This window comes from Vibrio tritonius, from assembly GCF_001547935.1.
GTDB classification, from domain to species: Bacteria; Pseudomonadota; Gammaproteobacteria; order Enterobacterales; family Vibrionaceae; genus Vibrio; species Vibrio tritonius.
In genome coordinates, this window is the sequence record NZ_AP014635.1 from 1 (window position 1) to 115,343 (window position 115,343).

Annotated in this window: 91 protein-coding genes, 9 tRNA genes and 3 rRNA genes; 54 read left to right on the plus strand and 49 right to left on the minus strand. The window is 44.9% G+C overall.

The genetic code is table 11. From position 1 onward, the window contains the following. Positions 1-384: 384 nt before the first annotated feature. The 9 genes from mioC to JCM16456_RS00040 all read right to left on the minus strand — a co-directional run bounded on the left by mioC (position 385) and on the right by JCM16456_RS00040 (position 7,410). A complete protein-coding gene (gene mioC / locus JCM16456_RS00005) occupies positions 385-819 on the minus strand; it encodes an FMN-binding protein MioC (RefSeq protein ID WP_068711259.1) in 435 nt (144 codons plus the stop codon). Positions 820-1,105: 286 nt separating this feature from the next. Further along, entirely contained in the window at positions 1,106-2,467 is a 1,362-nt protein-coding gene (mnmE, locus tag JCM16456_RS00010; protein WP_068711260.1) for a tRNA uridine-5-carboxymethylaminomethyl(34) synthesis GTPase MnmE, read from the minus strand. Between the two features lie 95 nt (positions 2,468-2,562). Further along, positions 2,563-4,203, minus strand: coding sequence for a membrane protein insertase YidC (yidC, locus tag JCM16456_RS00015; RefSeq protein ID WP_068711262.1), 1,641 nt, complete (start codon positions 4,201-4,203; stop codon positions 2,563-2,565). 2 nt (positions 4,204-4,205) lie between these two features. After that, positions 4,206-4,463 carry a membrane protein insertion efficiency factor YidD gene (yidD, locus tag JCM16456_RS23220; RefSeq protein WP_082712189.1) on the minus strand — a complete coding sequence of 86 codons (258 nt, stop codon included), beginning with the start codon at positions 4,461-4,463 and terminating at the stop codon, positions 4,206-4,208. Continuing rightward, positions 4,430-4,753: a ribonuclease P protein component gene (gene rnpA / locus JCM16456_RS00020; protein ID WP_231894410.1), complete on the minus strand. Its 324-nt coding sequence runs from the start codon at positions 4,751-4,753 to the stop codon at positions 4,430-4,432. Before rnpA ends, yidD begins: the two co-directional genes overlap by 34 nt. Before the next feature lie 47 nt (positions 4,754-4,800). Continuing rightward, positions 4,801-4,935: a 50S ribosomal protein L34 gene (rpmH, locus tag JCM16456_RS00025; protein WP_068711266.1), complete on the minus strand. Its 135-nt coding sequence runs from the start codon at positions 4,933-4,935 to the stop codon at positions 4,801-4,803. Positions 4,936-5,182: 247 nt separating this feature from the next. Beyond that, a complete protein-coding gene (locus tag JCM16456_RS00030) occupies positions 5,183-5,920 on the minus strand; it encodes an amino acid ABC transporter ATP-binding protein (RefSeq protein WP_068711269.1) in 738 nt (245 codons plus the stop codon). Further along, entirely contained in the window at positions 5,917-6,588 is a 672-nt protein-coding gene (locus JCM16456_RS00035) for an amino acid ABC transporter permease (protein ID WP_068711271.1), read from the minus strand. Before JCM16456_RS00035 ends, JCM16456_RS00030 begins: the two co-directional genes overlap by 4 nt. Before the next feature lie 75 nt (positions 6,589-6,663). Further along, positions 6,664-7,410, minus strand: a complete 747-nt coding sequence (locus JCM16456_RS00040; protein WP_068711272.1) for an amino acid ABC transporter substrate-binding protein — start codon at positions 7,408-7,410, stop codon at positions 6,664-6,666. Positions 7,411-7,720: 310 nt separating this feature from the next. On the opposite strand from JCM16456_RS00040, the gene dnaA reads away from it, so the two are divergent. From dnaA to JCM16456_RS00065, 5 genes are all read left to right on the plus strand, one after another. Next, positions 7,721-9,127 (plus strand): chromosomal replication initiator protein DnaA, encoded by a 1,407-nt coding sequence (dnaA, locus tag JCM16456_RS00045; protein WP_068711274.1) that lies wholly within the window; start codon positions 7,721-7,723, stop codon positions 9,125-9,127. Positions 9,128-9,176: 49 nt separating this feature from the next. Further along, positions 9,177-10,277 (plus strand): DNA polymerase III subunit beta, encoded by a 1,101-nt coding sequence (gene dnaN / locus JCM16456_RS00050; protein WP_068711276.1) that lies wholly within the window; start codon positions 9,177-9,179, stop codon positions 10,275-10,277. Positions 10,278-10,296: 19 nt separating this feature from the next. After that, positions 10,297-11,376: a DNA replication/repair protein RecF gene (gene recF, locus JCM16456_RS00055; protein WP_068711278.1), complete on the plus strand. Its 1,080-nt coding sequence runs from the start codon at positions 10,297-10,299 to the stop codon at positions 11,374-11,376. Positions 11,377-11,395: 19 nt separating this feature from the next. Continuing rightward, positions 11,396-13,813, plus strand: coding sequence for a DNA topoisomerase (ATP-hydrolyzing) subunit B (gyrB, locus tag JCM16456_RS00060; protein WP_068711281.1), 2,418 nt, complete (start codon positions 11,396-11,398; stop codon positions 13,811-13,813). 290 nt (positions 13,814-14,103) lie between these two features. Further along, the gene (locus JCM16456_RS00065) at positions 14,104-14,556 is read left to right on the plus strand and encodes an Hsp20 family protein (RefSeq protein WP_068711283.1); all 453 of its coding nucleotides are present in this window, start codon (positions 14,104-14,106) and stop codon (positions 14,554-14,556) included. Positions 14,557-14,695: 139 nt separating this feature from the next. Here the strand turns inward: JCM16456_RS00065 and JCM16456_RS00070 are convergent, their stop codons facing one another. From JCM16456_RS00070 to glyQ, 3 genes are all read right to left on the minus strand, one after another. Then, positions 14,696-15,943, minus strand: a complete 1,248-nt coding sequence (locus JCM16456_RS00070) for a valine--pyruvate transaminase (protein ID WP_068715818.1) — start codon at positions 15,941-15,943, stop codon at positions 14,696-14,698. A gap of 190 nt (positions 15,944-16,133) precedes the next feature. Next, positions 16,134-18,200, minus strand: coding sequence for a glycine--tRNA ligase subunit beta (gene glyS / locus JCM16456_RS00075; RefSeq protein ID WP_068711285.1), 2,067 nt, complete (start codon positions 18,198-18,200; stop codon positions 16,134-16,136). Positions 18,201-18,211: 11 nt separating this feature from the next. After that, a complete protein-coding gene (gene glyQ, locus JCM16456_RS00080) occupies positions 18,212-19,132 on the minus strand; it encodes a glycine--tRNA ligase subunit alpha (protein WP_068711287.1) in 921 nt (306 codons plus the stop codon). A gap of 438 nt (positions 19,133-19,570) precedes the next feature. On the opposite strand from glyQ, the gene JCM16456_RS00085 reads away from it, so the two are divergent. Next, a complete protein-coding gene (locus tag JCM16456_RS00085) occupies positions 19,571-20,125 on the plus strand; it encodes a TMEM165/GDT1 family protein (RefSeq protein ID WP_068711289.1) in 555 nt (184 codons plus the stop codon). Positions 20,126-20,247: 122 nt separating this feature from the next. Next, positions 20,248-20,505, plus strand: a complete 258-nt coding sequence (locus JCM16456_RS00090; protein WP_068711291.1) for a hypothetical protein — start codon at positions 20,248-20,250, stop codon at positions 20,503-20,505. A gap of 40 nt (positions 20,506-20,545) precedes the next feature. On the opposite strand, the gene tusA is transcribed toward JCM16456_RS00090, so the two are convergent. The 5 genes from tusA to ilvG all read right to left on the minus strand — a co-directional run bounded on the left by tusA (position 20,546) and on the right by ilvG (position 26,802). After that, complete coding sequence (gene tusA / locus JCM16456_RS00095; RefSeq protein ID WP_068711293.1) at positions 20,546-20,794, minus strand: sulfurtransferase TusA; 249 nt, start codon at positions 20,792-20,794, stop codon at positions 20,546-20,548. A gap of 464 nt (positions 20,795-21,258) precedes the next feature. After that, positions 21,259-22,791 (minus strand): threonine ammonia-lyase, biosynthetic, encoded by a 1,533-nt coding sequence (gene ilvA, locus JCM16456_RS00100; protein WP_068711295.1) that lies wholly within the window; start codon positions 22,789-22,791, stop codon positions 21,259-21,261. 4 nt (positions 22,792-22,795) lie between these two features. Then, positions 22,796-24,637 (minus strand): dihydroxy-acid dehydratase, encoded by a 1,842-nt coding sequence (gene ilvD, locus JCM16456_RS00105; protein ID WP_068711297.1) that lies wholly within the window; start codon positions 24,635-24,637, stop codon positions 22,796-22,798. Between the two features lie 223 nt (positions 24,638-24,860). After that, entirely contained in the window at positions 24,861-25,145 is a 285-nt protein-coding gene (ilvM, locus tag JCM16456_RS00110) for an acetolactate synthase 2 small subunit (RefSeq protein ID WP_068711299.1), read from the minus strand. Between the two features lie 10 nt (positions 25,146-25,155). Then, entirely contained in the window at positions 25,156-26,802 is a 1,647-nt protein-coding gene (gene ilvG / locus JCM16456_RS00115; protein WP_068711301.1) for an acetolactate synthase 2 catalytic subunit, read from the minus strand. Positions 26,803-27,285: 483 nt separating this feature from the next. Between ilvG and JCM16456_RS00120 the strand changes: the two genes are divergently transcribed. After that, on the plus strand, positions 27,286-28,809 hold the full coding sequence (locus JCM16456_RS00120) for a YifB family Mg chelatase-like AAA ATPase (protein ID WP_068711303.1): 1,524 nt from the start codon (positions 27,286-27,288) through the stop codon (positions 28,807-28,809). Between the two features lie 89 nt (positions 28,810-28,898). Continuing rightward, a complete protein-coding gene (locus JCM16456_RS00125) occupies positions 28,899-29,783 on the plus strand; it encodes an acyltransferase (protein ID WP_068711305.1) in 885 nt (294 codons plus the stop codon). A gap of 58 nt (positions 29,784-29,841) precedes the next feature. On the opposite strand, the gene JCM16456_RS00130 is transcribed toward JCM16456_RS00125, so the two are convergent. The 4 genes from JCM16456_RS00130 to JCM16456_RS24025 form a co-directional block, all read right to left on the minus strand. Further along, the gene (locus JCM16456_RS00130) at positions 29,842-30,441 is read right to left on the minus strand and encodes a thiol:disulfide interchange protein DsbA/DsbL (RefSeq protein WP_068711307.1); all 600 of its coding nucleotides are present in this window, start codon (positions 30,439-30,441) and stop codon (positions 29,842-29,844) included. Positions 30,442-30,481: 40 nt separating this feature from the next. Beyond that, positions 30,482-31,468: a serine/threonine protein kinase gene (locus JCM16456_RS00135; RefSeq protein WP_068711309.1), complete on the minus strand. Its 987-nt coding sequence runs from the start codon at positions 31,466-31,468 to the stop codon at positions 30,482-30,484. A 140-nt stretch (positions 31,469-31,608) separates the two neighbouring features. Further along, the gene (locus tag JCM16456_RS00140; RefSeq protein WP_068711311.1) at positions 31,609-31,875 is read right to left on the minus strand and encodes a YihD family protein; all 267 of its coding nucleotides are present in this window, start codon (positions 31,873-31,875) and stop codon (positions 31,609-31,611) included. A gap of 106 nt (positions 31,876-31,981) precedes the next feature. Beyond that, complete coding sequence (locus JCM16456_RS24025) at positions 31,982-32,149, minus strand: hypothetical protein (RefSeq protein ID WP_169795765.1); 168 nt, start codon at positions 32,147-32,149, stop codon at positions 31,982-31,984. Positions 32,150-32,445: 296 nt separating this feature from the next. On the opposite strand from JCM16456_RS24025, the gene JCM16456_RS00145 reads away from it, so the two are divergent. Continuing rightward, the gene (locus JCM16456_RS00145) at positions 32,446-33,243 is read left to right on the plus strand and encodes a sporulation protein (protein ID WP_068711313.1); all 798 of its coding nucleotides are present in this window, start codon (positions 32,446-32,448) and stop codon (positions 33,241-33,243) included. Between the two features lie 83 nt (positions 33,244-33,326). After that, positions 33,327-33,971 (plus strand): PAQR family membrane homeostasis protein TrhA, encoded by a 645-nt coding sequence (gene trhA, locus JCM16456_RS00150; protein ID WP_068711315.1) that lies wholly within the window; start codon positions 33,327-33,329, stop codon positions 33,969-33,971. Here trhA and JCM16456_RS00155 read toward each other — a convergent pair. Genes JCM16456_RS00155 through def form a run of 6 tightly spaced genes read right to left on the minus strand, consistent with a single transcriptional unit; the run spans position 33,968 to position 40,241 of the window. Further along, positions 33,968-34,531 (minus strand): DUF3157 family protein, encoded by a 564-nt coding sequence (locus JCM16456_RS00155; RefSeq protein WP_068711317.1) that lies wholly within the window; start codon positions 34,529-34,531, stop codon positions 33,968-33,970. The two genes, trhA and JCM16456_RS00155, sit on opposite strands and share 4 nt — an antisense overlap. Before the next feature lie 9 nt (positions 34,532-34,540). After that, the gene (locus tag JCM16456_RS00160; protein ID WP_068711319.1) at positions 34,541-35,986 is read right to left on the minus strand and encodes a TrkH family potassium uptake protein; all 1,446 of its coding nucleotides are present in this window, start codon (positions 35,984-35,986) and stop codon (positions 34,541-34,543) included. Positions 35,987-35,998: 12 nt separating this feature from the next. Beyond that, positions 35,999-37,375, minus strand: coding sequence for a Trk system potassium transporter TrkA (trkA, locus tag JCM16456_RS00165; RefSeq protein WP_068711321.1), 1,377 nt, complete (start codon positions 37,373-37,375; stop codon positions 35,999-36,001). A 58-nt stretch (positions 37,376-37,433) separates the two neighbouring features. Beyond that, entirely contained in the window at positions 37,434-38,714 is a 1,281-nt protein-coding gene (gene rsmB, locus JCM16456_RS00170; RefSeq protein ID WP_068711323.1) for a 16S rRNA (cytosine(967)-C(5))-methyltransferase RsmB, read from the minus strand. A 51-nt stretch (positions 38,715-38,765) separates the two neighbouring features. Beyond that, positions 38,766-39,713 carry a methionyl-tRNA formyltransferase gene (gene fmt, locus JCM16456_RS00175; RefSeq protein ID WP_068711325.1) on the minus strand — a complete coding sequence of 316 codons (948 nt, stop codon included), beginning with the start codon at positions 39,711-39,713 and terminating at the stop codon, positions 38,766-38,768. Between the two features lie 18 nt (positions 39,714-39,731). Next, positions 39,732-40,241: a peptide deformylase gene (gene def / locus JCM16456_RS00180; RefSeq protein ID WP_068711327.1), complete on the minus strand. Its 510-nt coding sequence runs from the start codon at positions 40,239-40,241 to the stop codon at positions 39,732-39,734. Positions 40,242-40,494: 253 nt separating this feature from the next. Between def and dprA the strand changes: the two genes are divergently transcribed. The 3 genes from dprA to JCM16456_RS00195 are packed head-to-tail and all read left to right on the plus strand — an operon-like array spanning position 40,495 to position 42,683. Further along, entirely contained in the window at positions 40,495-41,613 is a 1,119-nt protein-coding gene (gene dprA / locus JCM16456_RS00185; protein ID WP_068711329.1) for a DNA-processing protein DprA, read from the plus strand. 2 nt (positions 41,614-41,615) lie between these two features. Then, positions 41,616-42,092, plus strand: coding sequence for a DUF494 family protein (locus JCM16456_RS00190; RefSeq protein WP_068711331.1), 477 nt, complete (start codon positions 41,616-41,618; stop codon positions 42,090-42,092). A 15-nt stretch (positions 42,093-42,107) separates the two neighbouring features. Then, the gene (locus JCM16456_RS00195) at positions 42,108-42,683 is read left to right on the plus strand and encodes a DNA topoisomerase family protein (RefSeq protein WP_068711333.1); all 576 of its coding nucleotides are present in this window, start codon (positions 42,108-42,110) and stop codon (positions 42,681-42,683) included. 111 nt (positions 42,684-42,794) lie between these two features. Here JCM16456_RS00195 and JCM16456_RS00200 read toward each other — a convergent pair whose 3' ends face one another. Together JCM16456_RS00200 and purE are read right to left on the minus strand one after the other, a co-directional pair. Further along, a complete protein-coding gene (locus tag JCM16456_RS00200) occupies positions 42,795-43,928 on the minus strand; it encodes a 5-(carboxyamino)imidazole ribonucleotide synthase (RefSeq protein WP_068711335.1) in 1,134 nt (377 codons plus the stop codon). A 3-nt stretch (positions 43,929-43,931) separates the two neighbouring features. Next, positions 43,932-44,417 carry a 5-(carboxyamino)imidazole ribonucleotide mutase gene (gene purE / locus JCM16456_RS00205; protein ID WP_068711337.1) on the minus strand — a complete coding sequence of 162 codons (486 nt, stop codon included), beginning with the start codon at positions 44,415-44,417 and terminating at the stop codon, positions 43,932-43,934. Between the two features lie 198 nt (positions 44,418-44,615). Between purE and JCM16456_RS00210 the strand changes: the two genes are divergently transcribed. From JCM16456_RS00210 to JCM16456_RS00225, 4 genes are all read left to right on the plus strand, one after another. Then, complete coding sequence (locus JCM16456_RS00210) at positions 44,616-45,173, plus strand: L-threonylcarbamoyladenylate synthase (RefSeq protein ID WP_068711339.1); 558 nt, start codon at positions 44,616-44,618, stop codon at positions 45,171-45,173. 59 nt (positions 45,174-45,232) lie between these two features. Next, positions 45,233-46,147, plus strand: a complete 915-nt coding sequence (gene hemF, locus JCM16456_RS00215) for an oxygen-dependent coproporphyrinogen oxidase (protein WP_068711341.1) — start codon at positions 45,233-45,235, stop codon at positions 46,145-46,147. Between the two features lie 64 nt (positions 46,148-46,211). Then, positions 46,212-47,045, plus strand: coding sequence for a shikimate dehydrogenase (gene aroE, locus JCM16456_RS00220; protein ID WP_068711343.1), 834 nt, complete (start codon positions 46,212-46,214; stop codon positions 47,043-47,045). Further along, on the plus strand, positions 47,045-47,320 hold the full coding sequence (locus JCM16456_RS00225; protein ID WP_068711345.1) for a DUF1488 family protein: 276 nt from the start codon (positions 47,045-47,047) through the stop codon (positions 47,318-47,320). The genes aroE and JCM16456_RS00225 overlap by 1 nt, the downstream gene beginning before the upstream one ends. Here the strand turns inward: JCM16456_RS00225 and JCM16456_RS00230 are convergent. Next, a complete protein-coding gene (locus JCM16456_RS00230; RefSeq protein ID WP_068711347.1) occupies positions 47,301-47,852 on the minus strand; it encodes a gamma carbonic anhydrase family protein in 552 nt (183 codons plus the stop codon). The genes JCM16456_RS00225 and JCM16456_RS00230 overlap by 20 nt on opposite strands. A 496-nt stretch (positions 47,853-48,348) precedes the next feature. Between JCM16456_RS00230 and JCM16456_RS00235 the strand changes: the two genes are divergently transcribed. The 7 genes from JCM16456_RS00235 (at position 48,349) to JCM16456_RS00265 (ending at position 53,972) form a co-directional block, all read left to right on the plus strand. Then, positions 48,349-49,901 (plus strand): 16S ribosomal RNA (locus JCM16456_RS00235). A gap of 71 nt (positions 49,902-49,972) precedes the next feature. Then, a tRNA-Glu gene (locus JCM16456_RS00240) sits at positions 49,973-50,048 on the plus strand. A gap of 1 nt (position 50,049) precedes the next feature. Beyond that, positions 50,050-50,125, plus strand: a tRNA-Lys gene (locus JCM16456_RS00245). 28 nt (positions 50,126-50,153) lie between these two features. Continuing rightward, a tRNA-Val gene (locus tag JCM16456_RS00250) sits at positions 50,154-50,229 on the plus strand. A gap of 508 nt (positions 50,230-50,737) precedes the next feature. Continuing rightward, positions 50,738-53,627, plus strand: a 23S ribosomal RNA gene (locus JCM16456_RS00255). Between the two features lie 90 nt (positions 53,628-53,717). Continuing rightward, positions 53,718-53,833: ribosomal RNA gene (gene rrf, locus JCM16456_RS00260) — 5S ribosomal RNA — on the plus strand. Together the 16S, 23S and 5S rRNA genes with 4 tRNA genes alongside form the textbook arrangement of a ribosomal RNA operon. Before the next feature lie 48 nt (positions 53,834-53,881). Further along, positions 53,882-53,972, plus strand: a tRNA-Ser gene (locus JCM16456_RS00265). A 122-nt stretch (positions 53,973-54,094) separates the two neighbouring features. Here the strand turns inward: JCM16456_RS00265 and ilvY are convergent. Beyond that, the gene (ilvY, locus tag JCM16456_RS00270) at positions 54,095-54,988 is read right to left on the minus strand and encodes an HTH-type transcriptional activator IlvY (RefSeq protein WP_068711349.1); all 894 of its coding nucleotides are present in this window, start codon (positions 54,986-54,988) and stop codon (positions 54,095-54,097) included. 144 nt (positions 54,989-55,132) lie between these two features. On the opposite strand from ilvY, the gene ilvC reads away from it, so the two are divergent. After that, the gene (gene ilvC / locus JCM16456_RS00275; RefSeq protein WP_068711351.1) at positions 55,133-56,617 is read left to right on the plus strand and encodes a ketol-acid reductoisomerase; all 1,485 of its coding nucleotides are present in this window, start codon (positions 55,133-55,135) and stop codon (positions 56,615-56,617) included. Positions 56,618-56,761: 144 nt separating this feature from the next. Here the strand turns inward: ilvC and ubiK are convergent, their stop codons facing one another. The 3 genes from ubiK to JCM16456_RS00290 form a co-directional block, all read right to left on the minus strand. Continuing rightward, a complete protein-coding gene (gene ubiK, locus JCM16456_RS00280; protein ID WP_068711353.1) occupies positions 56,762-57,022 on the minus strand; it encodes a ubiquinone biosynthesis accessory factor UbiK in 261 nt (86 codons plus the stop codon). Positions 57,023-57,143: 121 nt separating this feature from the next. Next, entirely contained in the window at positions 57,144-60,257 is a 3,114-nt protein-coding gene (locus JCM16456_RS00285; protein WP_068711355.1) for a multidrug efflux RND transporter permease subunit, read from the minus strand. Between the two features lie 8 nt (positions 60,258-60,265). Then, positions 60,266-61,372 carry an efflux RND transporter periplasmic adaptor subunit gene (locus JCM16456_RS00290; RefSeq protein WP_068711357.1) on the minus strand — a complete coding sequence of 369 codons (1,107 nt, stop codon included), beginning with the start codon at positions 61,370-61,372 and terminating at the stop codon, positions 60,266-60,268. A 222-nt stretch (positions 61,373-61,594) separates the two neighbouring features. On the opposite strand from JCM16456_RS00290, the gene rep reads away from it, so the two are divergent. From rep to JCM16456_RS00345, 12 genes are all read left to right on the plus strand, one after another. Next, positions 61,595-63,610: a DNA helicase Rep gene (gene rep, locus JCM16456_RS00295; RefSeq protein WP_068711359.1), complete on the plus strand. Its 2,016-nt coding sequence runs from the start codon at positions 61,595-61,597 to the stop codon at positions 63,608-63,610. 45 nt (positions 63,611-63,655) lie between these two features. Further along, complete coding sequence (locus JCM16456_RS24290) at positions 63,656-63,784, plus strand: hypothetical protein (protein WP_263647151.1); 129 nt, start codon at positions 63,656-63,658, stop codon at positions 63,782-63,784. A gap of 58 nt (positions 63,785-63,842) precedes the next feature. Further along, positions 63,843-63,919: transfer RNA gene (locus JCM16456_RS00300), tRNA-Arg, on the plus strand. A gap of 31 nt (positions 63,920-63,950) precedes the next feature. Further along, positions 63,951-64,026: transfer RNA gene (locus tag JCM16456_RS00305), tRNA-His, on the plus strand. A gap of 5 nt (positions 64,027-64,031) precedes the next feature. Further along, positions 64,032-64,108, plus strand: a tRNA-Pro gene (locus JCM16456_RS00310). Positions 64,109-64,175: 67 nt separating this feature from the next. Continuing rightward, positions 64,176-64,251, plus strand: a tRNA-His gene (locus tag JCM16456_RS00315). Positions 64,252-64,256: 5 nt separating this feature from the next. After that, a tRNA-Pro gene (locus tag JCM16456_RS00320) sits at positions 64,257-64,333 on the plus strand. Between the two features lie 941 nt (positions 64,334-65,274). After that, a complete protein-coding gene (locus JCM16456_RS00325) occupies positions 65,275-66,999 on the plus strand; it encodes a dipeptide ABC transporter ATP-binding protein (RefSeq protein ID WP_068711365.1) in 1,725 nt (574 codons plus the stop codon). A 91-nt stretch (positions 67,000-67,090) separates the two neighbouring features. Beyond that, entirely contained in the window at positions 67,091-68,647 is a 1,557-nt protein-coding gene (locus tag JCM16456_RS00330; protein WP_068711367.1) for an ABC transporter substrate-binding protein, read from the plus strand. 149 nt (positions 68,648-68,796) lie between these two features. After that, entirely contained in the window at positions 68,797-69,774 is a 978-nt protein-coding gene (locus JCM16456_RS00335) for an ABC transporter permease (RefSeq protein WP_068711370.1), read from the plus strand. A 2-nt stretch (positions 69,775-69,776) separates the two neighbouring features. Further along, complete coding sequence (locus JCM16456_RS00340; RefSeq protein WP_068711372.1) at positions 69,777-70,712, plus strand: ABC transporter permease; 936 nt, start codon at positions 69,777-69,779, stop codon at positions 70,710-70,712. Between the two features lie 169 nt (positions 70,713-70,881). After that, positions 70,882-71,808 (plus strand): SPOR domain-containing protein, encoded by a 927-nt coding sequence (locus tag JCM16456_RS00345; RefSeq protein WP_082712191.1) that lies wholly within the window; start codon positions 70,882-70,884, stop codon positions 71,806-71,808. 99 nt (positions 71,809-71,907) lie between these two features. Here the strand turns inward: JCM16456_RS00345 and JCM16456_RS00350 are convergent, their stop codons facing one another. The 5 genes from JCM16456_RS00350 to JCM16456_RS00370 all read right to left on the minus strand — a co-directional run bounded on the left by JCM16456_RS00350 (position 71,908) and on the right by JCM16456_RS00370 (position 80,583). Further along, a complete protein-coding gene (locus JCM16456_RS00350; RefSeq protein WP_082712192.1) occupies positions 71,908-73,359 on the minus strand; it encodes an efflux transporter outer membrane subunit in 1,452 nt (483 codons plus the stop codon). Continuing rightward, the gene (locus JCM16456_RS00355) at positions 73,349-76,501 is read right to left on the minus strand and encodes an efflux RND transporter permease subunit (RefSeq protein ID WP_068711376.1); all 3,153 of its coding nucleotides are present in this window, start codon (positions 76,499-76,501) and stop codon (positions 73,349-73,351) included. The genes JCM16456_RS00350 and JCM16456_RS00355 overlap by 11 nt, the downstream gene beginning before the upstream one ends. Positions 76,502-76,513: 12 nt before the next feature. Continuing rightward, the gene (locus JCM16456_RS00360) at positions 76,514-77,674 is read right to left on the minus strand and encodes an efflux RND transporter periplasmic adaptor subunit (protein WP_068711378.1); all 1,161 of its coding nucleotides are present in this window, start codon (positions 77,672-77,674) and stop codon (positions 76,514-76,516) included. A gap of 569 nt (positions 77,675-78,243) precedes the next feature. Next, complete coding sequence (gene gorA, locus JCM16456_RS00365) at positions 78,244-79,599, minus strand: glutathione-disulfide reductase (protein WP_068711380.1); 1,356 nt, start codon at positions 79,597-79,599, stop codon at positions 78,244-78,246. Between the two features lie 144 nt (positions 79,600-79,743). Next, the gene (locus tag JCM16456_RS00370) at positions 79,744-80,583 is read right to left on the minus strand and encodes a 23S rRNA (adenine(2030)-N(6))-methyltransferase RlmJ (RefSeq protein ID WP_068711382.1); all 840 of its coding nucleotides are present in this window, start codon (positions 80,581-80,583) and stop codon (positions 79,744-79,746) included. Between the two features lie 210 nt (positions 80,584-80,793). Between JCM16456_RS00370 and prlC the strand changes: the two genes are divergently transcribed. Continuing rightward, a complete protein-coding gene (prlC, locus tag JCM16456_RS00375) occupies positions 80,794-82,836 on the plus strand; it encodes an oligopeptidase A (protein WP_068711384.1) in 2,043 nt (680 codons plus the stop codon). A gap of 949 nt (positions 82,837-83,785) precedes the next feature. On the opposite strand, the gene JCM16456_RS24295 is transcribed toward prlC, so the two are convergent. After that, complete coding sequence (locus JCM16456_RS24295; RefSeq protein WP_068711388.1) at positions 83,786-86,038, minus strand: phosphatase PAP2 family protein; 2,253 nt, start codon at positions 86,036-86,038, stop codon at positions 83,786-83,788. Positions 86,039-86,384: 346 nt separating this feature from the next. Between JCM16456_RS24295 and JCM16456_RS23485 the strand changes: the two genes are divergently transcribed. Together JCM16456_RS23485 and uvrD are read left to right on the plus strand one after the other, a co-directional pair. Then, positions 86,385-86,525: a hypothetical protein gene (locus tag JCM16456_RS23485; RefSeq protein WP_156430413.1), complete on the plus strand. Its 141-nt coding sequence runs from the start codon at positions 86,385-86,387 to the stop codon at positions 86,523-86,525. Between the two features lie 164 nt (positions 86,526-86,689). Next, complete coding sequence (uvrD, locus tag JCM16456_RS00390) at positions 86,690-88,864, plus strand: DNA helicase II (protein ID WP_068711390.1); 2,175 nt, start codon at positions 86,690-86,692, stop codon at positions 88,862-88,864. 742 nt (positions 88,865-89,606) lie between these two features. On the opposite strand, the gene ggt is transcribed toward uvrD, so the two are convergent. The 4 genes from ggt to rarD form a co-directional block, all read right to left on the minus strand. Then, positions 89,607-91,358: a gamma-glutamyltransferase gene (gene ggt / locus JCM16456_RS00395; RefSeq protein ID WP_068711392.1), complete on the minus strand. Its 1,752-nt coding sequence runs from the start codon at positions 91,356-91,358 to the stop codon at positions 89,607-89,609. Between the two features lie 106 nt (positions 91,359-91,464). Further along, positions 91,465-92,109: a LysE family translocator gene (locus tag JCM16456_RS00400; protein WP_068711394.1), complete on the minus strand. Its 645-nt coding sequence runs from the start codon at positions 92,107-92,109 to the stop codon at positions 91,465-91,467. 114 nt (positions 92,110-92,223) lie between these two features. After that, complete coding sequence (locus JCM16456_RS00405) at positions 92,224-93,024, minus strand: AraC family transcriptional regulator (RefSeq protein WP_068711396.1); 801 nt, start codon at positions 93,022-93,024, stop codon at positions 92,224-92,226. Between the two features lie 83 nt (positions 93,025-93,107). After that, complete coding sequence (rarD, locus tag JCM16456_RS00410; protein ID WP_068711398.1) at positions 93,108-94,025, minus strand: EamA family transporter RarD; 918 nt, start codon at positions 94,023-94,025, stop codon at positions 93,108-93,110. Positions 94,026-94,201: 176 nt separating this feature from the next. Here rarD and recQ point away from each other — a divergent pair, with 176 nt between their 5' ends. Next, positions 94,202-96,037, plus strand: a complete 1,836-nt coding sequence (gene recQ / locus JCM16456_RS00415) for an ATP-dependent DNA helicase RecQ (RefSeq protein ID WP_068711400.1) — start codon at positions 94,202-94,204, stop codon at positions 96,035-96,037. Further along, complete coding sequence (locus JCM16456_RS00420) at positions 96,030-96,332, plus strand: DUF3630 family protein (protein WP_068711402.1); 303 nt, start codon at positions 96,030-96,032, stop codon at positions 96,330-96,332. Before recQ ends, JCM16456_RS00420 begins: the two co-directional genes overlap by 8 nt. Before the next feature lie 46 nt (positions 96,333-96,378). Here JCM16456_RS00420 and JCM16456_RS00425 read toward each other — a convergent pair whose 3' ends face one another. Then, positions 96,379-98,208 (minus strand): ABC transporter ATP-binding protein, encoded by a 1,830-nt coding sequence (locus JCM16456_RS00425; RefSeq protein WP_068715819.1) that lies wholly within the window; start codon positions 98,206-98,208, stop codon positions 96,379-96,381. 156 nt (positions 98,209-98,364) lie between these two features. On the opposite strand from JCM16456_RS00425, the gene JCM16456_RS00430 reads away from it, so the two are divergent. From JCM16456_RS00430 to JCM16456_RS00470, 9 genes are all read left to right on the plus strand, one after another. Beyond that, on the plus strand, positions 98,365-99,150 hold the full coding sequence (locus tag JCM16456_RS00430) for an ABC transporter ATP-binding protein (RefSeq protein WP_068711404.1): 786 nt from the start codon (positions 98,365-98,367) through the stop codon (positions 99,148-99,150). Next, positions 99,141-100,073 carry an ABC transporter substrate-binding protein gene (locus JCM16456_RS00435; RefSeq protein WP_068711406.1) on the plus strand — a complete coding sequence of 311 codons (933 nt, stop codon included), beginning with the start codon at positions 99,141-99,143 and terminating at the stop codon, positions 100,071-100,073. Before JCM16456_RS00430 ends, JCM16456_RS00435 begins: the two co-directional genes overlap by 10 nt. Then, positions 100,070-102,052 (plus strand): Fe(3+)-hydroxamate ABC transporter permease FhuB, encoded by a 1,983-nt coding sequence (fhuB, locus tag JCM16456_RS00440; RefSeq protein ID WP_068711408.1) that lies wholly within the window; start codon positions 100,070-100,072, stop codon positions 102,050-102,052. Before JCM16456_RS00435 ends, fhuB begins: the two co-directional genes overlap by 4 nt. A 231-nt stretch (positions 102,053-102,283) precedes the next feature. Beyond that, on the plus strand, positions 102,284-104,488 hold the full coding sequence (locus JCM16456_RS00445) for a TonB-dependent receptor (protein ID WP_068711410.1): 2,205 nt from the start codon (positions 102,284-102,286) through the stop codon (positions 104,486-104,488). Between the two features lie 257 nt (positions 104,489-104,745). Further along, entirely contained in the window at positions 104,746-106,293 is a 1,548-nt protein-coding gene (locus JCM16456_RS00450; protein WP_082712193.1) for a pectate lyase family protein, read from the plus strand. A gap of 347 nt (positions 106,294-106,640) precedes the next feature. Next, complete coding sequence (locus tag JCM16456_RS00455; RefSeq protein WP_068711414.1) at positions 106,641-107,393, plus strand: EAL domain-containing protein; 753 nt, start codon at positions 106,641-106,643, stop codon at positions 107,391-107,393. 333 nt (positions 107,394-107,726) lie between these two features. After that, positions 107,727-108,536 carry an EAL domain-containing protein gene (locus JCM16456_RS00460; RefSeq protein WP_068711417.1) on the plus strand — a complete coding sequence of 270 codons (810 nt, stop codon included), beginning with the start codon at positions 107,727-107,729 and terminating at the stop codon, positions 108,534-108,536. Positions 108,537-108,669: 133 nt separating this feature from the next. Beyond that, on the plus strand, positions 108,670-108,819 hold the full coding sequence (locus JCM16456_RS23495; RefSeq protein WP_156430414.1) for a hypothetical protein: 150 nt from the start codon (positions 108,670-108,672) through the stop codon (positions 108,817-108,819). Between the two features lie 149 nt (positions 108,820-108,968). After that, positions 108,969-109,580 carry a helix-turn-helix transcriptional regulator gene (locus tag JCM16456_RS00470; RefSeq protein ID WP_068711420.1) on the plus strand — a complete coding sequence of 204 codons (612 nt, stop codon included), beginning with the start codon at positions 108,969-108,971 and terminating at the stop codon, positions 109,578-109,580. Between the two features lie 60 nt (positions 109,581-109,640). Here the strand turns inward: JCM16456_RS00470 and JCM16456_RS00475 are convergent, their stop codons facing one another. Beyond that, positions 109,641-110,507, minus strand: a complete 867-nt coding sequence (locus tag JCM16456_RS00475) for a YicC/YloC family endoribonuclease (RefSeq protein ID WP_068711422.1) — start codon at positions 110,505-110,507, stop codon at positions 109,641-109,643. Positions 110,508-110,720: 213 nt separating this feature from the next. Here JCM16456_RS00475 and rph point away from each other — a divergent pair, with 213 nt between their 5' ends. Both rph and pyrE read left to right on the plus strand, forming a co-directional pair. After that, positions 110,721-111,437, plus strand: coding sequence for a ribonuclease PH (rph, locus tag JCM16456_RS00480; RefSeq protein WP_068711424.1), 717 nt, complete (start codon positions 110,721-110,723; stop codon positions 111,435-111,437). Between the two features lie 134 nt (positions 111,438-111,571). Continuing rightward, complete coding sequence (gene pyrE, locus JCM16456_RS00485; protein WP_068711426.1) at positions 111,572-112,213, plus strand: orotate phosphoribosyltransferase; 642 nt, start codon at positions 111,572-111,574, stop codon at positions 112,211-112,213. A gap of 99 nt (positions 112,214-112,312) precedes the next feature. On the opposite strand, the gene lpxL is transcribed toward pyrE, so the two are convergent. The 3 genes from lpxL to coaBC all read right to left on the minus strand — a co-directional run bounded on the left by lpxL (position 112,313) and on the right by coaBC (position 115,207). Next, positions 112,313-113,263 carry an LpxL/LpxP family Kdo(2)-lipid IV(A) lauroyl/palmitoleoyl acyltransferase gene (lpxL, locus tag JCM16456_RS00490; RefSeq protein WP_068711428.1) on the minus strand — a complete coding sequence of 317 codons (951 nt, stop codon included), beginning with the start codon at positions 113,261-113,263 and terminating at the stop codon, positions 112,313-112,315. Positions 113,264-113,322: 59 nt separating this feature from the next. After that, positions 113,323-113,913, minus strand: coding sequence for a nucleoid occlusion factor SlmA (gene slmA / locus JCM16456_RS00495; protein ID WP_068711430.1), 591 nt, complete (start codon positions 113,911-113,913; stop codon positions 113,323-113,325). A gap of 94 nt (positions 113,914-114,007) precedes the next feature. Then, on the minus strand, positions 114,008-115,207 hold the full coding sequence (gene coaBC, locus JCM16456_RS00500; RefSeq protein WP_068711432.1) for a bifunctional phosphopantothenoylcysteine decarboxylase/phosphopantothenate--cysteine ligase CoaBC: 1,200 nt from the start codon (positions 115,205-115,207) through the stop codon (positions 114,008-114,010). Positions 115,208-115,343: the final 136 nt, after the last annotated feature.

Genomic DNA, 115,343 nt, shown 5'->3' on the forward strand with positions numbered 1-115,343 from the left:
CTCTTTAAGAATATAAGATCTTTATATAGATCTCTTTATTGGATCTATTATTAGGATCGACGATCTCTGTGGATAAGTGGAAAATGATCAACTAGATCATCGATCTTTAACGGATCAGAACATGTGATCATCCACTGATCTGATCGAGGATGAGCTGGGATCAAAATGGCTAGTTATACACAGGCCAAAAAACAGATCAAAGTTATTATCTGGATAACTATAGGTTGATCACCGGATAAACGCTAACTTATCCACAGATGATTTGTGCAAATAACCATCATTTAAACTGGTTTGGTAATAACAGCTGATAGAATATGACAAAGAGATCTATAACAAGGCGACTAAAAAATCGCCTTGTTAGTAGAAAATCATAAGAGGGGAGGTTTAGAATTGCGAGTTGATCGTATTGAACCACTCTTCTGCTGCATCTTCAGGAACGGGATGTTCTTGGATATCAATAGTGAACAGTTCAGTGAGTGGTGTTGCTCCAATGTCTTCTAATAGATCATAAGCATGCTTGCCTGCTGCGCAGAACGTGTCGTAGCTTGAGTCACCAATGGCCACAACAGCAAACTTCAAATTCTGGGTATTGGGCGGTGTATTTTGAAGAAAATTAATAAACGGTTGAATATTATCAGGATATTCACCAGCTCCGTGGGTAGAGGTGACGATAAGCCAGGTACCTTCAGCGGGAATATCATCGGGATCCGGTTGATTGTGGATCGTCGTATCGACTCCTTGTTCTTGTAGTAGATCGCTTAGGTGATCACCTACGTATTCTGCACTACCTAGTGTGCTGCCGGTAATAATATGGATCATATGTTTATCCTATTGAACGTCTGTAAGTACGGTATTTATTACTGTCATAGTAAGTTCGAGATGTCTGTAACGAGTCAAAACAAATTACTAGTATGATGATATGCAGTAGATTAACACCATGCATTTCATGTCTTTTGTGTTTTAAAACTAATTATTACACTGCAACCATGACTGGCTTTATTCCAGTATCCTATTGTGACAATCAAAGCATTACTAGTGTTCCATGTTGATTTTGAGTAATAAAAAAGGGCTTCTTAGAAGCCCTTTAGATGTTTGTGTAAATGTCTTATTTACCAATACAGAATGATGAGAAAATACGCCCAAGTAAGTCATCTGAGCTGAACTCACCGGTAATTTCATTTAAGTGATGCTGAGCTAAGCGCAGTTCTTCTGCTAGGATTTCTCCGGCCATATAGCCTTCAAGTTGTTCTTTACCTGTTAGCAAGTGTTCTGCTGCACGCTCCAAAGCATCTAAATGACGGCGGCGAGCCATAAAGCCACCTTCTTGGTTGCCAGAGAAGCCCATACACTCTTTTAGATGTTCACGCAGAGAATCAACCCCTTCTCCCGTTTTGGCAGACAAACGAATTAAGATGGATTCTTCTTTTTCGGTGATACCGAGTGACTCACCGGTTTGATCTACTTTATTGCGGATTACTGTCATGCCCATATGATCAGGTAAGCGATCAACAAAATCTGGCCAAATATCTTTAGGATCGGTTGCATCGGTTGTGGTGCCATCAACCATAAACAGAACGCGATCGGCTTGTTTGATTTCATCCCAAGCACGTTCAATACCGATGCGTTCTACTTCATCTGAGGCTTCACGTAGGCCTGCTGTATCGATGATATGCAAAGGCATACCGTCGATATGAATATGTTCTCTAAGCACGTCACGGGTTGTCCCTGCTATGTCTGTCACGATAGCTGACTCTTTGCCGGATAACGCATTAAGCAAACTGGATTTGCCCGCGTTAGGACGCCCTGCAATAACCACCTTCATACCTTCACGCATTATGGCGCCTTGGTTGGCTTCTTGGCGGACTGCATCAAGGTTTTCGATGATGGCATTGAGGTCGCCAGATACTTTACCATCAGCAAGAAAATCAATTTCCTCTTCTGGAAAATCGATGGCCGCTTCCACATAAATACGCAGGTGAATTAATGATTCCACCAGCGTGTTGATGCGTTTTGAAAATTGGCCTTGCAGAGATTTTAGTGCTGATTTAGCTGCTTCTTCAGAACTTGCATCAATTAAATCGGCAATTGCTTCTGCTTGGGTTAGGTCCATTTTATCGTTCAAAAATGCGCGTTCTGAAAATTCCCCTGGGCGTGCGGGACGTACACCTGAAATTAGCAGAATACGTTTGATCAACATATCAATGACGACTGGGCCACCGTGTCCTTGCAACTCGAGTACGTCTTCGCCTGTGAACGAATGTGGATTTGGGAAAAATAGCGCAATACCTTGGTCGAGTTCGACGCCTTCTTGGTTTTTGAATGGCAGGTACTCAGCGTAACGAGGACGTAATTTTTTCCCGGTAATTTCTAGCGCCACTTGTTCCGCTAATGGGCCTGAAACTCGGATAATGCCGACACCGCCTCGCCCTGGAGCGGTAGCTTGCGCGACAATGGTATCTGTAGTCATAACTTTACCTAAGCAGGTTTTTATTTTGCGTAATTGTAATCAGCCAATAACAAAAAGGCGACCTTTTGGCCGCCTTTCGCATTGATTATCTAAGCTTATGCGTTTTTACTATGTAAGCCTTTCTTTTCTAAGGCTTTGTAAATCATGCTTTGTTGAACAAGAGTTACGATGTTCGACATCAAGTAGTAAAGAACCAATCCTGATGGGAAGAACAGGAAGAATGCAGAGAAGATCACTGGCATAAAGGTCATGATTTTTTGCTGCATAGGATCAGTAACTGTCGATGGACTCATTTTTTGAATCATAAACATACTGATACCCATCAATACTGGCAGGATGAAGTATGGGTCTTGTGCAGACAAATCCTGAATCCAACCAAAGAATGGTGAGTGACGTAGTTCAACTGATTCCATCAATGCCCAGTATAGAGAAATGAAGATAGGCATTTGTAGGAAGATAGGTAGACAACCACCAAGTGGGTTCACTTTTTCTTCTTTGTATAGCGCCATCATTTCTTGGCTCATACGTTGACGGTCATCGCCAATACGTTCACGCATTGCTTGCAGTTTTGGTTGCAGCATGCGCATTTTTGCCATTGATGTGTACTGTGCTTTAGTTAGTGGGTACATTGCACCACGAACAATCAGAGTTAAACAAATGATTGCTACACCCCAGTTACTAACGAAGCTTTGGATGAACGATAGTAACATGTGCAATGGTTTTGCGATAAACCATAACCAACCATAGTCCACCACTAGGTCTAGGTTAGGCGCTGTCGCTGCCATTGCATCTTGAAGTTTTGGACCAACCCAAAGTGTTGCTTTGAATTCACCTGTTTGGCCATTGGCAATAGTTTTGTCTTTGGTGGTGATACCAATATCACCATAGCCACTATCTACACGAGTATAGAGCTCAAGATTTTTCTCATCACGAGGAATCCATGCTGTGGCAAAGTAGTGCTGGATCATTGCTGCCCAGCCTTGACCATTTTGCAGAGGAACACTTAGGTTACGGTCCTGCATGTCTTCAAAGCTGTATTTCTTATAACGAGTTTCTTCTGAAGAGTATGCACCGCCATGGTAAGTTGGCATTGCTAGGCTACCGCCTGACTCTTTAAGATTTTGACGCAGACGAGCGTACATTTTAATGTTAGCGTTTTGACCAGATTGGTTATTGATGTCGTAAACCATATCCAGAGCATAACTGTCACGTTTTAAGATAAACGTTTTGGTGTAAGTGATGCCGTTAGCTTGGTAAGTCAATGGCACACGTAATTCATCTTGACCATCTGCCAAGGTATAGCTGTCTTTACTTGTTTCGTAAACCGCACGATTGTTGCTCTGGTCAATACCTTGAGGACCGTATAGGCCGCTTTGAGCGATAAATTGGTGTGTAGGAGTACGTTCAAGCAGAACGAAAGGATTTGATGAATGAAGCTTATCTGAGTATTGGTTCAGTTTAGCTTCTACCACGTCACCGCCAACGGTATCGATAGACAGAGTCAATACATCCGTTTTTACGGTAATGATTTTCGCGGTTGCCTGAGTCGTTGCACCTTCAGTTGCGGCCAATGTATCGGAATCGCCTGCCTGAGACGGCGCAGTTGCATCACTGCTATTTTGAACCTGTTCAATTGCTGGTTGCGATTGAGCGACCTTTGATGCATTCCATTGGTTGAAAAGCAAAAAAGACACTAGCGCTAGAGCAATTAACAGGATATTACGTTGAGAATCCATCGTTATTTATCTCTGTCTTGTTTTTGGACTGGTGGAACGGGGTCAAAGCCCCCTTCGTTCAAAGGGTGGCATTTTAATAGACGTTTGCCTGATAACCAACACCCTTTTACAAAACCGTGAACTCTCAGAGCTTCTAGAGCGTAATTAGAGCAGGTTGGAGTAAACCGACACCGAGGACCGATGAGCGGACTAATTACCCACTGGTAAAGTTTTACTAAACCAATGGCTAACCACGTGAAGGGCGAGACAGGCGTTGCCATAACTTATCGAACAAATTAAACATTTCCTCATTTGACAAATCTTGCGCGCTCTTTTTAGCAATGACAACAAAATCTTTGTTAGGAAGTTTGTGTTGTTGTAAACGGAAGCTTTCTCGAGCAAGACGTTTAAAACGATTACGGCCTACCGCTGTTTTGATTTGTTTTTTGGGAACTGCCAAACCTAAACGAGGATGAGAAAGGTTATTCGCACGGGCAATAATTGTGAAATGGGGAGAGCCAGCTCGATGAGCTTGCTGAAAGACTGTTTGATAATGCTCGGGAGTTAACAAACGTAACTCCCGATTAAACGCGTACGTGTTCAAAATAAACTTAGCGATTATTTTGAAAGGCGCTTACGGCCTTTAGCACGACGAGCGTTAATTACTTTACGACCGTTCGCAGTAGCCATGCGTGCACGGAAACCGTGAGTGCGCTTGCGCTTTAGAACTGAAGGTTGAAAAGTGCGTTTCATTGTTTAGTACCTTACTGATCAGTAGTTTTTAGGTTTATTAAACCCGGCGTGGGCAAATGTCTTCTCTTTATTGTTAAAGATAGGACTGTCCGGCGCCTCTTAACAAAGAGGCGGAATTGTAATCACTGTCACATTAGGTGTCAATGATTCGGTTGCCCAAAGCAAGTCACATTTAAATATATTTAAAATAGGCTTACTTATTCCGGTCGGCAGATTATACGGACAATCCATAAAATCACAAGGATCGTTAGTCGATCCCCACCTGATTTAAGAATCTTTTTAAGCGAGGATCCTGTGGATTAGTAAAAATATCCTGTGGAGAACCTTGCTCAACAATATTACCTTCAGCCATGAAGATCACTCTGTCCGCGACTTCTCTAGCAAACTGCATCTCGTGAGTAACCACTAACATTGTTTGATGATCTTGTGCGAGTTTTTTCATTAAATTAAGAACTTCACCAACCCACTCTGGGTCAAGGGCCGATGTGGGCTCATCAAACAATAAAAGTTCGGGTTTGAGTGCCATGGCTCGGCCAATTCCCACACGCTGCTGCTGTCCGCCAGAAAGTGCCGCTGGATAGTGATCGGCTTTATCACCTAATCCAATGTCATTAAGAATAGATTGGGCCGTTTTGTAAGCTTCGTCTTTGCGCCATCCTTTGACGGTAATTAAACCTTCAGCAATATTTTGCTTAGCGGTCATATGGCTAAATAAGGCGTAGTTTTGAAAAACAAAGCCAGTTTTGCGTCTAAGAGCGAGTATTTGTTTTTTTGTTGCAGTCTGAGCATCAACGTTGAGATCATCTATTTCAATAACCCCTTTATTTGGCGTTTCTAGCCAATTAACACAACGCAAAAGAGTCGATTTTCCGGTGCCGCTGGAACCAATAATGACGATGATTTCGCCTTTATTTATCGACAGATCGATACCCTTGAGAATCTCACTGTCGCCGAAACGTTTGTGAATGTTGTTCAGTGTGATCATCGTAGATATGCCTTATTCAGTTTGTATTCTGCCCAAATTTGCACTCGAGTTAGCACCAAAACTACAACCCAGTAGATAAGAGCCACTGCTAAAAAGGCTTCAAAGAAACGGAAACTAGATGATGCTTCCATCTGAGCCTTTGCCATGATCTCTGTTACCCCTAAGGTAAAGGCCAAAGACGTCGATTTGATCATATCGATGAAATAGTTCATCAAAGAGGGCAATGCGACGCGAGTCGCCTGAGGCAATATGATCCTGCGCATTGCTTGTGATGAATTCATACCGATAGAGAGTGCGGCTTCCATCTGGCTACGGTCAATACCAATAATGGCGGCACGAATGCTTTCTGCCATATAGGATGCAAAGTGCAGGGTTAAACCAATAACCGATGCAGAGAAAGCATCTAATCCCACTAAAGCTGGAATCACTTGAGGTAAACCGTAGTACATCAAAAAGAGCTGAACGAGGAGTGGAGTTCCACGAAAGAAGCTGATGTAAAGTTGGCTCAACTGATCTAACACTGGAATTTTAAAAACACGAATAATAGCGAGAGTCACAGAGAGTACTAGGGCAAAGAGTAGCCCCCAAACCGCCATTGCCATGGTGGTACCCAAATATTTGAGTAGGATAGGCATGAGATCAAGCATGTAGCCAAAATCGAATCCCATGAGTTAATTCTCCATAAATAATTAAGGTGGAATACTGAGATTCCACCTTAAGGTTAATCAGGATGATTTAATACATTACTTGGTAATGTCAGTTTCAAACCATTTTTCAGATATTTTACTTAGTGTACCGTCTGTTCTCATTGCCGTTAAAGCTTTGTTCACTTCTTGCTGAAGTTTTTTGCCTTTAGCATTGTTTACGAAAGGCCAAGCGTTTTCGATTTTTTCAAAAGGAGAACCTGCAAGTTGCAGTGGTAAGCCTGACTTTTTAATCAATTCAAGAGCAGATAGACGATCCATCACAAAGGCATCAGAACGACCTAAAACCACATCTTGTTCAATGCCAGTATCATACGTTTTGATGTTAATTTTGCCATCTGTATCGTATTTACGTAGTAGTTGTTCAAAGTTAGAACCTAAGTTAACAGCCACTTTCTTACCTGCAAGATCTTGGATACCCTTGATCGAGGTATTACCTTTACGTACCGTAATTTGTGCACCATCGATAACGTACGGGTCAGAGAACAGGTATTTTGCTTTACGCTCATTAGTAATAGAGATTTGATTGGAAATGGTATCAATACGACCTGTTTCTAATAAACCAAATAATCCAGAGAAGCTTGCCGTCACAAACTTGACATCATAGTTGTTGCGTTTACCAATCTCATTCCAAAGGTCAACTTCAAAGCCTTGCAGTTTATCCTGTTTCACGAAAGTGAACGGGAAATAGCGGCCTGACATACCTACTTTTACTTCGGTTGCTGCTTGCGCGCTAGCTGCCACAATTGCAAAGCTTGCAATCAAAGCTTTTAACCAATTTTTCATTTTAGAATCTCCACATTTGAATGGCGCTAATATTACTGTTTATCCACTCAATAATAAAAAGAATTAGAAGTTATGATACATAACCGAATAGAAACTTAAAAATGGGGATAACTTCACAGGATCGTGGGATATGTGGATCATAATGTGAGTAAAGTTGGGTAACTTGTGTGGATCCTAAAAATTATGACGAATAGATTGTGAATAACTAGGATCTTATTCACATGGAATTTTGATCAATCGCTGGCGATCTTAGTTATCAACAGGTAGAATTGTCGGTCTTTATCGATCATTGATTTAGAGTGAGGGAAACGTGTCGTCTTCGCTTTGGTTGCAATGTTTGCAACAGCTTCAAGAAGAACTATCAGCTACTGAATTCAGTATGTGGGTTCGTCCGCTTCAGGCGGAGCTTAATGACAATACTCTCACTTTGTTTGCTCCTAACCGTTTTGTTTTAGACTGGGTGAGAGATAAATACATCCATAATATCAATCGGTTACTGCAGGAGTATTGTGGTAATGATGTCCCTAATTTGCGCTTCGAAGTGGGTAGTCGCCCTGTCGTAGCGCCAAAACCTGCGCCTGTGCGTACCAAGGCCGATCTTGCGGCAGAGTCGTCTGCGCCTGCTCAGTTGGTGCACCGTAAACCGGTTCACAAAACATGGGAAGATGATGAAGACGAAGTAGCGGACATTCGTCACCGTTCTAATGTTAACCCTAAGCATAAGTTTAATAATTTTGTTGAGGGTAAATCTAACCAACTTGGTTTAGCCGCAGCACGCCAAGTCTCTGATAATCCTGGAGCTGCTTATAACCCATTGTTCCTTTATGGAGGGACCGGTTTGGGTAAAACTCACCTATTGCACGCGGTTGGTAATGCCATTGTGGATAACAAACCGAATGCGAAGGTCGTGTATATGCACTCGGAACGTTTTGTTCAGGACATGGTAAAAGCACTACAAAATAACGCAATTGAAGAGTTCAAACGTTACTATCGTAGTGTTGATGCATTGTTGATCGATGATATTCAGTTTTTCGCTAACAAAGAACGTTCGCAAGAAGAGTTCTTCCACACGTTTAACGCATTACTTGAAGGCAACCAACAGATCATTCTGACTTCAGACCGCTATCCAAAAGAGATCAGTGGTGTAGAAGATCGTTTGAAATCTCGCTTTGGTTGGGGCCTTACCGTCGCAATCGAGCCTCCAGAGTTGGAAACTCGCGTTGCGATTTTGATGAAAAAAGCGGAAGACCATCAGATTCATCTACCAGATGAAGTGGCGTTCTTTATTGCTAAACGTCTGCGTTCGAATGTTCGTGAGCTAGAAGGTGCTTTGAACCGTGTTATTGCGAATGCGAACTTTACCGGTCGTCCAATTACGATTGATTTCGTACGTGAAGCGTTACGTGATTTACTAGCGTTACAAGAAAAATTGGTTACCATTGATAACATTCAGAAAACGGTCGCAGAATACTACAAGATTAAAGTGGCAGACTTATTGTCTAAACGTCGTTCTCGTTCAGTTGCTCGTCCTCGTCAGCTTGCCATGGCGCTGGCTAAAGAATTGACTAACCACAGCTTACCCGAAATTGGTGATGCATTTGGTGGACGAGACCACACGACAGTTCTTCACGCATGTCGTAAAATAGAACAATTACGGGAAGAGAGTCATGATATTAAAGAAGACTACTCGAACCTGATTCGGACGCTTTCATCTTAAATCGCGTGTATGCTTTGCGCTGATTTGTTCCATCGTTTAAGAGTTAACTATGAAATTTACCATTGAACGTAGCCACTTTATTAAGTCTCTACAGCAAGTGTCTGGCACTTTAGGTGGACGGGCGACTTTGCCGATTTTGGGTAACCTGTTACTGAAAGTTGAAGATCACCAGCTTTCCATGACGGCGACTGACTTGGAAGTGGAGTTGGTGAGTCGTGTTGCGCTTGAAGGTGAATTTGAGGCCGGAGCGGTAACCGTTCCAGCGCGTAAGTTTTTAGATATTTGCCGTGGTTTACCTGACTCTGCTGTGATTACAGTGGTTTTAGAAGGTGATAGAGTGCAAGTACACTCTGGTCGCAGTCGCTTTTCTTTGGCGACATTGCCTGCTGCTGATTTTCCTAACATTGAAGATTGGCAGAGTGATATGGAGTTAACTATCACACAAGGCGATTTACGCAGCTTGATTGAAAAAACGCAATTTTCAATGGCGAACCAAGACGTTCGTTACTATTTGAACGGTATGCTGTTTGAAGTTGACGGTAATGTTCTGCGATCTGTTGCTACGGATGGACACCGGATGGCGGTATCTACGACTCAATTTGACGCCAACCTTGCTCAAAGCCAATTGATAGTACCGCGTAAAGGGGTTCTAGAACTGGTTAAACTATTAGATGTTCCAGAGCAGACTGTGACGTTACAGATTGGTAGTTCAAATATTCGTGCGGAAGTGAATAACTTTATCTTCACTTCTAAATTGGTTGATGGTCGTTTCCCTGATTATCGTCGGGTATTACCACAAAATACCAATAAAACATTACAAGCAAGTTGTGATGAATTGCGTCAAGCTTTCTCTCGAGCGGCTATTTTGTCGAACGAGAAATTCCGCGGAGTTCGTGTTAACTTGGCAAATAATGAAATGCGTATTACTGCCAATAACCCAGAGCAGGAAGAAGCCGAAGAGATGTTGGATGTCTCTTTCAGTGGTGAGCCTATCGAAATTGGTTTTAATGTGAGTTATATCTTGGATGTGCTCAACACACTTCGGTGTGAAAATGTTCGTTTTTCTATGTCCGATGCTAATGCCAGTGCCTTGGTCGAGAATGTAGAAGATGACAGCGCTATGTACGTTGTTATGCCAATTAGACTGTAGTTTCTGAGCTATTTGCGCAATGCCGCTTACTCGTCTAGTTATTTCGCAATTTCGCAATATCGAAGCCTGTGATATTTCTTTATCATCAGGCTTTAACTTTCTTATTGGTCCGAATGGGAGCGGAAAGACAAGCGTCCTTGAAGCTATTTATTTGCTTGGGCACGGGCGGTCTTTTAAGAGCTCCATCACTGGTCGAGTTATCCAAAACCAGTGTCAGGAACTCTTTGTTCATGGTCGTTTTTTGAACCCGGATCAATTTGAGTTACCAATTGGCATTAATAAGAAGCGTGATGGCTCAACAGAGGTTAAAATAGGCGGTCAGGCTGGCCAAAAATTAGCACAATTAGCTCAAGTATTACCACTGCAACTAATTCATCCAGAAGGCTTTGATTTGCTGACGGATGGACCAAAACAGCGACGTGCATTTGTTGATTGGGGAGTCTTTCATTCCGAACCCGCTTTTTTTGAAGCATGGGGACGATTTAAGCGGCTCAACAAACAACGCAATGCATTGTTGAAGACAGCAAAGAGCTATCGCGAGTTAAGTTACTGGGATCAGGAGCTAGCTCGTCTTGCTGAGCAAATTGACCAGTGGCGCAGTCTTTATGTTGAACAGATAAAATCTGTTGCTCAGGCGTTATGTTCGTCTTTTTTACCTGAGTTTGAAGTCGCGGTAAAATATTACCGAGGCTGGGATAAAGAAACTCCATATCTAGAGATATTGGAGAAAAATTTCGAAAGAGATCAACTGTTGGGTTACACCTTCAGCGGCCCTAATAAAGCCGATTTAAAAATAAAAGTGAATGGAACACCAGTGGAAGATGTTCTATCACGAGGTCAGCTAAAATTGATGGTGTGTGCACTGCGTGTAGCGCAGGGACAGCACCTCACCGAACTGACAGGAAAGCAATGCATCTATTTAATTGATGATTTTGCCTCCGAACTAGATAGCCAGCGTCGTAAGCGTCTTGCTGATTGCTTAAAATCGACGGGGGCTCAAGTATTTGTAAGTTCTATTACTGAAAGCCAAGTTGCCGACATGGTCGAGCCGAATAGCAAGATGTTTCATGTGGAACATGGTGAAATAGGGCAAGGATAAAATAGTGAGAGAGTAACTCATGTCGAATAATTACGATTCATCGAGTATTAAGGTACTGAAGGGTCTGGATGCAGTACGTAAGCGTCCTGGTATGTACATCGGGGACACAGATGATGGCACCGGTCTACACCACATGGTTTTTGAGGTAGTGGATAACTCAATTGATGAAGCGTTAGCGGGTTACTGTAAAGATATCGTAGTAACGATCCACGAAGATAATTCCGTTTCTGTCAGCGATGATGGCCGTGGTATTCCAACCGAATTGCACCCGGAAGAAAATGTCTCTGCTGCTGAAGTTATTATGACGGTACTGCACGCTGGTGGTAAATTCGATGACAACTCTTATAAAGTGTCTGGTGGTTTGCACGGTGTAGGTATTTCAGTTGTAAACGCCCTATCAGAGAAAGTGGAATTAACCATCCATCGTAATGGCAAAATCCATACTCAAACTTATCACCACGGTGTACCAGATGAGCCATTAAAAGAAATTGGTGATACTGAAGACTCTGGTACTAAAGTGCGTTTCTGGCCAAGTGCAGAAACCTTTACCAATATCGAATTTGTGTATGAGATTCTGGCAAAACGTCTACGTGAGTTGTCATTCTTAAACTCAGGTGTATCTATTCACCTACGTGACGAGCGTGAAGATAACAAACAAAACCACTACATGTACGACGGTGGTATTCAAGCGTTTGTTACACACCTTAACCGCAACAAAACACCAATCCATGAAAAAGTATTCCACTTTGTGCAAGAGCGTGAAGATGGCATCACTGTAGAAGTGGCATTGCAATGGAATGATGGTTTCCAAGAAAGCATTTTCTGTTTCACCAACAACATTCCTCAACGCGATGGTGGTACTCACCTTGCTGGTTTCCGTGCGGCGTTAACTCGTACACTGAATTCATACATGGATAAAGAAGGTTACAGCAAGAAAGCAAAAACCTCAGCGTCAGGTGATGATGCTCGTGAAGGTTTGACGGCTGTTATCTCGGTTAAAGTGCCTGATCCAAAATTCTCAAGCCAAACCAAAGACAAGTTGGTTTCTTCTGAAGTGAAATCTGCAGTAGAAACCACAATGGGTGAGAAGCTAGGTGATTACCTAGCTGAACATCCAAACGAAGCGAAAACGATTTGTACCAAAATTATCGATGCAGCTCGTGCTCGTGAAGCCGCGCGTAAAGCACGTGATATGACTCGTCGTAAAGGTGCGTTAGACCTTGCAGGTCTTCCAGGTAAGTTGGCTGACTGTCAGGAAAAAGACCCTTCTGTTTCTGAACTGTACATTGTGGAAGGGGACTCGGCTGGCGGATCCGCTAAACAAGGCCGAAACCGTAAAAACCAAGCGATCTTACCTCTTAAAGGTAAAATCCTAAACGTTGAAAAAGCACGTTTCGATAAGATGCTTTCTTCTCAAGAAGTAGCAACACTGATCACCGCTCTAGGCTGTGGTATCGGACGTGACGAATACAACCCAGACAAACTTCGTTACCACAACATCATCATCATGACCGATGCGGACGTCGATGGTGCGCACATCCGTACGCTACTATTGACCTTCTTCTACCGTCAAATGCCTGAATTGATTGAACGTGGTTACGTGTACATCGCTCAGCCACCACTTTACAAAGTGAAGAAAGGTAAGCAAGAGCAGTACATCAAAGATGAAGAAGCAATGACTCAATACCAAATTTCTTTGGCATTGGATGGCGCTTCTCTACACGTGAACGCTGACGCTCCTGCATTGGCTGGTGCACCGCTTGAGAAATTAGTGCAAGAGTACAACGAAGTCGTGAAACTAACGAAACGTATGAGCCGTCGTTACCCTCACGCATTGGTGTACGAGTTCACTTATGTTCCACGTTTGACTGAAGAAACTCGTCAAACTGAAGCGGGTGTTCAAGCTTGGGCTGAACGTTTAGTGAAACAACTGAACGACAAAGAGTCTGGTGCAAGTCAATACAGTTTTGAAATTCATCATGATGAAGAGCGTCAAACTTATCTGCCTCGTATCAAGGTTCGTACTAACGGTGTGACCCACGAATACTTAATCAGTGTTGATCTACTTAACTCACGTGAATACGCGAAAATAGCGGATCTATCTGAGTCACTAGATGCACTCATTGAAGACGGTGCTTATGTGAAACGTGGAGAACGTAACCAACCAATCTCTAGCTTCTCACAAGCGATTGAATGGTTAGTGAAAGAGTCTCGTCGCGGTCTAGCGGTACAGCGATACAAAGGTTTGGGTGAAATGAACCCAGATCAGTTATGGGAAACCACTATGGACCCAGAAACTCGCCGTATGCTACGTGTAACGATTGAAGATGCGGTTGGTGCAGACGAACTGTTTACCACACTAATGGGTGACCAAGTTGAACCACGTCGTGCCTTCATTGAAAACAACGCACTGAAAGTAGCAAACCTTGATGTGTAGTTGCATTATTCTTTGAATAAAAAGCCACTCTTCGGAGTGGTTTTTTTATGTTTGAGAAAAAATTTAAAAAAATCCCTTGAAAGCGCAAATAGTGACCTTATATCTATTGTTGAAGAGGATGCCGATAGGGCCTCTGGAAAGGTTGCAATGTGAGTCGCTCAGATGAGGACGACAGAGCAACAAATAGATAGAAAACTTGATGGCCTCATGTCATTGATTGAATGAGATTCCCATCACTTAGCGATTCGATTCTTTGCTAAGACTATTGCTTAAACAATGAGGATAGTACTATGAGAACTTTAGATTTCACTCCTTTATACCGCAACGCTATTGGTTTTGACCGTCTACTAAACATGATGGAAACTGGCGCAAACAATAACTCTCAAGGCGGTTACCCTCCATACAACATCGAACAAAAAGCGGATAATCAATACCGTATTACTATGGCGGTTGCAGGCTTTGCTGAAGATGAGTTGGATATTACCCAACAAGAAACCAGCTTGGTTGTGAGCGGTAAACGCAAAGAGGAAGAAGGTAAAAACTACATTTACCAAGGCATTGCTGAACGTGATTTTGAACGTAAATTCCAATTGGCGGATTACGTGAAAGTCATCGGTGCTTCAATGGAAAATGGTCTGCTACACATCGACCTAGAACGTGAAATTCCAGAAGCCATGCAACCACGCAAGATTGCAATTAACGGCAAAGCGCCAAGCAATCTATTGGAAGGCAAGAAAGACTAATTTAGGTTGAGTATTGGCAGAATTTGCTGCAATAAAGAAGTGAAAGAGCACCAATTGGTGCTCTTTTTATTTGTCAGCTATTTGCGTGTGAGACAGCAGTAAGAGTTTTTGGGTTATGGTAACCCAAAAGCTGAACAAGCTATTCTGCGTAGGCTTTTACCACTTCTTCAGCGATGATATTGATGCCTTTTTGCATCGCTTCATTGTCTTGAACATAGTTCATACGCAGACACTGATGAGCATGCTCCCACTCTTCTTTCTGACCGATAAAGAAATACTCTCCTGGCACAATCAATACACCACGAGCTTTGAGACGTTTATAAAGTTCCATGGTGGTAATCGGCAATTCATCGAACCATAGCCAGAGGAAAATCGCGCCTTCTGGTTTATGAATGCGAAAACGAGGATCGGTAATCGCTTCTTGCAGCATAGCGACCGCTTGCTGTGATTTCTCACGGTAGAAAGGCTTGATTACGTCTTGGCTTAAACGCAGTAAATCCCCTTGCTCAATCATGTGTTGTGCAATTGCAGGACCGATACTGCCCGGTGCTAGGCTAATGATGCCATTCATGTTGGCGAGAGCTTGGGTGATCGCTTCACTCGCAATCACAATGCCACAGCGCACACCGGGTAGGCCGAGTTTCGATAAGCTCATGCATAAAATAGTGTTGTCATTCCAAAATGGTTCGACATCTTCAAAAATGATGTTCGGAAACGGCAGTCCGTAGGCATTATCAATGATCAGCGGAATATTATTGGCGCGTGCTAGCTCATCGAGTTTGAGAATTTCTTCCTCGGTTAACACATTCCCAGTTGGGTTGGTTGGACGGGAAGTACAGATAGCAGCAATAGAATCATCGACTTGGAGCTGGTCGAAATCGACATGGTATTTAAACAAGCCATCATCGAGTAGCTCGATTTCCGGATGGTAAGAAATGAAAATATCGTCATCGATTCCTGCATCGCCATAGCCGAGGTATTCAGGGGCAAGGGGCAGTAAAATCTTTTTCTGTGTCCCGTCTGGTTGCTTACCAGCGAGTAGGTTAAACAGATAGAAGAATCCACTCTGACTACCATTGGTTAAGCTGATGTTTTTGGCAGAGATATCCCAACCATACGTGTCTTTAATCAGAGTAACTAACTGTTGAATAAACTGGTCCTTTCCTTGTGGGCCATCATAGTTAGTCATCGCTGAAATAAGTGAGCCGTCCTTGAGCATGTCTTCACTGGTTTGCTTGAAATAGTCGAGCATTTCAGGGATCGCCGCAGGATTACCACCACCGAGCATGATTGCTCCGGGAGTGCGTAGACCATCATTAAGATCGTCCATTAACTGGGTGATACCGGAATATCGATTAAATTTCTCGCCAAATGTAGAAAACTGCATTACTCGAATACCTAATTGTATGTTGTGTGTATTTTTAATAATGATGTTGGTGTAGAAAACACCTTGTTGAGTCATTATTGAACATACCGCATCAAACTGGTCGATCAAAGTAATAATTTGTTTTGGCGAAAAAAAGAAAGCCCGACTCGATAGAGTCGGGCTTTACGCTAAATAATATAGAATATTATGCTTATTTCTGAAGGAGAGAAATATCTGCGATTTCTAGGAATAGATTACGCAGGTTATTCAGTAGCGTTAGACGGTTCAATTTAAGTGCTTCGTCGTCTGCCATAACCATAACGTTATCGAAGAATGCATCCACGGGCTCACGTAGGTCAGCCAGTTTGGTTAATGCTTCTTGGTAGTTACCGGTTGCGAATGCTGGCTCAAGTGCTTCAGACATCACTGTTACCGCTTCTGCTAGCGATTTCTCTTGGTCTTCTTGAAGAAGGGCAAGATCGATTTCTTCTGCTAGTTCGCCGTCGAATTTCGCAAGGATGTTACCTACACGTTTGTTCGCTGCTGCTAGTGCTTCTGCTGCATCCAAACCACGGAAGTGAGATACCGCTTTAACACGTTGGTCAAAGTCCGCAGGTTTCGTTGGGTGGCGAGCAAGAACCGCTTGGATGATATCCACGCTGAAGCCTTCATCTTGGTACCATGCACGGAAACGACCTAGTATGAACTCCAATACGTCTTCTTCTACGTTCGCGTTAGTCAGTTTGTCACCAAATAGTGATTTCGCTTTCGCGATCAGGTCAACTAGGTCTAAGTGGTAACCGTACTCAACGATGATACGTAGAACACCTAGTGATGCGCGACGAAGTGCGAATGGGTCAGAACCTTTTGGTGCTTGGCCAATACCGAAGATACCTACGATAGTGTCTAGCTTGTCTGCCATTGCTACTGCTGCTGAAACGCCGTTACTTGGTAGTCGGTCACCCGCATAACGAGGCATGTATTGCTCGTTAAGTGCCACTGCAACTTGCTCATCTTCACCGTCGTGGCGAGCGTAGTGCATGCCCATAACACCTTGAGTTTCGGTAAATTCGAACACCATTGATGTCATTAGGTCACATTTAGCCAGTAGACCAGCGCGTTTTGCTTTTTCTACGTCAGTATCGATTTGCTCTGCAATATAGCCAGCAAGTTCAGTGATACGGTCCGTTTTGTCTTTGATTGTGCCCAGTTTCTTCTGGAAAATTGCTTTTTCTAAAAGAGGTAGGTTATCAATCAATTTCTGTTTACGGTCTGTATTGAAGAAGAATTCAGCATCCGCAAGACGTGGACGAACAACTTTCTCGTTACCTTCGATAACGTGGCGTGGCTCTTTAGATTCGATGTTAGATACGAAAATAAAGTTAGGCAGTAGGTTTTTGTTCTCGTCGTACACTGGGAAGTATTTCTGGTCACCTTTCATGGTGTAAACCAATGCTTCAGCAGGTACTGCTAAGAATTTTTCTTCGAATTTCGCAGTTAGAACCACTGGCCATTCAACTAGGCCTGTTACTTCTTCTACTAGGTCATCTTCAAGATCAGCCACGCCGCCAACTTTTGCCGCTGCAGCTTGAGAGTCTTTAATAATGATCGCTTTACGCGTTTCGTAGTCAGCAATGACTTTACCGCGTTCTTCAAGAATCGCTGGGTATTGTGATGCTGAATCGATGGTGAACTCAGGTTCGCCCATGAAACGGTGACCACGGATGGTACGCGCCGATTTCACGCCGAGGATTTCGCCTTCGATAAGGTCAGAATCCATCAGGATAGTTAGCGTTTTAACTGGACGAATAAACTGAGTTTCTTTGTCGCCCCAACGCATTGGTTTTGCGATTGGCAGGTTCGCTAGTGCTTTTGCTGCAAGTTCTACAATGATGTCTTGAGTCGGTTGACCTTTCACTTCTTGTTTGAACAGTAGCCACTCGCCTTTGTCGGTTTTTAGGCGGTCTGCTTGTTCAACAGTGATGCCATTACCGCGTGCCCAACCTTGAGCTGCTTTCGTTGCGTTACCCTCTGCATCGAACGCTACGTTCACTGCAGGACCACGTTTTTCAACGACTTTGTCAGATTGTGCTCCAGCAAGATCAGTTACTTTAAGCGCAAGACGACGTGGAGTTGCGTACCATTTCACACCTTGGTGAGACAGTTCTGCATCTTTCAGTTCTTTTTCAAAGTTTGCTGCAAACGCTTCTGCTAGGGTGCGCAGTTGAGTTGGTGGAAGTTCTTCAGTACCAAGCTCAATCAGAAATTCTTTAGCCATTGTTCTTCCCCTTATGCTTTGTCGTCTGATTTATTACACATAGGGAAACCTAGAGCTTCACGAGATGCGTAATAAGCTTCTGCTACTGACTTAGTTAAGTCACGAATGCGCAGAATGTAGCGTTGACGTTCAGTTACCGAGATCGCTTTACGCGCATCCAGTAGGTTGAACGAGTGCGCTGCTTTCAGAATGCGTTCATAAGCAGGAAGAGGAAGTGGTTTTTCTAGTGAAAGAAGGTGTTTACATTCTTTCTCACACTGATCGAAGTAAGTGAAGAGGAAATCCACATCAGCGTGTTCGAAGTTGTATGTTGATTGCTCAACTTCGTTTTGGTGGTAGATGTCACCGTAAGTCACTTTGCCTAGAGGACCATCAGTCCACACTAGATCATATACAGAATCAACGCCCTGAATGTACATTGCTAGACGTTCAATACCGTAAGTGATCTCACCAGTTACTGGTTTACACTCTAAGCCACCAACTTGTTGGAAGTAAGTAAACTGAGTTACTTCCATACCGTTTAGCCATACTTCCCAGCCTAGACCCCATGCGCCTAGAGTTGGGTTTTCCCAGTTATCTTCCACGAAACGAATGTCGTGAACTTGAGGATCAATACCCAGAACTTTAAGAGAACCTAGATATAGCTCTTGAATGTTGTCTGGAGATGGTTTGATCACTACTTGGAATTGGTAGTAGTGCTGTAGGCGGTTCGGGTTTTCGCCATAACGACCGTCAGTTGGACGACGAGATGGTTGAACGTAAGCCGTTGCCATTGGCTCTGGACCAAGAGCACGCAAGCATGTCATTGGGTGAGAAGTACCTGCACCTACTTCCATGTCTAATGGTTGAACAATGGTGCAGCCTTGTTGGGCCCAATAATCCTGCAGCGCGAGGATCATACCCTGAAAGGTTTTGATATCGTATTTTTGCATAGTCAGGTTCGCGCGATTCTTTCTGTCTAAAGTGATAAAAAATTGCCACCAAGTATACCTAGTTCTTAACCGACAAAGTAGAGGAAATCTTGTTTAATTATTGGGCGTTAATTTCGTTTAATGAATTTTTCCCTTATTAATACAGGGTTTTTCCTCGAAATACCGCACCTCTAGGGATTTAAGCTTGTGCTTTATATTTTTGGTCGCTATGATTCGGCCCGTCTTTGGGGAGTAGCTTATTGAACACGGCTTGTGTTTGGTTCGTTCGTCAACATAATCTCTGCCGCTATTTAACCCATTTAAGTATGCAGAGTGGCGCTCGAGACTCAGCACTTCGCTGAGTTTAGCAAGACCTTAGACAAACATCACAAACCGGGGTGGGGAGTGACGTTTGTCTATGGTTTTAAAATAATAATTCCCTGCCCCAATGAGCATGTCGTGAGCGTTTTAGCTGTTTCTATTAGTACTGTTGCGTTGGCCGAAATTGGCGATCGAACGCAGCTTCTTTCTCTTTTGTTAGTCAGTCGTTACCGTAAGCCTGTGCCAATCATATTGGCCATTTTGGCGGCAACCGTTGCAAACCATGCTTTAGCTGCGTGGCTTGGGGTGGTGGTAGCAGACTATATCACTCCAGAAATCCTGAAATGGGTCGTTGCTGCGAGTTTTTTGGCAATGGCTGGATGGATTTTGATTCCTGATAAAATCGATGACGATGAAACTATCTTGAATCATGGCCCATTTGTTGCGAGCTTTATCGCTTTCTTTATTGCTGAGATTGGGGACAAAACCCAGATCGCAACGTCCATTCTTGGGGCAAACTATGCGTCTCAGTTAGAATGGGTCGTTGTTGGTAGCACCATTGGTATGCTGTTAGCGAATGTGCCAGTGGTATTAATTGGTAAACTTTCTGCGGACAAAATGCCTTTAGCGCTGATTCGCAAAGTTACTGCTCTGCTATTTATTGGTTTGGCTGTAGGCTCTGTGTTTTACTAACAGAAAGTCGTAGATCACAGTCTGTCACAGAAATTGATTAAGAGTGATGGCGGGCATACCCAATAAATAACGCTCATGCTACTGTTTAAACAGTTAAGGCGGTTATCGAAAGAGGGCTGACTATGTTGACACGTTATACGGGTATGAGTGCTAAGAGCCAAAGTTATTTGTTTACCTTTGGTCTTTTGTTAACTTTCTTGGGTATGGCGTTAACGGATATGTGGTTACCCATGGTTGTCGGGGCGTTTATTCTTACTGGGTTAACGCTAGAGGCGTGGATTCGCGTGATTTATATCATGCCGTTACGGGAGGAGTTACGAACCTTGCATCGCGAGGTACATAAACTCCAATCTGAGCTTCATTCAATAAAAGACGAATAATAAAGAGGCTGCCAATGGCAGCCTCTTTTTCGATTAGCAACTACGCTAAACCTTTCCTAATAACATATAGATAAGGCACTGCATCCGTTTGTGCTTCGATAAGTTGATGATCCATAAAGCGGCAAAAGCTTGGGATGTCACGAGCAGTGGACGGATCATCTGCTTTTATCAGCAAAATATCGCCGTCTTGCATATTGCGTATGGTCTTTCTCACCATCATTACTGGTTCAGGACAACGTAGCCCCTCTGCTTCTAATGTCACAGTGGCTTCTTCAGGATTAAAATTCATGGGTAAACTCAAATTAGCAGTCGCGTTTGGGCGTAGATAATACTAGTGAAGAAAAAATATTCAACACAACCTTGGCAAAGTTACTTTTTTGTTATAATTTAATTAACAAGTTTGTAACAATGTGTGGCCGAAAAATGACATCACTCGACAGAATTACTATCTATGCTGTGTTGTGCTTTATTTCGATATGTTCTTTTTTTATGGGATCGCCTAATAACCACTCTCTGATGCCTTTGGTTGGACTTGTCGCGGCAGGAGGTGCGTTGTGGGCTGATATGAATCTGAAGAAAAAGAAGCCACTAGTGTCATCACCAGAAGATAATCAGTCACAGTAACCATTACTTCCATAACGACTCCAATAAGCATTACTATCCCGATTTTTCTTGGGCTTCCCCGTCGAAAGGCGGGATTTTTTTATAAAAAAACCACCGATATACGGTGGTTTTCACATCAGTAAAAACGAGTTACTTGGCTAAGAAGAAACGATAAGACGGGTTGTCGGTTTCGTCTTTGTATTGGTAGCTCAACTCAACGAGATGCTCTGAAAAACGAGCGAGATCATCGTTAGATAACTCAAATCCACACAGAACGCGACCATAGTCAGCTCCGTGATTGCGATAGTTGAACAGGCTGATATTCCAATGCGTCCCTAACGTACTCAAGAACTTCAATAATGCGCCTGGGTATTCAGGAAACTCGAAGCTATAAAGACGTTCTTGTAGTGGTTTAGACGGTTTGCCACCGATCATATAACGAATGTGCAGCTTGGCCATTTCATCATCAGAAAGGTCTTGGACTGGATAACCCGCATTATGCAGATCAGCAATGATGCTTTTCAGCTCTTCTTGACCGCCCGCGAGACGAACCCCAACGAAGATATTTGCCAATTGGTCATTGCCATAACGGTAGTTGAATTCCGTGACGGCACGTTCACCAATAATTTGGCAAAATTCGAAGAAAGCCCCTTTACGTTCTGGAATGGTGACAGCCAAAAGACCTTCACGTTTTTCACCTAATTCACAGCGTTCAGATACATAACGTAAGCCGTGGAAGTTGGTATTCGCACCGGATAGAACGGTGGCAAGTTTCTTATCAGATAGCTCGTTTTGTTCTGCGTATTTTTTCAAACCAGCAAGAGCAAGGGCACCGGATGGTTCTGCAATCGCGCGAGTATCTTCGAAAATATCTTTGACGGCTGCGCAGATTTCATCACTAGAGACACACACGTGACCATCGAGGTATTTTTGGCAAAGACGGAACGTTTCGTCTCCAATTCGTTTCACCGCCACACCATCGGCGAACATGCTAACTTGATCTAAAACGACCGGTTTGCCCGCATCAAGAGCTGCTTTCAAACAGGCTGAGTCTTCTGGTTCGACAGCGATTACTTTTACTTCTGGCATCAGTTGTTTGACCAATACCGCGATACCCGCCGCCAAACCACCGCCGCCGACAGGAACGAAGATGTAATCCAAGTTGCTGTTTTGTTGCAGTATTTCTAAGCCAATGGTGCCTTGCCCTGCAATCACTAATGGGTGATCGAAAGGTGGAACAAACGTATAACCATTTTCAGCAGCAAGGCGTTCAGCTTCACCTTTGGCTTCATCAAAGTTATTACCAAACAGCACAACATTACCGCCAAAGCCTTTTACCGCTGACACTTTAATGTCGGGGGTGGTTTTCGGCATAACGATGGTAGTACGAATGCCTAATTTGGATCCCGAAAGGGCCATACCTTGGGCATGGTTGCCTGCGGAGGCGGCAATAACGCCTGCTGCTTTTTGGTCTTCGGTTAGGCTCGAAACCATATTGTAAGCACCGCGCAATTTAAATGAGTGAACCGGTTGGCGGTCTTCTCGTTTAATTTGTACTTGGTTGCCAATGCGTTCGGAAAGGCGAGTCATCTCTTGCAGAGGAGACACATGGGCAACATCGTAAACAGGTGCTTTGATGATTTGGCGCAGATACTCTGCGCCAGTTGGTTTGGATTCGGTCATGCACTTAGTCCTCTAATTTGGATTTATCGCGCACGGCTCCTTTGTCAGCACTGGTTGCCATGCTGGCGTACGCTTTAAGTGCGAATGAAACTTCACGTTGGCGAGAAACAGGTTTCCAACCAAGTTTGTCTTGTTCGATGCGGCGTTGCTCCAGTTCGTCTTCAGTGACTTGGAGATCTATGGTGCGGTTTGGAATGTCGATAGCGATGGTATCGCCTGTTTTCACTAGACCGATGATGCCGCCATTGGCTGCTTCAGGTGATGCGTGACCGATAGAAAGACCAGAAGTACCACCAGAGAAACGACCATCAGTAAGTAGTGCACACTCTTTACCAAGTCCCATTGATTTTAGGTAAGTGGTTGGGTAAAGCATTTCTTGCATTCCTGGACCACCTTTAGGGCCTTCGTAGCGAATCACCACAACGTGACCTGCTTTTACTTTGCCACCAAGAATGCCATCAACCGCGTCTTCTTGGCTTTCAAACACGATAGCAGGGCCTGTGAATTTCAGAATGCTTTCATCAACACCTGCTGTTTTAACAATACAGCCATCCAGTGCGATATTACCTTTAAGAACCGCAAGGCCACCGTCTTGGCTAAAGGCCTTCTCTTTGGTACGAATACAACCGTCGGCACGGTCATCGTCTAGTGTGTCCCAACGGCAATCTTGCGAGAAGGCTTCAGTAGTACGGATGCCCGCAGGACCTGCACGGTAGAAGTCTTTCACTGCTTGAGTGCTGGTTTGCATTACATCGTATTGAGCAAGCTGCTCTTTCATTGATACACCTAGCACGGTTCGAGTCTCATCATGCAATAGGCCTGCACGTTGTAGCTCACCTAGAATACCCATTACGCCACCAGCGCGGTGCACGTCTTCCATGTGATATTTCTGAGTCGATGGTGCCACTTTACATAGGTGAGGCACTTGGCGAGATAGGCGATCAATATCCACCATATCAAAGTCTACGTCACCTTCTTGGGCTGCTGCGAGTAAGTGAAGAACCGTGTTGGTTGAGCCACCCATAGCGATATCAAGCGCCATCGCGTTTTCAAACGCATCTTTAGAGGCAATGCTACGAGGTAAAGCAGTTTCGTCATCTTGTTCGTAGTAGCGTTTGGTTAATTCAACAATGCGACGACCGGCACTTAAAAATAGCTCTTTGCGGTCGGCGTGAGTCGCAACCAATGAACCGTTACCTGGTTGAGATAGACCAAGAGCTTCAGTAAGACAGTTCATTGAGTTTGCGGTAAACATACCAGAACATGAACCACAAGTTGGACAAGCGGAACGTTCTACTTGTTCTACTTGCTCATCGGTTACGGTTGGATCGGCGCCTTGCTTCATCGCGTCAATAAGGTCGAGTTTGATGATCTGATCAGAAAGCTTGGTTTTGCCTGCTTCCATCGGACCGCCAGAAACGAAAATTACTGGGATGTTCAAGCGCATTGACGCCATCAGCATTCCCGGGGTGATTTTGTCACAGTTAGAAATACACACCATGGCATCCGCGCAGTGCGCATTCACCATGTATTCTACTGAGTCGGCAATCAATTCACGAGAAGGCAGGGAATACAGCATGCCGCCATGACCCATTGCGATACCGTCATCTACAGCAATGGTGTTGAATTCTTTAGCGATACCACCAGCAGCTTCGATTTCGCGCGCGACCATTTGACCAAGGTCTTTAAGGTGAACGTGGCCTGGTACAAATTGAGTGAAAGAGTTAACCACAGCGATGATTGGCTTACCAAAATCACCTTCTTTTACACCCGTTGCACGCCAAAGTGCACGTGCACCTGCCATGTTTCTTCCGTGAGTTGTTGTTGCCGAACGATATTTAGGCATTGCTTTGTTCCTTGTTAATTTTATGTGGTTCAACCAAGGCAGTTCTATGTTTTGATTGGCTTGTCTGTGGTTGAACTTTCGTGTTTGCCTGTGCTTTGAGTGCTCGCTTTTAATGCGAGTGAACTGAGTTCCTGCGATATTGCGGACGAACGAAAATCCTCAATATAAGTTCACACCTGATGGGGTATTGACCCAAAATCAGGCATGAATAATAGGCACTCCATTATGCACAAATTTTTTGCTGTAAGTTGTTGTTGGGTAGTTCATCTATTTTGATCTTAGTGACCTCAACAGTACGCACATCCCACAATTTTTCAATTTGGTTAGTGAGTGTAGTAATCGGTCTGTCGCTATCAACAATGATCTCTACACTGGCGATTTTGCTTTCATGGTTCTGAGTGCCAGCGACTTGACGAATAATGAAACCGCGGTGGCGTACGACACGAAGAACACGCTCTAGTAATACGGGTTTGTCATCCGCTTTTATGTCGATAAGATATCTTTGCATTTTCTTTCTCCTACGTGTTTTCCAACATGTCGCTATTTGATGCACCTGGTGGAACAAGCGGCCATACGTTTTCTTCTTCGTCAATTTCTACGTGCAGTAGATACGCAGTTTTACTTGCTAGCATCTCTTTTAGCGCTGGCTCAACTTCTTCTTTCTTGGTAATGGTTTTACCTGGAATGTTGAAGGCTTTCGCTAGCATCACGAAATCAGGGTTGTCATCAAGAATGGTTTCGCTATGGCGTCCATCAAAGAACAGTGATTGCCACTGGCGTACCATGCCCAAACGTTGGTTGTTAAGCAGTACCATTTTTACTGGGATTTGACGACGTTTTAAGGTGCCTAGCTCTTGTACGTTCATCATAAAAGAGCCATCACCTGAGATAAGGATAGATTGATCTTCAGGACGTGCTACAGCAGCTCCCATTGCCGCCGGTAACCCAAAGCCCATGGTGCCTAGACCTGCAGAAGAGATAAAGTTTTGCGGTTCACGAGGTTGAATATGCTGTGCTGACCACATTTGGTGTTGGCCCACATCGGTCGATACCATGGCAGAATCCGGCATCATATCGGATAGCTGTTTTAGTAGCAGTGGGGCATAAATAGCATCACCTGGGTGGTCGTAACGCCATTGGTGTTCTTGACGCAATTCTGAGCAGTGTTGCAACCAAGAGGCGATGTCATGAGTTAATTCTAGTTGGGGAAGAATCAGGTTAATGTCGCCACGTAAGGCCGCATTAGCGTGACGAAGTTTATTGAATTCAGCCGCATCAATATCCAGATGAATGACTTTGGCTTCAGGCGCAAAGGTATCTAATTTGCCTGTCACTCGGTCGTCAAAACGTGCCCCTACTACGATTAACAGGTCACTCTCCTGTACCACCAAGTTTGCTGCTTTAGTTCCGTGCATACCCAGCATACCTAAGTAATTAGGATTATGACGATCAATGGTGCCTAGCCCTTTTAAAGTGCTCACTGATGGCATTGGATTGGCCGTAAGAAACTGACGAACGGTGTCAGTTGCATGAGCCAATTGTACGCCGCCACCTACATAAAGAACCGGACGCTGGCTTTTGCCTAACATCTCTTGAGCTTGTGCAAGTTGCAGATCATCGACTACAGGGGTAGCTGGTGGTGTAAATGCTGGAATATGTTCGGCAGGGGATTGAGCTAATTGGACATCTTTAGCGATATCAACGATAACAGGACCTGGTCGGCCGGCCTGAGCAACTTCAAAAGCTTCTGCAAGAGTGGGAGCGAGTTCATTAATATCGGTAACAAGGTAACTGTGTTTGGTACAGGAAAGGGACATACCGATAACGTCCATTTCTTGAAAAGCGTCGGTACCAATGTGGGAGCTGGCGACTTGACCGGTGATGGCGACGAGAGGAACGGAATCAAGAAATGCATCGGCTAAACCTGTGACTAAGTTGGTCGCGCCTGGTCCTGAGGTTGCCATGCAAACCGCCACTTTCTGTGTGGCCCTTGCCATACCTATAGCCGCCATTGCAGCTCCCTGCTCATGACGACATAGAACGTGTTCTACACCACCATCGTACAGCGCATCATAGATTGGCATGATGGCACCGCCGGGGTATCCAAAAACGGTTTGAATCCCCTGTTGCTTTAGGGCTGCAACGACTAATTGTGCTCCGGTCATCGTGCCTCCCCATTACTACACTGCGGCGTGTAGTGTTTTGTTGTGTTGTGTTTGCACTTCATGTGCCACTCCCATTCTTCCGATTCTTTCTGACCAAGTATTGGTCAGATTGGCTATTTTATGTCTGTATTTAGTTGTAAAAAAACCCCCGGACTTTTCAGTGCGGGGGTTTTAAAATTTGGTGGTTTATCTAGCGCCCACAAGCCCCCGCGCGGTGCCAATAATGACCACGAGAATAAGGCTAATAATAGAGAGGTTGTGTGCGTTAAAAATCATTCTGTTTTTTTCTTAAATTGCTGTGATGTTGTTAAGAAATATCCTGTAGCCATAGTGGTATCACATTGTTCTGTTATCTGACAAGCAAAAACTCATTCTTTTTTCATATTAATTTATCGTCTCCTTTGGGTATATAACTATAAGTGGCGATATGAATAATGACGTATCTATTCGCTGAATGCTTTTTAATCAATAGGTAATGTGTTTATGGGACTGGCGATTATCCACAGTCGAGCAAGTGTTGGGGTAGAAGCCCCTTCTGTTACTGTGGAAGTGCATATCAGCAATGGTATGCCTGGGTTTACCCTTGTGGGGCTTCCGGAAACCACAGTAAAAGAGTCGCGTGATCGAGTGCGCAGTGCCATTGTTAACTCCAATTTTGAGTTTCCCGCCAAAAGAATCACGGTCAATTTGGCACCTGCGGATCTTCCTAAAGAGGGAGGTCGTTTTGATCTGCCAATTGCATTAGGGATTTTGGCTGCGGCAGAACAAATTCCGGCAACTCATTTAGATGGCTATGAGTTTTTAGGGGAGCTAGCACTGTCGGGCGATTTACGTCCAGTGAAGGGCGTGTTGCCTGCTGCTCTAGCGGCTAACCGCGAGAAGCGCTGTTTAATTGTTCCAGATGAAAATGGCGATCAAGCCGCGTTAGTTGGTAAGGATACCCATAAGTCGGCGCAAACTCTTTTAGATGTGTGCGCGCAGTTATGCGGACAGAAAAACTTATCGTTGTTTCAAACCAATACGCCGATAACAGCATCCGACTCAACGCGAGACTTGCAAGATATTATTGGTCAGCAACAAGGCAAGCGAGCTTTGGAAATTGCTGCAGCAGGTAATCATAATTTGCTTTTTCTGGGGCCTCCTGGCACAGGGAAAACCATGTTGGCTTCGCGCCTTTGCGATCTGTTACCACAAATGAGTGATGATGAAGCGATGGAAACTGCGTCAGTTGCATCCCTTACTCAGCAAGAGATCAATCAACATAACTGGAAGCAGAGACCGTTTCGTGCTCCCCATCATTCAAGTTCCATGGCTGCTTTGGTTGGGGGAGGAACCATCCCCAGGCCCGGAGAGATTTCTCTCGCGCACAATGGATTGCTCTTTTTAGATGAAATGCCAGAGTTTGAGCGTAAGGTGCTCGATTCACTGCGTGAGCCGCTTGAGTCAGGAGAAATCATCATTTCACGAGCGCAGGGTAAAACACGGTTTCCAGCTCGTTTTCAGCTAGTGGGTGCACTCAATCCTAGTCCTACAGGCTATTATGAGGGCAATCAGGCACGAGCTAATCCGCAGGTGATTCTGCGCTACTTGAGTCGTTTATCTGGTCCATTACTGGATCGCTTTGATATGTCGATTGAGATACCGGCGCTTCCCAAAGGTACATTGGCCAATGGTGGTGACCGCGGTGAATCTACTCAAGAAGTTCGACAGAGAGTGCTTGAGGCTCGCGAGGTGATGCTCGAGCGTTCGGGTAAGGTCAATGCGCTACTGCAAAGTCGAGAGATTGAACGCTATTGCCAGCTAGAAAAAGCCGATGCGGAATTTTTAGAAAGCGCGTTACATCGGCTGGGACTCTCTATTCGGGCTTATCATCGCATTATCAAGGTGGCGCGCACGATTGCCGATTTGCAGGGCGAGGATCGAATTCAACGAGTACATCTGGCTGAAGCACTTGGTTACCGAGCAATGGATAGGTTGTTGAAGCAGTTAACCGCACAGTCAATCTAGTTGTCTGACCATCGAAAGAAACATTTCATAAAAGGATTAAGCTAGTATAATTACACGCTGTTTTTTTGTTCGCTCCTTGTAGTTGTATTATGCTGGCTTACCCTCTTTTAGTTATCAATGTGTTATTGGTGTTGCTTAACACGGCAGTTAACTCGTTAATTATCTGCCTGATTGCGATCATCAAGTTATTCTTGCCAACCGCAAAAATGAAAATCTGGGCAACTCGAGCCGCAGATAAATCGATGTGGCTATGGGCAACCGTCAATACTGGCATACTTGCGCTTTCTAACCGTGTCGAGTGGGAGATTGAGGGGTTAGATGAGCTAAAAAAAGATGGCTGGTATTTGATGATCAGTAACCACCTGAGCTGGACAGATATTGTTGTGCTTTGCAGTGTGTTTAAAGATCGCATACCAATGCCTAAATTTTTTCTAAAACAACAATTGTTGTACGTTCCCTTTGTTGGAATGGCGTGTTGGGCTTTGGATATGCCCTTTATGCGTCGTTATTCTCGAGAGTATTTGTTGCGTCATCCTGAAAAACGCGGCCAAGATTTAGAGACCACGCGTCGCTCGTGCAGCAAGTTTAAATACAACCCAACGACGGTAGTGAACTACGTTGAAGGTACTCGGTTTACCCCAGAGAAGCGCCGGCAAACTCGTTCTTCATATCAACATTTGTTGCAGCCAAAAACCGGTGGTATTGCCTATACTTTGGCGGCCATGGGAGAGCAGTTTGAGAACATCATTGATGTCACCTTGGCGTATCCTGATAACTTGGATAAACCATTTCGCGACATGTTGATGGGAAGAATGAAGCGCATTGTGGTGAAGGTGAAAATCCTACCGATGGACGAGCAAGTGACGGGCGATTACTTTAATGACAAGCAGTATAAGCGCCAGTTTAACCAGTGGTTGAACACCGTTTGGGAAGGAAAAGACGCCACGCTAAAAACCATTCATAAAACACATTAAAATCCAAAGAAAAGGGAGCCTATGGCTCCCTTTTTTAATCGGTTAACTTTGTGACCACTTACTTTTTAAGCAAGTAGTTTACGAGATCGTAGAATTCATCAATGGATTTTAAGCTGCCCATTTCTACTAAGTATTGGTTGTTTACCACAATAGAAGGAACACCTTGCAAGCCTTTTGCTTGGAAGTCTTTATCGCCGCGACGAGCCATTGAATCTACCGCGAAGCCGTTAAATGCATCATCAAATTTCTTACCATCAACCCCATGATCAACGAATATTTGACGTAGCTCTTCGACATTTTTTGGTGCATTACGTTGATTATGAATACGGTCAAACATCACAGGAATCATTTTGTCTTTAACATTCAATGCAACCATAGTCGCAAAGGCTTTGCTCATGTTAAAGCCCATGTTACCGCCCATAAAAGAAACGTGGTTTTTCTCGAGTTTCACACCGTCAGGAAGGTGGCTATCAAGTTTTGAAATGATAGGTTCAAAGGCATTACAGTGTGGGCAGTAGAATGAGAAAAATTCTACAACACTAGGTTGTGTTGAGTGAGGTTGATCGAGAACCTTGTAGTTCACATCTTCCTTATACTGAGCAGCATATGCCGATACGCTCAACATGAGAGTTGCAACGAGTGCAAACAGCTTTTTCATCAGGTTCTCCATTATCTTTATCTTTGTCGACTAAAATGTATTACCACTGTGGTGTGAGCGACAATGGTGTTTCGGCTAGAGCAGCGATTTGTTCCTTAAATGCCAGTACTTGGCTTTCCCAATACTTAGGGTCATTGAACCAAGGAAAAGCGAGAGGAAAAGCAGGATCATTCCAACGTTTCGCCAACCAAGCCATATAATGCACCATTCGTAGACCACGTAATGGCTCTATTAGTTTCAATTCGTGTTCATTAAAATCGCAAAACTCTTGATAACCTTCAAGTAGAATATCCAGTTGTACTAATTTATCTGCGCGTTCTCCATTGAGCAGCATCCATAAATCTTGCACGGCTGGGCCGTTTCTCGCATCGTCCAAATCAACAAACATTGGGCCATCGCGCCACAAAATATTACCCGGATGGCAATCGCCATGCAGACGAATGAGTTGTTGTTTAGCAGGCCATAGCGGTTCAATAGTACGAATGAGTAGGTCTAAATCGCTGAAAAAAGCAGTTTGTAAATGCAAAGGAACAAAATCGGCATGCTCCAAAACCTTTTTGGGTTGATAGAGATAGTCATCCAATGAAATGGTAGGACGATGTTGAAAAGAGCGTGCAGATCCTACTTTATGAATCCGTCCTAAAAAGCGACCAACCCATTCTAGCTGTTCTTCATTATCCACTTCAAACTGACGCCCGCCAACACTATGAAACAGGGCAAAGCGATATCCTTGATAGTGATGTAAGGTTTCGCCATTAATCATAATGGGAGCGGCAAGAGGAATTTCATGTTCTGCTAGCTCTAAAGCAAAGTCATGTTCTTCTTGAATTTGGTCTACACTCCAGCGTTCTGGTCGATAAAACTTCACCACATAACGATGTCGTTCTTCGTCAGTGAATTGATAAACGCGGTTTTCATAACTGTTTAAAGGTAATAGCCCAGATTCGGCGCGAACCCCGATACTTTCCAGTGCGTACCACATGAAATCGGGAGTGAGCGCATCAAAGTTAAAATTGGCTTGTGTCATTAGAGACCGTCGTGACCGATGAATGGTTCTGTTATTGTAACCATGACAGACAAGGAATGTAGAATTAGTTTTACTGGATAAGAAAAGAAATAAGAGAAAGAAAATACAGTAGCCGATAAGGGACTACTGTATTTATTTAATCAGTCTATGATGCCACGAGCGCGTAAGATTGCAGTTTTAAAATCTTCTTCGTAATCTTTTTTCAGACCAGGAATGGCTTCTGTTTTATCGCTGTTACGCATTTTAAGATGGTAGATCAGAACATCATCAGTGAGTTCTTCAATTGGTTGTTTAAATCCGGCTTCACCAGCAAGTTTGATCAGAAACTGAATGAGGTTCATTTCGGATTCTTTATCCCACTCAGACTCTAGAAGTTCGAGCAATTCTTCTACGCGATGGCATGTCATGGCTTTCTCCACAATTATTGTAATGATTTGGTTTAAAGGTACCAAATTGTGGTGGGAATACCAATTGAGAGGCAAGAAAAAAGCGCAGTGATGCTGCGCTTTTTAATTAAGCTGCCTTAACAACGTTTGTTTCCGGTAATGTAGTGTGCACATTACGTTCGACAAGTGACGCTGCAGGAGCGGTTTTTTTAGCCACTGTAGTGTATGCAAAGCCATTACGGCGACGCATTGCGCTACGGTTGGTTTGAGAAAACCTGACGGTTGTTGGTCGCATTGTTCTACCTAACTGTCAGGCACATCCATTGCCGATGAAAAACCTAAGCAATCATGAGTTGATCTTCATACTGCGAAGTGGTGAAGGGTGGCTCTTTTTGGCAAGTGCCGATCCTAAATAATTGCTCAGGACTTGATATGAAAACATATCGAAACAAGGTTACCATTTTGCCTAACATTGGTCGATAGTTAACCAGCTCATATTAGACTAAAGAAATAGGTTATTTGCTAACCACTGTTGAGTTTTGCACCAATTTCTCGTTAGTATGAGAGTTAACTCAGTGATAGGAGGTGTATATGTCATTACTTAAAAAGACCCTCTCAAGCTTTGGAATAGGGACTGCTAAAATCGAAGCCGTTTTGCAGCAAGAAGTGTTGTATCCGGGGCAGAAGGTTCAAGTTCATCTTCATATTTATGGTGGTGCACATGAACAAGTAATTGAGCATCTGGATGTTAAGCTGCGTTGTCGATATATCGCAGAAGCGGCAGTCGATACGGAGTCGGATTTTGTTCCATTAAGACAAAGAGTCGATGAAACTTACACGTTAGCTCATTGGTCATTGGTTAACGCTCTCATCATTAAGCCTGGAGAAACCCAATTGGTGGAGGCTACCTTGGAAGTGCCTTGGAATACTCCCGTGACCATTGGAGATAACAAGGTTTGGTTAGATACAGAGTTAGGCCATGATCAACCGCTTGTGAAAGACCAACATAGTGTTACGGTACGCCCAGATCATTTGCTCGATAGTATTTTTTCTGCATTGGAGTCTTATGGCTTAAGGTTGCGCCAAGTCGAATGTGAAGCGCTTGATGGGTTTACTCTTCCATTTGGTCAAGAGTTTGAGCTGGTTCCTATCTATGGTCCCTATCAGGGTGCTCTGCGTGAATTAGATATCTTCGCCTATCGTGATAAAGATGCCATTCAAATGTGGTTGGATGTGGATAGGCCACAACGAGGCCGTTTGACTCTTTTGGGTGACGAAGTCAGTCAAGGAAAAGTGACACATCACCTTACGTTGCATAATGGCTGTAATGATGCGGATGCTCAACAAGTTGTCGTGGAAGCTTTAGAACGTTATGAAATGGAAAATTAAGTTAGTATTAGTACATTCAGCTTACATGTGTAAGTTGAATGTGCCATACTCTGCTCGAAGACACATCCACAATGAAGGTGCCTATGTCGAGCCAAAAATACAGCTCAAAAGAAGAAATTGCCAATTCTGTTAGTCATGGATTAGGCTTGATCCTCGGCATTGTTGGCTTAGTGTTGTTACTAGTTAAAGCAGAACAGCATCGTGCCGATGCTCTTACCATCACCAGCATGAGTATTTATGGCGGCAGTATGATCGCCCTATTTCTTGCATCCACCTTGTATCATGCGATACCCCACCCCAAAGCCAAGCGTTGGCTAAAAACCTTTGATCACTGTGCGATTTATTTACTCATTGCTGGCAGTTATACCCCTTTCTTATTGGTCGGACTACGTACGCCTTTAGCGATTGGATTGATGATTGTTATTTGGGCAATTGCTCTGATGGGGATCATCATGAAAGTGGCTTTTGTTTACCGCTTTAAGCGTGCGTCACTCATTACTTATTTGGTGATGGGATGGTTGTCGCTCGCGGTGATATATCAACTGGCGTTGCACATAGATGTAGGAGGATTAACCCTGCTTGCTGCCGGAGGTGTGGTTTACTCGTTAGGTGTGATTTTTTACGTGGCTAAACGAATTCCGTTTAACCACGCAATTTGGCATGGTTTTGTGTTGGCTGGGTGTGCCTGCCATTTCTTAGCGATTTACTTCTACATTCAGCCTGTTTAGCGAGTTTCTACCGCTGAGATTGTCGCTTTTAGCTGATAGCGGTTATGGGAAGGTACTGTGATGCGCAGTACTTTACCATTCTCTGCGGTTTGTGGGCGCAAGTACGTGTCCCCCATGCGTTTAATGGATTGCCATACCGCATTGTTCCCCTCTTGGAGTAAGTTGCCTTGCTCATCATACAATGACCATTGGATCTGAACTTGAATCACCGACTGGCGGCTTTGGTTGGTGATAGCGGTTGGAATCACTAATTCACCATTCCTGTAGGTGGCTGCATTCAATACCACATCGACACCTGAGTCGCTTAATTGCAAAAGTGGCTTGTGACTCGTTACGTCAATCGTTGTTCCTCGTATCTTCGGCTGCACAATGGGAGCCGCCACGACTGCTGGCACTGATTTGGTGGCGGTAGTGTGCGTTTCTTTTTTCAGAGGCTCAATATACTGCCACGTAAAATCGCTGTTGAGTTGTACTTGGCGACCATCTTTTAAGGTGACTAATTCAGATGCTTGGCTCATACCGGCCCAAACCAACAATAGAGCAGAAATAACGGTTTTCATTTTGTTACCTTATCGACGCCAGAAGGCGGGGAAGAACACGACCAAAATGGTCAAAATTTCCAGTCGGCCCATCAACATGCCAAAGCTTAGAACCCACTTAGCTGCGTCAGGTAAAGATGCAAAATTACCCGTTGGGCCAATCACTTTTCCCATGCCCGGACCAACGTTCGACACAGCGGTAATGGATCCGGAAATACTGGTCAATGGATCGAGTCCCATTGCAGAGAGAATTCCGGCAATAACAATAATGGTAAGACCAAACGTAATACCGAATGCTACCACAGAGCGTACGATATCTTCGTTAACCGGGCGTTGGTTGTAGCGTTGAACGAATACCCCATTCGGATGGATAAGATTCAACATCTGTTTTTTCAGAAGTGCCATCGCAATTTGGAAGCGGAAAATTTTAATCCCACCAGCCGTTGAGCCTGAGCAGGCTCCGGTCATCATTAAGAAGATGAACATGGTGCTTGGTAGGGCACCCCACGCAGTAAAGTCATCTAAGCCAAAGCCTGTCGTTGTGACAACAGAAACAATATTGAACATAGAGACACGCAGAGCGTCAAAAAATGGGTAGCTGTTATGCAAGGTTAACCAAATGGCTACGGTGAGACTGGTGATCATAAATAACCAGAAGAAACCACGCACCTGAGCATCTTGAAAAATATCTTGTGGGCGACGTTTGCGCACTGATGTGACCAACAGCAAAAATGGCAGACCACCTAAGAACATAAACACAATTGCTACCCAATGAGCACCTTTTGAAAAGTGATTCATTGACCCATCGGAAGTGGAATACCCACCCGTGGAAAGCGTAGTAAAGGCGTGATTGATGGCTTCAAACGGCGTCATGCCAGTGAGCATATAGCCAATGATACAAAGTGCTGTCAGTATCAAATAAACCGATACGATGTTTTTGGCGACGGTTTTGGCGCGCGGACTACTTTTATCTGACCAGTCTGATGATTCGGTTTGGAACAGCTTCATCCCACCCACGTTAAGCATGGGCAAAATCGCTACAGCCATAACGATGAATCCAACTCCTCCTAACCACTGTAAAATAGAACGCCACAGTAATATCGCTGGAGCCATATTGTCTAAGCCACTAAGAACAGTAGAACCGGTGGTGGTCAGCCCAGACATCGTTTCAAAGTAGGCATCTGTGAAACTGATGTGATTGATAAAAAGGAAAGGTAGTGCAGCAAACACACTCGCCAGTGTCCATACCAAGCTGGTAATTAGGAACATATCCCGCACATTAAGCCGGAAGTTTTTTGTTCGGCCCATCGTCAGGCAAATAAAAGAACCAATGTGGGTGATGATGACGGCTTCAGCAAAGCTAATAAAGCCGCCAGTTCCGGTAACGAATGCAACAATAGTTGGCACATACATAAAGAGAGCTAGCTTAGAAAGCACTAGCCCTAATACAAATAAAATGGGGCGCAAATTTAGCATAACGCCGATAACCTATAAGAAGAATGGGCTTGGTTGGAAAAGGGCTTCGACGTCGGAAACGTATTTTTTGTTCACGAGGAACATTACGACGTGGTCTTCTGACTCAATCACAATATTGTCGTGAGCAATCAACACTTCATCGCCACGCACGATAGCACCAATGGTGGTGCCCGGTGGCAATTTGATTTCCCCAATGGCTTTACCCACCACTTTGGATGTGCTTTCGTCGCCATGAGCAACAGCCTCAATAGCTTCGGCTGCGCCGCGACGTAACGATGATACGTTAACAATATCAGCACGACGTACATGGGTTAACAGCGCAGAAATGGTGGCTTGTTGAGGGGAAATTGCCACATCAATGGCTCCACCTTGCACTAGGTCAACATAGGCACCACGTTGAATCAGCACCATCACTTTTTTCGCGCCCATGCGTTTGGCAAGCATGGCCGACATGATGTTGGTTTCATCTTCATTGGTCAGTGCAATAAACACATCCACTTGGTCGATGTTTTCTTCGGTAAGTAGCTCTTGGTCTGCTGCATCACCGCAAAATACGATAGTATTTTCTAACTCTTCAGAGAGGTGTTCAGCTCGTTGATAACTGCGTTCAATCAGTTTGACGCTATAGTTGTGTTCGAGTTTTTTCGCCAAACTCGCACCAATGTTACCACCACCCACAATCATGATGCGGCGATACGGCTTTTCGAGTCGCTGTAGTTCACTCATGATTGAGCGAATGTGGTTACTCGCTGCAACGAAAAATACTTCGTCATCAGCTTCAATAATGGTGGTACCTTGAGGGCGAATAGGACGTCCTTGGCGGAATATCGCGGCAACACGAGTGTCGATGTGAGGCATGTGTTCGCGTAATGCTGAAAGAGCATTACCCACAAGTGGACCACCGTAATAGGCTTTAACGGCAACCAGGCTGACTTTCTCTTCAGCAAAGCTTACCACTTGTAGTGCTCCTGGATATTGAACTAAGCGTTCGATGTAACTGGTGACCAATTCTTCAGGAGCAATAAGGTGATCAACCGGCACTGCACCTGATTGAAAAAGAGCTTCTTTTTCTGCTAGGTATTGAGGAGAACGAATACGTGCGACTCGGTTTGGGGTATTAAACAGTGAAAATGCGACTTGGCATGCTGCCATATTGGTTTCATCGGTATTGGTTACCGCTACCAGCATATCGGCATCTTGTGCGCCTGCTTCGCGTAATACATCAGGGTGACTGGCGTGGCCAGTCACGACTCGCAAATCATATTTATCTTGCAGTTCTCGCAGGCGTTCGCTGCTTTTATCAACGATAGTTATGTCGTTGTTTTCTCCGACTAAGTTTTCAGCCAGGGTTCCACCGACTTGCCCTGCTCCAAGAATGATGATTTTCATACCTTGTTCTCTTTTATTTGCAGTAAAGGCAGCGAATGCTGCCTCTGCTTGCTGTTTGTTACGCTTGTTTGGTCAGAACGGCATAATAGAAGCCGTCCATGTCCTCTTCACCAGGGAGGATTTGACGTCCAGGTTGCTCGCGATCCGAGTCTAAAAGCTCGGCATCTGCGGTGCGCTCTAAAAACGCCTTCACCTGCAGGGTATTTTCCTGAGGTGTGATCGAACAGGTAGCATAAACTAAAGTGCCACCAGGTTTTAACTGTTGCCACATTGCATCCAAAATTTCACTTTGCAGATCGGCAAGTGCTTGGATGTCTTCAGCACGGCGCAGCCACTTAATGTCAGGGTGGCGGCGAATAACGCCAGTCGCTGAGCAAGGCGCATCAAGCAGAATACGGTCAAATTGCCCGCCTTTCCACCATTGTTGTGGATAACGAGCGTCGCCACAGAGAACGGTGGCTCGCAAATTGAGGCGATCCAAATTTTCGTATACACGCTTTAAGCGCGTTTCATCATTATCGATCGCAACAACTTCTTTTGCTGCGGTGCGCTCCAAAATATGGGCAGTTTTACCGCCAGGAGCTGCACAGCAGTCAAGAATCGTTTCACCGTCTTGAGGTTTTAGGTAGTGATAAGACAATTGTGCTGCCGCATCTTGTACCGATACCCAACCTTGTTCAAATCCAGGTAGTTTCGTTACGTCACAAGGGCTGGCTAATTTCAATGCGTCTTCTGCTTGGCTATGAATAGAGGTTTCAATGCCTTGTTCGTCCAATAATGCTTGGTATTCATCACGGTCGTGGTGGGAGTTATTCACTCGCAGCCACATAGGTGCTTTTACATTATTTGCTTCAACAATGCTTTCCCATTGTTCTGGATAGCTCGCTTTGAGCAGTTTAAGCAACCAGCTTGGGTGGCCGTATTTACCCGCATCATGACTAACGGCTTTTGCATCCAGCTCGTCTTGTTGACGTTGGTAATTACGTAACACAGCGTTGATAAGGCCGCGCAAACGAGGACCACGCAAATCTTGAGTCGCTTCTACGGTTTCACCAACCGCTGCGTGAGCAGGAACACGCATTGAACTCAATTGATAAATACCAATGAGTATCAGATGGTGAAACACTCGCTGCTTACCTTTTAATGGTTTGTCCATCAATGCATTAGCGATAGACTCTAAACGAGGTAAAAAGCGAAGTGCCCCGTAACACATCTCCTGTAATAGAGCGTGATCTCGTGGTGTGATTTTCTGTTGAGCAGCCGGTAAAGCCGCTGAAAGTGAGTACCCTTGATCAACTACATGATACAGAACTTGGGCAGCCGCAGCGCGAACATTCATGGAAAAACCTATTTAAAAAGACATCGACCCTATCAATATAGGGTCGCGAGATTAATTCAATTGTGTGCCAACTTCAAACCAAGCTGCACGGGAGTTTAAGATATCTTGTACTGGCATGGCGCGTTTTCCTGGAATCTGAAGTTGCTCCAAAACAAGAACGCCTTGGCCAGTTGCAACGTAAATGCCTGTTTTGTCAGCTTTTACAATCGTTCCGGCGGGTTTGGTTGTTTCCATTTTTTCCACACGAGCTTGCCATACTTTGATGGCGTTATCGTCAACAGAAAAGTGACTCATTGGCCATGGATTAAAGGCGCGTACGCAACGTTCAATTGCTGCAGCATCCATGGACCAATCAATTTGAGCTTCTTCTTTGCTGAGTTTCTTCGCGTAGTTAGCCTGTTCATCGTCTTGCTTAACAGCAACGGCATTGCCAGCTGCGATGTCATTTAAACAATCCAGAAGCGCTTTTGGTCCTAGTTCAGCGAGTTTTTCATACATCGCGCCACTGGTGTCAGTTGCTTCAATTGGCAATTTAGCTACTTTGAGCATATCGCCAGTATCCAAACCCACGTCCATTTGCATGATGGTCACGCCAGTTTCTGCATCGCCCGCCCAAATAGAACGCTGAATCGGTGCGGCACCACGCCAGCGAGGAAGCAGTGAACCATGAACGTTGATGCAACCAAGTTTAGGTGTTTCAAGTACGTCTTGGGGCAGTAATAAACCGTACGCGACGACAACCATGATATCGGCGTTGAGATCCGCCAGTTCTTGTTTTGCTTCGTCAGATTTAAAGTTTACCGGCTGATAAACCGGAATATCATGTTCTAACGCGAGCATTTTTACTGGGCTTGCGGTGAGTTTTTTACCACGACCTGCGGGGCGGTCTGGTTGGCTATACACTGCAATAATTTCATGCTCCGAAGACAATAACGCCGCCAAGTGACGGGCGGCGAAATCCGGAGTTCCTGCAAAGACAATGCGTAATGATTGGCTCAAGGTTACCTCTCTATTATTCTAATTTTTTTCGTTGAAGCGTTTGATTTTTTCCAACTTTTCTTTGATTCGCTTGCGTTTCAAAGGCGATAAATAATCAACAAACAACTTACCTTCTAAATGGTCAAGTTCATGTTGTACGCAAATCGCGAGTAAATCATCCGCTTCAAACTGATATTCTTTACCATCACGGTCGAGTGCTTTGACGGTGACTTCAGCTGCACGAGGTACAAGAGCGCGTGCTCCTGGAACAGACAAACAGCCTTCTTCGATGCCATCTTCGCCACGTTTATCCAAAATTTCAGGATTAATGAGTACCATTGGGTCATTGCGGTCATCTGAAATATCGATAACAACAATACGTTGATGGATATTCACCTGAGTAGCAGCAAGGCCAATGCCTTCTTCGTCATACATGGTATCGATCATGTCATCGACGATTTTTTGGATTTCAGGCGTGACCTCTTTAACCGGTTTAGCAACGGTACGAAGACGATCATCTGGAAATGTTAATACTTGCAATACAGACATATACACTCAAAATGTTGAACTGTGCCGAAACAGGCAAAAGCTTATTGGCTCAATTCTAGACATTTTACGTACCAAATGACAGCATCTGTGCATCAAATCTACGTATTTTACGTGTTTCTTTCTAACAAATAGTGTCGTTATCTTACCCTATATTTTGTGTGGTTTTTGGATTTTTTATTCAATGATTAGCAACAAAGGAGAAGCGCATAGGCTCAAGGTTTGTGCAAAATGACGGCTGAGTAAGAGGTGTGCAATGGCGCAGGATGAATCATTACGAGCGTGGATGGCATTAAGTTTTGTTCCGCGCTTGGGGATGAAAAACTTATCGCGACTATTAAGCCATGATGCGCCAGAAAAGCTATTGTCCTATTCAAATACTCAGTGGCAGGCGATAGGGCTTAAAGGAGATCAAGTTCGGTATTTGCAGTCGCAGGCAATTCAAGAAGCTGAACGATGTCTTGAGTGGCAGCAAGCGAGTGAACTCAGAACCATTTTGACCCCTCAGCACTCGCTATATCCACCTTTATTAAAAGAGATCGCATCAGCGCCTCCGGTGTTATTTGTTGAAGGTGAGGTTCAATGCCTTTCATTACCTCAAATAGCCATTGTGGGTAGTCGTAATGCAACCATTGACGGACAACGCGCAGCGCATCAGTTTGCTCGTGAATTAGTTGAGCATGGTGTTGTTGTAACGAGTGGGTTAGCGTTGGGGATTGATGGCTATGCCCATGATGGTGCGCTATCAGGTCAAGGCAAGACGGTTGCAGTGCTTGGCTCAGGCTTTAATCATTTATATCCTGCTCGGCATCGTCAATTAGCAGAACGAATCAAGCACTCGGGAGCGTTAGTTTCTGAATTTCGTCCAGATACCAAACCAAGAGCTGAGCATTTCCCACGGCGCAATCGTATTGTGAGTGGTTTGTCGTTAGGCGTGCTGGTGGTTGAAGCTGCATTAAAGAGTGGTTCATTAATTACTGCTCGGTATGCCACAGAACAAGATAGAGAAGTATTTGTATTGCCAGGGACGATTTATCAGTCCAATTATGCAGGCAGTAATGACTTGATTCGCCAAGGGGCATGTTTAGTACAAAACGTGCCTCAAATCATTGAAGAGTTAGGGGCTATGCTGGATTGGTCGATTAATCAGCAGAACTTGACTCAACCTGCACTTTTTTCTTCTCCAAATGATGAAGAACAATTGCCATTTCCCTTGCTGTTAGCTAACGTAGGAGTAGAAGCCACACCAGTTGATATTCTCGCAAGTCGGACCAATATACCGGTGCAAGATATCATGACACAGCTTTTAGAGCTTGAGCTCTCTGGGCATGTGGTTGCAGTTTCCGGTGGCTATATTCGTAAGGGGAGGGGCTAGCTATGATGATGGATATTTTAATGTATCTGTTTGAAACGTATATCCATAGTGACGCTGAGTTACAAGTGGATCAAGATGAGCTAGAAGATGAACTTCTTCGAGCAGGGTTTCACCAAAAAGATATCTACAAAGCCCTTAATTGGTTAGAAGATCTGGCCGCGCTGCAGCAAACGGACGAACATTCCGCTATTGCAACCAGCTCTCAGACTTCGATGCGAATTTTCTCTCCTAAAGAGATGGAACGCTTAGATCTTGAATCTCGTGGTTTTCTACTGTTCTTAGAGCAGATAAAAGTATTGACTCCAGACACACGTGAAATGGTTATAGATCGAGTGATGGGGCTGGAAACCAATGAGTTTGAATTGGATGACCTGAAATGGATTATCCTAATGGTGCTGTTTAATGTACCCGGTAATGAAAATGCTTATACGCTAATGGAAGAGCTGCTTTATACCAAAGAACAGGGCATTCTCCATTAATCAAAGATAGGCAACATGAGCGGTAAATCAGACCAACCTTTATTTTCTACGGCAGGACAAGCTCAAGAAGCTTGTCCTCAATGTGGCAACCCACTTGTTATTCGTCATGGTAAGCATGGGCCTTTTTTAGGGTGTAGCCATTACCCGTCCTGTGAATACATCAAACCATTGTATCAAAATGATGGACATATCATCAAAGAACTCGGTGTACCTTGCCCTGAATGTGGCAATGAATTGGTGTTACGCCAAGGGCGGTTCGGTATGTTTATTGGGTGTAGTTCATACCCTCAGTGTCACCATATTGAATCTTTAGATGGGCCAGAAGAAGAGGCTCCTGCGAGTACCGTGTTGTGCCCTGAATGTGGAAAGGGGCATCTTATCGAACGCAAAAACCGGTTTGGCAAAATGTTTTATGCCTGTGATGCTTACCCTAAGTGTAAGTTTGCGGTTAATCAGCCTCCGATCGAAGGTGTGTGTGAAGAGTGCGGTTTTTCGTTATTGGTTGAGAAGAAAGTGGCTGGCAAAGTGCGTTTACAATGTGCAAGCCGTAAATGTGGTCATCTACAAACGGAAGTGGAAACCGAAGAGTAATCGGCTATCGCGCGTCAGTTGCGATAGTGGAGTAGTTATCTTTGAGTGAAGAATAAAAAAACGGCGCCTAGTAGCGCCGTTTTTTATTGGTAGTCGGTGATTAGTCATTCATTAAGAACGAATCTTTTGCGCGACTTCGTGTACTGCTGGAAATGCATTTTCATCTAAATGGTCTGCTATTTCACACAGTTTACGTTGTAGTTCACCGCTGTAATCTGCAGTCACGTTAATGTGACCCATTTTACGACCAGGGCGTTTGTCTTTGCCGTACCAATGAATGTGGCAACCTTCCATAGCAAGTAGCGCATTTGGTAGAGTGTCTTCACCAAGGATATTGATCATGGCTGTCTCACGAACCAGTTTGGTGCTACCCAGTGGCAAACCGCATACGGCACGAACATGGTTTTCAAACTGACAAACCTCTGCACCTTGTTGAGTCCAGTGACCTGAGTTATGTACGCGAGGGGCGATTTCGTTGACGAGTAGCTCACCGTTGACATCAAAGAACTCAATCGCTAATACACCAATATAATCTAGGCTATTGGCTACTGCCGTAAACATTTGTTTTGCTTGTTCTTGCAGCTCTGGTGCATCAATGGCAGTTGATAGGCTCAAAACACCATTGACATGGATGTTTTCTGCAAGAGGATAAACGGCCACTTCGCCAGAAGCGCTGCGAGCACCTACGAGTGAAACTTCACGATCAAATGGTACAAATTGTTCTGCAACAATGGCTTGGAGAGTGGAGCTATTTAGGCACTCTTGCATCTCTTGCCAAATGGTATCCACTTGAGCAGCGTCTTTTAGTCGCCATTGTCCTTTACCATCGTAGCCGCCAAGAGCGCTTTTCAGTACCATTGGTATGCCAACGTGCTGAATCGCAGCATCAAAATCGGCACGATTGTTAATGACGTAATAGGTCGCATTTTTAACGCCAGAGTTATCTAGTAGCGTTTTTTCAAGACGGCGATCGCCACCAGCTTTGATCGCATCGGTACTTGGTCGAAATTTTCCACTTTTGTCGCAAATTGCGAGAATGTCATGTGGAATGTGCTCAAATTCAGCGGTAATTACGTCAGCAGCTGCAATCGCTTGATCAAGCGTTTGTTCAATTACGGCTTGCGTGAGCGGATGAACAACTCGATCGGTTGTCACGTCATACGCAGACATAGTGATATTCAATGGTGCTCCTGCAAGAGACATCATTCGTGCTAATTGACCTGAACCTAGTACCAATACGTGCATTGCTTATTCCTCTTCAGGATTTGGGTTAGCTAAGACGGTTTCTGTCTGTTCTGCGCGAAACGCCTCTACTTTAGCCATGACTTCTTCATCGTGAGTGCCAATGATTTGTGCCGCCAAAATACCAGCATTTGCTGCACCCGCTTCACCAATTGCCAATGTACCCACTGCAATCCCTTTTGGCATCTGAACAATAGAGAGCAGAGAGTCCATACCTTTTAGAGCACGAGACTGTACTGGGACGCCAAGTACTGGGAGGCTAGTGAATGCTGCTGTCATACCTGGTAGGTGTGCAGCACCGCCGGCACCGGCGATGATGACTTTCAAACCGCGTTCTTTTGCGCTGGTGGCATAGTCTGCAAGAAGTTGAGGAGTTCGGTGCGCTGAAACCACTTTGGTTTCGTAAGCGATACCAAACTTATCTAACATGTCAGCGGCTAATTTCATTGTCGGCCAGTCTGATTTAGACCCCATGATAATTCCAACTTTCATCTCCAACTCCTTCAAGCATTAAATTATTTAGTGAGCATTCGGGCGCATTATACGGGGTTTTTAATTGCAAGCAAACGTTTGCGCCAGTGGTTGTGTTTCACTGGTATTTTTCGCAATGGCAATTTGGTTTAGGTGATCAAACGGATAATTTGTACACTAGGGGAAATTACAGAATATTGATCAGCGTAGGACGTTGTGGTGAATAACTTTGAATTAGCGGTACAAGCACTTCAAAAAGGAGATGTGCTGGCTTATCCAACGGAAGGTGTGTTTGGGGTTGGGTGTGATCCTGACAATGTTGCAGCAGTAGAAAAATTACTCGCACTAAAGCAGCGTCCCGTGGAGAAAGGGCTAATTTTAATCGCGGCTACTTATGAACAGTTGCTTCCTTATATAGATGAGAAACAATTGACTGCCGAACAATTAGCTCACGTTAAAGCAAGTTGGCCTGGGCCGGTTACGTGGATTATGCCAGCGAGTCCTCGAGTATCTCATTGGGTAAGTGGTCAGTTTGATACCATTGCTGTGCGTGTTACCGATCATCCGTTAGTCCAACAATTGTGTTTGGCCTATGGCAAACCGATTACTTCGACCAGTGCCAATCTTTCTGGTCAGCCACCTTGCATGACTACTGCTGAAGTGATGGAGCAGCTAGGTGACAAATTAGTAGCAGTATTGATTGGTGAGACGGGTGGGCGTAACAAGCCAAGCGAAATTCGTGACGCTAAAACATTACAAGTTATTAGACAGGGCTAAATCCGAACTCAACCGGATACAGAGTAAAAATAGAAAGTCGCCCTAACGAGGAGAAAGTCATGTCAGTCGTAGACAAAGCAGCCGTAAAACAATTTTTGATGTCATTACAAGATGATATCTGCCAACAACTGGCTAAGGCAGACGGCGTCGGAGAATTTATTGAAGATGCTTGGTATCGAGAGCCAGGTGAGCGTCTTGGTGGTGGCGGTCGTTCGCGGGTACTGCGTGATGGTGAAGTGATTGAACAAGGTGGCGTGAACTTCTCTCATGTGACTGGGAATGCGATGCCCGCCTCTGCAACGGCTCATCGCCCAGAATTAGCAGGGCGCCGTTTTGAAGCCATGGGAGTGTCATTGGTCATTCATCCCAAAAACCCATATGTACCGACGTCACATGCCAACGTGCGTTTCTTCATTGCTGAAAAAGAAGGTGAAGATCCCATTTGGTGGTTTGGTGGTGGTTTCGATCTCACCCCCTTTTATCCTTTTGCTGAAGATTGTCATTTTTGGCATGACCAAGCTAAAGCGTTATGCCAACCATTTGGTGATGATGTTTATGCCGAACATAAAGCATGGTGTGATCGTTATTTCTTCTTGCCGCACCGAGAAGAGACTCGCGGGATTGGCGGGTTGTTTTTTGATGACTTAAATCAATGGGACTTTGCTACTTGCTTTGATTACATTAAAGCGGTGGGTGAAGGCTATGCGAAAGCTTATGTGCCGATCGTTGAAAAACGTAAAGCAACTCCTTACGGGGAGCGAGAGCGCCAATTCCAGCTGTATCGCCGTGGTCGTTATGTTGAATTCAACTTAGTGTTTGACCGAGGTACGTTATTTGGTTTGCAAACTGGCGGTCGAACCGAGTCGATTTTAATGTCGATGCCTCCTTTAGCTCGCTGGGAATACGGCTATCAACCTGCACCGGAGAGTGCAGAAGCGAAATTGAGTGACTATCTCGTTCCTCGAGAGTGGTGACAGGTGTCGGCGCTAGTGATAGGGTCAGATAAGAAATCTGTTTAATTGTAGTAAGGCAAAGGATATGGCGATGCATCACGATCTTTATGCAGTGTTTGGTAATCCAATAGGACACAGTAAGTCTCCTTTTATTCATTCACTGTTTGCACGACAAACCAATCAGGACATGGAATACAGTGCGCAGCTTGCACCTATTGATGGGTTTGAATCGGCAGTCACGGAGTTTTTTGCTCACGGTGGCCGAGGTTGTAACGTGACGGTTCCATTCAAAGAGGCCGCCTTTCAGTTTGCCGATCGCCTGACCCAGCGTGCTCAATTAGCGGGTGCGGTGAATACACTGAAAAAGCTTGATGATGGCGAAATCATTGGTGATAACACTGACGGTGAAGGTTTAGTCCAAGATCTTTTGGTGCATCAAGTGCCTCTTAAAGGTAGCCATATTCTACTGATAGGTTCAGGTGGTGCAGCAAGAGGCGTGATTAAGCCTTTGCTAGATCAAAATCCAGAAAGCATTACCATTGTGAACCGTACTTTTAGTAAAGCTTTGCAGCTGGCTGATCAGTTTAAAGAGTTTGGTGCCGTGCGCGCTGTTGAGATGGAATCGGTCAATACTGGGTACGACGTAGTGATTAACTCAACGTCGGCCAGTTTAGACGGCCAGTTACCACAAATTTCGCCCGCTATCTTTCAAGTCAACACCGTGTCGTATGACATGATGTATGGCAAAGGGAATACAGTATTTAATCAGTGGGCGGTCGATAATGGGTGCGCTAGTGCTTACGATGGCCTTGGCATGTTGGTCGGTCAAGCCGCGGAAAGCTTTATGTTGTGGCGTGGTCTTCGTCCAGGAACTCGTCAAATTTTGTTTGAATTAAGACGTAACTTAGAAGGTTTGTAATGAATCAGTCCATCTTATTTCCAGATGTGCAGCATTGGGATGACATACGCCAAAGTGTCCGTTTTAGCGCCCAACAGTCAGGGGCATTAATTGAATGTGGTATTTCCAAACAAGGGTTGGAAACATTAAGTGGACAAATGATTGTCTCTGCTCAACAAGCGATGCAGATTTTTGTTGAGTTTCGCTTTGATATTGAAGAATTGGCTGAAGAGCTCATAGAAGATGAGCTCTTCAGTGATGAAGGAACGATTGAAATTAACGTTTCACTGGCTTAACCGAGGCTAAATACTCTTGTCGAGTCGCTACATAATTTTGTGCTGACTTGAGTAGAAACTGTTTTTCTTGTTCAGTTAATGGGCGAGCCTGCTTTACTGGGCTGCCCATATAAAGAAAGCCACTCGCTAATGTTTTTCCCGGTGGCACTAAACTTCCAGCGCCAACCATCACATCACTCTCTATGACCACATTGTCTAGTACGATGGCACCCATACCAACTAAAACGCGATCATGGATAGTGCAACCATGCAGCATCACCTTATGCCCGACAGTGACATCATCGCCGATAATTAAGGGATAGCCATTGGGGTTCGTAGGGTTCTTGTGAGTTACATGTAATACACTGCCATCTTGAATATTTGAACGCTTGCCGATTTGAATATGATTTACATCCCCTCTCGCAGCGACTAGTGGCCAAATACTCGCTTGAGAGTCAATACGAACATCTCCCACGATTACCGCACTTTCATCTATATAGACATCATCAGCAATAGTGGGATCAATACCTTTATAACTGCGAATCGAGTTCATGTTCTCTCCTTGAGGATTGCTACTGGCTATATTTTGTCACTTTTTGTCGAAAAATAGCACTTTGTGGATGAAAACTGCCCAAACAAATAAAAAATCAAAAAAAACGTAAAAAAGCGCTTGCCAATGTGAGCTCGATCTCTATAATGCCCCCTCGCTGACACGGCAAAGCTCATAACGAGTTGAGCTAGAGTTAGCAAGGTTAGTTAGCAAGCTGAAAAGCTTAGAGAAAAATTTAAAAAAAGTGTTTGACACGAAAATTTATCTCGCTAAAATGACCGCCTCTTTCATTGCGAAGTAACTCGCAAAATTGAAAGAAAGCTCTTTAACAATTTAAACCTATCAATCTGTGTGGGCACTCGTTGATGATAATCATAGCTTCTTAGGAAGCAAAATGGTGTCAATGAACTGAGTGACCAATTAAGTCTTCGGACTTAGCACAGTCAATTCATTTCAACTTCGGTTGAAATATCAGTATTCATTGAGCCGAAAAAACTTTTAATTGAAGAGTTTGATCATGGCTCAGATTGAACGCTGGCGGCAGGCCTAACACATGCAAGTCGAGCGGCAGCGACATAAACAAACCTTCGGGGGCGATTATGGGCGGCGAGCGGCGGACGGGTGAGTAATGCCTGGGAAATTGCCCTGATGTGGGGGATAACCATTGGAAACGATGGCTAATACCGCATAATAGCTACGGCTTAAAGAGGGGGACCTTCGGGCCTCTCGCGTCAGGATATGCCCAGGTGGGATTAGCTAGTTGGTGAGGTAAGGGCTCACCAAGGCGACGATCCCTAGCTGGTCTGAGAGGATGATCAGCCACACTGGAACTGAGACACGGTCCAGACTCCTACGGGAGGCAGCAGTGGGGAATATTGCACAATGGGCGCAAGCCTGATGCAGCCATGCCGCGTGTATGAAGAAGGCCTTCGGGTTGTAAAGTACTTTCAGCAGTGAGGAAGGCGGATGTGTTAATAGCGCATTCGTTTGACGTTAGCTGCAGAAGAAGCACCGGCTAACTCCGTGCCAGCAGCCGCGGTAATACGGAGGGTGCGAGCGTTAATCGGAATTACTGGGCGTAAAGCGCATGCAGGTGGTCTGTTAAGTCAGATGTGAAAGCCCGGGGCTTAACCTCGGAATAGCATTTGAAACTGGCAGGCTAGAGTACTGTAGAGGGGGGTAGAATTTCAGGTGTAGCGGTGAAATGCGTAGAGATCTGAAGGAATACCGGTGGCGAAGGCGGCCCCCTGGACAGATACTGACACTCAGATGCGAAAGCGTGGGGAGCAAACAGGATTAGATACCCTGGTAGTCCACGCCGTAAACGATGTCTACTTGGAGGTTGTGGCCTTGAGCCGTGGCTTTCGGAGCTAACGCGTTAAGTAGACCGCCTGGGGAGTACGGTCGCAAGATTAAAACTCAAATGAATTGACGGGGGCCCGCACAAGCGGTGGAGCATGTGGTTTAATTCGATGCAACGCGAAGAACCTTACCTACTCTTGACATCCAGAGAACTTAGCAGAGATGCTTTGGTGCCTTCGGGAACTCTGAGACAGGTGCTGCATGGCTGTCGTCAGCTCGTGTTGTGAAATGTTGGGTTAAGTCCCGCAACGAGCGCAACCCTTATCCTTGTTTGCCAGCGAGTAATGTCGGGAACTCCAGGGAGACTGCCGGTGATAAACCGGAGGAAGGTGGGGACGACGTCAAGTCATCATGGCCCTTACGAGTAGGGCTACACACGTGCTACAATGGCGCATACAGAGGGCGGCCAACTTGCAAAAGTGAGCGAATCCCAAAAAGTGCGTCGTAGTCCGGATTGGAGTCTGCAACTCGACTCCATGAAGTCGGAATCGCTAGTAATCGTGGATCAGAATGCCACGGTGAATACGTTCCCGGGCCTTGTACACACCGCCCGTCACACCATGGGAGTGGGCTGCAAAAGAAGCAGGTAGTTTAACCTTCGGGAGGACGCTTGCCACTTTGTGGTTCATGACTGGGGTGAAGTCGTAACAAGGTAGCGCTAGGGGAACCTGGCGCTGGATCACCTCCTTAATACGAAAGATTATTGCGATGAGTGTTCACACAGATTGATACGGTTTAGAAAAAGCAAAGAGTATCTTAGTGTCCCGTTCGTCTAGAGGCCTAGGACACCGCCCTTTCACGGCGGTAACAGGGGTTCGACTCCCCTACGGGATACCACGGGTCGTTAGCTCAGTTGGTAGAGCAGTTGACTTTTAATCAATTGGTCACAGGTTCGAATCCTGTACGACCCACCATTTCCTACCACAGGAAATCAAATAATGTGGGCGATTAGCTCAGTTGGGAGAGCACCTGCCTTACAAGCAGGGGGTCACTGGTTCGAACCCGGTATCGCCCACCACTCTCTAAATATTTTTGGAAACAGATTCCAAACCACTTCAGTAACACGTACGTGGTTGGAATTAGTGACGCCGAAAATCTTTAGAAAGTGCTTAAATGTACTTTTGCTCTTTAACAATTTGGAAAGCTGACAAAACAATGTTTTATTTCAATGAAATAGAAGATTGTTTGTAAAGTTCTCAATTGTCTTCTTTAAGAAGACAAACAAAAACACATTCAAGTGTTCTTGGATTTACTTTTTAAGTAAATATTCAAAATTGAGTCCGGCAATATCGAGTCTGCAACATGTCCTTTTTGTCTCCACTTTTCAAAGTGAAAGCAAAGAGTTATGCAGACAAAACCTTAATTACGGTTACAACCTGATGGTTATGCGCTGTGGATTTTGGTTTCAGACAAGGCGCTGAGAGTTTTTGTCGCAGGGAGTGTAGCTCGCTACATGACCAAGCAAAAACGAACAGCAACACAGTCTGGGAGCAAAAGACCAAGCATAAGACTCTTTTGGGTTGTATGGTTAAGTGATTAAGCGTACACGGTGGATGCCTTGGCAGTCAGAGGCGATGAAGGACGTACTAACTTGCGATAAGCGTAGATGAGGCAGTAAGAGCCACTTGAGTCTACGATTTCCGAATGGGGAAACCCAACTGCATAAGCAGTTATCATTAACTGAATACATAGGTTAATGAAGCGAACCGGGAGAACTGAAACATCTAAGTACCCCGAGGAAAAGAAATCAACCGAGATTCCGAAAGTAGCGGCGAGCGAAATTGGATTAGCCCTTAAGCTTTATATGCGTCAGGCGAAGGTTCTGGAAAGGACCGCGATACAGGGTGATAGCCCCGTAGCCGTTAGCGTATATTCAGTGAAATCGAGTAAGGCGGGACACGTGATATCCTGTCTGAATATGGGGGGACCATCCTCCAAGGCTAAATACTCCTGACTGACCGATAGTGAACCAGTACCGTGAGGGAAAGGCGAAAAGAACCCCTGTGAGGGGAGTGAAATAGAACCTGAAACCGTGTACGTACAAGCAGTAGGAGCCTCTTCGTGGGGTGACTGCGTACCTTTTGTATAATGGGTCAGCGACTTATATTCAGTGGCAAGGTTAACCAATTAGGGGAGCCGTAGGGAAACCGAGTCTTAACTGGGCGTTCAGTCTCTGGATATAGACCCGAAACCGAGTGATCTAGCCATGGGCAGGTTGAAGGTTGAGTAACATCAACTGGAGGACCGAACCGACTAATGTTGAAAAATTAGCGGATGACTTGTGGCTAGGGGTGAAAGGCCAATCAAACTCGGAGATAGCTGGTTCTCCCCGAAAGCTATTTAGGTAGCGCCTCGGACGAATACTACTGGGGGTAGAGCACTGTTAAGGCTAGGGGGTCATCCCGACTTACCAACCCTTTGCAAACTCCGAATACCAGTAAGTACTATCCGGGAGACACACGGCGGGTGCTAACGTCCGTCGTGGAGAGGGAAACAACCCAGACCGCCAGCTAAGGTCCCAAATTATAGCTAAGTGGGAAACGATGTGGGAAGGCTTAGACAGCTAGGATGTTGGCTTAGAAGCAGCCATCATTTAAAGAAAGCGTAATAGCTCACTAGTCGAGTCGGCCTGCGCGGAAGATGTAACGGGGCTAAGCTATAAACCGAAGCTGCGGCAATGCGATTTATCGTATTGGGTAGGGGAGCGTTCTGTAAGCCGTTGAAGGTGTGTTGTAAAGCATGCTGGAGGTATCAGAAGTGCGAATGCTGACATGAGTAACGATAATGGGGGTGAAAAACCTCCACGCCGGAAGACCAAGGGTTCCTGTCCAACGTTAATCGGGGCAGGGTAAGTCGACCCCTAAGGCGAGGCTGAAAAGCGTAGTCGATGGGAAACGGGTTAATATTCCCGTACTTCTTACAATTGCGATGGGGGGACGGAGAAGGCTAGGTGGGCCTGGCGACGGTCGTCCAGGTTCAAGTGCGTAGGCTGAGTATTTAGGCAAATCCGGATACTCTCAAGGCCGAGACACGATGTCGAGCATCTAAGGATGTGAAGTCATTGATGCCATGCTTCCAGGAAAAGCCTCTAAGCTTCAGATTGTAAGGAATCGTACCCCAAACCGACACAGGTGGTCGGGTAGAGAATACCAAGGCGCTTGAGAGAACTCGGGTGAAGGAACTAGGCAAAATGGTACCGTAACTTCGGGAGAAGGTACGCTCTCGACGGTGAAGTCCCTTGCGGATGGAGCTATTGAGAGTCGCAGATACCAGGTGGCTGCAACTGTTTATTAAAAACACAGCACTGTGCAAAATCGTAAGATGACGTATACGGTGTGACGCCTGCCCGGTGCCGGAAGGTTAATTGATGGGGTTAGACTTAGGTCGAAGCTCTTGATCGAAGCCCCGGTAAACGGCGGCCGTAACTATAACGGTCCTAAGGTAGCGAAATTCCTTGTCGGGTAAGTTCCGACCTGCACGAATGGCGTAATGATGGCCACGCTGTCTCCACCCGAGACTCAGTGAAATTGAAATCGCTGTGAAGATGCAGTGTACCCGCGGCTAGACGGAAAGACCCCGTGAACCTTTACTACAGCTTGGCACTGAACATTGAGCCTACATGTGTAGGATAGGTGGGAGGCTATGAAGCAAGTACGCCAGTATTTGTGGAGCCATCCTTGAAATACCACCCTTGTATGTTTGATGTTCTAACTTGGTCCCGTTATCCGGGATAAGGACAGTGCCTGGTGGGTAGTTTGACTGGGGCGGTCTCCTCCCAAAGAGTAACGGAGGAGCACGAAGGTGGGCTAATCACGGTTGGACATCGTGAGGTTAGTGCAATGGCATAAGCCCGCTTAACTGCGAGAATGACGGTTCGAGCAGGTGCGAAAGCAGGTCATAGTGATCCGGTGGTTCTGAATGGAAGGGCCATCGCTCAACGGATAAAAGGTACTCCGGGGATAACAGGCTGATACCGCCCAAGAGTTCATATCGACGGCGGTGTTTGGCACCTCGATGTCGGCTCATCACATCCTGGGGCTGAAGTCGGTCCCAAGGGTATGGCTGTTCGCCATTTAAAGTGGTACGCGAGCTGGGTTTAGAACGTCGTGAGACAGTTCGGTCCCTATCTGCCGTGGGCGTTGGAGAATTGAAAGGGGCTGCTCCTAGTACGAGAGGACCGGAGTGGACGAACCTCTGGTGTTCGGGTTGTGTCGCCAGACGCATTGCCCGGTAGCTAAGTTCGGAATCGATAACCGCTGAAAGCATCTAAGCGGGAAGCGAGCCTTGAGATGAGTTCTCCCTGGCGCTATAAGCGTCCTAAAGGGTTGTTCGAGACTAGAACGTTGATAGGCAGGGTGTGTAAGCGTTGTGAGGCGTTGAGCTAACCTGTACTAATTGCCCGTGAGACTTAACCATACAACACCAAAAGGGTTTTGACGGACTCGATTAAGACATTTGAATTGTGTTTGAACTTTATAAAATCAGTTTTCCGAATTGAAGAATTTGCTTGGCGACCATAGCGATTTGGACCCACCTGATTCCATGCCGAACTCAGAAGTGAAACGAATTAGCGCCGATGGTAGTGTGGGGCTTCCCCATGTGAGAGTAGGACATCGCCAGGCTTTAAATAAAGATGTATAGCAAATTAATGCTGTAGGTCGACAATTTGTGGAGAGATGGCTGAGTGGTTGAAAGCACCGGTCTTGAAAACCGGCATACGTTAATAGCGTATCTAGGGTTCAAATCCCTATCTCTCCGCCACATTGGAAAAGCCCGCTGAGAAATCAGCGGGCTTTTTTCATATCTATAACAAACTCCCAGGCATGAAAAAAGCCAATCGTATTGGATTGGCTGACTGTATTCTTGAGTCTGCAGAACAGAACCTAGCTAACGATACTGCGTTTTGCCGTGACTTCCTTCCATAGTGCTCGAACTAATGGGCTATCTAATTGTGAACGCTTACAACATACCCCAAGCTTAAATGGTTTTATTGGTGCAATAGTAAGGCGTTGAATTTTGTCTCGTACAGGGCTGTTGTTAATCACCACATCAGGAGCAATCCCTACCCCACACCCTAGTGATACCATGCTGACTAATGCTTCGTTACCCGCGATCTGTGCGTAGATATTAGGTTTGATTTTCATCTTCTTAAACCAGTTGTCAGCACGTTCTCTTGAGGTCCCCGTTTGTGGGAGGATAAAAGGAATTTTGTTCCAGTCGGGGTGTTCTTTTTGTAACTCTTCGACAAAGCTACTGATTCCCGCCGGTGCAATAAAAGACAATGGAATTTCGCTAATAGTGGCAAATTCTACTTTAGAGGGGAGTTGATCTGGCATGGCAGAGATTGCTATGTCTGCCTCGTCATTTAGCACTTTGTCTATTGCTAGTGCAGGATCACCAGTAAGGAGTTTAAATTCAATAAAGGGGTGTTTGAGACGAAATGAACTCAGCAGCTCAGGTAGGTGGCTATAACTAGCCGTCACAGAACAAAAAAGGCGGATTTCACCTTTCAAATCGGCATCTTCGTTGTTGATTGATACTTGAAATTCTTTCCACTCGTTGACGATTTTCATCGCAACTGGGACGAGTTGGGTACCGATAGGTGTTAGCTCTACACTGCGATTATCTCGAACAAAGAGAGTGTGCCCGACATCTTGCTCTAACTTTTGCACTTGGCGGCTAAGTGCCGATGGGCTGACGTGCATCGCAGCGGCCGTTTTACTGAAGTTGCGGCTTTCACATAGATTAAGAAAGAGCTTGAGCGTCTTGATGTTCATCCAGTTCCTTACATGTTGCATCTTTTGCAATAACTAATTGTGAATATATCACTTTAAGCAATTCTCTGTCTGAATTAGTATGATTTTATTCGGTGCCGTTGAGAGCACCCCCGAAAGACGGAAAGTATCAAGGAGCAACACACTATGGCGAATTATTTCGATACCTTAAATTTGCGTGAGAAGTTAGACCAACTAGGTCGTTGTCGTTTTATGGCTCGTGACGAGTTTGCGAACGAAGCTGACTACCTCAAAGGCAAAAAAGTCGTCATCGTCGGTTGTGGTGCTCAAGGTCTTAACCAAGGCTTGAACATGCGTGATTCTGGCTTAGACGTATCTTACGCACTGCGTGCAGCAGCGATTGCTGAAAAACGTCAATCTTTCAAAAACGCGAAAGACAACGGCTTTGTGGTAGGCACTTATGAAGAACTAATCCCACAAGCTGACTTGGTGATGAACCTGACTCCAGACAAACAGCACAGTAATGTTGTTGAAACGGTTATGCCGTTAATGAAAAAAGGCGCAGCACTAGGTTACTCACACGGTTTCAACATTGTTGAAGAAGGTATGCAGATCCGTGAAGACATCACAGTTGTAATGGTTGCACCTAAATGTCCAGGTACGGAAGTTCGTGAAGAATACAAACGTGGTTTTGGTGTTCCTACGCTTCTAGCTGTTCACCCTGCGAACGATCCAAATGGCGACGGTCTAGAAATCGCAAAAGCTTGGGCTGCTGCAACCGGTGGTCATCGTGCTGGCTGTCTACAATCGTCTTTTGTTGCTGAAGTTAAGTCGGACTTAATGGGCGAACAAACCATTCTATGTGGCATGCTACAAGCGGGTTCTATCGTTTGTTATGAAAAAATGATTGCTGATGGTATCGATGCAGGTTACGCAGGTAAACTTCTACAGTTCGGTTGGGAAACCATTACTGAAGCGTTGAAGTTCGGTGGCATCAGCCACATGATGGATCGTCTATCTAACCCTGCGAAAATTAAAGCATTTGAGCTTTCTGAAGAGCTAAAAGGTCTTTTGAAACCGCTGTACTACAAACATATGGACGACATCATCTCAGGTCACTTCTCATCAACTATGATGGCTGACTGGGCAAATGATGATGCAAACCTACTTGGCTGGCGTGCAGAAACAGCAGAAACGGGTTTTGAAAACTACCCTGAGTCTGATGTGAAAATTGCAGAACAAGAATACTTCGATAACGGTATCTTGATGGTGGCAATGGTTCGCGCCGGGATTGAGCTAGCATTTGAAGCAATGACTGATTCGGGCATTATTGCAGAATCGGCATACTACGAATCACTGCATGAACTACCACTGATTGCGAATACTATCGCTCGTAAACGTCTATACGAAATGAACGTGGTTATTTCAGATACTGCAGAATACGGTAATTACCTGTTCTCTAACGTTGCAACTCCATTGCTACGTGAGAAATTCATGCCGAACGTATCAACTGATGTGATTGGTAAAGGTTTAGAATCTGCATCGAATCATGTGGATAACACTCGTTTAATCGAAGTGAATCACGTTCTTCGTCAGCACCCAGTAGAGCAGGTAGGTGAAAAACTACGTGGCTACATGAAAGACATGAAACGTATCGCTGTCGGCGACTAATTTAAGTAGCCTTATCCACCAATGAGATGAGGCACTATAAAAATAAAAAGTAAACACAACATAATAAGACAAAAGGCTTGGTCAATGACCAAGCCTTTTTATTTGGAGTGCGAAAGCGAACGTTAGTGTCCGATTAGCAGACTGCTATTCGCCTTTGTTCGCCGCTAGCTTTTCTTCGATTTCTGCCAGCTTTTTCTCCATGTCTGTCAATTTTTGACGAGTACGAAGTAGCACTTGAGTTTGCACATCAAACTCTTCACGGCTGACTACATCCAATTTGTTCAATTGACCTTGAATGACTTGACGAACTTTTTGTTCAACATCAGCACCAAGCTCTTTCACTGGTTGTGGCATTGAATCATGAATTTGCTTTGCTACTTGCTCTAATTTTTTGGGATCAAACATTCGGGGTTCTCCTATCCTTTATTGTTGCATTCTATGCAATTCGCAAAAGAAAGTCGTTATTCAAGATAAAAAAAGGCCACAGTGTGGCCTTTGGAACATCACCGAGTTATTCATAAACCATCTATTTTTTATGATGATGGGAGGCTAAAGCTTCATCAATTCGCGCTAGCTTTTCGAGATCTTTATCTTCCACAAACACGGGAAGTGGTTTGTGTTTCTCTGCCAAGTAGCTATAGATGACCGGTAGAACAAACAAGGTGAAAATGGTACCAATCCCAAGACCAGCCACAATAACGATACCGATACTAAAGCGCTGTTCTGCACCTGCTCCGGTGGCGTACATGAGCGGTATCAAACCTGCAATCATGGAACCTGTGGTCATAAGGATTGGACGCAAACGTACTTTGGCAGCATGCATAACCGCATCCATACGAGAGCGTTTGTTGTGTAGTTGTTCTTCCTTGGCGACTTCACAGATCAAAATACCGTGCTTGGTAATCAAACCAATTAAGGTAATCAGGCCGACCTGTGAGTAGATGTTCATGGTGGCAGCTCCCCAAGCCAGCGCAATCAATGCGCCGCAAATCGCAAGTGGCACGGAAACCATGATGACCAATGGGTCGCGTAACGACTCAAATTGGATCGCTAGTACCAAGAAAATAACCGCTAAAGCAAGAGCGAATGTTGCGTATAACGCACTTCCTTCCGTTACGTATTGGCGAGCTTCACCCATGTAATCGTGACTATAGCCTTTCGGTAAATCAGTTTTTGCGACATCTTCAAACCAGCTTACCGCATCACCCATCGCGATGCCTGGGGTTGGCACTGCACCAATGGTGGCCGAGTTGAGCTGGTTAAAGTGTGGTAATGAGCGTGGTGCGGCGACAACATCAATCGACACTAAACTACCTAGTGAAATAAGCTCTCCGTCATTGGCTCGTACGTAGTACTGTTTCATCGATTCAGGGTTAAGGCGCCATTTACGTTCGACTTGTGGGATCACTTCGTAAGAACGGCCGTTGAGGTCGATACGGTTAACATAGCCATCCGCCATCATGGTCGATAGTGTGGTTGCTATGTCTTGCATCGTTACACCATAGGCTCCGGCTTTGTCTTTATCGATCTGAATTTTCATCGTGGCAGAATCGAAATTCAGGTCTAAATTCGAATACACAAATTTAGGTTCGCGCGATACCTTAGCCAAAATGTCACTTGCAATCGTAAATAGACTTTCAAATGAGTTTGGCGTTGTAATGACAAACTGAATGGGTAACCCTGAGCCAGCTCCTGGCAATTCTGGCATTTGGAAAGCCGTTACCGCCATACCAGGAATTTCTTTAATGAGGTTAGAGACTCTTTGCGTTATATCACCTTGTTCCGCTTCGCGTTCACTCCAAGGAACCAAGGACGCAATGCCTAGTGCTTGGTTAGAATTAGGTACACCAGTAAATACTTGCGCAAACTGCACTTCTGGCTGATTAGACAGTACCTTATTGACGTCATCCATGGTATTGGCCATGTAGTCGAGGTTGGCATTTGACGATGCTGTACCAAGTAACATCACAACGCCTTTATCTTCTGCTGGTGCTAATTCACTAGGAATAAAACGGAACATTAACGGCAAACTGAGAAATGCTATAGCAGCAAATCCAAGTACGACTGGACGATGCTGCATGACAGCATGCAGCATGCGATCGTAACGTTGTGTCAATTTATCTAAGCTGCAATGCACTGATTGTTCAAAACGCGACGGTTCTGCTTTGCTGCGTAGCATTTTGGCACACATCATTGGCGATAGGGTGAGTGCGACGATTCCAGAAACAAATACTGAGCCTGCCAGCGTTAATGCAAATTCCTTAAATAAGGACCCTGTTACACCGCCCATTAGTGCAATCGGAGCATACACGGCGGCCAGTGAGATCGTCATGGCAATAACCGGAATCGCGATTTCGCGTGTACCGATAATTGCAGCCCTAAATGGTGACTGTCCTTCTTTGATATGACGATCGACGTTTTCAAGCACCACGATAGCATCATCGACTACCAAACCGATGGCGAGCACCATCGCTAGAAGTGTCATCAAGTTCCACGAAAATCCCAACGCCTGCATCACCATGGCAACGCCAATCAATGACAGTGGAATGGTGACGATAGGAATTAACACAGCGCGTAACGACCCTAGGAACAGGGTAATAACGATCAAGACAATGATAGCGGCTTCAACGATGGTTTTAATCACTTCATGAATCGATTCATTGATGGCAATCGTCGAGTCATACAGCACGTTCATTTCAATATTACTTGGCATGTTGCGTTTTAGCTCTGGGAGCGTATTAAGCACATCTTTGGCAATATTGATTGGGTTCGCGCTTGGTGTTGCATTGATGGCGGCAACGACGGCTTCGTTTCCATTAGCGCTTGCTCGATAAGTATCGTGGCTTTTCGCTAGAGACACTTTAGCAATGTCTTGGAGACGAATGACGCGACCGTTGTCGTTCTTCACTACCAAATTTTCTAACTCTTCCGTGTCCGAAACTTGGGTGTTGGCATCACCGTTGTACAACACGTATTCGCCAGTCGCTTGGCCTGCCGCGGACTGATAGTTGTTGGTGCTAAGTACACTCATTACATCGGTCGCAGTGAGCTTCAGTGCTGCCATTTTAGCGGGATCTAACCACACGCGTAGAGCGTATTTCATACCGCCATACAGGTCTATCCCTCCCACACCGTTAATCGAATAGAGTTGGGGGTTGACGACACGCTCTAAGTAATCGGTAATTTGGCTGGAATTAAGCTCTGGACTTGTAAAACCAATATACATAACCGCCGTGGTTGAGCCAGTCGACATCGTTACGCTTGGATCTTCTGCCTCTTTCGGCAGTTGTGAGCGCACGGAATTGGTCTTCGCCAACACATCGGCTAATGCCGCGTTTGGGTTAGTATTGAGCTTCATCGTAACAGTAATCGTGGATGAGCCTAATACAGACTGCGATGTTACGTAATCAATATTATCGGCTTGAGCGATCGCCTGCTCTAACGGTTGAGTGATAAAACCTTGGATAAGATCTGCACTCGCCCCGTAATAGCTGGTCGTGACGGTAATGACCGTATTGGTCATGTCCGGATACTCTCGAACCTGCATTTTGAACACCGCCTGTAATCCCAACAACGCGATCAGAAAGCTGATCGAGATTGAGAGCACTGGGCGCTTTATAAAAATATCAGTGAAACGCATACAAGCTCCTAAAGCATAGGGGTTTGGCTAGGTGTTGCTGTGGCGTTACTCTCTACCACGTGTACTTTTACACCGTTACTAAGACGTACTTGACCGGATGTTACGATCTGCTCGCCAGCTTTCACCCCGGAAAGGATATGAGCTACATCACGTACTCGTTCACCGACTTTAACGACTCGCTGCTCAACGCGTTTAACACCATCTTTTTCAGTGATAACGTAAACGCTATCGCCGTATAAGGTGTATGTGATAGCTGTTTGGGGCAGTGATATTTGGTTATGTAGCGGTGGTAGCAAAATACTGGCGCGCGCGAACATGCCGCTACGCAGTAAACCATCACTATTTGGAATATTGGCTTGCACTTCGATTAAGCCGCTTTGCTCGCTGACGGCCGGTTCAATAGCGGTGATTGCGCCACGAAATGTTTTGTCTAAGTAGGCATCAACAGTAATTTCGATGGTCTGATCAAGATGAATTCGAGAAATTTCTGTCTGAGGCACGGTGAAGCGCAAACGCATCATACTGATGTCTTCAAGGCGCACAATACTCGTCCCAGGTTGGACATATTGTCCCAAGAACACATTGCGGATTCCGACGATACCAGAAAATGGAGCATGAATTTCACGACGCTCAATCGTCGCGCTTAAGCTTTTGATGTCGGCATTAAGTGAGTAATACTCTGCTTTTGCGTCGTCAAACGCTTCTTGCGATACAGCGCCTCGATCATACAAACCTCTATAGCGTTCATATTTGGCTTTCGCCGCGGGCAATCTTGCCTGAGAGCTAGCGAGCGTGGCTTGTTCCACAGATGAATCTAGCTCAAGCAAAGGTTGTCCTTTAGTCACGTTTGCGCCTGACTCAAATAAAATGCCATTAATCACCCCACTGCTCTGTGAAGTAAGCGTTACCCCTTGATTAGGTTCTATAAAACCAATTGCTTGAATGACTGGAGACCAATCCTCTGCTTTAGCCGTTGTCATGGTGATAGGAAAGTCTGGCTCGGGTTGATTAGCCAAATAATTGCTGATCATGTGCTGCTTAAAGAGATTAAAACCTATCACACTACCGAACAGCAGTACGGCGATAAGTAACATAATCAGGGTCCACTTTTTCATGGCAAAACTCCGATATTTAAAATAGACAACGCTATTTATTTGCTGAACTGTTCGATGACAGACCAATTTGTTGCGTGAATAAGGATTGCATTATAGTTCAAATAACCACCCCTTTTGCAATACATGTGTGCAGTAAAAAGTAAAAAATTATGTCAGTTCTGCGTAGCAACTCCTAGCGTGTGCCATTATCATTAGCGACCGAAGAAGAGGAATAGGTACGATATGAAGCTGAACCCAAGACAAGATGAAGCCGTGAAATATGTATCCGGTCCCTGCCTGGTGTTGGCAGGAGCGGGATCTGGTAAAACACGTGTTATTACCAATAAAATTGCGTATTTGGTTCAGAAATGCCGTTATAACGCGCGCAATATTGCTGCCGTAACGTTCACCAACAAAGCGGCGCGTGAAATGAAAGAGCGTGTTGCTCACACGCTTGGTAAAGCCGAGTCGAGGGGGTTGATGGTATCAACTTTCCATACCCTAGGTTTGAACATCATTCGTCGTGAATATAAACACCTAGGATTGAAAGCGGGCTTTTCTCTTTTTGATGATCAAGACCAAATGGCGCTTCTCAAAGAGCTTACCGAAAAGCAACTTGATGGAGATAAAGACCTGTTAAAGCAGTTATTGAGTACGATCTCTAACTGGAAAAACGACATGGTGACACCTGATCAAGCGTTAGCTCAAGCAATGGGTGAGCAGCAACAAGTCTTTGCTATGTGTTTTGCTATGTATCAAAAGCAGATGCAGGCATACAACGCATTAGATTTTGATGACTTAATTTTAATGCCAGTTCAGTTACTGAAAACGAATGAAGAGGTGCGTCATCGTTGGCAGTCTAAAATTCGCTACCTGCTTGTCGATGAATATCAAGATACCAATACCAGTCAATATGAGTTAGTGAAGCTTATCGTTGGCGAGCGGGGTCGATTGACCGTAGTAGGAGATGATGACCAATCGATATACTCATGGCGTGGAGCAAAACCGCAAAACTTAGTGTTATTGGGAGAGGATTACCCAAACTTACGCTTGATTAAACTGGAGCAGAATTATCGTTCTACCAGTCGTATTTTGCGTGCGGCCAATATCTTGATTGCGAATAACCCACACGTGTACGAAAAAGCGCTTTTCTCTGAGATCCCTGATGGTGAAAAACTCAAAGTGATCACTGCCAAGAATGAAGATCATGAGGCCGAGAAAATCACGGGTGAAATTATTGCGCATAAATTCTTAAATCGTACTGAATATCGCCAATATGCGGTGTTGTATCGTGGTAATCACCAGTCTCGTTTGCTGGAAAAAAGCCTAATGCAAAACCGAGTGCCTTACAAAATTTCTGGTGGGACATCGTTCTTTGCTCGAGCAGAGATTAAAGACATCATGGCGTACTTACGCGTACTGGTTAACCCAGATGATGACAATGCATTCTTGCGTATTGTAAATACACCTCGCCGTGAAATCGGCCCCACAACACTCGAAAAGCTGGGTAGCTATGCCAACATGCGTGGTAAAAGTCTGTTTGCGGCGAGCTTTGAGTTAGGCCTAGAACAGCATTTATCGGGACGAGGGCTAGAGAATGTGCGCCGTTTCACCCAGTGGTTGGTTGCTTTAGCAGATAACGCAGAGCGTGGTGATACGGTTGAGGCAGTGCGTTCATTAGTGCGTGATATTCATTATGAAGACTGGTTACACGAAACCTCCTCTAGTCCTAAAGCAGCAGAAATGCGGATGAAAAACGTCTCCGATCTGTATTCGTGGATCACTGCAGACTTGCAAGGTGATAATCCTGATCAGGAAGAGAAAACACTGAAAGAAGTGGTACAGCGACTCACTTTGAGGGATATGATGGAGCGTGGCGAAGAAAATGACGACAGTGATGCCGTACAGTTGATGACTCTGCATGCGTCGAAGGGACTTGAGTTTCCTTTTGTGTACCTGATGGGGGCAGAAGAAGGGATTTTGCCGCATCAAACCAGCATTGATGAGGACAACGTCGATGAAGAACGACGCTTAATGTATGTGGGAATTACTCGAGCACAACGAGAATTGACCTTTACCATGTGTAAAGAACGTCGTCAGTTTGGTGAACTGCTGAAACCGACACAAAGTCGCTTCCTGGAAGAGCTGCCATACGATGATGTTGAGTGGGAAGTGAAGAAAAAACCACTTTCACAAGAAGAGCGCATGGCCAAAGGACAAGCACATATTGCCAATTTACGCGCTATGTTCAAAAAATAGGGATTTTTTGGGGATTCCACGGTACGAGATTTTAGGAATTTCACTGTGGAGTCCAGTCACAAATTTGGTGTCCTGATCAATGAGTTGGATGAATTGATAGGTGCACAAATGCATGAATGTGGTATTATTGCGCACCGTTTGACGAAAAATACGTCAATCAGTAAAAAAAGTTAAAAAAGTACTAGACGGCGTAGAGTGATCTCCGTATTATTCCACTCCGCCGATAGGGCATGCGCCCGTAGCTCAGCTGGATAGAGCGTTGGCCTCCGGAGCCAAAGGTCGAAGGTTCGAATCCTTTCGGGCGTACCATTCTCGGAGGGAATGTCGGTAAAAAATTATGGTGGCTATAGCTCAGTTGGTAGAGTCCCGGATTGTGATTCCGGTTGTCGCGGGTTCGAATCCCGTTAGCCACCCCATTCGTCGGTGAATAGCGCAGTTTGGTAGCGCATCTGGTTTGGGACCAGAGGGTCGGGGGTTCGAATCCCTCTTCACCGACCACTATTTAATAGTTAGGCTGTTATAGCGTGACTAGTACGGCAAGAAGCCGGTAAAACACAAATTGATGGTGGCTATAGCTCAGTTGGTAGAGTCCCGGATTGTGATTCCGGTTGTCGCGGGTTCGAATCCCGTTAGCCACCCCATTTGTCGGTGAATAGCGCAGTTTGGTAGCGCATCTGGTTTGGGACCAGAGGGTCGGGGGTTCGAATCCCTCTTCACCGACCACCATTCAAAGCCTCAGCAGAAATGCTGAGGCTTTTTCGTATCTACAATTTTTGATGGTTAATCACCACATATCGGTTGGGGATAGAAGTCCAGCAGCCAGTCAGCCCTGCGCATCGACCCCTTTTTATCGATCACCATTCAAAGCCTCAGACTGGGCATTCCCTACTAGCACACAGTTCCTAATGTAAGTCATTTAGGAGTCCCGACTAGGCAGTGTCTTTCAAGATAGTTACCACATCCCAATTCATTTATGCTCAAAACAATATGCAACTAGCTTTATTTGTTGTTGAAATGGCATAAAAGGTGATGAACTGTGCATAATTTTGCAAACTGAATGAATGATATTTTAGTGTTGTTCGAGCAAGATCTAGTTAGTCATTCCGCTAAGGAGACTCCGGCATAGCGGTCGTATACGCACTATTTATGCGTATATTGTAATAATTCTGAAAGGAGCTTTATGTTGTTCTTGATTAGTATGTTAGATGAATAATCTATCTATTGTGAAATGACTGATAGCTAATTTTAAGTTTGGGCGATAAATTTTATTTATTGTTTTCTATTTGTAAATGATTAGTGTCGCTACTCTAATGCAAAAATACCCACATTTTAGTTTTTAGATTATTCGGAAATAGTTATTTAGATCAGTGATAATCTCTAATTTGTTGCCAGTTTTTTCTGTGCCATAAGAAAGAGAGAAAAGTTTACGTATGCTTATTTGGTGAATATATATTCGGTAAACTTCCTTTTAACTGCATTTAAATCGATTTTTTATACTGTTGTTGTTGCTTTTCTGTGAGATATTTGACAAATTGATGGGCTAATAAGTGTCAGCATATTGTACTGACAAGAATGGATTCACAATGATCTAAGCCGATATCATGGACTGGCTTAGGTATTCAGACAGGGCAGAAAACTGTCGTAGCAGTAGAGGTCTGGTTTCAATGTCTCTTTTAGAAGTTAATAACCTACGGATTGAATATCCGTCGCGCCATGGTGTCTTCGCCGCGGTAAAATCGTTGTCTTTTTCAATCGAGCGCGGTGAAATTGTTGGCGTAGTTGGCGAATCGGGTGCTGGTAAATCTACCGTAGGCAATGCGGTGATCGATCTATTAAGCCCTCCAGGTCATGTAGCCAGTGGCGAAGTCTTCCTTGATGGTCAGAAAATTTCGGGTCTCACTGATGAAGAGATGCGCAAAGTTCGTGGATCGAAAATTGGTTTTATTTTTCAAGATCCAATGACGTCACTAAATCCGTTGTTTACTGTTGAGCATCAATTAAAAGAAACCATTCATGCCAATATGAAGGTCAGTGATAGTGAGGCATATGATCGCGCCCTGTCATTGATGAAGCAAGTGGGCATCCCTCAGCCAGAAAACCGTTTAAAACAATACCCTCACCAATTTTCAGGCGGTATGCGCCAACGGGTTGTTATTGCTATCGCATTGGCCGGAGAACCTGATCTAATTATCGCTGATGAGCCTACCACAGCGCTGGATGTTTCAATCCAAGACCAGATTTTAAGCTTGATTCGTCAATTGTGTATCGAACATAACGTCGGTTGCATGTTGGTGACCCATGATATGGGGGTTGTATCTAACGTGACCGATCGAGTCGCAGTTATGTATCGTGGCGAGCTAGTAGAGATTGGTCCGACGGCAAAAGTCCTTGGTCACCCAGAACACCCTTACACCCATAGTTTGATTTCGGCAGTGCCACGTTCTGATATTAAACTCGACCGTTTCCCTTTGGTGAGCTATATCGAAGAAGCAGCAGAGCACCAACCTCTGGATATCAAAAATCATTGGTTAGGTCAGCGTGAAGAGCAGCGCCAATATTCTGGTCCACTTTTGAATGTGGAGAACGTGAACTTACGTTTTGTCACTAAGGATTCGCTATTTGAAAGTCGCCGTGAATATATCCAAGCTTCCAATAATGTGAGTTTCCAGATTCAAGAAGGTGAAACCTTTGGTTTGGTTGGCGAATCCGGCTCTGGTAAATCGACAATTGCGCGAGTCATTGCCGGTCTGTATCAACCTAATGAAGGGAAGGTGACTTTCGAAGGTGTGGATTTAACCGCTCTTAAATCGGAGAAAGAACGACGTCCTTTACGCCGTGCAATGCAGATGGTATTCCAAAACCCATACACGTCAATGAACCCACGCATGCGCGTTTTTGATATTGTCGCTGAACCGATTCGTTTTCACCATTTAACTAAAAATGAAGCAGAAACACGTAGTGTGGTAAATGACCTGCTTGATCACGTGGGTTTAGGACGTGAAGCTGGGTTGAAGTACCCCCACGAATTTTCTGGTGGCCAACGTCAACGTATTTCTATTGCGCGTGCATTGGCTACGCGACCTCGTTTATTGATTTGTGATGAACCTACATCGGCACTAGATGTGTCAGTTCAAGCTCAAATATTGAATTTATTGAAGGATTTACAGGCAGAGTTAGGGCTTACAATGTTGTTTATTAGCCACGACTTACCTGTGATTCGTCAGGTGTGTGACCGCGTTGGGGTGATGCAAATGGGGCAATTACTCGAAGTGGCTCCAACAGAACAGCTCTTTACTCAACCGCAACATCAATACAGTCAGCATCTGATTTCGCTCATGCCGGAATTCACCGGACTAAGAGAAGATGTCAAGACCGTGGCTCGGGCTTAAAAGTCTGTGAGTCAATTTAATTGTTTCTGATTGATCAGAATTTGAAAACTTACAACAACTAGGGACGAAATCCCGCATAAGGAGTTATGCAATGAAAACCATGAAAAGCAAGATAGCTTTAGCTTTGGTGGCAGCCGGACTCAGCTTCGCTACTTTAGCTGCTGATATCACTGTAGCCTACGACGCCGATCCAGTCTCATTAGACCCTGAAGAACAGCTATCTGGTGGTACGCTTCAATTATCTCACATGGTCTTTGATCCACTAGTTCGTTATACCCAAGACATGAAATTTGAACCTCGTTTGGCAACCAGCTGGGAGCGTATTAACGATCGCACCATGCGTTTCCATTTACGTAAAGGGGTAAAATTCCATTCAGGTAACGACTTTACAGCGGATGATGTGGTGTGGACATTTAATCGTCTTCAATCTTCACCTGATTTCAAAGGTATCTTTGAACCGTATGAAAAAGTGGTGAAAGTGGATGATTACACCATCGATTTGGTCGCTAAAGGTCCATATCCTCTTGTGCTACAAAACGCGACTTACATTTTCCCAATGGACAGCAAGTTCTACTCTGGTAAAACCAAAGATGGTAAAGACAAAGCTGAAATCGTGAAACATGGGAATTCATTTGCCTCTACTCACGTTTCAGGTACAGGTCCATTTGAAGTTATCTACCGTGAACAAGGCGTAAAAACAGAATTCAAACGTTTTAAAGATTACTGGGACAAAGATTCGAAAGGTAACGTAGACGATCTGACTTTAGTACCGATCAAAGAAGATGCGACTCGCGTAGCGGCTTTATTATCTGGTGATGTCGATATGATTGCGCCAGTGGCACCAACCGATCAAAAACGCGTGGAAAGTGCTAAAGGGGTTCACCTTGTGACTCTTCCTGGTACCCGTATCATTTCATTCCAATTGAACGAAGCATCTAACCCTGCATTGAAAGACAAACGCGTTCGTCAAGCAATTGCTTATGCAATCAATAACGAAGGTATTGTTAAGAAAATCATGCGCGGTTTCGCTACCACTGCAGGCCAACAATCGCCAAAAGGCTATGTGGGTTATAACCCTGAGTTAACGCCTCGCTATGATTTGAAAAAAGCCAAGCAGTTAATGAAAGAAGCCGGCTATGAAAAAGGCTTTAGCATGACGATGATTGCGCCAAATAACCGTTACCTAAACGATGCAAAAATTGCTCAAGCCTCTGCCGCCATGTTGTCAAAAATCGGTATCAAGGTTGATCTAAAAACCATGCCTAAAGCGCAATACTGGCCAGAGTTTGATAAATGTGCGGCAGATGCTTTGATGATCGGTTGGATGTCTGACACCGAAGACTCTGCAAACTTTACTGAATTCCTTACCATGACACGCAATGAAAAAACCGGTAAAGGTCAGTACAACTGTGGTCACTACTCAAACCCTGAAGTGGATAAACTGGTTAACGACGCGAACGTAGAAACCGATCCAGCTAAACGTGCGGTTATGCTGCAAAAAGTTGAAGCGATTTTGTACGATGATGCAGCGTTTGTTCCGCTACATTGGGAAAACCTAGCATGGGCTGCCAAATCCTCACTGGATATCAAGCCAATAGTTAACCCAATGAACTTCCCTTACTTCGGCGACCTAGTGGTAAAAGAATAAGCTGAGTTGGGTGAGCTTTAACGACAATTGTCGTTAGCTTCGTTATCGAGCGCCTCATTTTTTCAGTCGAATGAGGCGCCATTTTTAGACTGAAAAAATTCTGTTACTGAAAGCCAGTAACCCTGTCATGGATAGTTAAGGGGCAAGGAATGTTTTCGTTTCTGGTCAAGCGCCTGTTTCAGGCACTGATAGTGATGTTTGTGATCAGTCTAGTGGCGTTTGCCATTCAGGATAATCTGGGTGACCCGCTCCGCGAGTTAGTGGGGCAGTCCGTTTCTGATGCCGAGCGTCAAGCATTGCGGGATGAACTTGGTCTCAACGATCCGTTTATCACTAAATATCAACGTTTTATTACTGGTGCTGTACAAGGTGATTTAGGAACTTCCTATTTTTATAAACGCCCAGCATTAGACGTTATTTTGGATAAACTGGTGGCCACGCTGGAATTAGTGTTCGGTGCATCAGTGATTATTATTGTCTGCTCTATACCTTTGGGCGTCTATTCGGCAATACATCCTAAAAAATGGTTAACTAAAGTGATTATGGCCGGGAGCAGTATTGGCATATCGATTCCTGTGTTCTTAACGGCTATTTTACTGATGTATGTTTTCTCTATCGAACTTGGATGGCTACCGTCCTATGGCCGAGGTGAAACATCGGATCTTTTGGGGTGGCAATCTGGCTACTTCACCATTGATGGCTTAAAACACCTAGTGTTGCCTTGCATCTCTTTGGCATCGATTATGTTGCCGCTTTTTATTCGTTTGGTTCGATCTGAAATGCTCGAAGTATTGAGCTCTGAGTACATTAAATTTGCGCGAGCTAAAGGGTTACCAACCAATAAAATTCACTATCAACACGCATTAAAAAATACCCTATTACCAGTATTAACGGTAGGCGGTGTGCAGCTTGGATTGATGGTGGCCTACACCATTTTGACCGAAACGGTATTCCAATGGCCCGGTACTGGCTTCTTGTTTTTGGAGGCTGTAAACCGTGTCGATACGCCTTTAATTACCGCTTACGTTATTTTCGTTGGTCTGATTTTCGTAGTTACTAACACTGTCATCGACTTGTTATATGGCCTAATCAACCCGACTGTGAATTTAACTGGTAAAGGAGCGTAATCATGAATCAAGTTAAAGCGGCTCCATCACGTTGGGAGCGTTTCAAACAATCCGATTTTCTCTACTATTTTTTACATGATAAAGTCGCGATGGTCAGTTTTGCTATTTTTATGGCTTTTGCCATATTAGCTATTTTGGCTCCGATTATCGCGCCAACCAATCCTTATGATTTAACATCGATAGATATTATGGATTCTGAATTGCCACCCGTATGGCTCGGTGGCGAGAGTCATTTCTTACTAGGAACCGACGATCAGGGGCGTGATATTCTTTCTACCATGCTTTACGGTTCGCGCCTTTCTCTGACCATCGGTTTTCTTGCTGTCGCCTTGCAACTGTGTATTGGTGTCTTTGTGGGATTGTGTTCGGGCTATTTCGGTGGTCGTATTGATAGCTTTTTGATGCGAGTTGCCGACGTGCAGCTCTCTTTCTCAACCATGATGGTGGCGATTATTGTCTCGGCTATTTTCAAAGCCAGCTTTGGTGACCAACTTTACAGCGAATATGCAGTGGTCATGCTAGTCTTTATCATCGGCTTTGCAGAGTGGCCTCAGTATGCCCGTACTATCCGCGCATCCGTATTGGCAGAGAAGAAGAAAGAGTATGTTGAAGCAGCAAAAGTGATGGGATTTAGAGCGCCTCGAATTATGTTCCGTCACATTTTGCCTAACTGTCTATCGCCTATTTTGGTTATCTCTACTGTGCAGGTGGCAAACGCCATCATGTCTGAAGCGGCACTTTCTTTCCTAGGCTTAGGTTTGCCGGTAGATCAACCTTCATTAGGTTCACTAATCAACATTGGTTTTTCTTACATTTTCTCTGGCTCTTGGTGGATAACCGCATTCCCTGGCATTTTGCTGGTGGTTCTTGTGCTTGTAATTAACTTGCTTGGTGACTGGCTACGAGACGTGTTTAATCCCAAATTGTACAAAGGATAAGCGGATTTGTTTGATTTTATTAGTGAAATCTAACTAAACTAGAGCCGTAAGTGTGAATTGCGGCTCTTTTTTTGCATTCTGATTTTAACCAGCGAAACACTTGCCGTTTTATACCAATCTTAGGAATTATATGGTTAGATAATTACTGTGGTTGGACATGGAGATGAGAATGGAAAACACCCCTAGATTTCCCCTAGCATGGTTGCTTAGCTTCTCTTTAGCCGCAGCACCATTTGCTATGCCTTCGGCCGTTCAAGCTCAAGACTTTTTATGTGATGCCCATCAGGCAAGTGGTGATGAATTGCCTGTATTAGATAAGTCCTGCCCGATTGGACGGGGGCTATGGGGTAACAGTAAACCTAAAGACCCACAAGCCCAGTTCTGGATTCAATGTGGTTTACTTGATAGTCGTTTGCCGCTTGAAACAGCAAAACCACTTTACAGACAAATTACAACGGACGTGTGGTTAAAACCAGAAGGCAAAAGTACGCGTTGTTTAATTGGTCCCTACAAAGATTTTGCTAAGGCTCAAGCGGATTTGACTCGTGTTAAAACACTGCCTAAATACAAAAACGCATTTATTCGTGAAGTATCGCAAAAGATGGCGACGACACCTGTCGCGCCAAAGCCTCGAACTAAAGCGAGTACAACGACCACTACTAAAATGCTTCCGGAAGTAAAGCCTGCTGTTACTCGAGTGGTTGTGCCGAAAAATGCGAATAAAACCAACACAAGAAAAGTGAAGCCACCGAAAGTCATGCCAAGCATCCGTCGCCAAACGGTTATTAATGGTTTAGATTTTGCGTTGCCTTACGTGAATGATGAGGCAATTCAGTTTTACATGGAATGGGATCTGCCTTGGAATCGGCTCAATTATGATGATGCTGAAAAAATGTGCAGCACGATTAAAATGCGTTTAGCTACTGAAAACGAGTGGAAACAACTGCTTAATTCACAGGTAATGGAAGCGGAAAAATGGCCAATGAATTTGCCATACTGGGGATGGAATAAGAAAGGGCTGTTTACTAACGGAAAAACCACCACCTTAAAGGGGTCGTCATTATTGAATGTGATTTGTGTGTTTAAACGTAGTTAATGACATGATGTTTTCCGATTATGCCTAACAAAAAGCCCCGTATCGAACGGGGCTTTGTTATATTGTTAAGAACGTATCACGTTAGCAAAAGCTAATCGATTAGTACTGTTCTTTCACTTGTTTTACTGCTTCATCAACGGAAGTGGATTTCTCATTGTCAGCGGCTGACCAACCACCACCTAATGCTTTGAATAGGTCAATGCGGCTGGTTAGCAGATTCAAGTGAGCAGAAAGTTCACTTTCTCGAGCGCTAAATAGTGAGCGTTGAGCATCGAGTAAATCCATATAGCTATCGTTACCTTTTTGATAACGCATTTGCGCTAAATCGTAATACTCTTTGTTCGCGTCAAGGTAGGCTTTCTGAGCCTTCCACTCTTCCATGTAGTACTCTTGGCCAAGTAAGGCGTCAGACACCTCTTTAAAGCCTGTTTCAATGGCTTCTTGATAAGCAATAATAGAAGATTGTTTCGCTATTTTCGCTACATCTAAGCTTGCTGAGTTGCTACCCCAATCAAAGATTGGCAATGAGATGGACGGTGCGAATGTCCAGTAACCTGAATCAGAGCTAAATAGGTTGCTCATTGAGCTACTCATTGTCCCCGCACCAGCAGTTAGGCTAATGGTTGGGAAGAACGCAGCACGAGCAGCACCAATATTGGCGTTGTTTGATTTTAATGTGTGTTCAGCCGCTAGGATATCTGGGCGATTTAAAATCAAGTCAGAAGAGACTCCCGTTTTAAGTTCAGACAGCATTTTGCCATCTTCCTCAGGCAGCTTGTCGCGGTTATCCCATTCAATTGGAGCGCCAACTAACTGACGTAGCGTGTTTTTCTGTTTAGCTACGTCCAGTTTGTATTGAGCTGCAGAAGCACGAGCACTATGAAGCGCGGTTTTACTCTGTGCGAGAGTCAGTGCTGAGCTGTAGCCGGCTTTATAGCGTGTTTCAACTAACTGCAACGTTTGTTGATAGGCTTTGACGGTATCTTCAGTCAGTTCTAGCAGCTCTTGGTCCGTGATTAACGTCATGTAAGCCGAAGCCACTTGGGCAATCAGGCTGATCACTGCGCTACGACGGCTCTCGTCAGAAGACAGATAAGATTCTAATGCTTCATCACTTAAGCTCTTTACTCGACCAAATAGGTCAAGCTCGTAACTGGTAATACCCAGAGTTGCTTGGTCTGTGTTGCTGTAGTTAGTGCCAGCCCCAGTGTATGCATCAGAGGTTCTGCTACGAGAAAAACTACCAGATGCGTTAAGTCCAGGATAACGAGCCGCATCTTGAATACGGTATTGAGCTTTTAGTGTCGCAACACTCAGCACCGTTTGTTTCAAGTCTTTGTTGTTTTTCAATGCAGCTTCAATTAGCTGTTGCAGATGCTCATCGGCCATGAAACTACGCCAGTCAGGCAGGGCCGTTTCCGCTTCTTTTAGCGCACTAGTTTCAGACCAGCCTTGCTGCTCGGTGGTTGAGCCAGGGCGGTCATAGTCTGGTGCCATGCTACAGCCGCTGAGCGCGGCTGCAATGATTAACGGTAACAGTTTAATTTGCATCTTTGGTCTCCTCTACCGTCGTATCTTCACCGATTTTATGCGGTTTAGTTTTGAACAAGCGCATAACAATGACGAAGAATACCGGTACAAAGAAAATCGATAGAATCGTTGCTGAAAGCATACCACCTACTACACCCCAACCGATGGCGTTACGGCTTGCCGCACCAGCACCAGTACTTAAGGCGAGAGGTAACACACCCAAGATAAACGCAAAGGATGTCATCATGATAGGACGAAGACGCATTCGACATGCATCCACAGTCGCAGTCACTAGATCCACCCCTTCATCATAAAGTGCTTTAGCAAACTCTACGATCAAGATGGCGTTCTTCGCGGACAAACCAATAGTGGTTAACAAACCTACTTGGAAGTATACGTCGTTTGATAGCCCTTTCATGGTTGCTGCCAATACCGCACCCAAAATACCTAGTGGAACCACTAGCATAACTGAGAATGGCACACTCCAACTCTCATATAATGCTGCAAGAGAGAGGAACACGATCAACAGTGAAATGCCATAGAGTAGACCTGAGTTCGCAGCAGACTGTCTTTCTTGATAAGACACGCCACCCCATTCCACGCCAATACCTGCTGGTAATTTAGCGACGATTTTTTCAATTTCTGCCATCGCTTCACCGGAACTACGACCTTGAGCTGCTGCACCTTGGATGTTCATTGATGGTGAACCATTGAAACGTTCCAAACGTGGTGAACCATAATCCCAGTGATAACTTGCGAATGCTCCGAAAGGAACCATTTCATTATCGCTGTTACGGACATGCCAAAGTTTTAAATCTTCAGGGTTCATACGGTAAGGCGCGTCGGCTTGTACGTATACTTTTTTGATACGGCCATTATCGACAAAATCGTTTACATAGTTTGAACCCCAAGCGGTCGAGAGCATTGAGTTGATATCACTGACTGACACGCCCATTGCCATGGCTTTTTCATAGTCGATATCGACATTGAACTGTGGTCCATCTTCCATACCGTTTGGACGAACAGATGTCAGGATTGGGTTCTGTGCTGCCATGCCTAATAATTGGTTACGTGCTTGGAGCAGTTTTTCATGACCGAGGTTACCTTGGTCAACCAAGTAGGCATCGAAACCACTAGCAGTACCTAAACTTGGAATTGCTGGTAAGTTAAAGGCAAACACCTGCGCTTCTTTAATGGTTGAGAAATAACCCCATGCGCGACCAATAATAGCGTTAACTGACTGATCTGGACGAGTACGTTGACTCCAGTCTTTGAGCTTAACGAACGCCATCCCCATGTTTTGGCCACTACCTGCAAAGCTGAACCCTGCAATGGTAAACACAGAGTCGACGTTTTCTTTTTCATTCTTTAAGAAGTAGTCGTTTAGCTTTTTGTTTACAGCGACAGTTCGCTCTTGGCTAGCGCCGGTAGGCAAGGTAACCATTGCCATAAATACGCCTTGGTCTTCCTCTGGCAGGAATGATGTAGGCAAGCCGCGGAATAACACTATCAAACCACCGACAATTACTACATACACGATCACGTAACGTAGTTTTTTCGATAAGCTTCTTGATACGAACCCTTGGTATCGGTCTGTTCCTGAGTTAAAGGTGTTATTGAACCAAGCGAATGGTCCTTTAGTAATATGAACTTCACCTTTGCTGCGCGGTTTCAGGATGGTTGCACACAGTGCTGGAGTCAAAATCATTGCCACCAACACAGATAGAATCATCGCTGATACGATGGTCAGCGAGAACTGACGATAAATCGCACCGGATGCGCCACCAAAGAAGGCCATTGGAATAAATACCGCACTCAACACAAGAGCGATACCGACCAGAGCCCCGGTAATTTCTCCCATGGATTTACGTGTGGCTTCGAGCGGCGACAAGCCGTCCTCTTCCATAACACGTTCCACGTTTTCCACCACCACGATGGCGTCATCCACCAGCAAGCCGATGGCGAGCACCAGACCAAACATGGTCAAGGTGTTAATTGAGTAACCAAAACTTGCCATAATCCCGAAGGTACCCAACAGCACCACAGGAACGGCGATGGTTGGTATCAAGGTAGCACGGAAGTTTTGCAGGAACACAAACATTACGATGAAGACCAATACAACGGCTTCAATCAGGGTATGTACTACTTCTTCAATCGAAATTTTAATGAAAGGAGTGGTGTCATATGGGTATACCACTTTCATTGAGCTTGGGAAGAATTTTTGTAGCTCCGCCATTTTTGCTTTTACTAGCGTAGCGGTATTTAGTGCGTTAGCACCAGTGGATAGTTTAATCGCGATACCACTGGAACTATTGCCGTTAAACTGCGCATTTGAGCTGTAGCTTTCGCCGCCAATCTCAACGCGAGCGACATCTTTTACGCGGACTTGAGAACCATCGCTTTGTACCGTAAGCAGAATGTTCTCGAATTGATCAACGGTGCTGAGTCGACCTTGCGCAGTGATGGTTGCGCTAATTTGTTGCCCCGGAACAGCCGGAGTGCCACCAAGGGAACCCACGGATACCTGAGTGTTTTGGTTTGAAATCGCTGTGGTAACGTCACTTGGTGTTAGGCCAAATTTGTTCAGTTTATTCGGATCTAACCAAATACGCATTGAGTGCTGTGCACCAAACACTTGTACATCACCAACCCCTTGAACACGGCTTAGAGAGTCCTTGACGTTTGATACCACATAGTCAGACAACTCATAGTTGTTCATGGAGTTATCGGTAGAAATAAAGCCGACCACCATCAAGAAACTATCGGTTGATTTTGCAACAGTAATACCATTATTTACGACAGAGTCTGGCAGGGTGGATTCAACCGCACTCAGTTTGTTTTGTACCTGTACCTGAGCGATGTCAGGGTTGGTACCGGTATCAAACGTTAGTTGGATTTGGAAACTGCCTGAAGAGTCACTGCTTGAAGACATGTAGAGCAGGTTATCAATGCCGTTCATGTTCTGTTCAATAACCTGAGTAACACTGCTTTCCACCGTTTTGGCGGATGCACCAGTGTACGTACCAGAAATGCTCACAGAAGGTGGGGCAATTTGCGGGTATTGCTCAATAGGCAAGGTTTCTACAGAGAGAATCCCGCCGAGCATAATGAGAATCGCGATAACCCACGCAAAGATGGGTCTATCTATGAAAAAACGAGCCATAAAACAGAGTCCCTATTTTTTGTCTACTGCTTTTGGAGCAACTAAGCTACCAGTTTGGATTTTTTGAAGGCCGCTTATGATGACTTGCTCGCCATCTTTTAAGCCGCCCGTTACCAACCAGTTTTGACCGATGACTTGGTCTGCATCGACAATGCGATCTTCGACTTTATTTTCGCTGTTCACGACATTCACGTGAGCGCGACCTTGTGTGTCACGAGTCACTGCGAGCTGAGGAACCAAGAAAGCATTTGGTTTGTAGTCTACAGGCACCGTTGCACGAACGTATAAGCCTGGTAGCAGCGTGTCGTCTGGGTTAGGCAGCAATGCACGGATGTTTACTGTTCCTGTTGTTTCATCAACAGTAACGTCTGCAAACTGTAGGGTCGCTTCTTGCTTGATTTCAGTACCATCATCAAGAGTAAGCTTAATACCGCTTAGTTTAGGGCTGTCTTGATTTGATTCGCCACTTTGTGCTTTAGCGCGCTGACGCAATTTCAACACAGTGTCGCTCGGTTGAGATAGGTCAACGTAAAGTGGGTCTAGCTGTTGAATAGTGGCTAAAGCAGTTGTTTGGCTAGCGGTGACCAATGCACCTTCAGTAACAGTAGATTTACCAATGCGGCCTGAAATAGGAGCTTTAATTTTGGTGTAGTCTAAATTAATCTGCGCGGTTTTAACCGAAGCTTGAGAAGCAAGAACAGAAGCTTGCGCAGCGCGGTAAGTTGCCATCGCATCTTCGTAATCTTGCTCACTGATTGCGCGGTTTTTTACTAGATCTGCGTAGCGGTCTGCTTGAAGTTTTGACTTCTCTAAAGTGGCTTGAGCAGAAGCAAGATCCGCTTTAGCGCTTTCTAGGCTAGCTTCATAAGTTGCTGGGTCGATTTGATAAAGTACATCGCCCTTGTTAACGGAGCTGCCTTCGACAAATAGTCGTTTAATAATGATCCCTTCAACTTGTGGGCGAACTTCAGCTTTGCGGTAAGCGCTAGTGCGGCCCGGAAGCTTATCTGTGATTTCTACTGCTTGAGGGTGTAGAACCACAGTATCAACTGCGACGGCTTGTGGTTGTTGTGACGTGACGTTTTCTGAGGTTTCCTTTTGGCAACCTGTCAATGCCAACGCTAAACCTATGGCAATCATAGAGTTGCGGTATCTAGGCAAGACTTTCGTCATAGTTTATCTCCTGATAACAATTGTAATGGTGCTCACCGTTAACTTTGTTGCAAGTAACAACTTATAGGACAGAGTAAGCACATTAGTCTTTCTAAACGTGTAATACGGTAAGTGAAGAAATTTCGACAGAATACACAAAATATAGTCGGAGGAGGGTTAATGCGTGGTTAACACTTCCTGTGACTACCCGCTGGCATTGAGTCATACTTGTTAGTACGAAATTTAAACAGCATAACGTTTCAGATGCATTTCGCAAGGCATTTTATTTGAGATAATTTGCCTGTTTTAGCCTTATAAAACAATGTGTGCTAATGAAATTAATCACTTGCTTAAACAGAATAACTCGTGGCAATGCCTATTTGATAAAAATGTAAGTCTGATAATTATTATAATAATAAAATATTATACTGTTTAACTGTGCTGCAAAATGGGTTTCAGAAGATAAGTCTCTTTCTCCATACACTAAGAGGAAAAGTGAGAAAAAAGTAAACTAGGGTAAAAATTGGCGGGGTAAGAGTAAAAAGCATGGCTAAACCTTTAACCATGCTTTCTGATTAAAAGGCTTGCGACTAACGCATTGTTACAAATTCTTCTGAGCCAGTAGGGTGGATGGCCACTACTGAATCGAAATCTGCTTTGGTTGCGCCCATTTTCATTGCTACGCCAAAGCCTTGGATCATTTCATCCATCGCAAAGCCAATGCCGTGTAGGCCAACCACTTTCTCTTCTGGACCTGCACAAACCAGTTTCATTTTGCATGGTTGACGGTGTTGAGTAACCGCTGTGTACATAGCAGTAAAGCCAGATTTGTACACTTTTACATTCTCTTCACCGTATTGAGCGATCGCTTCAGCTTCGGTAACACCGATGGTGCCGATAGGTGGGTGACTGAAGACCACGGTTGGAACCAAGTTGTAGTCCATTTTCGCGTCTGCTTTGCCATTGAATAGGCGCTCAGATAATTGACGACCCGCTTTAACGGCAACTGGCGTCAATTCAATACCGCCTTCCATAATGTCACCAACACAGTAGATGCCAGGAATATTGGTATTTTGGAACTCATCAACTTTGATAAAACCACGGTTATTGGTCGCAACACCAGTCGCAGATAAGTTGATTGCGTCTGTAGTCGGTTCGCGTCCGATTGCCCAGATCAGTTGATCCACATTTTGGCTATGACCATTTTCAAATGTCACGGTCAGGCTGCCATCTGCTTCTTTAACCACTTCTTTAGGAATACTATGAGTGTGCAGTTGTGGACCTTCTGCTTCCATCACTTCAACCAATGTTTCGATGATCATTGGGTCGAATGAACGCAGTGGTGATTCTTTACGGCAGAATAGATGTGTTTCAGTGCCAAGTGCGTTCAATACGCCAGCAATTTCAACGGCGATGTAACCAGCGCCAATTACCGCAACGCGTTTTGGTTGTTCGTTCAAATCGAAGAAGCCATTTGAATCAATTCCGTATTCTGCACCAGGAATAGCTGGAATACTTGGGCGACCACCAACGGCAATCAGAATGTGGTCTGCCGTGTATTGCTCTCCGTTCACTTCGACTGTTTTGGCATCAACAAATTTCGCAAAGCCTTTGATCACTTCGATTTTGTTGTTACCAAGAACACGTTCGTAAGATTGGTGGATACGACCAATGTAAGCCTGACGGCTTTCTACGAGTTTTGACCAGTCGAATTTATGGATTTCAACGTCGAAACCGTAATCGGCAGCATATAGGTTCATTGCTTCTGCAACTTGAGCGCCATGCCACATGACTTTTTTTGGCACGCAGCCTACGTTTACACAAGTACCACCAAGGTCTTTGGTTTCAATCAGAGCGACTTTAGCGCCATACATGGCTGCACGGTTTGCAGAGGCGATACCGCCACTGCCGCCACCGATACAGATATAGTCAAAATGCGTTGCCATTACTTTCTCCATTTGTTGGTCAATTCAGTTTTTGTGTTGAGCACAAGTGATATCCAAGCCGACCATTTTTTCATTCATAATCTTGTGAGATTGGGGTTCTTCTGAGTAACTCAAGCGAACTCACAAATTTTCATCTCACAGCGGTTATTCGGGAACAATCCACTCTACTTTATAGTGACCAGTTGCAGGTGCAATCGCTTCTTTTAGGAACGGTAAAATAGTTTGCATCTGGCTTTCCAGTTTCCACGGAGGGTTAATGACGATCATACCTGATGCTGTCATGCCTCGTTCGTTGGTGTCTGGTGATACACCCAGTTCAATTTGCAGAATTTTACGAATACCTAAGTTTTCCAGACCTTCAATCATGTCTTCGATATCACAGCGGTTTACCACTGGATACCAAATCGCATAAATACCTGTAGCCCAGCGTTTATAGCTTTGGCCAATCGCCTTAACCACATCGCGATACTCACGAGCCAGCTCATATGGTGGATCAATCAATACCAAACCACGACGCTCTTGCGGCGGTAAGCTAGCTTTTAAGCGAGCGAAACCATCTTCTTTAAAAATATGCACTTGGCGATCACGAGCAAATTCTTGTTCCAATAAAGGATAGTCGCTTGGGTGCAGTTCTGTTAGCACCATGCGATCTTGTGCACGTAAGTGAGCGCGAGCTACACGTGGTGAACCTGGGTAGTAACGCAGTTCACCATCTTGGTTAAGTGCTTTTATCGCATCAAGATAGGCTTGGATGTCCTCTGGTGTTTGAGGTTGTTGCCAGATTCGCGCAATACCTTGTTTGTATTCACCCGTTTTTTCTGACCATTCATGAGTCAAATCGTAACGGCCAACACCGGAGTGTGTGTCGTGATATACAAAAGGTTTCTCTTTTTGTTGCAGAGATGTCAGGATAAGACTTTGCACAATGTGCTTGACCACATCGGCGTGGTTACCTGCGTGGAAACTGTGTCGATAACTTAGCAAATGATACTCTCAGAACCCCAATTGGGCGTTGATGGTTAAATCTTGCCTGATTATATACTCAAAGTATGAGTTTAGTCACAGCCGGGCAGGGATTCTTCTATTTGTGACGTTATCTGATTCCCTCCCATTGAAAATTGCTTAATCTACCTATATTTAAAGATACATAACGGTCATTGTTGGCCAGCCGTTTTACTGAAAAAGGAACGTAATATGTCTAATCCACTTCTTACTTTTAAGGATTTGCCACCGTTCTCAGCCATCAAGCCTGAGCACGTGAAGCCGGCGGTTGAGCAAGCGATTGAAGCATGTCGTGAAAAAATCGAAGCCGTCCTCAAAGACAACACTCATCCTACGTGGGATAACCTTATTGCACCGATTGAAGAAGTGGATGATCGTTTGAGCCGAATCTGGTCTCCAGTTGGCCACTTGAACTCAGTGATGAACAGCGAAGAGTTGCGTGAAGCATACGAAAGTTGCTTACCAATTCTATCTGAATATGGTACTTGGGTTGGTCAGCACAAAGGGTTGTTTGAAGCCTATAAAGCCATCCGAGCGAGTAAAGAGTTTGACTCGTTAACTCAAGCACAAAAGAAAACCATTACCAACGAATTACGTGACTTTGAATTGTCAGGTATCGGCTTGCCACCGACTGAGCAAAAACGCTACGGTGAAATCAGCAAGCGTTTGTCTGAATTAGGTTCTAAATTCTCCAATAACGTGCTCGATGCCACGATGGGGTGGACCAAGCATGTGACAGATGAAAAAGACTTAGCGGGTATGCCTGAATCTGCTTTGGCAGCAGCAAAAGCAGCGGCGGAAGCGAAAGGTCTAGAAGGCTTCTTGCTGACATTGGATATCCCTTCTTATCTGCCAGTAATGACTTACTGTGATAACCAAGAGCTGCGTAAAGAACTTTACGAAGCGTATGTGACGCGCGCGTCTGATCGCGGTCCAAATGCCGGTAAATGGGATAACTCAGAAATCATTGCGGAAGAGTTGAAACTGCGCCACGAAATTGCGCGTATGTTGGGCTTTAACTCTTACAGCGAAAAATCACTTGCCACGAAAATGGCAGAAACCCCAGATCAAGTGCTGAAATTCCTAAACGACTTGGCTCTGAAAGCAAAACCACAAGGTGAGCGCGAAGTCGAAGAGCTGCGCCAATTTGCGGAAAAAGAGTTTGGCGTGACGGAACTGCAATTGTGGGACATCGCTTACTACAGCGAAAAACAAAAGCAGCATCTATTCCAAATTTCTGATGAAGAGCTACGTCCTTACTTCCCTGAACAGAAAGTAGTGAATGGTCTATTTGAAGTACTAAATCGTGTATTTGGTATGAAAGTGGTCGAGCGTAAAGGTGTGGATACTTGGCACGAGTCAGTGCGCTTCTTTGATATCTTCGATAGCAATGAACAGCTGCGTGGTAGTTTCTATCTTGATCTCTATGCTCGTGAACACAAACGTGGCGGCGCTTGGATGGATGATTGCCGAGTGCGTCGTTACACCCAATCTGGTGAGTTGCAAACCCCTGTGGCTTATCTAACCTGTAACTTCAACCGTCCAGTCGGCGATAAGCCTGCGCTGTTTACTCACGATGAAGTGGTTACTCTGTTCCACGAAACTGGTCATGGTATCCACCATATGCTGACTCAAGTTGGCGTCGGTTCTGTTTCGGGTATCAACGGAGTGCCTTGGGATGCGGTTGAGCTGCCAAGCCAGTTCTTAGAAAACTGGTGTTGGGAAGAAGAAGCACTGGCGTTTATCTCTGGTCACTATGAAACAGGCGAGCCACTGGCAAAAGAGATGCTGGATAAAATGCTAGCAGCGAAAAACTTCCAATCAGCTATGTTTATTTTGCGCCAGCTAGAATTCGGCTTGTTCGATTTCACTCTGCACACGACCTACGACCCAGAAGTTGGCCCTCGCGTGTTGGAAACTTTGGCTGAAGTGAAACAGAAAGTGGCGGTATTACCAAGCCTAGAGTGGAACCGCTTCTCCCATGGCTTTAGTCATATCTTTGCTGGTGGCTACAGCGCGGGTTACTACAGCTACCTATGGGCTGAAGTGCTTTCTTCAGATGCCTTCTCACGCTTTGAAGAAGAAGGGATCTTCAACAAAGAAACCGGCCAAAGCTTCTTGAACAACATCCTAGAAATGGGTGGCAGTGAAGAACCTATGGAGCTATTCAAACGCTTCCGCGGTCGTGAACCACAAATTGATGCACTGCTGCGTCATGCAGGTATCGCTGCTTAAGTAAGCGATTCTCTCGAACGCCAAAAGCCCCGTTTAAATTACGGGGCTTTTTTATGCAAATTTTTCGCGATTTACTGAATATTATTGGGTTAATCACTTAAAAAATAATGACTTATTGGCTTTCGTGCGCGTGGTGCTCCCTCCCCAGCCCTCCCTCTAAAGAAGGAGGGGGCCAGATCGAGATCGTGGCGGCTAATGCGCTTGAACCGTGGGTTTCGTGGTGTTTTTGGATGCTGGAAATACCACAATCACGCAAACTTTATCCGATACTCGGGCATGTGGTGAGCACAAAAATCACCGCATGCTCGGTCTGGTCCTCCTCTCTTGGTTTTAAGGGGGGAGCTAAAGGGGGCCAGATCGAGATCGCGGCGGCTAATGCGCTTGAACCGTGGGTTTCGTGGTGTTTTTGGATGCTGGAAATACCACAATCACGCAAACTTTATCCGATACTCGGGCATGTGGTGAGCACAAAAATCACCGCATGCTCGGTCTGGTCCTCCCCCCTTGGTTTTAAGGGGGAGCTAAAGGGGGCCAGACCGAGATCGCGGCGGCTAATGCGCTTGAACCGTGGGTTTCGTGGTGTTTTTGGATGCTGGAAATACCACAATCACGCAAACTTTATCCGATACTCGGGCATGTGGTGAGCACAAAAATCACCGCATGCTCGGTCTGGTCCTCCTCTCTTGGTTTTAAGGGGGGAGCTAGAGGGGGCCAGATCGATATCGCGGCGGTTAATGCGCTTGAACCGTGGGTTTCGTGATGTTTTTGGATGCTGGAAATACCACAATCACGCAAACTTTATCCGATACTCGGGCATGTGGTGAGCACAAAAATCACCGCATGCTCGGTCTGGTCCTCCCCCCTTGGTTTTAAGGGGGGAGTTAGAGGGGGGATCCTGCGCAGGAGTTACGACAAGTTAAAATTTAATTTAAAAACAATAAATTAAAAATTAGATCGAACTTGGTGAAACAGTGACGCTCATCGATGTATCGGTGTAACTCACGTTAATGTTGTAAGCGTTACCTTGCGCATCGGTTGCAGTCACGCTATCAAAGTCACCACTCAATTCACCTCCTGCCGACAATACCGTGTAGGTTTGTTCTGCTGTCAAAGTCGGAACAATAAGGCTCAATACACCTGCAGTTTTGATCTGTCCTGATGCTGAGATTTGAGCATGTTTCGACAGGTCGAGAATCAAAGTACCAGATTCCATAACATAGTCAGACACGTTCAACACGCCTTTATCACTATTGCTGCTTCCTGCTGCAATGGCCACTTTCACCGTGCCCGCATTTTGGTAGAGCGTTGAAGTACCAAACGCGTTAGCAGAGGCTGCGACTAGCGTTCCTGCATCAAGCAATGTGCCGCCAGAGTAGGTGTTGTCGCCTTCTAAAGAAAGTGCACCTGTACCCGTTTTATGTAGGCGACCTGCTCCGGAAATGTCATTGCGCCAGCGGTCAAATGCATAAAAACCACCTTGGCTGCCATCCATATACAGCTCAACGTCACCCGTAAATTTGCCATAGCCATCGGCAGCATCAACTAAGTTGATGCGGCCCCAGCCACGAGATTTGTTGATAACAGGGTAGTTGGAATCAATTTCGGTGGTGGCAAGTACTGCGCGGCGTTGGGCTGCACTCAAGTAAGGTAGGCGAGTTTCTAGTAGCACTTCTGCGCCTTTTGGTACTTCTGGAGAGGCACTTTCCTCATCTAAAGGTGTGAAACCATAAGTCATATAAGCTAGGTAACGCTCTTTCATCGTTTGATGGTCTGAGTATTCGTCTTCCGCATTGCAGGTTCCTGCTTCGGTACAGTGCGCATAGTCATTCACACTATCGTATCCGTCGGGCAGGTTTGCCTCAAAGTAGCTGTGTGCTTGTTCAACCGCAAGCTGCATTGTGTCTTTGCTGTCAGCATCATTTAACGCTGCCGCAGTCACGGCAAGGCCCATAATACGACCACCGATAACATCTAATGGAGAGTGCATCGATGCTACGATGCGGTTTTGACCTAAGTCACCCGCTCTCGCTACCATTTCTTGGAAACGCTCTGGAATTGCATAAGCTAAGCCCATACCACGGTCATACGCCTCTGTAGTATGTCCGCTAGGAAAGGCCCCATCTTTTGCTCGACCAGATACCCAATCGGTTCCTGCAACACCAGTGGTACCAGTAAAATTAGTTGAGTAGCTGTTCGTGCCATTTTTGGTATACACAGAACGTGCAGCACACAATAGGCCGTCCATCGGGGTGGTTATTGGATTCTGTGGCATGTCGTATTGCTGAGTGGATGGGTTCGCACCTGTTGCATCTAGGCAGCTATAAGCGGTGAGATCTTCGGCATTGGTGTAAGCCGCAACTGAGTAATCGCTTTCCATACGCCAAGGACGAGGTGATTCAAAGTGATATTTAGGCGCTTCAGTCGATGCACCATAGCCTGCGATGAGTTGAAGTAAATTAACTACGCTATCTAGGTCATAACCCTCTTCACCATAGTTAGTTCCGCTCGAATCAAGTCCTTTTTGATAAGTGACGTTTTCGATATCCAATACATTGCCATCGACACTGACTGTACCATCAGAATCCATCGAATAAGGAGAAGTAGAATTAGCTCCAGTTCGATAGAGATCGGCAATAGGGCCAAGACCTGAAGTAATGCTAAACCCTTTTTCGCGTTGATCATCAAGATACGCCTTCGCCATAGCAACTGCGTCTGTACGATCGACATCTGGTGTGGTTTCCCCTTGGCGAGTTAACGTTTTCACGTAATCGAAGTTTTCATGCCATGCGGTGGTATTGCGAACTTCAGTCGTATCAAAGAGACGTTCTAACACATAATCAGTGAGGTTAGAGGCACCTTCAGAGTCGGTGTTAACATTTAAGCTGTTATCGGTAATCGCATCGTTAGCAAAATTTGCCCAACGGTCATTACCCTGATACCAAATATCATCAAAGCCGCGCAAGATTTGCAAAATAGGGCTGTAATCGTAGACGTAAGCTGCTGCATTATTTTTGTCGTTGGTCGTTTGAATATTACCATCAACAACGGCAGTGTCGTTTTCCGATAGTATTGGTTCGGAAACTGTTAGCTCCCCGAGTAGTGCTGCTGGAGCTGAAGGAAGACTACTATCATCATTACAGGCTGTGATGGCACAGGCGATCGCCGTCATGGTGAAGAGGCGTGCAGGAGTCATTTTCATCATTGGTCCACGTATCCTTACGAAAGAGAAGTAAATCAGTGTAAAAAGTGTCAATGATTGCGCTGACACTATCTGACAAAGTGCGGGGAAAATAGCACTAAGAGATGAAGCTAATGTGACTTGGTGGGGAAAGAATACGTTGTCATGTAAATTTAATTATTTGTTTATATTGAACATTTAACTTTCATTTTGTTGTCATGGTGTCGAGGTAGTTAGACGCGGTGATGTCTGGTAAGAAAAACATGGTTGATGAGTGATAAGTATCGAGCAGAGTGGTGAGGTTTGACCTGCATGGTCATTCTATAAACAATAGCCCAGTAAAAATAGATCACTGAATAGGAGTGATACGATGAAAACATGTATTAAAGGTGTATTGCTGTTGGCGGTTCTGTTTTCCATTTCTGGCTGCATTCCCATCCCGGGTATGCGTGGTGGCCCTCATTTTGGACACCTCATACCAACCAACGCACCTGCTATGCCTCATGAGTAGTTAAATAGGGCTATGTTCACACCTTGATCATAAAAAGGTGTGAATGAGATAACCTTGCGAAAAATACGACTCAACAAAAAGAAATTGCCTACAAGGCGAGCATCTTGCGGTTATTTGGGGTTATAATCTTCTCCATTATGTATAAATAACCAGTAGCCTTAGCCATGATGGATCCTTCTCTTTTACTCGACGGTTTAAATGACAAACAACGCGAAGCGGTAGCTGCTCCTCTGGAAAACATGTTGGTGTTAGCTGGCGCGGGTAGTGGTAAAACCCGTGTTTTGGTGCATCGTATTGCATGGTTGTTGTCGGTTGAACAAGCTTCTCCTTTTTCGATTATGTCGGTGACCTTCACCAATAAAGCGGCAGCGGAAATGCGAGGTCGAATTGAAGAGCTCATGCAAGGCAATGCTTCTGGGATGTGGAATGGAACATTTCACGGAATTTGTCACCGTATTCTGCGGGCACATTACCTTGACGCTAAGTTGCCAGAAGATTTTCAAATCATCGATTCTGAAGACCAAATGCGCCTATTGCGTCGTTTGATTAAAGCGCAAAATCTCGATGAGAAGCAGTGGCCTGCTCGCCAAGTCTCTTGGTGGATTAACGGCAAAAAAGATGAAGGGTTACGCCCATCTCACATCGATGCGTACCATGATCCAGTAACGCAAACTTACCTCAAGATTTACAGCGCTTATCAAGAAGCATGCGATCGTGCCGGGCTGGTGGACTTTGCGGAAATCCTATTACGCGCGCTCGAATTGTTGCGTGATAATAAATTCATCCGTGAGCATTACCAAGCGCGCTTTAAGCACATACTGGTCGACGAATTCCAAGATACTAACAATATCCAATATGCTTGGTTACGCACGATTGCGGGCAAAGATACTCATGTGATGATTGTCGGTGATGATGATCAGTCTATCTATGGCTGGCGTGGGGCGAAAATCGAAAATATCGAGAAGTTCACCCTAGAGTTTTCAAGCGTCAATACCATTCGTTTGGAGCAAAACTACCGTTCAACCAAAACCATTTTGGAAGCATCGAATACCCTGATTTCCAATAACACGGAACGAATGGGTAAAGAGTTGTGGACGGACGGTACGCAAGGGGAACCGATCTCAGTTTACTCTGCGTATAACGAACTGGATGAAGCCCGCTTTGTCGTCAATAAAATCAAAGATTGGCAAGATAAAGGGGGAGCACTGCAAGACTCCGCCATTTTGTATCGTAATAACGCCCAGTCGCGTGTACTTGAAGAAGCCTTAATTCAATCGAATCTTGCGTATCGTATTTATGGCGGCATGCGATTCTTCGAGCGCCAAGAAGTGAAAGACGCTCTAAGTTATTTGCGTTTAATGGCTAACCGCAACGATGACAGTGCATTTGAGCGTGTGGTGAACACGCCAACACGTGGTTTAGGTGATAAGACGTTAGATACCGTAAGAATGGCGGCTCGTGATCGCGGTTGTACTTTATGGGATGCGAGCGTGGCATTGCTTAATGAACAGGTTCTTGCCGGTCGTGCAGCTTCAGCATTAAGTCGCTTCATTGAGCTGATCAATGCGCTTGAAGATGACTCTGCTGAGAAACCGCTCCATGAGCAGACCAACCATGTGATTCATGCGTCTGGTTTGTACACCATGTACGAACAAGAAAAGGGTGAAAAGTCTAAAGCGCGTCTAGAAAACTTGGAAGAATTGGTGACCGCAACGCGTCAGTTTGAAAAACCGGAAGAAGCTGAAGACATGACCCTGCTGACCGCGTTCTTGACTCACGCAGCGCTTGAAGCGGGTGAAGGTCAGGCGGATGAGTTTGATGATGCGGTGCAGTTAATGACCTTGCACAGCGCCAAAGGCCTAGAGTTTCCATTGGTGTTTATGGTTGGTGTCGAAGAAGGCATGTTCCCAAGCCAAATGTCGGCTGAAGAAGCGGGGCGTTTGGAAGAAGAGCGCCGTCTATGCTACGTGGGCATGACCCGAGCCATGGAGAAACTCTATATCACTTACGCAGAAATGCGTCGTTTGTATGGTCAAGACAAATACCATAAACCATCACGCTTTATCCGCGAATTACCGGAAGAATGTTTAGATGAAGTGCGTATGAAAGCCCAAGTCAGTCGTCCAACAACCGGAGGACGATTTAGCCAAACGGCAGTGAAAGAGAACTTTAATGAAACTGGCTTCACCCTAGGCTCGCGCGTTAAGCATCCTAAGTTTGGTGAAGGCACCATCATTAACTTTGAGGGCAGTGGTCCACAAAGCCGCGTACAGGTTGCTTTTAATGGTGAAGGGATTAAGTGGTTGGTGACGGCTTACGCCAAATTGGAACGTGTGTAAGCGTATTACTCTAACTAACTGAGCAGTGAATAGTCTAAAACGTCAGCCCTAGAGGCTGGCGTTTTTTATTGTCGTTAGACCACACTAATCGAGACGAGAGTAAATGCGAGGCAAAGAAAAACCCCGAGGGCAAATGCCCATCGGGGTTATAGTCTTACTTGCAGCAATCCGGCTACTAAGTTGCTCCCTGCATCAATTCCTTGATAAGTGTGCTGAATCCGTCAGCTTAATCCTTTCATCGCCTTCCTAGCGGTGTCCTTGTTTGACCTGTCCTGGTCCGCTAACTATCCCAATTAGCTCTCATCACTTGTTCCCTGAGCGGTGTCCCTGTACATCTTCCTGATGTTTAAGTCCTTGCCTCGTCCAGAGGTGTTCCATTGTCTTTCCTTAGTAGCTACCATCCTAGTAACTAATGAGTCCATTCAATGTTCCACTTTGCTATCCGTGCCGATCGTTCACCCTGAGCAACCGAATCTTCTTCCTGAAGATGACCAAATCCTTGGTGATTTCCTGTTCCTTGTCAGCATCCTACCGACAAGATTCATCTTACTCAATTCCCCAAAACGAACAACGGCAGTTTGAGCGATTCTTTGCTATGAAATCGTATACATTTTTAATGTTGTTATATTTTTCAGTGACTTAAAAATTAACGAGGTATTTAGTCTCATACAAAAAGAGATATTTCCTCACACCTTTGTAAGAGATCTCTCACAAAGGTGTGGGATGATCTGCCATTACTCAGTTATTCACCAATCGAGATACCTTCACGACGAGGATCGGCGGCGCCTTCCAAACCGTGATCTGTCACACGAATTGCATGCAAACCGGAGTTGAGGTCTTGCACTTTTACGTCATAACCTTGGGCTTCAAATTGAGAAACCCATTTTTCTGCCGATGTACCTTTCTCGATTTCCATCTGACCAAAGCGGTTGAGAATGTGCGGCAGGCTCACTGCTTGTTGAATATCCATTCCCCACGCGAGGTGCGCAATCAGAGACTCGGCTACATAACCAATGATGCGGCTACCACCCGGCGAACCAATCGCCATGTATGGTTTATTGTCTTGCAGAATGATCATGGGTGACATAGAAGAGCGAGGACGTTTACCCGGCTCGACTCGGTTAGCCACCGGCTTACCATCGACTTGAGAGCGGAACGAAAAGTCGGTCAGTTCGTTATTCAGGATAAAACCATGCACCATCAAGCGTGAGCCAAACACGTTTTCAACGGAAGTGGTCATGGAAACGACGTTGCCATCGCGGTCGATGATATTGAAGTGGCTGGTACAAGGTAGCTCAATCGATTCATCAGGGCTACGAACTTGGGCTTGCTGCCATTGTGGTTTACCTGGTTCCACTTTGGTCAGTGCTTTGCCCGGTTGAATCAGCTCTGCACGTTGCTTGAGATAATCACGATTAAGCAGCCCTTCTTTAGGGACTGGGACATAATCTTCATCGGCGATGTATTGGTCGCGGTCGGCGAAAGCAAGACGGGACGCATCTGCAATCACTTGCCATGAACGAGCATCATTTGGTCCCCATTTAGGTAAATCAAAGTATTGGGTCATCGCCACAATCTGTCCAACGGTCATACCGCCAGAGGTAGGAGGCCCCATGCCGCAGATATCATAGCTTTCGTAACCGGTACAAACGGGTTCACGTTGCTTAACTTGATAAGTGTCGAAATCCTTTTGGCTTAATACACCAGGGTTACCTTGGGCGGTTTGCACATGTTCAACAATGTCTTGTGCGATTTTGCCGTGATAGAAAGCATCAGCACCGCCTTTGGCAATCGCTTTTAAGGTTGCTGCGTATTCAGGGTTTTTCAGCAATGTCCCTTCGGTTTTGGGTGACCCATCAGCATTAAAGAAGTAGCGACGGGTATCTGGATAGCGGCTGAGTTTCTCTTGGTCGCCAGCAATCAATTGCGCGAGACGAGGACTGATTTTAAAACCGTTTTCCGCTACTTTCGCGATCGGTTCAATCAGTTTTTCCCAAGGAAGTTTTCCATAACGTTGATGTGTTTCCCACAGCAGTTTCACCACACCTGGGGTTCCTACCGATCGGCCACCGACAACGGCATCATAAAATTTGAGAGGCTCGCCTTTCTCATCTAGGAACAAACTTGGTTTGGCATCCAGAGGTGCCGTTTCACGTCCATCGAACGAAGTGAGTTTTTGTTGTTTTGCATCCCAATACACCATAAAGGCGCCACCACCAATACCAGAGGATTGAGGCTCAACTAACCCTAGCATCAGTTGCATTGACACCATGGCATCAATGGCATTGCCCCCTTCACGCAAAATCTGCGCGCCCACTTCTGAAGCGTGAGGGTTAGCTGCGTTCACCATCCAGTGCTTTGATGTCACCAGTGATTTGTGTTCCGTTCCGGTACTTTGCTCGGGAGCAAAAGCATCGGTCGCTTGACCAACTGCGTAAGCTGTTGAGGTGATGGCAAGTCCAGATAAGGCAAGCCATTTCATCATCCACTGCATGTGTATCTCCTTGTTTTGATAAGACTTGGAAGATTGACAGTGGATGAGAAAAAGGTCTAGAGCCAGAATGATAAATAATCGTTCTGGTTCATATTCTTTGGCTATATCAGATAATCGATATATAAAGAATGAGCGTGCCTAGCGAGGTAAAGAGTAGGCCACAAAGCCCGTCAATGTACTTCGCTACTTTGTGCAATTTTTGTTGTAATTTGGCGGTGGAAAGTAGCCAAGCTAACAGACCAAACCACCCAAGTGACAGGCTCCAAAGAATGACTAAAGCGGCACCTTTGCTGGGTAATGACATATCGCTAGGGATCAAACTGGAGAGCAAGCTAACAAAAAACACTAAGGCCTTAGGATTCAGTAAGTTCGTCATGTAGCCGCGAGTAAATGCAATGCGGCGACTTGATGTCGCACTTTGGACTGACATGTTTGCTTGTGTGTTCGACGAATGCCAATAACGGATCGTGCCATAGAGCGCAATAAGTCCTAGATAAAGTAAGTAGCTGCCACCAGCAAAACGCACCAAAGAAAATAAGGTTGGATGCAGATGAATCAAATAGCTGACGCCAGTCATGCTTAATATCGAATGGGTTAAGATGCCAAATGACAACCCCAAGGCGATGTAGAATCCGGTTTTCCTCCCGTAACGGGAAGCATTTTGTACCACTAAAGCAAAGTCTGGCCCTGGGCTTAGCAAGGCAATAAAGTGGACTGTGGCAAGGGTGAGTAAAGCGTGTAAGTCGTTCATCGAGTTTCTCCTAATGAGCGGACATTGTGTCATTACGAGAAAAGTGGCGATTGTAAAAAAGTGACTGTTTACGTGCTAAGCGTGAAGGATAAAAAAGTATCGATTCAGGGCGGGTTAACGAACGTCTGAAGGGCGAACACCAAAAGAGTGTTTAAACGCTTTACTAAAATGGGCTTGATCATAAAAGCCGACTTGCATCGCAACATCAGTGCCAGCGACTTTAGATTTCAATAACTTCATCGCTTGCTCCAAGCGTAAGCGTGATAGCCAAGCATAAGGTGTCATGCCTGTGGTTGCTTTGAAGTGGCGTTGAAACTGAGTAGGTGTGAGATGGCAAATATCCGCTAATTGCTTTAGTCGAATCGGTTGATCTAAATGCGCTATCAGATATTCACGCAGCGAGTCTAATGTCTTTTTACCTAAATGATGGGGCATCTTTGGTTGAATTAACCCATAGCGTTCAATTAAATCCCCGAAGCCCTCGAGCGGCAAACAATCTTGCGCCAGCTGGCAAATGTCACCGCAATAGTGACCAAGTAATTGATGAGTTGCTGCCAACTTAGCAAACAGCTCAGGATCGCGCACAATCGATGATTGAAAGCTCACCATGTCACTTGGACTAGTTAAGTCGAGTTGAGTGTTAAACCAATCAGGAGTAATGGAAAAAACGCGAACCTGATAGCCAGAATCTAATACAGAGTGACCATCGTGCAGTTCATCAGGAGGCATGATGATTATCTCGCCCTCACCTGCACAATATTGTGTACCGCGGTACTGAAATTTTTGCTCACCGTTAGTAATGAGGCCGAAATGATAATCGAGATGGTAGTGACGTGAGAACGCAAACTTCTCGTAGTTGCCTTCGATAAGGCTAATGGCATCATCTTCTGTGCTCAGATAATTGACTTGGTCCATTACGTTTCATCACCCTGCTAGGTTATCTAAAATGGTTTTAGTTAGCCTAGCAGGGGGAACGAGTCTCGTCTTGTAAAAAACGATCACTTCATTGGTGTTGCGACAATCGGGGCACTGCGACGGCTTTTTACTAGCCCATCGATACTGAAAATCACCAAGGCACCCCAAATAAAGGCGAAAGTGATGGCTTTGCTCAGAGCGAACTCTTCGCCGTACACAGCCACTGCAAGCAAGAACATTAAGCTTGGGCCAATGTATTGGAAAAACCCGAGAGTGGATAACCGTAAACGAGTGGCCGCGCCAGTAAAGCACAGCAGCGGTAAGGTAGTTAGTACCCCCGCAAACACCAGTAAGGCGTTCAGTTGCCAAGTGTTGCTACCCAAATCACTGGTGGGCGAATCGGCAAAACAGAATAAGTATATGGCTGCGATCGGAAACAGCAGCAGAGTTTCGATAAACAGCCCTGTTTTTGCATCGATACTAACTTTTTTCCGCAGCAAACCATACACCGCAAACGTTGCTGCCAGAGAGAAGGAGATGAATGGGAAAGAACCAAACAGGGAAATTTGAATGCCCACGCCAATGGTGGCGAGCGCTACCGCAAACCATTGCAAGCGGCGTAACCTTTCGCCAAGGAACACCATGCCCAACAGAACGTTAAATAGAGGGTTAATGTAATAACCTAAACTCGCTTCTAGCATATGCCCAGAGTTCACTGCCCAGATAAAAATCAGCCAATTACTTCCCACAAGTAATGATGTGATGGTGAGATAGAGCATGGTGGTTGGCTGGCGCACTAGATGAATTACGCGAGTCCAGTGACGGCCTATATGGATAAGACCCGCAAGCAGGAAGAACGACCAAACCACACGATGGCTTAATATTTCTAACGGTGCAACTTGCTGAATGGATTTAAAATAAATCGGTGCAATGCCCCAAATAACGTAGGCTGCAATAGCAAGTAACGCACCTTGGCGGCTTGACTGTTGTTCGGGAGTCATAAATAAGTGATCTCGACTGAAGAATAGGGGAAAAACTGTGCGACGCGGAGCAATTATATCGTGGTGGATCGAAACCGCTACTAATTTGCGGTTTTATTCACCATCGAACCCCACTACAATATCGAGCCTTATATCTTGAGTGAACTCTTTTGCTCAGGCGAATAATAGAGACTTCCATGACTGCTACATTACCTGCTGAACATCCTGAATCTTCTCTCACCCCCGAGTCGGTACTGCGTGACGTATTTGGTTACCAAACCTTCCGTGTCGGCCAAAAAGAGGTGATAGAGGCAGCGGTGGCGGGGCAAGACAGCTTAGTCATTATGCCCACCGGTGGTGGTAAGTCTCTCTGTTATCAAATTCCAGCGTTGGTGCGTGAAGGGCTAACCCTCGTTATTTCGCCTTTGATTTCGCTAATGAAAGACCAAGTCGATCAGCTTAAAGTCAATGGTGTCGCGGCTGAGTGTGTTAATTCCACCATGTCTCGTGAGGCTCTGATTTCGGTCTATAACCGTATTCATACTGGCCATCTCAAGCTATTGTATGTGTCTCCGGAACGCGTGCTGACCAATGATTTTATTGAGCGTTTACAGTCAATTAATTTGTCGATGATTGCGGTTGATGAAGCACACTGTATCTCACAGTGGGGGCACGATTTTCGCCCTGAATATGCCGCATTAGGACAGCTTAAACGCTTGTTTCCTCAGGTGCCGATGATGGCGCTGACCGCAACCGCGGATGATGCAACCCGCAGCGACATTTTAAGTCGTTTGAATCTGCAAGAACCCCATGTTTATCTGGGCAGTTTCGACCGGCCGAATATTCGCTACACCTTGATGGAAAAACACAAGCCGGTGGCGCAAGTGGTGAAGTACCTCGCCACGCAACATGGTCAGTGCGGCATTATTTATTGTGGCAGTCGCAAGAAAGTCGAAATGTTGACTGAGAAATTGTGCAACAACCACATTCGTGCCGCGGGCTATCATGCTGGTATGGATGCCGATGAACGCGCTTGGGTACAAGAAGCATTTCAGCGAGATGATCTGCAAGTTGTGGTTGCGACCGTGGCCTTTGGTATGGGCATCAACAAGCCCAACGTACGCTTTGTGGTTCACTTCGATATTCCTCGTAACATCGAATCATACTATCAAGAGACAGGTCGAGCTGGCCGCGACGGTTTGCCTGCTGAAGCGGTGATGCTTTATGACCCTGCCGATATTAATTGGCTACGTCGTATGCTGGACGAAAAAGAAGAGGGTCCGCAAAAGCAGGTGGAAACCCATAAGCTTAATGCGATGAGCAGTTTTGCTGAAGCGCAAACCTGTCGTCGCCAAGTTTTGCTTAATTACTTTGGTGAGTATCGTGAAAAACCGTGTGGTAACTGTGATATTTGCCTCGACCCACCGAAACACTTCAACGCGACGGTTGAGGCGCGTAAAGCACTCTCATGTGTCTATCGCGTCAATCAAAACTTCGGGATTGGCTATGTAGTGGAAGTGTTGCGTGGTATGCAAAATATTCGTATCCGTGAAAATGGCCACGATAAGATTTCCACTTACGGCTTAGGGCGCGATCACAGCCACGATTATTGGGTGAGTATTTTCCGTCAGTTAATCCATAAAGGCATGCTGCATCAAAATATTACGCGCAATTCAACGTTGCAACTCACTGAAGAAGCCCGGCCATTGCTACGTGGTGATGTGGAACTTGAACTGGCCGTGCCACGTTTAGATACGGCAGTAAGAGCAGCGAAATCTGACAAGCTGACCAGTAAAAATTACGACAAAAAGCTGTTTGCTAAATTGCGTAAACTACGTAAATCCATTGCTGATGAAGAAAATATCCCGCCATACGTAGTGTTTAGTGATGCGACCTTGATTGATATGGCAGAAATATTGCCGACTTCATATGGTGAAATGCTAGCGGTTAATGGTGTGGGGCAGCGTAAATTAGATAAATACGCCGATTCATTCCTTGATTTGATTCAGGAGCATTTGACCTATCATGGCTGAGTTTGGATTAAAGGCTTATCATGCAGAGCAAGGTGTCGTGGAAGTGGCAGTTGCCAATGTCTCTGTCGAAATGCTTCCCCAATTAGGCGAGCAGTTGGTTGGTTATCTGGATGCACGAATTGTCGACCAACAACAGGATGCGGATCTCTACACTTGGCTGGTGGATTTTGAAGGCACTCAGCTTTTCCTCAAAGCGGAACACTACAGTGAATCCGTCTGGTTTGAAGCGCTAGGGAGTGATAGTGCCCAAGAAGAACTCGCGTTTATTGCTCAGTTACTGCTGCGTAACCAATAAAAATGCCTCGAGAGATTCGAGGCACTTTTTAAGATTAAGCTCTTATTTACAGGCTACCGATAAAACCACCGGTTTGATGGTTCCACAACTGAGCATACACACCATTTAAGGCTAATAACTCTTGGTGTGTACCTTGTTCGATAATGTTACCGTCATCCATCACAATCAGACGATCCATCGCGGCAATCGTTGATAGGCGGTGAGCAATCGCAATCACGGTTTTATCTTCCATCAACACTTCCAAGTTTTCTTGAATCGCGGATTCCACTTCGGAATCGAGCGCGGAAGTGGCTTCATCCATGATCAAAATAGGTGCGTTTTTCAGCAGTACACGGGCAATTGCGATACGTTGTCTTTGGCCGCCTGATAATTTCACGCCACGTTCACCGACCTGAACGTCGTAGCCGTTATTGCCCATTTCATCTTTCAGTTCTTCAATAAACTCATGGGCGTGAGCTTGCTTAGCAGCCTCAATAATCTGCTCCATCGAAGCGGTTGGGTCACCATAAAGAATGTTGTCTTTAATTGAGCGATGCAGCAGAGAGGTATCTTGGGTGATTAAACCAATCTGACGGCGCAGCGATTCTTGCGTCACGCTAGCAATCTCTTGTCCATCAATGGTAATTGTGCCGGATTGAATGTCATAAAAGCGCAGGAGCAGATTCACTAAGCTCGATTTGCCAGCGCCTGAACGGCCCACAATACCGACTTTTTCGCCCGGTTTGAGCTGTAAATTCAATTGATTGAAAATAGTTTTACGTTCGGTATAGCGAAAATCGACATGGTTAAAACCAATCGCACCCTGCGTCACTTGCAGTGGTTTTGCGTGTTCTGCATCGGTAATTTCAATGTCATTCGAAATGGTACGAATACTGTCAATCACAGTACCAACGCTCTCAAATAGGGCGCGAATCTCCCACATGATCCATTTAGACATACCCTGTAAACGTAAGGAAATGCTAATTACAATCGCAATGACACCTACGGTCACGGACGAATCAAGCCATAGATGAATAGAGAGCGCTGCAACAGAAAACAGCAGCAAATAGTTGATGATGTCCACGCTATAAAGCAGTGCAGTTAGGGTGCGCATCTGGCGATATACCGTCTGCAAAAACTGCTTCATGCCCGATTCGGCATAGTCGGTTTCACGCTCTGCGTGGGAAAACAGCTTCACCGTGGTGATGTTGGTGTAGGTATCCACGATGCGACCTGTCATGGTTGATTGAGCGTGTGCTTGATCGGTTGAAATCTCTTTAAGGCGCGGTAAGAAATACCGTTGAATCAGTGCGTATATCACCATCCAAATTAAGATAGGTATGACTAAGACTTTATCGGCTTGGCCAATCATCACCAACATTGAGATGAGATACACCACAATGTACACCGAGAGGTCGACCAGTTTCATCACCGTTTCTCGTACCGCATTGGCACTTTGCATCACCTTGGTGGCCACTCGGCCCGCAAAGTCACGTTGGAAGAATCCAATACTCTGTTTAAGGAGGTAACGGTGTACTAACCAACGAATCGACATTGGGTAGTTGCCCAAAATAGTTTGGTGCAGCAGCATCGAATGGATGAAAGCCAAAATAGGCATAACGACCAAGACTAACATTGCCATCATGGTCAAGGTGTGGCCTTGCTCTGCCCAGAAGTTCTCGCGACTTTGGGTGCTGAGAATATCAACAATATCCCCCATGTAACGAACTAAAGTGACTTCCGCGATAGCAACACAGGCACTTAGAAACGACATCGCTAGAAGAGGCTTTTCAAAGCCGCGTGTGTAGTAGCGGCAAAAACCAAACAGGGTACTGGGCGGTTTTTGCGGGTCCCGTTGCGGAAACGCTTTAGTAAGACTTTCAAACCATTGGAACATGTGCGGGCCTTTGTTTTGCATCAAATCGATGCGAAGTATTGGGTTACTGACTTTTCATCAAAGCAATAATCAGTAAAATAACGAATTCCGTATAGTAATGATAATTAAAACAGTTCTCAATAATGCCGAAAGTGTGGGAGCTGGGAGGTCTAATCGATGTATACGTTGTCAAACGTAGAAATGATACGTGGCGGCAGAGTGATTCTCTCTGTTGATCAACTCTCAATTCCCACAGATAAATTAACCGTTGTTCTGGGTCACAATGGTTCAGGAAAATCGACCTTGATGAGTTTGCTTTCCGGTCAGCAAGCACCTGATGCAGGACAAGTGCAACTTAATCAACAGGATGTGACTCAGTTTGATGCTAAGTCGTTAGCCAAACAGGTGGCGTTTTTACCACAAAAATTGCCTGCCAGCGCGGGTTTGACTGTGCGTGAACTCGTTCGCTTAGGGCGTTTCCCATGGCGAGGTGCACTCGGTCGTTGGCGCAAAGAAGATGCACAAATTATTGAGACTGCAATGGAGAAAACTGGAGTCACGCCTTTCGCCGATACCTTAGTGGATGAACTCTCTGGTGGTGAACGGCAACGGGCTTGGGTGGCGATGTTGCTCGCGCAAGAATCTCCAGTGTTGATTTTAGATGAGCCGACTTCGGCGCTTGATATTCAACACCAATATCAGCTGATGGCATTACTTGCGGAACTAAACCAACAGCAGAACTGTGGCATTATTGTTATTTTGCATGACCTTAATTTAGCCTTGCGTTACGCCACTCATATTGTTGCTTTGAAACAGGGGCGTATTGCGTTTTCTGGTGCTGCCGATGAGCTGAATGATGAAGAGCGCTTATCCGATCTTTACCAAACCCCAATTCAATTGATTCCACACCCTCGTCCTGCGGATGATTCAACCACGAACAAGGTAGCGATAGTATGCGCGTAATGAAAAAACTCACCATTCGTATGATGTTGCTGTGCTGTTCTATGGTTATCAGCTCTCAAGCATTTGCTGCGCCGATTACCGTTACTGATAGCCTCGGTCAACACACCTTGCCAGATATACCGCAACGAGTTGCGGCTTTAAACTGGGATATTCTTGAGCAAGTCATTGAGTTAGGTGTTACGCCCATCACCGCTACGGATATCGATTCCTATAAAGATTGGGTGGTTAATCCAGCAATTCCTGCTAGCACTGAGAGTGTAGGAACTCGAGCAGAGCCTAATCTAGAAAAAATTGCTCAATTAAAGCCCGATGTGATTTTAATCTCTGATGCACAAAAAGAGCTAATGCCTCGGTTGCAGCAAATCGCGCCAGTCTTACTGTATGCCAATTTTTCTGAGCAAGATAACCAAGGTGAAGTGGCGATTAAAGAGTTCAAGCAACTTGCTCACCTGTTGGGTAAAGAAGCCGTTGCCGAGCAAAAACTTGAGCAAATGAATCAGCGCTTTACTGAGCTTAAAACCAAATTGCATGAGCATTTTGGCTCAGAGTTACCTTCGGTAGTGGCGATGCGCTTTGCCAATATGACGTCTGCCTTTATTTATACGCAACACTCGATGGCTGATTATGTGTTAACAAAGCTTGGTTTAACCAATGCGATGCCCCTGCCTCCTGCGAAATGGGGTATCACGCAAAAGCCAATCGCTGATCTGCAGCATGTGACTCAAGGTTATGTGCTCTACATTTTGCCATTTGCTCAAGAAAAAGAACTGCAAAAGTCCTTTTTGTGGCGTGCGATGCCTTTTGTGCGCAATCACCACATCCAGTCGGTTGAATCGGTGTGGAGTTACGGTGGCGCAATGTCTTTGATGTATACCGCAGAAGCTTTCACCAATAGTTTACTGAAAATGGCTCCGCAATCATGAGTTGGAAAACACTGAGTGTTGGGGTGATATTGGTCTTGTGTGCCACCCTAGCCAGCGTACAGATTCAGCAAGCATTACCTTGGTTAACGCAATGGCATTTGTTGATAAATCCGCAAAGTGCTGAGTCGTTTAATGATTTCAACTTTGTTTATGCCCAATTACCCCGTGCGGTAATGACCTTGATGGTCGGCGCGATGCTAGGTCTCGTCGGTAGCTTGATGCAGCAGTTAACGCAGAACTCGCTAACCTCCCCATTAACAATGGGCACGTCTTCTGGTGCATGGTTAGGGTTAATCATTTTAAATATCTGGTGGCCTGAAGCGGCGAAAGATTCCAGTGCGATTGTTGCGATGGCGGGGTCTTTGATTGCCTTTGGTTTGATTTTGCTGATCGCTGGTATGGAAAACATGACCGGTTTGCCACTGGTTATCTCTGGTATGGTGATCAATATTCTGCTTGGTGCAATCGCTAGCGCGGTGGTTTTATTGCATCAAGAATATGCACAAAACGTCTTTATGTGGGGGGCTGGCGATCTCGCACAAAATGGTTGGGAGTGGATTGAGTGGTTGTGGCCTCGTCTATTACCCGCTGTTTTAATTGTCATTTTTGCACCGCGTATTTTAACTTTATTGCGTCTTGGGCATGAAGGAGCACAAGCGCGTGGCCTATCTGTCATTCCGGCTTTCTTTATTTTAATGATGGTCGGGATATGGTTGGTATCAGCATCGATTACTGCGGTGGGACTAATTGGATTTGTTGGCCTGCTCACACCAAACTTTGTTCGTGCTCTTGGCGCCAGAACGCCGAAACAAGAACTGTTTGGCAGCTTGGTTTTTGGTGCCTTGCTGTTGTCAGTGACAGACATCTTAGCGCAAGGGATGAGTGTGTGGCTTGGACAAGTTGTTCCAAGTGGTGTGACAGCTGCCGCCATCGGAGCTCCCGCATTGATTTGGTTTAGCCGCCGGAAATTGAAAGCGCAAGATGGATTAGCGGTTCAACTCCCTGGTTCGCTCAGTGCAATCAGTTGGCGCTTGGTGGCACTCTTTACCGCCTTGTTCACTCTAGCAGCACTCTGTTATTTCATGGTGCAGCCTAGTGATACGACTTGGCAGGTAGCGTTGCCCTCAGAATATCAATGGATGTTACGTTGGCCTCGTGCACTGACAGCAATAGCCACAGGTGTTGGTTTAGCATTAGCGGGAACCATCTTGCAGCGGATGATCTACAACCCGCTTGCTAGCCCAGATATTTTAGGGGTTTCCTCTGGTGCGACTTTCGCTTTAGTGTTCTCAAGCTTGTTCTTTGGTCAATCGCTACTGTCTATGCAGTGGGGCACAGCATTAGTTGGCAGCATGGTGGTGTTGGCCATTATGTTGTTCCTTGGCCGGCGCCATCATTACGCGCCATCAAGTGTGATTTTAACCGGTATTGCTCTTTCTGCTTTACTTCAGGCATTTGTACAGTTTTGCTTGGCGAAAGGTAACCAAGACAGCTATCAAATATTGCAATGGTTGGCTGGGTCAACCTATCGTGTGACGGGTTCGCAAGCTCTGTTGTTGGTTGGGTTGATAGCCGTGATGATGTTGCTAAGTTTGTCCGCTTCACGTGGTTTAACCTTATTGTCGATCAGCCGTGAATTTGCTCAAGCTCGGGGGTTAAATACCTCGCTGATGTCTTTGTTATTATTGACGTTAGTGGCACTTTTATGTGCAGTGGTGACAGCGACGATGGGGCCTGTTTCGTTTGTTGGTTTGGTTGCGCCACATTTGGCAAGAATGCTTGGTGCGCAACATTCTCGGTCACAACTTTTATTAGGCAGTTTGATTGGTGCCACGGCTATGTTGTGGGCGGATTGGTTGGGGCAAGTCGCGCTTTATCCGAACCAAATTGCCGCTGGAACCCTCGTTGCCATCATTGGTGCGCTATACTTCTTAGGACTGCTGATATTTAATCGTGTTCGGCAGCGATTAGCGTTTTAATCCCCAGATAAAAAGGAGAAACATGGATGTTTTCTCCTTTTATTTCTCTTTTTTATCACCGATTTATCACTGATATTTATTTTTATCACTCTCATTTTACCCTATTGATAACCTGAAGCTATTCCACTCGTTGCATTATTGAAAATCATTCTCATTACCATTAATATTATTGGTAATACAAATTATTATTATTAACAATTCATTCATAATTATTCTCAAGCAGGGGTTACCATGTCATCTTTTCGTCTATCTCGAGTCGGGATGGGAGTGCTTGTTGCGCTTTCTATCGGTTCGACAATGTCTGTTCAAGCGGCCGATTCAACCACGAATAAAGACGCTCAATCGAAAGATCAGATAGAAACAATTACGGTTCACGGCTCACAAGTGGATATCGGTGGTGAATACGAAGGTGGTCAGGTAGCTCGTGCAAGTCGCGCCGGATTGTTAGGTAATGTGGATATGATGGACTCACCATTTTCCACAACCAGTTACACATCGCAATTAATCGCAGATCAACAAGCGAAAAGCGTTGCGGATGTTCTGCAAAACGACCCAACAGTGCGTGTTGCCAAAGGTTTTGGTAACTTCCAAGAGCTGTACATGATTCGTGGCTTTAACGTTTATTCAGATGATATGACGTTAAACGGTGTGTATGGCATTTTGCCGCGTCAATTTGTGGCAACGCAAATGATGGAACGTGTCGAAGTGTTCCGCGGCGCTAATACCTTCCTAAATGGTGCTGCGCCTGGTGGCAGTGCGATTGGTGGTTTGGTTAATATCGTGCCTAAACGTGCCGGTAGTGAGCCACTGAATCGCGTTACCGTGGGGACTCAAACTGGTGGGCAAAGCTACTCATCTCTAGATTGGAGTCGTCGTTTTGGCGCTGATCAAGAAGATGGTTTACGTATTAACCTGCTAGCCCGTAAAGGTGAAGACGGTGTTGATGACCAAGACACAGAGCTAGGTGCGATCAGCATTGGTTGGGATCATCAAGCTGATAATTGGCGCTTATCTGCCGATTTTGGTTACCAAGATAACCATATCGATAGCCCTCGTCCAAGTGTGACTCCGTATCAAGGAGTCGTTCCATCGCTACCAGATGCGTCAAGTAACTATGCTCAAGATTGGTCTTATACTGATGAGAAGCAGCTATTTGGTGTGGTTCGTGGAGAATATGACTTTAGTGATGAGACATCTGCATGGTTAGCCGTAGGTGGTCGTCATGGTAAAGAGCATAATTTATTGGGCAATCCAACAATGCAATCTGATGGAACAGTAAATATTCTGACCTATGAGAATAAGAATGAAGACAATATTGTTTCCGCAGATACAGGAGTTCGTCATAGCTTCAATACTGGTGATATTGGGCATACAGTAGTTCTTTCAGGATCTGCTTATCACGCAAGAAATGATAGTGCATATTATATGACTGATTCATATAGTGTAGGTAGTTTAAATAACTATCAACAACTGCCAGCATCTTCAAATATCAGCTGGAGTGGTGGTGATTTAGACTCTCCGAAACCGCATATGCGTACAAAATATTCAAGTGTGGCTTTGGCTGATACTTTGGCTATGTTTGATGAGCAAGTAAAATGGACTCTAGGTGCTCGGTATCAGAGAATTGATACGATAACATATGCCAACTATGATGGTAAAAATGGTACTCGTTATGCTAAAAATGCAGTAACACCATTTACAGGAGTTGTGTATCAACCAACATTAGATTGGACACTTTATGCTAATTACTCGGAAGCATTATTACCGGGTGAAGTCGCTCCTTCAACACATACTGTGGATGGTGCAACTCGAACAGTAACTAATGGCGGAGAGATGCTTTCTCCACTGCGTTCTCAACAGTATGAAACTGGCGCTAAATATGACAATGGCTTATATGGCGCGACGGTAAGTCTGTTCCAAATCAGCAAACCTAGTTATCGTTACTCTGGTGATACTTACACCGATAATGGCGAGCAACGTAACCGTGGTATTGAGTTGTCAGGCTTTGGTCAGGTGTTCGAACAAGTTAAAGTCTTGGGTGGTGTGACACTGATTGATGCTGAACTCGTTAAAACTGATGGAGGCTCGAATGAAGGTAGTAAAGTAATTGGTATTCCTGAGGTAACTGCTAATCTAAACTTAGAGTGGGCAACCCCATTTGTTGAAGGTTTAACGTTAGAAGGCCGCACTGTTTACACCGGCTCTCAATATACCGATCAAACTAACGATAACAAGCTACCGTCATGGACTCGTTTCGATTTAGGAGCGCGTTACACCATGAAGTTGGATAATAATCCACTTACACTACGTGCTCGTGTTGAAAACGTAGCCGATAAAGATTACTGGGCATCAGCTGGAGGTTACTCAAATACTAGTAACTATCTAGTACAGGGGGCTCCTCGTACTGTGATGATTTCAGCAAGCTACGATTTCTAATATCGTCTCCAAGCTTGATACAAAAGCCAGTCCTTGTGACTGGCTTTTGTTTATGTTGTACAGAGTTAATCTTCATAAGTTGGGAGCGTTCTCAAAAAAAAGCGCCACTGAAAATAATAAGTGTGATTTTCTATATAAAACAGCGTGTTGTAATGTGACCTTTACCCAACAAATATAATCTGTAAATCCATTCGTTTTGCTTATCATTTATCTTCTGTCCGCCATTAATTTTGATGGTAATCAATAGAGATAACAGGATGAATAAAAGCACTATTTTCCGCCTTACTGCCGTGGCAGCGAGTATGATGGTTTTACCAAATGCTTGGGCAAATGTTGAAGGTTATGCCACTTTAAATGGTGGTACCACTGGTGGTGAAGGTGGCGAAGTCGTTTACGCTACGACCGGTACTGAAATTAATGAAGCAATGTGTAATCGTGCAACAGATGATACCCCGCTGATCATCTACGTCACTGGAACCATCAATCATAGTAATACAGAGAAAGTTTCCGGTAGTTGCAACACCTCGGATAGTTCTATCCAATTCAAAGGGGTAAGCAATATTTCTCTAATTGGTCAGGGCGAGGCGCTGTTTGATGAGATAGGCATTCACCTACGCGAAGCATCTAATATCATTATTCGTGATGTCCATGTGCGTAACGTTAAAAAATCAGGTTCTCCAATCTCTAATGGCGGTGATGCGATTGGTCTAGAGAAAAACGTGCATAACGTTTGGATTGACCATAATGAGCTTGAAGCCTCTGGTGGTGAAAAAGACGGTTACGATTCGTTGATTGATATGAAGGCAACAGTTCAGTATGTCACTGTTTCTTATAACTACCTTCACCATTCAGGTCGAGGTGGTCTTATCGGTTCTAGTGATAACGATACCGATAATACTTTTATAACGTTCCATCACAACCGTTATGAGAACATAGATTCTCGCTTGCCTCTTTTACGCCATGGAACCGTTCACGCCTACAACAACTACTACAAAGACGTTTCTAAGTCTGGTATGAACCCACGCATTGGTGGGCAAATTAAGGCGGAAAACAATGTCTTTAACAATGTGCAAAACCCAATCGGCACCTTTTATACCGACGATATGGGGTATTGGGATATCAGTGGTAACCAATTTATTGATGTGACTTGGCTGGATAATTCAACCAATCATCCTGCTGGACCTGATCCCGTCTCCACAACATCGATTACGATTCCATACAGTTACGATCTCGACGATGCCAGTTGCATTGCCTCAGTCGTTTTAGCGACTGCCGGCAATGAGACAGACAACGCCGTATCTTCTGGTGACTGCACCACAGCCGGGGCTGATTCATCTGTAGACGATGATGCGGATACCTCATCGGATACGTCTTCAGATGCCACTGCAGATGAAAACAATGATGATTCAACGTCAAGTGATTCGAGCGATAAATCGTTAGGTGAAAACTTGTCGTTAAATGCGGGTTCTGATGGTAATGGCAAATCTCATGGTAGCTACGGGCATGTACGTGATGGCGATACTACAACTTACTGGGCACCGAAGGGCAGCACCGGACGCGTATCGATTAAATGGTCTAGCGCACAAACCATTAATACGATTGTGATCCAAGAAGCGAACGATTTCGCAGGACAAATTACCGGCTGGCGAGTTGTCAATAATGATAATGGCGATGTGTTAGCGACAGGTTCTAGTGCTGGAACGATTTCATTTGCCGACGTAAGTTTGAAGAAAGTGAACTTTGTTATCACTTCAAGTTCAGGCCAACCAACGGTTGCTGAGTTCGAAACTTATTACGCGAACTGATCCTCATTTTGTGTCAGCGGAGCGTGGGAAGAGGATCTCCACCTCCGCTTTAGTCATTTTGTTCCTATATTTATGAATGTCTCAGCGGGTGTAATGTGGTTTTGGGAACTACGTTCCGTATCTCATCATTTTGACAGTTTCTCGATATTCAAATGCCATCTAGCTGTATAGGATGACCTCCGTTTTATTCGGTTTTTAATTTTTTATTTAATTTTCCGGTAATAAACAGTTTGGATGAACATGACCAAATAATCTCACTGTTGGTCGAGTTCAGCATGTCATGTCTTACATAAGCATATAAGCCGATTGCCTTTGAGCTGTATGCGATTATCTCTGCTTTGATAACCATGAATCATCTTATTGAACAACAGAACGACGAATGTGTGGTATATCGCCCTAATGGCGAAGTGTTACTGGCTTTGATGGGATCGTTACAGCCGGTGTATGGCCCTGATAAGAAAAGTATTTACTGTTTTGAGTATTTTTCTGAAGTCTCATTTAACCGTGGTGAAGAGTACGGCTGTGGCAACCCTTTCCTTGAAATGGATGAACAATGCATGCGCAAGTTGGTGTTATGCCAGCTAAAACATGGTGCTCAATTTGTTAAGCAGTACCATCAAAAAGTGTCATTCAACGTGGATTTGGAAGACCTCAGTAACAATGAGTTCGTTGCAGAACTACTCGAACTCTCTTCAGACAATTTAATTTTAGAATTGAATGGGTATTATCTCGACTCTAGCGAAGCTCCAGCATTTATCAGCAATATAAAGGCATTGAAGCGCAGAGGCGTGGAGTTGTGGCTTGATGCTTATGATCCAAGAAATCCTCGGCACAACCAGTTTCTAAAACTAAAATTATGGGACGGCGTTAAACTTAACCCCGATTTTTCTATCACTTTTATTCATAACAAAGCCCCATTGAGCCTGTTTGCTAAGCTGAGAGCTTATGTCGAAAAAATCATCTTAACTGACGTTACTCGTCCAGCAGGAGAACAGTCGGCTCAAATTAATCAACTCTATTCACAAGGAAATTACTATGGCTACCCAACAGCCATGGGTGATATGGAAGAGTTTTTCATTTCAGATCGCCAACATGCGTAATATTATTAAGTAAAATATTTTTAGAGTTATTACTCATACTAATGATTATTAACATCGTTGTTTTGATGGTTATTCAAATGATATCATATATATGTGTCTGTCTAATTTAGTTTCTCGCAATATGTAAGCTTACAATTAACCATAATAATATCTGTCACTTATAGTGAGTGAATCTAATATCTCTACTTAAACGTCATAATTTTGCTTATGTGTCAAAATGGCGACACTTAAGAAAGTCATTCATAAAAATGTACTTTTGATGTTTTATCTGTAAAAGAGAAACGCCTCTCAGTAGAGTGCTATTCACAATATCTATAACTGGAAGTTTAATTTATGGAATACCTATTTAAATTCTATAACGACAGATGCATTATTCTTGATCGTGATTGCCAAGAATTGGCGGCATTTGAATTTTGTTTGCAGCCAATTTTTCGACCAAAGAATAAGTCAGTTTATGCATTTGAGTTATTATCCAAGGTACATTTTCACTCAGGTGAGTACTATGCTAACGATGACTTTTTTGACAGTATAGATGATAACTTCATGAAAGAATTGCTGATTCTACAGATGTCTTATGCTGCAGAACATCTAGTTGAATCGGATATCAAGCTAACATTTAACATTCCAGTATCCTGCTTATACGATGGTGAGTTCATCAAGCGCTTGATCAATAATCGTCGAGGTAATTACGTCATTGAAGTAGGCGATATTGCTTCTTACATTCCATCAAAAGATCTCATTAATAACCTTAAATCTTTGAAATCATCGGGTATTGAGGTGTGGTTAGATGAGTATGATGTGAGCCAAAAAGAGAACAACCAATGTTTAGATATTTTTCCATGGGACGGCATCAAAGTAGATAAGAACTTCCTCTACTTTATTGGTGACGAAGTGAAACTGTCTCCTTTGGTTGGTATTTTAAAACTCTACACTTCTAAAGTGATTGTAGAAGGCGTAGAAACCAACTTTCAGCGAAACTTTGTAATTCTAAACAATACCTTGGCTCAAGGTTACTTCTATTCTTATCCAGTAGATTTTGCTCAAGCAAATCGTATGATCCAAGAACAACAGATTCACCTAGAGTCCAGTTCAAATCATCAAGAGTTATCCACTCAAAATACCCTTAAGCCTGTGATTTTATAAATGTATTTAGCGACTCATATTCAAGATAAAGTGATCAATGAGTCTATTTATGTTACGCGATACAATTTTGTTCGCATCGATAATGCGCAAGGGTTCATTGCTCACAACAATGAAGTGATCGCACATAATAGCCATGATGGGCTCATTTTTATTCCAGCTTACTCATCAGTTGGAATTTCCATGTGTATACCCAAATGACCTCAAGATGCAGACTTCAGAGCTTCATCAACGAGCACAGGTCAAGCTCAATTACGGAAGGAATGGTTATTCCCTTTCAACGTAATTGAGCGCGGAAATGGGCTTGTTGATGAGCTCCCAAGGGGCGAGTTGTATTCGCTCCTATGCTGCGTTACTGATTTTCTACGTAGAATAACTATGTATTCAAATCAGTGCCTTGCCTAAGAGCGAATACATTCTCGCTGAAACCGCATCTTGAGGTTACTTGGGTATAAAATCGATGAGAGCAAAGATATTGTAATACAGAATATTTCTTTATCTCATCCAGAGTTTGAAGAGTATGTTCAGCAGCTCTCGCTAAATAAGCTGCCTAAAATATTTGGTTATAAAATAGAAGGTGGCCAAGCCATTGATATTTACAATGAGCTCATTTTGTTATCCAAAGAAAAGAGAATACTGATTTATCGGTCACTTTTATTGCCGTTTATTCGAGAGGTGGCGAAAGAGTGCAATATTCTTTATCAGCCTCGCCACAAGATAGAAGTCGATAGAATGGATGCAGTGCTCAGTGTATTACAAGCGGATTTAGGGCGAGATTGGCATATGAAGGATGTGGCTAATGAAATCGCGGTATCAGAGATGACGTTGTATCGGATTTTATCTAATGCCGGCACTCGTTTTAATAAGCTACTCAATTCATTGCGTTTAAAAGAGGCCTTTGTTCGTATTCACCGTGGAGAACAGGCAACTCAAGTCGCTACAGAGTGTGGATTTAAACACTACTCCTATTTCTCTCGAGTGTTTAAAGAGCATTATGGTATCGCACCATCAGAGGTAAAAAAGCAGAGTTTTCTTATCTCTGAGTAACGGAAAGAAAAAAGCCCTTAAAATTAAGGGCCTTGAGGATACTTTAGAACTGGTTGGAATTTATTCGATATTCTGAATCTGCTCACGCATCTGTTCAATAAGCACTTTGAGTTCCACGCCTGAAGCAGTGATATCCGTGCTGATAGATTTTGACGCTAGTGTGTTCGATTCACGGTTGAATTCTTGCATCATGAAATCTAAACGGCGGCCACATGCGCCACCTTTTTTCAGGATGTTGCGAGCCTCTTTCACATGCGAATCTAAACGGTCTAACTCTTCAGCGACATCGGATTTTTGTGCCAATAGGATCATTTCTTGCTCAATACGCGTTGGATCCATTTCCACTTTCGCTTCTTCGAATTTAGTGGTGAGGCGTTCACGTTGCCATTCTAGGATTTCTGGCATGCGCGCTCGAACCTTGACGACCTCTTCGCTAATCGCAGTGAGGCGTTGTTCAATCAACTCTTTCATGTTGGCGCCTTCACGGCCTCGAGCTTCAATAAATTCCGTCACGGCCTCGTCGAATGCTTCTAGCAGTGCTTTGTTGATCACATCCATATCTTGCTCAGGTGTTTCCATAACCCCTTGCCATTGCATGACTTGGAATGGATTAATGCGACTAAGCTCACCGGTCATATGCATGATTTGGTTTGCGGCTTTAATCACTTGCTCTGCAAGGGCTTCATTGATGATTAAATCGCTTTGTGCGGCTTGGTTGGCTTCGAATCTTAGGCTGCATTCCACTTTACCGCGCGCTAAACGTTGGCGAAAACGTTCGCGCAGTACAGGCTCTAGACCGCGGAACTGTTCTGGTAAACGGAAGTAGGTTTCCAAATAACGCTGGTTAACCGAACGAATTTCCCAAACGGCACTGCCCCAGTCACCTTTCACTTCTTTGCGTGCATACGCGGTCATGCTGTAAATCATCAATGTGTCCTTAGCTTCAAACTTAAAAGGCAATTTCTAAACTTTGCTCATAGTAACATAGATTGTTGCCAAGGAATTAGCTTACCGATTTGGCACTGATGAAGGAAAAGGGATTTCTGCAATTGTGCTTGTTCATAGGGTAGGAAGCGCTAGGAAATTCCGCTATAATCTGCGCCCAATCGATTACATCTCACCCAACTAAGGCAGAGAATTATGCGTCCAAACAACCGCGCGGCTGATCAAGTACGTCCTATTAAAATCACTCGCAATTACACCGCTTATGCAGAAGGTTCTGTGTTGGTAGAGTTTGGTAATACCAAAGTGCTCTGCAATGCAACGGTTGAAGAGAGCGTGCCACGTTGGCTTAAAGGTCAAGGTAAAGGTTGGGTGACCGCTGAATATGGCATGTTGCCACGCGCAACGCATTCACGTACTCGCCGTGAAGCCGCCAGCGGCAAGCAGGGTGGACGTACCATGGAAATTCAACGATTGATCGCACGTAGCTTGCGAGCGGTGGTTGACCTTGAAACCATGGGGGAAATCATGATTACCGTTGACTGTGATGTTATCCAAGCAGATGGCGGCACTCGTACAGCATCAATCACAGGTGCATGTGTGGCCATGGCCGATGCGTTTGCTCTATTGGTTAACAACGGCAAGTTAAAGAAAAACCCAATGAAAGGTTTAGTGGCTGCAGTTTCTGTGGGTATCTTGGGTGACGACGTGTTGTGTGACCTAGAGTATGTTGAAGACTCTAATGCAGATACCGACATGAACGTGGTGATGACTGAAGAGGGTAAGATGATTGAAATTCAGGGCACCGCAGAGGGTGAACCGTTCAGTCATGAGCAGTTAATGCAATTATTAGAGAGCGCCAAGAAAGGCATTGCTGATATTGTTCAAGTGCAAAAAGAGGCACTGGCCAGTTAGTTTTTAAAAATAGCTCCTTATTTAAGGGGCTATTTTTTTGCGTTTTTCTCACCACCAGGGGGAAATGGTTTGGACGCCATCCGGTGGTGGGAACACATTCAAAGAGCACATTAGGTAGAAAGAGAGAGATTAAAATGAAAGCGTACCAGCGTGAGTTTATTGAGTTTGCCCTAGAGCGTGAAGTGCTGAAATTTGGTGAGTTTACTCTGAAATCCGGACGTAAAAGCCCATATTTCTTCAACGCTGGTCTGTTTAACACCGGAAGTGATTTGGCTCGTCTAGGCCGTTTTTATGCTGCGGCATTGGCCGATTCTGGCATTAAGTTTGATGTGCTATTTGGCCCTGCTTACAAAGGGATTCCAATTGCAACCACTACAGCAGTCGCATTGGCTGATCACCACAACATCGATACGCCTTACTGTTTTAACCGTAAGGAAGCAAAAGATCACGGTGAAGGTGGCAATCTAGTCGGTAGTGAATTGGCTGGCCGTATTATGCTGGTTGATGATGTGATTACTGCAGGTACCGCCATTCGTGAATCGATGGATCTTATCCAGCATCATGGTGCTGATTTGGCCGGAGTGCTGGTGGCGATTGACCGCCAAGAGAAAGGCAAAGGCGAATTGTCCGCGATTCAAGAAGTAGAACGCGACTTTGGTTGCCAAGTGATTTCGATTGTTAGCCTTGCAGACTTGATCTCGTATCTAGAAGAGCGTGGAACAAACGCTCAGCAGTTAGAAGCCGTAAAAGAGTACCGTGCTCAATACGGTATCTAATGACTTGTTCTTAATTTAGGATAAAGTGCACTAAGACCAAGCGCCCCGTAGGGCGCTTTTTTTGTATCTGCTTTTTGATATCGGACTGTTGGATACTGCCTATTGATAACGACGTCCTTTATAGTCAGGATTAGCTTCATGTTTAAAGCGGCGGTGGAGCCACATCCATTGTTCTGGTGCGCGCAGAATAAGTTCTTCAACAAACTTGTTCATATATCCTGCAGCGGCAACGGCGTCTCTTTGAGGAAAATCAGCATCGATAGCTTTATCGGCAATAAGGTCGTACTTACCGTCTTGATTTCTAAAACCAGAGCCAATCACAATGCCGCATTTACTGAGCTTTGCCAAAATACTGGTACCCGTTGTTGTACACGCGTCCTCTACAGCAAATAACGGTACATAAGCAGCATTCTTTCTACCGTAGTCATGATCAGGCAAGTAAAACAGGCGGTATCCTTCGCGCATCACGCGCACCATCTGTTTTAAATCTTTACGGTCAACGACGCGATTACCATTGTGAGTGCGGCCCCAATACTGAATAAAATTGTAGGCTGGATTATCGTGTGGACGAAATACGCCATAACCTGGTAAGCCAATCACTGCAAAAGCGCGAGCAGTCACTTCGAGATTCAGTGCATGTACACAGCAGAGTAAAACGCCTTTCCCTTGGTCTTCGTATTCACGTAGCGGTTGAGTATTGTGTTCGACAATCCGACGTTTAAAACGCCAAGTGGGCCAAAACCAAGCAATGCCTGTTTCAGCCAAACCGGCTCCAGTATTTTTGAAGTTTTCCGAAATAAAGCGGTCAATCTCAAGCTGGCTCATTTCAGGGAATGCCAATTCAAGATTACGGCGCGCCGTGTGGACACGACCTTTAGCAAAGCGCATGGAGAATTTGCCTAAGCTTCTTCCCATAGCGAGTAGCCATGAATAAGGCAAGACATTAACAAACAGAGCCAAAAGACCAAAGCCAATCCATACTCCCCAATATTTGGGAGCTAATAGAGCATAAGTGAATTGAGGATTGTCTACATTTGCGTTTTGATTCATTAGTGTTACTTACAAATTAGATTGTTAATGTTGAAAATAGTCGACTTTACGTCGTCATCTTACAGCAGCTGAGCGCTCAACAGTTCCCAATACTGGTCGAAGTTTTCAGTCGGAAGGTATTTAAAATCGGAGCGAACAAAACGGTTGAGGCTACCTTCTACTTGACCAAGTAATTGCGCGGCAAGAATGCTTTCATCGACAGGAAATGATTTACCTTCACGAATCTTACGTTCACGTAAAATTTGGCGTAGTGAGGTTTCAATCCGTTCAAAAAGTTGGTTAATGCGCTCACGTAAGCGTTCATTTTCAAACATTAAAGCATGACCAGAGAGAATTCGTGTCAAGCCAGGGTTACGTTCTGCAAACGCCAGCAACAACTGCAACACGAGACGAATGCGATTTAGCGTGTCTTTCTCATCATCAAAAATACGGTTAATTCGGGTCATTAACGACTCTTCGATGAATTCAATTAGGCCTTCAAACATGCGAGCTTTGCTTGGAAAATGGCGATAGAGCGCCGCTTCGGATACACCGACTTGTTTTGCCAACTTAGCTGTTGTGATGCGCGATGCGCCTTCGTGGGACTCCAACATCTCCGCCAAGGCTTGGAGAATTTCTTCACGACGATTCGATTTCTTAGTGCCGGCCATAACCCGATTATTCCTTATGCTTACCACTACGTTATCTTGAGAACTTTGATCGTTGATAGGACGTATTGCATTCAATACGTCCTGTTTTGTTGCTCTAAAGCTTGTTATTAATTAATAGCATCAGGGACTGCGCGAGTTGTGCCTTACTTGCTAAAGGCAAGCTTTGCTCACAATCACGACCATAAATGGTGAGCGCGTTATCGTTACTATTGAATCCCTGACCAGCAATAGAAACGTCGTTAGCACAAATCATATCGAGATTTTTCTTGAGCAGTTTATCGCGAGCGTACTTTTCCACATCCTGTGTTTCTGCTGCGAAGCCAACCGTAAAAGGTCGGTTTTCTGTCATCGCGCCAACGGATGCAACGATATCAGGATTTTTTACCATAGTAATGACAAGGTTATCATTCTCAGCGGTTTTTTTGATTTTGTGCTCAGCAATTGATTCTGGTCGATAATCTGCCACTGCGGCGCAGCCAATAAAAATATCGTGTGACGCAGCATGACTCATTACCGTTTGGTGCATGTCGACTGCCGAGATGACATCAATGCGCTGCACGCCAGCTGGCGTTGCTAACGTAACCGGCCCGGCCACTAGCGTCACTTTAGCCCCCAGTTTCACAGCGGCTTGTGCAATGGCAAAGCCCATTTTGCCTGAGCTGTGATTTGAGAGGTAACGAACGGGGTCGAGTGCTTCACGAGTTGGACCTGCAGTGAGCAGAACACGTTTCCCTTCAAGAGGCTTTGGGCCAAAGAAATCTTCGCAGCGATGCACTAATTCCATTGGGTCAAGCATACGGCCAGGGCCGACATCACCACACGCTTGTTCGCCGGCATCTGGCCCCCAAATGGTGTAGCCGCGACGTTCTAGGGTGGCAAGGTTTTCTTGAGTGGCAACATTGCGATACATCTGCTGATTCATCGCTGGGGAGACTGCAACTGGCGCATCCGTTGCGAGAACTAATGTCGATAATAGGTCATTGCCCATGCCGGCACTGATACGAGCGATTAAATCGGCAGTTGCTGGTGCGAGTAGCACGAGATCGGCCCATTTTGCCAGTTCAATATGCCCCATGGAGGCTTCTGCTGCTGGGTCAAATAAGCTATCAGAGACAGGCTTTCCCGATACCGCTTGCATGGTTAATGGAGTAATAAACGCTTCCGCGGCTTTAGTCATTACCACGCGGACTTCTGCACCGCGTTCAATAAGGCGGCGTGTTAACTCTGCACATTTATAAGCAGCGATACCGCCACTGATACCAAGCAGAATTTTTTTTCCTGCTAATGTTTGCATTCTGGGTTCCTCAAAAATTCTGAGCGCTATGCTAGCACAACTCCCAAAATATGTCAGAGCAAGGCTAACTCCTCATCAGAAAACAAAAAAGAAATCTAATTGAGTAAAATATAAACGCCGTCAACCTTCTTGATTC

What these genes read in the sequence shown, in the direction of transcription:
- mioC (WP_068711259.1), bottom strand. Translation starts at nt 819, where the DNA reads ATGATCCATATTATTACCGGCAGCACACTAGGTAGTGCAGAATACGTA.
- mnmE (WP_068711260.1), bottom strand. Translation starts at nt 2,467, where the DNA reads ATGACTACAGATACCATTGTCGCGCAAGCTACCGCTCCAGGGCGAGGC.
- yidC (WP_068711262.1), bottom strand. Translation starts at nt 4,203, where the DNA reads ATGGATTCTCAACGTAATATCCTGTTAATTGCTCTAGCGCTAGTGTCT.
- yidD (WP_082712189.1), bottom strand. Translation starts at nt 4,463, where the DNA reads ATGGCAACGCCTGTCTCGCCCTTCACGTGGTTAGCCATTGGTTTAGTA.
- rpmH (WP_068711266.1), bottom strand. Translation starts at nt 4,935, where the DNA reads ATGAAACGCACTTTTCAACCTTCAGTTCTAAAGCGCAAGCGCACTCAC.
- JCM16456_RS00030 (WP_068711269.1), bottom strand. Translation starts at nt 5,920, where the DNA reads ATGATCACACTGAACAACATTCACAAACGTTTCGGCGACAGTGAGATT.
- JCM16456_RS00035 (WP_068711271.1), bottom strand. Translation starts at nt 6,588, where the DNA reads ATGGGATTCGATTTTGGCTACATGCTTGATCTCATGCCTATCCTACTC.
- JCM16456_RS00040 (WP_068711272.1), bottom strand. Translation starts at nt 7,410, where the DNA reads ATGAAAAATTGGTTAAAAGCTTTGATTGCAAGCTTTGCAATTGTGGCA.
- dnaN (WP_068711276.1), top strand. Translation starts at nt 9,177, where the DNA reads ATGAAATTTACCATTGAACGTAGCCACTTTATTAAGTCTCTACAGCAA.
- recF (WP_068711278.1), top strand. Translation starts at nt 10,297, where the DNA reads ATGCCGCTTACTCGTCTAGTTATTTCGCAATTTCGCAATATCGAAGCC.
- gyrB (WP_068711281.1), top strand. Translation starts at nt 11,396, where the DNA reads ATGTCGAATAATTACGATTCATCGAGTATTAAGGTACTGAAGGGTCTG.
- JCM16456_RS00065 (WP_068711283.1), top strand. Translation starts at nt 14,104, where the DNA reads ATGAGAACTTTAGATTTCACTCCTTTATACCGCAACGCTATTGGTTTT.
- JCM16456_RS00070 (WP_068715818.1), bottom strand. Translation starts at nt 15,943, where the DNA reads ATGCAGTTTTCTACATTTGGCGAGAAATTTAATCGATATTCCGGTATC.
- glyS (WP_068711285.1), bottom strand. Translation starts at nt 18,200, where the DNA reads ATGGCTAAAGAATTTCTGATTGAGCTTGGTACTGAAGAACTTCCACCA.
- glyQ (WP_068711287.1), bottom strand. Translation starts at nt 19,132, where the DNA reads ATGCAAAAATACGATATCAAAACCTTTCAGGGTATGATCCTCGCGCTG.
- JCM16456_RS00090 (WP_068711291.1), top strand. Translation starts at nt 20,248, where the DNA reads ATGTTGACACGTTATACGGGTATGAGTGCTAAGAGCCAAAGTTATTTG.
- tusA (WP_068711293.1), bottom strand. Translation starts at nt 20,794, where the DNA reads ATGAATTTTAATCCTGAAGAAGCCACTGTGACATTAGAAGCAGAGGGG.
- ilvA (WP_068711295.1), bottom strand. Translation starts at nt 22,791, where the DNA reads ATGACCGAATCCAAACCAACTGGCGCAGAGTATCTGCGCCAAATCATC.
- ilvD (WP_068711297.1), bottom strand. Translation starts at nt 24,637, where the DNA reads ATGCCTAAATATCGTTCGGCAACAACAACTCACGGAAGAAACATGGCA.
- ilvM (WP_068711299.1), bottom strand. Translation starts at nt 25,145, where the DNA reads ATGCAAAGATATCTTATCGACATAAAAGCGGATGACAAACCCGTATTA.
- ilvG (WP_068711301.1), bottom strand. Translation starts at nt 26,802, where the DNA reads ATGACCGGAGCACAATTAGTCGTTGCAGCCCTAAAGCAACAGGGGATT.
- JCM16456_RS00120 (WP_068711303.1), top strand. Translation starts at nt 27,286, where the DNA reads ATGGGACTGGCGATTATCCACAGTCGAGCAAGTGTTGGGGTAGAAGCC.
- JCM16456_RS00125 (WP_068711305.1), top strand. Translation starts at nt 28,899, where the DNA reads ATGCTGGCTTACCCTCTTTTAGTTATCAATGTGTTATTGGTGTTGCTT.
- JCM16456_RS00130 (WP_068711307.1), bottom strand. Translation starts at nt 30,441, where the DNA reads ATGAAAAAGCTGTTTGCACTCGTTGCAACTCTCATGTTGAGCGTATCG.
- JCM16456_RS00135 (WP_068711309.1), bottom strand. Translation starts at nt 31,468, where the DNA reads ATGACACAAGCCAATTTTAACTTTGATGCGCTCACTCCCGATTTCATG.
- JCM16456_RS00140 (WP_068711311.1), bottom strand. Translation starts at nt 31,875, where the DNA reads ATGACATGCCATCGCGTAGAAGAATTGCTCGAACTTCTAGAGTCTGAG.
- JCM16456_RS24025 (WP_169795765.1), bottom strand. Translation starts at nt 32,149, where the DNA reads ATGCGACCAACAACCGTCAGGTTTTCTCAAACCAACCGTAGCGCAATG.
- JCM16456_RS00145 (WP_068711313.1), top strand. Translation starts at nt 32,446, where the DNA reads ATGTCATTACTTAAAAAGACCCTCTCAAGCTTTGGAATAGGGACTGCT.
- trhA (WP_068711315.1), top strand. Translation starts at nt 33,327, where the DNA reads ATGTCGAGCCAAAAATACAGCTCAAAAGAAGAAATTGCCAATTCTGTT.
- JCM16456_RS00155 (WP_068711317.1), bottom strand. Translation starts at nt 34,531, where the DNA reads ATGAAAACCGTTATTTCTGCTCTATTGTTGGTTTGGGCCGGTATGAGC.
- JCM16456_RS00160 (WP_068711319.1), bottom strand. Translation starts at nt 35,986, where the DNA reads ATGCTAAATTTGCGCCCCATTTTATTTGTATTAGGGCTAGTGCTTTCT.
- trkA (WP_068711321.1), bottom strand. Translation starts at nt 37,375, where the DNA reads ATGAAAATCATCATTCTTGGAGCAGGGCAAGTCGGTGGAACCCTGGCT.
- rsmB (WP_068711323.1), bottom strand. Translation starts at nt 38,714, where the DNA reads ATGAATGTTCGCGCTGCGGCTGCCCAAGTTCTGTATCATGTAGTTGAT.
- def (WP_068711327.1), bottom strand. Translation starts at nt 40,241, where the DNA reads ATGTCTGTATTGCAAGTATTAACATTTCCAGATGATCGTCTTCGTACC.
- dprA (WP_068711329.1), top strand. Translation starts at nt 40,495, where the DNA reads ATGGCGCAGGATGAATCATTACGAGCGTGGATGGCATTAAGTTTTGTT.
- JCM16456_RS00190 (WP_068711331.1), top strand. Translation starts at nt 41,616, where the DNA reads ATGATGATGGATATTTTAATGTATCTGTTTGAAACGTATATCCATAGT.
- JCM16456_RS00195 (WP_068711333.1), top strand. Translation starts at nt 42,108, where the DNA reads ATGAGCGGTAAATCAGACCAACCTTTATTTTCTACGGCAGGACAAGCT.
- JCM16456_RS00200 (WP_068711335.1), bottom strand. Translation starts at nt 43,928, where the DNA reads ATGCACGTATTGGTACTAGGTTCAGGTCAATTAGCACGAATGATGTCT.
- purE (WP_068711337.1), bottom strand. Translation starts at nt 44,417, where the DNA reads ATGAAAGTTGGAATTATCATGGGGTCTAAATCAGACTGGCCGACAATG.
- hemF (WP_068711341.1), top strand. Translation starts at nt 45,233, where the DNA reads ATGTCAGTCGTAGACAAAGCAGCCGTAAAACAATTTTTGATGTCATTA.
- aroE (WP_068711343.1), top strand. Translation starts at nt 46,212, where the DNA reads ATGGCGATGCATCACGATCTTTATGCAGTGTTTGGTAATCCAATAGGA.
- JCM16456_RS00225 (WP_068711345.1), top strand. Translation starts at nt 47,045, where the DNA reads ATGAATCAGTCCATCTTATTTCCAGATGTGCAGCATTGGGATGACATA.
- JCM16456_RS00230 (WP_068711347.1), bottom strand. Translation starts at nt 47,852, where the DNA reads ATGAACTCGATTCGCAGTTATAAAGGTATTGATCCCACTATTGCTGAT.
- ilvY (WP_068711349.1), bottom strand. Translation starts at nt 54,988, where the DNA reads ATGAACATCAAGACGCTCAAGCTCTTTCTTAATCTATGTGAAAGCCGC.
- ilvC (WP_068711351.1), top strand. Translation starts at nt 55,133, where the DNA reads ATGGCGAATTATTTCGATACCTTAAATTTGCGTGAGAAGTTAGACCAA.
- ubiK (WP_068711353.1), bottom strand. Translation starts at nt 57,022, where the DNA reads ATGTTTGATCCCAAAAAATTAGAGCAAGTAGCAAAGCAAATTCATGAT.
- JCM16456_RS00285 (WP_068711355.1), bottom strand. Translation starts at nt 60,257, where the DNA reads ATGCGTTTCACTGATATTTTTATAAAGCGCCCAGTGCTCTCAATCTCG.
- JCM16456_RS00290 (WP_068711357.1), bottom strand. Translation starts at nt 61,372, where the DNA reads ATGAAAAAGTGGACCCTGATTATGTTACTTATCGCCGTACTGCTGTTC.
- rep (WP_068711359.1), top strand. Translation starts at nt 61,595, where the DNA reads ATGAAGCTGAACCCAAGACAAGATGAAGCCGTGAAATATGTATCCGGT.
- JCM16456_RS00325 (WP_068711365.1), top strand. Translation starts at nt 65,275, where the DNA reads ATGTCTCTTTTAGAAGTTAATAACCTACGGATTGAATATCCGTCGCGC.
- JCM16456_RS00330 (WP_068711367.1), top strand. Translation starts at nt 67,091, where the DNA reads ATGAAAACCATGAAAAGCAAGATAGCTTTAGCTTTGGTGGCAGCCGGA.
- JCM16456_RS00335 (WP_068711370.1), top strand. Translation starts at nt 68,797, where the DNA reads ATGTTTTCGTTTCTGGTCAAGCGCCTGTTTCAGGCACTGATAGTGATG.
- JCM16456_RS00340 (WP_068711372.1), top strand. Translation starts at nt 69,777, where the DNA reads ATGAATCAAGTTAAAGCGGCTCCATCACGTTGGGAGCGTTTCAAACAA.
- JCM16456_RS00345 (WP_082712191.1), top strand. Translation starts at nt 70,882, where the DNA reads ATGGAAAACACCCCTAGATTTCCCCTAGCATGGTTGCTTAGCTTCTCT.
- JCM16456_RS00350 (WP_082712192.1), bottom strand. Translation starts at nt 73,359, where the DNA reads ATGCAAATTAAACTGTTACCGTTAATCATTGCAGCCGCGCTCAGCGGC.
- JCM16456_RS00355 (WP_068711376.1), bottom strand. Translation starts at nt 76,501, where the DNA reads ATGGCTCGTTTTTTCATAGATAGACCCATCTTTGCGTGGGTTATCGCG.
- JCM16456_RS00360 (WP_068711378.1), bottom strand. Translation starts at nt 77,674, where the DNA reads ATGACGAAAGTCTTGCCTAGATACCGCAACTCTATGATTGCCATAGGT.
- gorA (WP_068711380.1), bottom strand. Translation starts at nt 79,599, where the DNA reads ATGGCAACGCATTTTGACTATATCTGTATCGGTGGCGGCAGTGGCGGT.
- prlC (WP_068711384.1), top strand. Translation starts at nt 80,794, where the DNA reads ATGTCTAATCCACTTCTTACTTTTAAGGATTTGCCACCGTTCTCAGCC.
- JCM16456_RS24295 (WP_068711388.1), bottom strand. Translation starts at nt 86,038, where the DNA reads ATGATGAAAATGACTCCTGCACGCCTCTTCACCATGACGGCGATCGCC.
- JCM16456_RS23485 (WP_156430413.1), top strand. Translation starts at nt 86,385, where the DNA reads ATGAAAACATGTATTAAAGGTGTATTGCTGTTGGCGGTTCTGTTTTCC.
- uvrD (WP_068711390.1), top strand. Translation starts at nt 86,690, where the DNA reads ATGATGGATCCTTCTCTTTTACTCGACGGTTTAAATGACAAACAACGC.
- ggt (WP_068711392.1), bottom strand. Translation starts at nt 91,358, where the DNA reads ATGCAGTGGATGATGAAATGGCTTGCCTTATCTGGACTTGCCATCACC.
- JCM16456_RS00400 (WP_068711394.1), bottom strand. Translation starts at nt 92,109, where the DNA reads ATGAACGACTTACACGCTTTACTCACCCTTGCCACAGTCCACTTTATT.
- JCM16456_RS00405 (WP_068711396.1), bottom strand. Translation starts at nt 93,024, where the DNA reads ATGGACCAAGTCAATTATCTGAGCACAGAAGATGATGCCATTAGCCTT.
- rarD (WP_068711398.1), bottom strand. Translation starts at nt 94,025, where the DNA reads ATGACTCCCGAACAACAGTCAAGCCGCCAAGGTGCGTTACTTGCTATT.
- recQ (WP_068711400.1), top strand. Translation starts at nt 94,202, where the DNA reads ATGACTGCTACATTACCTGCTGAACATCCTGAATCTTCTCTCACCCCC.
- JCM16456_RS00420 (WP_068711402.1), top strand. Translation starts at nt 96,030, where the DNA reads ATGGCTGAGTTTGGATTAAAGGCTTATCATGCAGAGCAAGGTGTCGTG.
- JCM16456_RS00425 (WP_068715819.1), bottom strand. Translation starts at nt 98,208, where the DNA reads ATGTTCCAATGGTTTGAAAGTCTTACTAAAGCGTTTCCGCAACGGGAC.
- JCM16456_RS00430 (WP_068711404.1), top strand. Translation starts at nt 98,365, where the DNA reads ATGTATACGTTGTCAAACGTAGAAATGATACGTGGCGGCAGAGTGATT.
- JCM16456_RS00435 (WP_068711406.1), top strand. Translation starts at nt 99,141, where the DNA reads ATGCGCGTAATGAAAAAACTCACCATTCGTATGATGTTGCTGTGCTGT.
- fhuB (WP_068711408.1), top strand. Translation starts at nt 100,070, where the DNA reads ATGAGTTGGAAAACACTGAGTGTTGGGGTGATATTGGTCTTGTGTGCC.
- JCM16456_RS00445 (WP_068711410.1), top strand. Translation starts at nt 102,284, where the DNA reads ATGTCATCTTTTCGTCTATCTCGAGTCGGGATGGGAGTGCTTGTTGCG.
- JCM16456_RS00450 (WP_082712193.1), top strand. Translation starts at nt 104,746, where the DNA reads ATGAATAAAAGCACTATTTTCCGCCTTACTGCCGTGGCAGCGAGTATG.
- JCM16456_RS00455 (WP_068711414.1), top strand. Translation starts at nt 106,641, where the DNA reads ATGAATCATCTTATTGAACAACAGAACGACGAATGTGTGGTATATCGC.
- JCM16456_RS00460 (WP_068711417.1), top strand. Translation starts at nt 107,727, where the DNA reads ATGGAATACCTATTTAAATTCTATAACGACAGATGCATTATTCTTGAT.
- JCM16456_RS23495 (WP_156430414.1), top strand. Translation starts at nt 108,670, where the DNA reads ATGATGGGCTCATTTTTATTCCAGCTTACTCATCAGTTGGAATTTCCA.
- JCM16456_RS00475 (WP_068711422.1), bottom strand. Translation starts at nt 110,507, where the DNA reads ATGATTTACAGCATGACCGCGTATGCACGCAAAGAAGTGAAAGGTGAC.
- rph (WP_068711424.1), top strand. Translation starts at nt 110,721, where the DNA reads ATGCGTCCAAACAACCGCGCGGCTGATCAAGTACGTCCTATTAAAATC.
- pyrE (WP_068711426.1), top strand. Translation starts at nt 111,572, where the DNA reads ATGAAAGCGTACCAGCGTGAGTTTATTGAGTTTGCCCTAGAGCGTGAA.
- lpxL (WP_068711428.1), bottom strand. Translation starts at nt 113,263, where the DNA reads ATGAATCAAAACGCAAATGTAGACAATCCTCAATTCACTTATGCTCTA.
- slmA (WP_068711430.1), bottom strand. Translation starts at nt 113,913, where the DNA reads ATGGCCGGCACTAAGAAATCGAATCGTCGTGAAGAAATTCTCCAAGCC.
- coaBC (WP_068711432.1), bottom strand. Translation starts at nt 115,207, where the DNA reads ATGCAAACATTAGCAGGAAAAAAAATTCTGCTTGGTATCAGTGGCGGT.